Source organism: Pedobacter aquatilis (genome assembly GCF_032678425.1).
Lineage (GTDB): Bacteria > Bacteroidota > Bacteroidia > Sphingobacteriales > Sphingobacteriaceae > Pedobacter > Pedobacter aquatilis_B.
In genome coordinates, this window is sequence record NZ_JAVTSG010000002.1 from 346,028 (window position 1) to 461,370 (window position 115,343).

The 115,343-nt window shown below is 34.2% G+C and carries 115 protein-coding genes and 2 tRNA genes (1 of these 117 cut by a window edge); 75 read left to right on the forward strand and 42 right to left on the reverse strand.

Annotated elements, in window-relative coordinates:
- Positions 1 to 363: the 5' portion of a DUF1801 domain-containing protein gene (locus R2Q16_RS07440; RefSeq protein ID WP_316736177.1), read on the reverse strand. 51 nt of this gene lie to the left of the window's left edge; the window shows 363 of its 414 coding nt (coding positions 1-363); its start codon is at positions 361 to 363; the stop codon falls past the left edge of the window.
- Between the two features lie 124 nt (positions 364 to 487).
- Complete coding sequence (locus R2Q16_RS07445; RefSeq protein ID WP_316736179.1) at positions 488 to 838, reverse strand: hypothetical protein; 351 nt, start codon at positions 836 to 838, stop codon at positions 488 to 490.
- Positions 839 to 1,751: 913 nt separating this feature from the next.
- Here R2Q16_RS07445 and R2Q16_RS07450 point away from each other — a divergent pair.
- A complete protein-coding gene (locus R2Q16_RS07450; RefSeq protein ID WP_316736180.1) occupies positions 1,752 to 2,096 on the forward strand; it encodes a single-stranded DNA-binding protein in 345 nt (114 codons plus the stop codon).
- A gap of 108 nt (positions 2,097 to 2,204) precedes the next feature.
- On the opposite strand, the gene R2Q16_RS07455 is transcribed toward R2Q16_RS07450, so the two are convergent.
- From R2Q16_RS07455 to R2Q16_RS07465, 3 genes are all read right to left on the reverse strand, one after another.
- The gene (locus tag R2Q16_RS07455; protein ID WP_316736181.1) at positions 2,205 to 4,253 is read right to left on the reverse strand and encodes a TonB-dependent receptor; all 2,049 of its coding nucleotides are present in this window, start codon (positions 4,251 to 4,253) and stop codon (positions 2,205 to 2,207) included.
- Positions 4,254 to 4,340: 87 nt separating this feature from the next.
- Positions 4,341 to 5,672 (reverse strand): sorbosone dehydrogenase family protein, encoded by a 1,332-nt coding sequence (locus R2Q16_RS07460; RefSeq protein ID WP_316736182.1) that lies wholly within the window; start codon positions 5,670 to 5,672, stop codon positions 4,341 to 4,343.
- Positions 5,673 to 5,795: 123 nt separating this feature from the next.
- Entirely contained in the window at positions 5,796 to 6,332 is a 537-nt protein-coding gene (locus R2Q16_RS07465) for a hypothetical protein (RefSeq protein ID WP_316736183.1), read from the reverse strand.
- 403 nt (positions 6,333 to 6,735) lie between these two features.
- Between R2Q16_RS07465 and R2Q16_RS07470 the strand changes: the two genes are divergently transcribed.
- Entirely contained in the window at positions 6,736 to 8,955 is a 2,220-nt protein-coding gene (locus R2Q16_RS07470; RefSeq protein ID WP_316736185.1) for an NADP-dependent isocitrate dehydrogenase, read from the forward strand.
- A 271-nt stretch (positions 8,956 to 9,226) separates the two neighbouring features.
- Here R2Q16_RS07470 and R2Q16_RS07475 read toward each other — a convergent pair whose 3' ends face one another.
- From R2Q16_RS07475 to R2Q16_RS07485, 3 genes are all read right to left on the reverse strand, one after another.
- Positions 9,227 to 9,481 carry a hypothetical protein gene (locus R2Q16_RS07475; protein ID WP_316736187.1) on the reverse strand — a complete coding sequence of 85 codons (255 nt, stop codon included), beginning with the start codon at positions 9,479 to 9,481 and terminating at the stop codon, positions 9,227 to 9,229.
- 157 nt (positions 9,482 to 9,638) lie between these two features.
- Positions 9,639 to 10,163 (reverse strand): hypothetical protein, encoded by a 525-nt coding sequence (locus R2Q16_RS07480; RefSeq protein ID WP_316736188.1) that lies wholly within the window; start codon positions 10,161 to 10,163, stop codon positions 9,639 to 9,641.
- Between the two features lie 48 nt (positions 10,164 to 10,211).
- Complete coding sequence (locus tag R2Q16_RS07485; protein WP_316736189.1) at positions 10,212 to 10,538, reverse strand: hypothetical protein; 327 nt, start codon at positions 10,536 to 10,538, stop codon at positions 10,212 to 10,214.
- A 153-nt stretch (positions 10,539 to 10,691) separates the two neighbouring features.
- Between R2Q16_RS07485 and R2Q16_RS07490 the strand changes: the two genes are divergently transcribed.
- The gene (locus R2Q16_RS07490; RefSeq protein WP_316736190.1) at positions 10,692 to 11,099 is read left to right on the forward strand and encodes a hypothetical protein; all 408 of its coding nucleotides are present in this window, start codon (positions 10,692 to 10,694) and stop codon (positions 11,097 to 11,099) included.
- A gap of 51 nt (positions 11,100 to 11,150) precedes the next feature.
- Here the strand turns inward: R2Q16_RS07490 and R2Q16_RS07495 are convergent, their stop codons facing one another.
- Together R2Q16_RS07495 and R2Q16_RS07500 are read right to left on the reverse strand one after the other, a co-directional pair.
- Complete coding sequence (locus R2Q16_RS07495) at positions 11,151 to 12,977, reverse strand: DNA polymerase III subunit gamma/tau (RefSeq protein ID WP_316736191.1); 1,827 nt, start codon at positions 12,975 to 12,977, stop codon at positions 11,151 to 11,153.
- A gap of 157 nt (positions 12,978 to 13,134) precedes the next feature.
- The gene (locus R2Q16_RS07500; RefSeq protein ID WP_316736192.1) at positions 13,135 to 14,007 is read right to left on the reverse strand and encodes an AraC family transcriptional regulator; all 873 of its coding nucleotides are present in this window, start codon (positions 14,005 to 14,007) and stop codon (positions 13,135 to 13,137) included.
- A gap of 173 nt (positions 14,008 to 14,180) precedes the next feature.
- Here R2Q16_RS07500 and R2Q16_RS07505 point away from each other — a divergent pair, with 173 nt between their 5' ends.
- On the forward strand, positions 14,181 to 14,777 hold the full coding sequence (locus R2Q16_RS07505; protein ID WP_316736193.1) for a hypothetical protein: 597 nt from the start codon (positions 14,181 to 14,183) through the stop codon (positions 14,775 to 14,777).
- A gap of 205 nt (positions 14,778 to 14,982) precedes the next feature.
- Here the strand turns inward: R2Q16_RS07505 and R2Q16_RS07510 are convergent, their stop codons facing one another.
- The gene (locus tag R2Q16_RS07510; RefSeq protein WP_316736194.1) at positions 14,983 to 15,540 is read right to left on the reverse strand and encodes a hypothetical protein; all 558 of its coding nucleotides are present in this window, start codon (positions 15,538 to 15,540) and stop codon (positions 14,983 to 14,985) included.
- Positions 15,541 to 15,817: 277 nt separating this feature from the next.
- Between R2Q16_RS07510 and rpsF the strand changes: the two genes are divergently transcribed.
- The 4 genes from rpsF to R2Q16_RS07530 all read left to right on the forward strand — a co-directional run bounded on the left by rpsF (position 15,818) and on the right by R2Q16_RS07530 (position 18,177).
- Positions 15,818 to 16,174 carry a 30S ribosomal protein S6 gene (gene rpsF, locus R2Q16_RS07515; RefSeq protein ID WP_290239999.1) on the forward strand — a complete coding sequence of 119 codons (357 nt, stop codon included), beginning with the start codon at positions 15,818 to 15,820 and terminating at the stop codon, positions 16,172 to 16,174.
- Positions 16,174 to 16,437 carry a 30S ribosomal protein S18 gene (rpsR, locus tag R2Q16_RS07520; RefSeq protein WP_056093004.1) on the forward strand — a complete coding sequence of 88 codons (264 nt, stop codon included), beginning with the start codon at positions 16,174 to 16,176 and terminating at the stop codon, positions 16,435 to 16,437. Before rpsF ends, rpsR begins: the two co-directional genes overlap by 1 nt.
- Positions 16,438 to 16,448: 11 nt before the next feature.
- Positions 16,449 to 16,892 (forward strand): 50S ribosomal protein L9, encoded by a 444-nt coding sequence (rplI, locus tag R2Q16_RS07525; RefSeq protein WP_316736198.1) that lies wholly within the window; start codon positions 16,449 to 16,451, stop codon positions 16,890 to 16,892.
- Positions 16,893 to 17,109: 217 nt separating this feature from the next.
- Entirely contained in the window at positions 17,110 to 18,177 is a 1,068-nt protein-coding gene (locus R2Q16_RS07530; RefSeq protein ID WP_316736200.1) for a hypothetical protein, read from the forward strand.
- A 33-nt stretch (positions 18,178 to 18,210) separates the two neighbouring features.
- Here the strand turns inward: R2Q16_RS07530 and R2Q16_RS07535 are convergent, their stop codons facing one another.
- Positions 18,211 to 18,915, reverse strand: a complete 705-nt coding sequence (locus tag R2Q16_RS07535; RefSeq protein WP_316736202.1) for an SDR family oxidoreductase — start codon at positions 18,913 to 18,915, stop codon at positions 18,211 to 18,213.
- A 127-nt stretch (positions 18,916 to 19,042) separates the two neighbouring features.
- Between R2Q16_RS07535 and mtgA the strand changes: the two genes are divergently transcribed.
- From mtgA to R2Q16_RS07550, 3 genes are all read left to right on the forward strand, one after another.
- On the forward strand, positions 19,043 to 19,771 hold the full coding sequence (mtgA, locus tag R2Q16_RS07540; RefSeq protein ID WP_316736203.1) for a monofunctional biosynthetic peptidoglycan transglycosylase: 729 nt from the start codon (positions 19,043 to 19,045) through the stop codon (positions 19,769 to 19,771).
- 89 nt (positions 19,772 to 19,860) lie between these two features.
- On the forward strand, positions 19,861 to 20,925 hold the full coding sequence (locus R2Q16_RS07545; RefSeq protein WP_316736205.1) for an acyltransferase: 1,065 nt from the start codon (positions 19,861 to 19,863) through the stop codon (positions 20,923 to 20,925).
- Positions 20,926 to 21,083: 158 nt separating this feature from the next.
- Positions 21,084 to 22,250 (forward strand): acyltransferase, encoded by a 1,167-nt coding sequence (locus R2Q16_RS07550; protein ID WP_316736207.1) that lies wholly within the window; start codon positions 21,084 to 21,086, stop codon positions 22,248 to 22,250.
- Between the two features lie 7 nt (positions 22,251 to 22,257).
- On the opposite strand, the gene R2Q16_RS07555 is transcribed toward R2Q16_RS07550, so the two are convergent.
- The 4 genes from R2Q16_RS07555 to R2Q16_RS07570 all read right to left on the reverse strand — a co-directional run bounded on the left by R2Q16_RS07555 (position 22,258) and on the right by R2Q16_RS07570 (position 30,503).
- Positions 22,258 to 26,040: a glycosyltransferase family 2 protein gene (locus R2Q16_RS07555; protein WP_316736209.1), complete on the reverse strand. Its 3,783-nt coding sequence runs from the start codon at positions 26,038 to 26,040 to the stop codon at positions 22,258 to 22,260.
- Positions 26,030 to 27,340, reverse strand: a complete 1,311-nt coding sequence (locus R2Q16_RS07560; RefSeq protein WP_316736210.1) for a glycoside hydrolase family 2 TIM barrel-domain containing protein — start codon at positions 27,338 to 27,340, stop codon at positions 26,030 to 26,032. The genes R2Q16_RS07555 and R2Q16_RS07560 overlap by 11 nt, the downstream gene beginning before the upstream one ends.
- Positions 27,341 to 27,473: 133 nt before the next feature.
- The gene (locus R2Q16_RS07565) at positions 27,474 to 29,894 is read right to left on the reverse strand and encodes an AsmA family protein (protein ID WP_316736212.1); all 2,421 of its coding nucleotides are present in this window, start codon (positions 29,892 to 29,894) and stop codon (positions 27,474 to 27,476) included.
- A 129-nt stretch (positions 29,895 to 30,023) separates the two neighbouring features.
- Entirely contained in the window at positions 30,024 to 30,503 is a 480-nt protein-coding gene (locus tag R2Q16_RS07570; RefSeq protein WP_316736214.1) for an ABC transporter ATPase, read from the reverse strand.
- Positions 30,504 to 30,554: 51 nt separating this feature from the next.
- Between R2Q16_RS07570 and R2Q16_RS07575 the strand changes: the two genes are divergently transcribed.
- Entirely contained in the window at positions 30,555 to 31,049 is a 495-nt protein-coding gene (locus tag R2Q16_RS07575; protein WP_316736216.1) for a hypothetical protein, read from the forward strand.
- Here the strand turns inward: R2Q16_RS07575 and R2Q16_RS07580 are convergent.
- Positions 31,044 to 31,832 (reverse strand): (Fe-S)-binding protein, encoded by a 789-nt coding sequence (locus tag R2Q16_RS07580; protein WP_316736217.1) that lies wholly within the window; start codon positions 31,830 to 31,832, stop codon positions 31,044 to 31,046. The genes R2Q16_RS07575 and R2Q16_RS07580 overlap by 6 nt on opposite strands.
- 99 nt (positions 31,833 to 31,931) lie before the next feature.
- Positions 31,932 to 33,233 (reverse strand): (Fe-S)-binding protein, encoded by a 1,302-nt coding sequence (locus tag R2Q16_RS07585; protein ID WP_316736218.1) that lies wholly within the window; start codon positions 33,231 to 33,233, stop codon positions 31,932 to 31,934.
- Positions 33,234 to 33,453: 220 nt separating this feature from the next.
- Between R2Q16_RS07585 and R2Q16_RS07590 the strand changes: the two genes are divergently transcribed.
- Together R2Q16_RS07590 and R2Q16_RS07595 are read left to right on the forward strand one after the other, a co-directional pair.
- Positions 33,454 to 33,526 (forward strand) — tRNA-Phe (locus tag R2Q16_RS07590).
- Between the two features lie 120 nt (positions 33,527 to 33,646).
- A tRNA-Phe gene (locus R2Q16_RS07595) sits at positions 33,647 to 33,719 on the forward strand.
- Positions 33,720 to 33,777: 58 nt separating this feature from the next.
- On the opposite strand, the gene R2Q16_RS07600 is transcribed toward R2Q16_RS07595, so the two are convergent.
- A complete protein-coding gene (locus R2Q16_RS07600; protein WP_316736219.1) occupies positions 33,778 to 34,203 on the reverse strand; it encodes an SRPBCC domain-containing protein in 426 nt (141 codons plus the stop codon).
- Positions 34,204 to 34,879: 676 nt separating this feature from the next.
- Here R2Q16_RS07600 and R2Q16_RS07605 point away from each other — a divergent pair.
- The gene (locus tag R2Q16_RS07605; protein ID WP_316736220.1) at positions 34,880 to 36,469 is read left to right on the forward strand and encodes a S41 family peptidase; all 1,590 of its coding nucleotides are present in this window, start codon (positions 34,880 to 34,882) and stop codon (positions 36,467 to 36,469) included.
- Between the two features lie 36 nt (positions 36,470 to 36,505).
- Here the strand turns inward: R2Q16_RS07605 and R2Q16_RS07610 are convergent, their stop codons facing one another.
- The 3 genes from R2Q16_RS07610 to R2Q16_RS07620 form a co-directional block, all read right to left on the reverse strand.
- Complete coding sequence (locus R2Q16_RS07610; protein ID WP_316736222.1) at positions 36,506 to 37,105, reverse strand: hypothetical protein; 600 nt, start codon at positions 37,103 to 37,105, stop codon at positions 36,506 to 36,508.
- 64 nt (positions 37,106 to 37,169) lie between these two features.
- Entirely contained in the window at positions 37,170 to 37,562 is a 393-nt protein-coding gene (locus R2Q16_RS07615) for a hypothetical protein (protein ID WP_316736223.1), read from the reverse strand.
- A 61-nt stretch (positions 37,563 to 37,623) separates the two neighbouring features.
- Positions 37,624 to 38,265, reverse strand: coding sequence for a DUF47 domain-containing protein (locus R2Q16_RS07620; RefSeq protein ID WP_316736224.1), 642 nt, complete (start codon positions 38,263 to 38,265; stop codon positions 37,624 to 37,626).
- Positions 38,266 to 38,349: 84 nt separating this feature from the next.
- Between R2Q16_RS07620 and R2Q16_RS07625 the strand changes: the two genes are divergently transcribed.
- Positions 38,350 to 38,832, forward strand: a complete 483-nt coding sequence (locus R2Q16_RS07625; protein WP_316736225.1) for a GNAT family N-acetyltransferase — start codon at positions 38,350 to 38,352, stop codon at positions 38,830 to 38,832.
- 20 nt (positions 38,833 to 38,852) lie between these two features.
- Here the strand turns inward: R2Q16_RS07625 and R2Q16_RS07630 are convergent, their stop codons facing one another.
- The gene (locus R2Q16_RS07630; RefSeq protein ID WP_316736226.1) at positions 38,853 to 39,704 is read right to left on the reverse strand and encodes a DUF5694 domain-containing protein; all 852 of its coding nucleotides are present in this window, start codon (positions 39,702 to 39,704) and stop codon (positions 38,853 to 38,855) included.
- A 205-nt stretch (positions 39,705 to 39,909) separates the two neighbouring features.
- Here R2Q16_RS07630 and R2Q16_RS07635 point away from each other — a divergent pair, with 205 nt between their 5' ends.
- From R2Q16_RS07635 to R2Q16_RS07655, 5 genes are all read left to right on the forward strand, one after another.
- Entirely contained in the window at positions 39,910 to 40,917 is a 1,008-nt protein-coding gene (locus R2Q16_RS07635) for a sensor histidine kinase (RefSeq protein WP_316736227.1), read from the forward strand.
- 2 nt (positions 40,918 to 40,919) lie between these two features.
- Positions 40,920 to 41,630: a LytTR family DNA-binding domain-containing protein gene (locus tag R2Q16_RS07640; protein WP_316736228.1), complete on the forward strand. Its 711-nt coding sequence runs from the start codon at positions 40,920 to 40,922 to the stop codon at positions 41,628 to 41,630.
- An 85-nt stretch (positions 41,631 to 41,715) separates the two neighbouring features.
- A complete protein-coding gene (locus tag R2Q16_RS07645) occupies positions 41,716 to 42,183 on the forward strand; it encodes a nucleoside triphosphate pyrophosphohydrolase family protein (RefSeq protein WP_290240042.1) in 468 nt (155 codons plus the stop codon).
- Positions 42,184 to 42,255: 72 nt separating this feature from the next.
- Entirely contained in the window at positions 42,256 to 43,188 is a 933-nt protein-coding gene (locus R2Q16_RS07650; protein WP_316736229.1) for a glycerophosphodiester phosphodiesterase family protein, read from the forward strand.
- A 48-nt stretch (positions 43,189 to 43,236) separates the two neighbouring features.
- The gene (locus R2Q16_RS07655; RefSeq protein ID WP_316736230.1) at positions 43,237 to 46,626 is read left to right on the forward strand and encodes a DEAD/DEAH box helicase; all 3,390 of its coding nucleotides are present in this window, start codon (positions 43,237 to 43,239) and stop codon (positions 46,624 to 46,626) included.
- 75 nt (positions 46,627 to 46,701) lie between these two features.
- On the opposite strand, the gene R2Q16_RS07660 is transcribed toward R2Q16_RS07655, so the two are convergent.
- Both R2Q16_RS07660 and R2Q16_RS07665 read right to left on the reverse strand, forming a co-directional pair.
- Entirely contained in the window at positions 46,702 to 47,505 is an 804-nt protein-coding gene (locus tag R2Q16_RS07660; protein WP_316736232.1) for an NAD(P)-binding domain-containing protein, read from the reverse strand.
- Positions 47,506 to 47,523: 18 nt separating this feature from the next.
- Complete coding sequence (locus R2Q16_RS07665; protein ID WP_316736233.1) at positions 47,524 to 48,105, reverse strand: thymidine kinase; 582 nt, start codon at positions 48,103 to 48,105, stop codon at positions 47,524 to 47,526.
- A 236-nt stretch (positions 48,106 to 48,341) separates the two neighbouring features.
- Between R2Q16_RS07665 and R2Q16_RS07670 the strand changes: the two genes are divergently transcribed.
- Entirely contained in the window at positions 48,342 to 48,596 is a 255-nt protein-coding gene (locus R2Q16_RS07670) for a hypothetical protein (RefSeq protein WP_316736234.1), read from the forward strand.
- A gap of 150 nt (positions 48,597 to 48,746) precedes the next feature.
- On the forward strand, positions 48,747 to 49,895 hold the full coding sequence (locus R2Q16_RS07675; RefSeq protein ID WP_316736236.1) for a hypothetical protein: 1,149 nt from the start codon (positions 48,747 to 48,749) through the stop codon (positions 49,893 to 49,895).
- Between the two features lie 198 nt (positions 49,896 to 50,093).
- Here R2Q16_RS07675 and rodA read toward each other — a convergent pair whose 3' ends face one another.
- The 6 genes from rodA to R2Q16_RS07705 form a co-directional block, all read right to left on the reverse strand.
- Positions 50,094 to 51,356 carry a rod shape-determining protein RodA gene (gene rodA, locus R2Q16_RS07680; RefSeq protein ID WP_316736238.1) on the reverse strand — a complete coding sequence of 421 codons (1,263 nt, stop codon included), beginning with the start codon at positions 51,354 to 51,356 and terminating at the stop codon, positions 50,094 to 50,096.
- A 3-nt stretch (positions 51,357 to 51,359) separates the two neighbouring features.
- On the reverse strand, positions 51,360 to 53,342 hold the full coding sequence (gene mrdA / locus R2Q16_RS07685; protein WP_316736240.1) for a penicillin-binding protein 2: 1,983 nt from the start codon (positions 53,340 to 53,342) through the stop codon (positions 51,360 to 51,362).
- A complete protein-coding gene (locus tag R2Q16_RS07690) occupies positions 53,342 to 53,857 on the reverse strand; it encodes a rod shape-determining protein MreD (RefSeq protein WP_316736241.1) in 516 nt (171 codons plus the stop codon). Before R2Q16_RS07690 ends, mrdA begins: the two co-directional genes overlap by 1 nt.
- On the reverse strand, positions 53,854 to 54,690 hold the full coding sequence (gene mreC / locus R2Q16_RS07695; protein ID WP_316736242.1) for a rod shape-determining protein MreC: 837 nt from the start codon (positions 54,688 to 54,690) through the stop codon (positions 53,854 to 53,856). The genes R2Q16_RS07690 and mreC overlap by 4 nt, the downstream gene beginning before the upstream one ends.
- Positions 54,691 to 54,758: 68 nt before the next feature.
- The gene (locus R2Q16_RS07700) at positions 54,759 to 55,085 is read right to left on the reverse strand and encodes a four helix bundle protein (protein WP_316736773.1); all 327 of its coding nucleotides are present in this window, start codon (positions 55,083 to 55,085) and stop codon (positions 54,759 to 54,761) included.
- 71 nt (positions 55,086 to 55,156) lie between these two features.
- Positions 55,157 to 56,179: a rod shape-determining protein gene (locus tag R2Q16_RS07705; RefSeq protein ID WP_290240065.1), complete on the reverse strand. Its 1,023-nt coding sequence runs from the start codon at positions 56,177 to 56,179 to the stop codon at positions 55,157 to 55,159.
- Positions 56,180 to 56,327: 148 nt separating this feature from the next.
- On the opposite strand from R2Q16_RS07705, the gene R2Q16_RS07710 reads away from it, so the two are divergent.
- Positions 56,328 to 57,689: a site-specific integrase gene (locus R2Q16_RS07710; protein WP_316736245.1), complete on the forward strand. Its 1,362-nt coding sequence runs from the start codon at positions 56,328 to 56,330 to the stop codon at positions 57,687 to 57,689.
- Here the strand turns inward: R2Q16_RS07710 and R2Q16_RS07715 are convergent.
- Both R2Q16_RS07715 and R2Q16_RS07720 read right to left on the reverse strand, forming a co-directional pair.
- Entirely contained in the window at positions 57,667 to 58,059 is a 393-nt protein-coding gene (locus R2Q16_RS07715) for a hypothetical protein (RefSeq protein WP_316736246.1), read from the reverse strand. The genes R2Q16_RS07710 and R2Q16_RS07715 overlap by 23 nt on opposite strands.
- A 115-nt stretch (positions 58,060 to 58,174) precedes the next feature.
- Entirely contained in the window at positions 58,175 to 58,699 is a 525-nt protein-coding gene (locus R2Q16_RS07720) for a hypothetical protein (protein WP_316736248.1), read from the reverse strand.
- A gap of 662 nt (positions 58,700 to 59,361) precedes the next feature.
- On the opposite strand from R2Q16_RS07720, the gene R2Q16_RS07725 reads away from it, so the two are divergent.
- From R2Q16_RS07725 to R2Q16_RS07775, 11 genes are all read left to right on the forward strand, one after another.
- Positions 59,362 to 60,174 carry a hypothetical protein gene (locus R2Q16_RS07725; RefSeq protein WP_316736249.1) on the forward strand — a complete coding sequence of 271 codons (813 nt, stop codon included), beginning with the start codon at positions 59,362 to 59,364 and terminating at the stop codon, positions 60,172 to 60,174.
- Between the two features lie 418 nt (positions 60,175 to 60,592).
- On the forward strand, positions 60,593 to 61,105 hold the full coding sequence (locus R2Q16_RS07730) for a hypothetical protein (RefSeq protein ID WP_316736250.1): 513 nt from the start codon (positions 60,593 to 60,595) through the stop codon (positions 61,103 to 61,105).
- 68 nt (positions 61,106 to 61,173) lie between these two features.
- Positions 61,174 to 61,422, forward strand: a complete 249-nt coding sequence (locus tag R2Q16_RS07735; RefSeq protein WP_316736253.1) for a hypothetical protein — start codon at positions 61,174 to 61,176, stop codon at positions 61,420 to 61,422.
- A complete protein-coding gene (locus R2Q16_RS07740) occupies positions 61,412 to 61,582 on the forward strand; it encodes a hypothetical protein (protein WP_316736254.1) in 171 nt (56 codons plus the stop codon). Before R2Q16_RS07735 ends, R2Q16_RS07740 begins: the two co-directional genes overlap by 11 nt.
- Positions 61,569 to 62,015, forward strand: coding sequence for a hypothetical protein (locus tag R2Q16_RS07745; protein WP_316736255.1), 447 nt, complete (start codon positions 61,569 to 61,571; stop codon positions 62,013 to 62,015). Before R2Q16_RS07740 ends, R2Q16_RS07745 begins: the two co-directional genes overlap by 14 nt.
- Positions 62,008 to 62,349 carry a hypothetical protein gene (locus R2Q16_RS07750; protein ID WP_316736257.1) on the forward strand — a complete coding sequence of 114 codons (342 nt, stop codon included), beginning with the start codon at positions 62,008 to 62,010 and terminating at the stop codon, positions 62,347 to 62,349. The genes R2Q16_RS07745 and R2Q16_RS07750 overlap by 8 nt, the downstream gene beginning before the upstream one ends.
- On the forward strand, positions 62,349 to 62,597 hold the full coding sequence (locus R2Q16_RS07755; RefSeq protein ID WP_316736258.1) for a hypothetical protein: 249 nt from the start codon (positions 62,349 to 62,351) through the stop codon (positions 62,595 to 62,597). Before R2Q16_RS07750 ends, R2Q16_RS07755 begins: the two co-directional genes overlap by 1 nt.
- An 11-nt stretch (positions 62,598 to 62,608) precedes the next feature.
- Positions 62,609 to 63,412, forward strand: coding sequence for a hypothetical protein (locus R2Q16_RS07760; RefSeq protein WP_316736260.1), 804 nt, complete (start codon positions 62,609 to 62,611; stop codon positions 63,410 to 63,412).
- Positions 63,390 to 63,686: a hypothetical protein gene (locus R2Q16_RS07765; protein WP_316736262.1), complete on the forward strand. Its 297-nt coding sequence runs from the start codon at positions 63,390 to 63,392 to the stop codon at positions 63,684 to 63,686. Before R2Q16_RS07760 ends, R2Q16_RS07765 begins: the two co-directional genes overlap by 23 nt.
- Positions 63,687 to 63,694: 8 nt before the next feature.
- Positions 63,695 to 63,904 (forward strand): hypothetical protein, encoded by a 210-nt coding sequence (locus R2Q16_RS07770; protein ID WP_316736263.1) that lies wholly within the window; start codon positions 63,695 to 63,697, stop codon positions 63,902 to 63,904.
- Positions 63,905 to 64,151: 247 nt separating this feature from the next.
- Positions 64,152 to 64,694, forward strand: coding sequence for a hypothetical protein (locus tag R2Q16_RS07775; protein WP_316736264.1), 543 nt, complete (start codon positions 64,152 to 64,154; stop codon positions 64,692 to 64,694).
- Positions 64,695 to 64,775: 81 nt separating this feature from the next.
- Here R2Q16_RS07775 and R2Q16_RS07780 read toward each other — a convergent pair whose 3' ends face one another.
- The gene (locus R2Q16_RS07780) at positions 64,776 to 65,312 is read right to left on the reverse strand and encodes a hypothetical protein (RefSeq protein WP_316736265.1); all 537 of its coding nucleotides are present in this window, start codon (positions 65,310 to 65,312) and stop codon (positions 64,776 to 64,778) included.
- A 71-nt stretch (positions 65,313 to 65,383) separates the two neighbouring features.
- Between R2Q16_RS07780 and R2Q16_RS07785 the strand changes: the two genes are divergently transcribed.
- The 4 genes from R2Q16_RS07785 to R2Q16_RS07800 all read left to right on the forward strand — a co-directional run bounded on the left by R2Q16_RS07785 (position 65,384) and on the right by R2Q16_RS07800 (position 68,237).
- The gene (locus tag R2Q16_RS07785) at positions 65,384 to 65,686 is read left to right on the forward strand and encodes a hypothetical protein (RefSeq protein WP_316736266.1); all 303 of its coding nucleotides are present in this window, start codon (positions 65,384 to 65,386) and stop codon (positions 65,684 to 65,686) included.
- Positions 65,686 to 66,906, forward strand: a complete 1,221-nt coding sequence (locus R2Q16_RS07790; RefSeq protein WP_316736267.1) for a terminase large subunit domain-containing protein — start codon at positions 65,686 to 65,688, stop codon at positions 66,904 to 66,906. Before R2Q16_RS07785 ends, R2Q16_RS07790 begins: the two co-directional genes overlap by 1 nt.
- A 26-nt stretch (positions 66,907 to 66,932) precedes the next feature.
- Positions 66,933 to 67,475 (forward strand): hypothetical protein, encoded by a 543-nt coding sequence (locus R2Q16_RS07795; protein ID WP_316736268.1) that lies wholly within the window; start codon positions 66,933 to 66,935, stop codon positions 67,473 to 67,475.
- Positions 67,476 to 67,598: 123 nt separating this feature from the next.
- Positions 67,599 to 68,237, forward strand: coding sequence for a hypothetical protein (locus tag R2Q16_RS07800; RefSeq protein ID WP_316736269.1), 639 nt, complete (start codon positions 67,599 to 67,601; stop codon positions 68,235 to 68,237).
- A 2-nt stretch (positions 68,238 to 68,239) separates the two neighbouring features.
- Here the strand turns inward: R2Q16_RS07800 and R2Q16_RS07805 are convergent, their stop codons facing one another.
- Positions 68,240 to 69,094, reverse strand: coding sequence for a hypothetical protein (locus R2Q16_RS07805; protein WP_316736270.1), 855 nt, complete (start codon positions 69,092 to 69,094; stop codon positions 68,240 to 68,242).
- A 202-nt stretch (positions 69,095 to 69,296) separates the two neighbouring features.
- On the opposite strand from R2Q16_RS07805, the gene R2Q16_RS07810 reads away from it, so the two are divergent.
- The 20 genes from R2Q16_RS07810 (at position 69,297) to R2Q16_RS07905 (ending at position 91,713) form a co-directional block, all read left to right on the forward strand.
- A complete protein-coding gene (locus R2Q16_RS07810) occupies positions 69,297 to 70,028 on the forward strand; it encodes a hypothetical protein (protein WP_316736271.1) in 732 nt (243 codons plus the stop codon).
- Between the two features lie 41 nt (positions 70,029 to 70,069).
- On the forward strand, positions 70,070 to 71,380 hold the full coding sequence (locus R2Q16_RS07815) for a hypothetical protein (RefSeq protein WP_316736272.1): 1,311 nt from the start codon (positions 70,070 to 70,072) through the stop codon (positions 71,378 to 71,380).
- 3 nt (positions 71,381 to 71,383) lie between these two features.
- A complete protein-coding gene (locus R2Q16_RS07820; protein ID WP_316736273.1) occupies positions 71,384 to 74,407 on the forward strand; it encodes a hypothetical protein in 3,024 nt (1,007 codons plus the stop codon).
- Positions 74,408 to 74,432: 25 nt separating this feature from the next.
- The gene (locus tag R2Q16_RS07825) at positions 74,433 to 75,632 is read left to right on the forward strand and encodes a hypothetical protein (protein ID WP_316736274.1); all 1,200 of its coding nucleotides are present in this window, start codon (positions 74,433 to 74,435) and stop codon (positions 75,630 to 75,632) included.
- A 25-nt stretch (positions 75,633 to 75,657) separates the two neighbouring features.
- Positions 75,658 to 75,822 (forward strand): hypothetical protein, encoded by a 165-nt coding sequence (locus tag R2Q16_RS07830; RefSeq protein ID WP_316736275.1) that lies wholly within the window; start codon positions 75,658 to 75,660, stop codon positions 75,820 to 75,822.
- Positions 75,823 to 76,165: 343 nt separating this feature from the next.
- A complete protein-coding gene (locus R2Q16_RS07835) occupies positions 76,166 to 79,159 on the forward strand; it encodes a DUF5977 domain-containing protein (protein WP_316736276.1) in 2,994 nt (997 codons plus the stop codon).
- Positions 79,160 to 79,223: 64 nt separating this feature from the next.
- Positions 79,224 to 81,491 (forward strand): hypothetical protein, encoded by a 2,268-nt coding sequence (locus tag R2Q16_RS07840; protein ID WP_316736277.1) that lies wholly within the window; start codon positions 79,224 to 79,226, stop codon positions 81,489 to 81,491.
- A gap of 29 nt (positions 81,492 to 81,520) precedes the next feature.
- On the forward strand, positions 81,521 to 82,144 hold the full coding sequence (locus R2Q16_RS07845) for an XkdF-like putative serine protease domain-containing protein (RefSeq protein WP_316736278.1): 624 nt from the start codon (positions 81,521 to 81,523) through the stop codon (positions 82,142 to 82,144).
- Positions 82,145 to 82,170: 26 nt separating this feature from the next.
- Positions 82,171 to 82,746, forward strand: coding sequence for a hypothetical protein (locus R2Q16_RS07850; RefSeq protein ID WP_316736279.1), 576 nt, complete (start codon positions 82,171 to 82,173; stop codon positions 82,744 to 82,746).
- A gap of 9 nt (positions 82,747 to 82,755) precedes the next feature.
- Entirely contained in the window at positions 82,756 to 83,634 is an 879-nt protein-coding gene (locus R2Q16_RS07855; RefSeq protein ID WP_316736282.1) for a hypothetical protein, read from the forward strand.
- Between the two features lie 78 nt (positions 83,635 to 83,712).
- Positions 83,713 to 84,234 (forward strand): hypothetical protein, encoded by a 522-nt coding sequence (locus tag R2Q16_RS07860; RefSeq protein WP_316736284.1) that lies wholly within the window; start codon positions 83,713 to 83,715, stop codon positions 84,232 to 84,234.
- Between the two features lie 82 nt (positions 84,235 to 84,316).
- A complete protein-coding gene (locus R2Q16_RS07865; RefSeq protein ID WP_316736285.1) occupies positions 84,317 to 84,667 on the forward strand; it encodes a hypothetical protein in 351 nt (116 codons plus the stop codon).
- Positions 84,660 to 86,495: a hypothetical protein gene (locus R2Q16_RS07870; protein ID WP_316736287.1), complete on the forward strand. Its 1,836-nt coding sequence runs from the start codon at positions 84,660 to 84,662 to the stop codon at positions 86,493 to 86,495. Before R2Q16_RS07865 ends, R2Q16_RS07870 begins: the two co-directional genes overlap by 8 nt.
- 1 nt (position 86,496) lies before the next feature.
- The gene (locus R2Q16_RS07875) at positions 86,497 to 87,051 is read left to right on the forward strand and encodes a hypothetical protein (RefSeq protein ID WP_316736288.1); all 555 of its coding nucleotides are present in this window, start codon (positions 86,497 to 86,499) and stop codon (positions 87,049 to 87,051) included.
- Positions 87,051 to 87,533, forward strand: coding sequence for a hypothetical protein (locus R2Q16_RS07880; RefSeq protein WP_316736289.1), 483 nt, complete (start codon positions 87,051 to 87,053; stop codon positions 87,531 to 87,533). Before R2Q16_RS07875 ends, R2Q16_RS07880 begins: the two co-directional genes overlap by 1 nt.
- 2 nt (positions 87,534 to 87,535) lie before the next feature.
- Positions 87,536 to 89,125, forward strand: coding sequence for a fibronectin type III domain-containing protein (locus R2Q16_RS07885; protein WP_316736290.1), 1,590 nt, complete (start codon positions 87,536 to 87,538; stop codon positions 89,123 to 89,125).
- A complete protein-coding gene (locus tag R2Q16_RS07890; RefSeq protein WP_316736292.1) occupies positions 89,125 to 90,180 on the forward strand; it encodes a hypothetical protein in 1,056 nt (351 codons plus the stop codon). Before R2Q16_RS07885 ends, R2Q16_RS07890 begins: the two co-directional genes overlap by 1 nt.
- Before the next feature lie 25 nt (positions 90,181 to 90,205).
- Positions 90,206 to 90,709: a M15 family metallopeptidase gene (locus R2Q16_RS07895; RefSeq protein ID WP_316736294.1), complete on the forward strand. Its 504-nt coding sequence runs from the start codon at positions 90,206 to 90,208 to the stop codon at positions 90,707 to 90,709.
- A gap of 6 nt (positions 90,710 to 90,715) precedes the next feature.
- Positions 90,716 to 91,093 (forward strand): hypothetical protein, encoded by a 378-nt coding sequence (locus R2Q16_RS07900; protein WP_316736295.1) that lies wholly within the window; start codon positions 90,716 to 90,718, stop codon positions 91,091 to 91,093.
- On the forward strand, positions 91,090 to 91,713 hold the full coding sequence (locus R2Q16_RS07905) for a hypothetical protein (protein WP_316736296.1): 624 nt from the start codon (positions 91,090 to 91,092) through the stop codon (positions 91,711 to 91,713). The genes R2Q16_RS07900 and R2Q16_RS07905 overlap by 4 nt, the downstream gene beginning before the upstream one ends.
- A 228-nt stretch (positions 91,714 to 91,941) precedes the next feature.
- Here the strand turns inward: R2Q16_RS07905 and R2Q16_RS07910 are convergent, their stop codons facing one another.
- Complete coding sequence (locus R2Q16_RS07910) at positions 91,942 to 92,118, reverse strand: hypothetical protein (protein WP_316736297.1); 177 nt, start codon at positions 92,116 to 92,118, stop codon at positions 91,942 to 91,944.
- Positions 92,119 to 92,184: 66 nt separating this feature from the next.
- Here R2Q16_RS07910 and R2Q16_RS07915 point away from each other — a divergent pair, with 66 nt between their 5' ends.
- The 4 genes from R2Q16_RS07915 (at position 92,185) to R2Q16_RS07930 (ending at position 93,913) form a co-directional block, all read left to right on the forward strand.
- Positions 92,185 to 92,547: a hypothetical protein gene (locus R2Q16_RS07915; protein WP_316736298.1), complete on the forward strand. Its 363-nt coding sequence runs from the start codon at positions 92,185 to 92,187 to the stop codon at positions 92,545 to 92,547.
- Between the two features lie 157 nt (positions 92,548 to 92,704).
- Entirely contained in the window at positions 92,705 to 93,070 is a 366-nt protein-coding gene (locus R2Q16_RS07920; RefSeq protein ID WP_316736299.1) for a hypothetical protein, read from the forward strand.
- A 79-nt stretch (positions 93,071 to 93,149) separates the two neighbouring features.
- Positions 93,150 to 93,368: a hypothetical protein gene (locus tag R2Q16_RS07925; RefSeq protein WP_316736300.1), complete on the forward strand. Its 219-nt coding sequence runs from the start codon at positions 93,150 to 93,152 to the stop codon at positions 93,366 to 93,368.
- A gap of 146 nt (positions 93,369 to 93,514) precedes the next feature.
- The gene (locus R2Q16_RS07930; RefSeq protein WP_316736301.1) at positions 93,515 to 93,913 is read left to right on the forward strand and encodes a hypothetical protein; all 399 of its coding nucleotides are present in this window, start codon (positions 93,515 to 93,517) and stop codon (positions 93,911 to 93,913) included.
- Between the two features lie 578 nt (positions 93,914 to 94,491).
- Here R2Q16_RS07930 and purH read toward each other — a convergent pair.
- Both purH and purN read right to left on the reverse strand, forming a co-directional pair.
- Positions 94,492 to 96,018: a bifunctional phosphoribosylaminoimidazolecarboxamide formyltransferase/IMP cyclohydrolase gene (purH, locus tag R2Q16_RS07935; protein WP_316736302.1), complete on the reverse strand. Its 1,527-nt coding sequence runs from the start codon at positions 96,016 to 96,018 to the stop codon at positions 94,492 to 94,494.
- A 649-nt stretch (positions 96,019 to 96,667) separates the two neighbouring features.
- Positions 96,668 to 97,246 carry a phosphoribosylglycinamide formyltransferase gene (purN, locus tag R2Q16_RS07940; RefSeq protein WP_316736303.1) on the reverse strand — a complete coding sequence of 193 codons (579 nt, stop codon included), beginning with the start codon at positions 97,244 to 97,246 and terminating at the stop codon, positions 96,668 to 96,670.
- A gap of 234 nt (positions 97,247 to 97,480) precedes the next feature.
- Here purN and rpsT point away from each other — a divergent pair, with 234 nt between their 5' ends.
- The 10 genes from rpsT to R2Q16_RS07990 all read left to right on the forward strand — a co-directional run bounded on the left by rpsT (position 97,481) and on the right by R2Q16_RS07990 (position 109,977).
- Positions 97,481 to 97,735, forward strand: a complete 255-nt coding sequence (rpsT, locus tag R2Q16_RS07945) for a 30S ribosomal protein S20 (RefSeq protein ID WP_187593711.1) — start codon at positions 97,481 to 97,483, stop codon at positions 97,733 to 97,735.
- Positions 97,736 to 97,808: 73 nt separating this feature from the next.
- Positions 97,809 to 98,507, forward strand: a complete 699-nt coding sequence (gene radC, locus R2Q16_RS07950) for a RadC family protein (protein WP_316736304.1) — start codon at positions 97,809 to 97,811, stop codon at positions 98,505 to 98,507.
- A gap of 66 nt (positions 98,508 to 98,573) precedes the next feature.
- Complete coding sequence (locus tag R2Q16_RS07955) at positions 98,574 to 99,410, forward strand: endonuclease/exonuclease/phosphatase family protein (RefSeq protein WP_316736305.1); 837 nt, start codon at positions 98,574 to 98,576, stop codon at positions 99,408 to 99,410.
- Between the two features lie 384 nt (positions 99,411 to 99,794).
- The gene (pheT, locus tag R2Q16_RS07960) at positions 99,795 to 102,194 is read left to right on the forward strand and encodes a phenylalanine--tRNA ligase subunit beta (protein ID WP_316736306.1); all 2,400 of its coding nucleotides are present in this window, start codon (positions 99,795 to 99,797) and stop codon (positions 102,192 to 102,194) included.
- A 31-nt stretch (positions 102,195 to 102,225) separates the two neighbouring features.
- Positions 102,226 to 102,516 carry a hypothetical protein gene (locus R2Q16_RS07965; protein ID WP_290240083.1) on the forward strand — a complete coding sequence of 97 codons (291 nt, stop codon included), beginning with the start codon at positions 102,226 to 102,228 and terminating at the stop codon, positions 102,514 to 102,516.
- Positions 102,517 to 102,548: 32 nt separating this feature from the next.
- Positions 102,549 to 102,839, forward strand: a complete 291-nt coding sequence (locus R2Q16_RS07970) for a cell division protein ZapA (protein WP_231462488.1) — start codon at positions 102,549 to 102,551, stop codon at positions 102,837 to 102,839.
- Positions 102,840 to 103,138: 299 nt separating this feature from the next.
- Positions 103,139 to 104,701 carry a ribonuclease Y gene (rny, locus tag R2Q16_RS07975; protein WP_316736307.1) on the forward strand — a complete coding sequence of 521 codons (1,563 nt, stop codon included), beginning with the start codon at positions 103,139 to 103,141 and terminating at the stop codon, positions 104,699 to 104,701.
- Positions 104,702 to 105,016: 315 nt separating this feature from the next.
- Complete coding sequence (locus tag R2Q16_RS07980; protein WP_316736774.1) at positions 105,017 to 105,532, forward strand: DUF962 domain-containing protein; 516 nt, start codon at positions 105,017 to 105,019, stop codon at positions 105,530 to 105,532.
- Between the two features lie 150 nt (positions 105,533 to 105,682).
- Positions 105,683 to 108,436 carry a TonB-dependent receptor gene (locus R2Q16_RS07985; RefSeq protein WP_316736308.1) on the forward strand — a complete coding sequence of 918 codons (2,754 nt, stop codon included), beginning with the start codon at positions 105,683 to 105,685 and terminating at the stop codon, positions 108,434 to 108,436.
- 101 nt (positions 108,437 to 108,537) lie between these two features.
- Positions 108,538 to 109,977 carry a hypothetical protein gene (locus R2Q16_RS07990; protein WP_316736309.1) on the forward strand — a complete coding sequence of 480 codons (1,440 nt, stop codon included), beginning with the start codon at positions 108,538 to 108,540 and terminating at the stop codon, positions 109,975 to 109,977.
- 54 nt (positions 109,978 to 110,031) lie between these two features.
- Here the strand turns inward: R2Q16_RS07990 and R2Q16_RS07995 are convergent, their stop codons facing one another.
- Positions 110,032 to 110,346, reverse strand: coding sequence for a hypothetical protein (locus tag R2Q16_RS07995; RefSeq protein ID WP_316736310.1), 315 nt, complete (start codon positions 110,344 to 110,346; stop codon positions 110,032 to 110,034).
- A gap of 139 nt (positions 110,347 to 110,485) precedes the next feature.
- Here R2Q16_RS07995 and R2Q16_RS08000 point away from each other — a divergent pair, with 139 nt between their 5' ends.
- A complete protein-coding gene (locus tag R2Q16_RS08000; protein WP_316736311.1) occupies positions 110,486 to 110,644 on the forward strand; it encodes a hypothetical protein in 159 nt (52 codons plus the stop codon).
- Here R2Q16_RS08000 and R2Q16_RS08005 read toward each other — a convergent pair.
- The 3 genes from R2Q16_RS08005 to R2Q16_RS08015 form a co-directional block, all read right to left on the reverse strand.
- Complete coding sequence (locus R2Q16_RS08005) at positions 110,641 to 110,916, reverse strand: hypothetical protein (RefSeq protein ID WP_316736312.1); 276 nt, start codon at positions 110,914 to 110,916, stop codon at positions 110,641 to 110,643. The two genes, R2Q16_RS08000 and R2Q16_RS08005, sit on opposite strands and share 4 nt — an antisense overlap.
- Before the next feature lie 118 nt (positions 110,917 to 111,034).
- The gene (locus R2Q16_RS08010) at positions 111,035 to 112,243 is read right to left on the reverse strand and encodes a hypothetical protein (protein WP_316736313.1); all 1,209 of its coding nucleotides are present in this window, start codon (positions 112,241 to 112,243) and stop codon (positions 111,035 to 111,037) included.
- A gap of 277 nt (positions 112,244 to 112,520) precedes the next feature.
- Positions 112,521 to 114,272, reverse strand: a complete 1,752-nt coding sequence (locus tag R2Q16_RS08015) for a lysophospholipid acyltransferase family protein (RefSeq protein WP_316736315.1) — start codon at positions 114,270 to 114,272, stop codon at positions 112,521 to 112,523.
- 79 nt (positions 114,273 to 114,351) lie between these two features.
- On the opposite strand from R2Q16_RS08015, the gene R2Q16_RS08020 reads away from it, so the two are divergent.
- Positions 114,352 to 115,260: a ComEA family DNA-binding protein gene (locus R2Q16_RS08020; RefSeq protein ID WP_316736316.1), complete on the forward strand. Its 909-nt coding sequence runs from the start codon at positions 114,352 to 114,354 to the stop codon at positions 115,258 to 115,260.
- Positions 115,261 to 115,343: the final 83 nt, after the last annotated feature.

Consider the following 115,343-nt stretch of genomic DNA (forward strand, 5'->3'; position numbering starts at 1 on the left):
TGCTTTGGCTAAAACATCATCCAAATCTTTAAAATTGATTATTCTCCGACCGTCCTTATAATCACCTTCTAAAATTTCCAGACCTTCGGTAACTCTTACACCAGTTGGTAAAACCAGCATAATCCGATTTCGATGAAGATTTAAAACGGCAATATCCCTTTTGTATTCTTTTGCATCAAAATCTTTCATCATACCTGTATAATAAAAACCAGGGCTATTCCATTTTATATGCTCGGCAATCTCTTCATCAACAGATAGTATAATTTTTCTTATTGAATCCGCTATTTTGGACAAGGCTGGCTCAAGGGCCACAATATGTGCCGATACTTGTTCGGACGGTGATGTTTTTATAGATGTTTTCATATATGTAATGTTATCATCTAAATTACGATTTACATAAAAAACTTAAAGGGGCGAATGTGACATAAATGGTTTTGATTTAAGACAGATTGTATCAACTCATAATAGCCAATTAAAAATTTTTTAGTCACTTTTCTTTCTTTACTATTAAAATGTCTGTTTCATTAATCGCTAGATAACCATACTCATAGCAAAAAGTATAGGTGTGGCCATTTGAAGTTTGATGGATAGAAGTATGATAATCCAGATTAAACCCAGAGCCAAGCAATTTACTCCTGCTCACCTTAGCCTTTCCATCGGGGTTAAAAGTCGATAAAATAGAACGATTTCTTTTCAAAATCAGGTTAACGGCTTTAACGATAGCATTATCTTCAGCTTTAATATGGTTATTGTAGTTATTACGACAAAGGTCGTCACAAAATTTCTTATCAGCACGCCCTCTAACAGGGTTGCCACAATCGAGGCATAAACGGTCCATAATTTTATTTAAACTTTAAATTATGGGATGATGGCTAAAATTAATAAATTATATAAAGTAAAAAAATAAATCATTCAAAATCAGCTCCATAGCCGATTTTAAACGTTTATAAACGACTATAAGTGTTTATTAGCCGTGTAAGTAGAAAATGTATATGCACCTTTGTTCTGTCAATAGTTGTAAATAACTATCGTTCGTTAAATTCTCAGAAACAGATTTTACTACAGAATTAATTACAACCAAATCTGTATAAAAATCATAAGCTTTTACCCAAAATTAAGCAGTTTACAAAGCCTAAAATTCCATTTAAATTACTCCACTCTACAGGAGATGGATTTTAAAAATTAAGAAATATCAAACCAAACAAATTAAATAAGTCGTCTAAACCTATCGATCCTACATCCTAAGAAAAACGACAGCAATTTATGACTGAATAATGCCTTATTTGATAATACAAATAAGGCATTATCATTTTTGATGCTTGGTTCACAATAGTCTAATCAGACTATCCTTTTCTCAGTTAAAAAATCTACAAAACTTCCTTAAGCAAAAGCTTTAGGTCTTTGCAAAAAAAAATATTTCAAGTATTTAGCAAATAACATCCTGTACCAGTTTAAACCCACCTTTAAAAAAGAAGAAAAAGTACAGGTTTGAACGGATGTTAAAGGGATATCAGCCGGATGTGTGACGGATTTATTACAATTGTCTCCGTTTAAAATCCGCTTTAGATTAGCTAATAAAAAATAAAATTTGGTATAAATTTTACTGCGTGGATTTATCCGTTTTTAACCGTTTATACACGACTATAAATGTTTAATAACCGACTAGGCTTTTGGGCTTGTTGCACTTTTGGACTGTCGATAGTCGTGGTGGCTATTGGTCGTTAACAATTAAGAACCCAATTACAAAAGACATGGAAAATGTAACAAACAGAGTAACGCTTAGCGGATTTGCCGGTGCAGATGCAGAGATTAAAAAGTTATCAGAAAAACAAAAGTTAGCCAAAGTAAGACTAGCTGTAAATGAATATTATAAGAATGGCTCTGGCGAAGAGGTTAAAACTACACAATGGTTTAACTTAACCTTTTGGAATGCGAAAGCCGATTTTGCAGAAAAGCACATAATAAAAGGTACTTATTTGAGCATTGAAGGTCGACTTGTAAATAATTTCTACGAAAGTAAGGATGGTAGCAAACGCTACTCAATGGAGATTTTTGTTAATGAAATTCACTTAAAGGAACCAGAAAGTGTAGATTAATAAATATGCTGAAAGTACTTATTGATAAAGAAAAACATATTGCGCTGCAACAGTAGAACAATATCGACAGTTATAAAGCTTTAACAAATAAAACATCCTGATAAAGCTTTATAACTTTACTGCCAAACCTGCATAGAAATTTCTGGTTGCTGCGGCATTGAAATAACGGTTATTTGCTGCATTTAAATCATTGCCCAGACTATATTTTTCATTTAACAAGTTATTGATGCCTGCAAATACCTCAAAATTGGTTTTACCAATCATTAGGTTTCTGATTCCGGTTTTCGCTTCAATCAAATGATACTTTTGTGCGTAAACCGTGTTTGCATCATTTAGCGGAATGGATGAAGTGTAGTTATGTTGTGCAAAAAGAAATATGTCTTTCACAAAATTAAATTCTAAGCTGCTTACCAATGCATTTTCAGGAACACCAGTGAGTTTATTCCCCGTAAAATCGTTGCTTCCAATAATGAAATCTTTGAAGTGGTAATTGCTGAAGGTATAACTATTCCTCAATTGTAAACCATTTAAAAAATTACCCTTGTTTTGAATAATCCATATTGCGGTTTCCAATTCAATGCCTTTTTGTTTTGTACCTCCGGCATTAATGAAAAATTCGGTATCGTTGGCATTGAGCCTTCGCACGATAGCATCTTCTAACTGGTAACTAAATAGATTAGCATTCGCGTAAAATCGGTTGTTTCTCGTTTTATAACGTAAGCCAATTTCATAATTCCAACCTTTCTCTGCCTGCAAATTGCTGTTGATATTATTATCTGATGAGCGGACTTCGGCGAGTGTTGGTGGCGAATAACCTTTGCTTACCGAACCTCGAATTGAAAACTCAGGAATTATTAAATAGGAAACAGCAAGTTTAGGCATCAGCTGCGCACTAAACTTTCTTTGCTGCTCGGCAACTGCCACCGGAAAAAAGCTTTCGTATTTGTAATTGAAGAAGTTTAAACTTGAAGATAATTCGACCAATAATTTGCTATTGACATCGAAATTAAACCTCAAAAAAGCAAAATTCTGATTGGCTTTTAAATCATCGTAAGCCTGCATCGCTGCGGCCAAACCTGCATTATTATTAAAGTTTTTTACCTGCGTTCGGGTACCTGAACTTTCTACACCAGCCTGTGCATTCCATTTGAAATTTTCTTTTGCTTCTGCAAATTCTAAAAAGGTTCTTAAACCTAATGTACTTTCGTAACGCTTTTCGTAATTGGTAATAAAAGGGTTTTTGAAATCGGTATAGGTGGTGAACAAAGCAACTACATGCCTGAAATTCTTGTCGATTTGGTATGTATTGGATAAGCCTGCAAAGATGGTTTTATTATAAATCGCCGCTTGCTGTGTAACCGCTCCAGGAATGGTTGGAGTTGCTGGTCTGGCTTGTTTAGGGTTTTGCTCCAATTGTGCCGCCGTTAAGCCTCCAGGTGTTTGATAGGCTAAATCGCTATAAAAGATAAAGGCTTTTAAATAGCCTGAAGGGTTGTAATTCCATTGCTGGGTGGTTTGAAAATACTTGCGGGTCATCCCACTGTTTTCCCTGTAGCCATCGCTACGCTGATAACCTTGATTGATGCTAAAACTATATTTTTTAAATTGATGATTTACGCCAGCCGTTTGATGAAACAATCCGAATGAACCGCCAGATACTGATGCATCTATTTTATTTTGAATGGTATTCGAATTGATTAAAACCGCCCCTCCGGTATTCGCACCAAAAATACTGGCTTCCGGACCTTTGTAAACTTCTATTGAGCCAATGGCATTTACATCTAAAAGATTTAAATAGGTATTTCCTCCGGCATCGGTTAAGGGAAAATCATCAACATAAATTTTAATATTCCTGATACCAAAAGGCGACCTTAACAAACTTCCGCGAAGCGATAAACGGTAACTGCCAGGCGAACGCTCTTCCATTCGTAAACCCGGAACAGTATTAAAGGTACTTACTAAAGATGCGTTTGGTTGGTTTTGTATCAGGCTGCTATCCACCAGACTCACTGCAGAAACGGAGCGCAATATTGGCTGATTATTGTAATAACCCTTTACTACAACTTCATTTAATTTTTTCACGCTATCGGTTTGAATGATTTGGGCAGAAACAGAAAGGGTTAAAGCGGAGAGAGCAGCAGCTAAAATTGTTTTCAAGCGGATGGATTTTAAGGATTTCGTTAAATATAAAAGCAGATTAAAATTACAATTTTAATCTGCTTTGAAAATTTTTGAGGATTATTATTACTTAGCCGCTACTCTCCAAACCACTCCGCTCACATCATCAGCCACTAATAAAGCGCCATCAGGCATAAGGGTTACACCAACTGGTCGGCCGTAAACTTCGGCTTTTTCTTCGTTAGCAATAAATCCTGTTAAGAAATCTTCTGGTTTGCCTGTTGGCTTTCCGTTTTTAAATGGAACAAAGGCAACTTTATAACCTGCTATTTTTGAACGGTTCCACGAACCATGCTGACCAATAAATGCACCACCCTGATATTTAGCAGGGAATTTTGTGTCTTTATAAAAAGCCAAACCTAATGATGCCGTGTGTGAACCCACAGGAACATCAGGTACGATGGTTTTCTTAACCAATTCAGGTTTCTGACCTTTTAAACGAGGGTCTTCATTTTGACCAAAATAAGCGTATGGCCAACCATAAAATGCACCTTCTTTAACGCTGGTTATATAATCAGGTACTAAATCATCGCCTAAACCATCTCTTTCATTTACGGCTGTCCACAACATATTTGTACCAGGCGCCCAATCTACACCTACCGGATTTCTCAATCCGCTGGCATAAATTTTTTCTCCTGTACCATCAGGATTAATTTCCAGAATATTTGCCCGTCTAACTTCATTTTCCATTCCGTTTTCGCCAACGTTACTTCCTGAACCTACAGTTACATAAATTTTGCTTTTATCGGCATTGGTAATTAGGTTTCTGGTCCAATGGTTATTGTAGCCACCTGCAGGCAAACTTAATATCTTTTTACCTTGTCCGGTAATTTTAGTGTCGCCGGCTTTATATGGATATTGCCACAAGCCATCCGTATTGGCTACATAAAAACTATTACCAATTATTGCCATCCCATAAGGTTGATTTAAGCCCTCCAAAAATGTAGTTGTGGTTTCGGGTTTCCCATCTTTATTTTCATCACGATATAATATAATGGTATTTGCACTTTTACCCGGAACTTCTGATTTTGATTTGCCCGTTACCGCACCTGCAATCTTTTCGGCAGCACTTCTTTCTGAATTGGTTAGCACCACCAACACATCACCATTTGGCGTTACAATCATATTTCTAGGGCTTTTTATGCCTGATGCAAATTTGGTAACCACAAAACCTTCGGGAGCAATAGGGGTTTTACCTTCTGGCCATCCGATAACTTTACTGAACTTATTTTTCGATGCCGCAGTATCTGGTGCAGGAAGATTTAAATCTGTAACGGCTGTTTGAGCAGTTGTGTCGTTATTCAAACTATCGCTTTGCGAATTTGATTTTGAGCCTGATTGACAGCTAAATAAAACTGTCGCTGAAAATAAGCTAGTGTATAGGATCTGATTTTTCATCTATGTTTATAGGATTGATGCACTATAAACAGGAATAAATGAGAAGATGTTTTAAAGATCTTCTTTTTTCGAAATAGAAAGGTTCAATTTGATAAGTAACCAATAATTTATCGCTTTAAATTCCTAATTAGTTTCATAACCATAACTCCGCATTAGATAAATATAATAAATATTGAAGAGCCATAATATTCCACCAATAATCATTAGGATAATTTGCCTGACATTAAAGTTTTTCTGCTCTATGGCAATAATGTCTGCTGAATTTCTCTTTGCAAAATTTAATGCAGTAAATGGTTGTAGTAAAACGAACACTGAAAATATAGACAATATGCCGGCAGGAAATGGTAAGTAACTTAATAAGGTAGTTATAAGATAAGCCAAAAATAGTAAACCAGAATGAAAGCGTTTTTTATAAGATTTGCTAATTGCATATCCCTTTATTCTGGTAAATAATGGTATAATGAAAACAATTCCAAAAATTGTTCGTATTGCTGGTGCTAAATCAGCATTGTCTTTTTGTTGAAAAAATCGCCATGATTTATAAAACCACCATATTTGGTAAAATCCAAAGGTTAAGACTGAGAGTAAAATAAATTTATTTGTATCAATTAAGTATTGTGTTTCGATTTGCTTGGATGTATCGACTATATCTTCATTCATTGTGAGGCGTTTAATGCTTTGAAGATATAAAATTTTAATTATTTGGCAATAGTCCTAGCGTAAAAAGGCTCCACCTAGCATATATGCGTATTGTTTTTCAATCCATATCATAAAAATACTTCTTTTCATTTAAAAGTTATTGAGCTGCCTGTTTCTTTATCATTTAATGGTAAAACAAATTTGATAAGGTTTTCAATTTTGAATATTTTTAAAATTTGATAAAAACCTAACGGTAATTATTTGTTTATTGACGAAACTAAAAATAGATAGAGTGAACCCGAGAATTAACTTTACAATGTTCCTTAATTCATCTGTTTATTTTATCTTTAGGCGATTTTAAAATTCTGGATTTTATTCTAAATCCGATTTCTTGTTAATTAATTAGTAAAAATCAAATTAAAACATGTCAAATACATCAAAAATTATCTACACCAAAACCGATGAGGCGCCAATGTTGGCAACCTACTCACTTTTACCTATTGTACAAGCTTTTACCGCATCAGCAGGTATTGATGTAGAAACCAGAGATATTTCTTTAGCAGGAAGAATTTTGGCAAACTTTCCTGAGTATTTAAAAGATGACCAAAAAATTGGTGATGCATTGGCAGAACTTGGAGGCTTGGCAACAACACCAGAAGCTAACATCATTAAATTACCTAATATTTCTGCATCTATTCCACAATTGGTTGGTGCAATTACCGAATTGCAAGCACAAGGTTTTGCTGTTCCAAACTATCCTGGAAATGCACAAACGGAAGAAGAAAAAGAAATTAAAGCAAAATATGCTAAAGTTTTAGGTTCGGCTGTAAATCCGGTTTTACGTGAAGGTAACTCAGATAGAAGAGCACCGAAAGCGGTTAAAAATTACGCGAAAGCCAATCCACATTCAATGGGTAAATGGTCGGCAGATTCCAAAACAAAAGTGGCCAGCATGAGCGAAGGCGACTTTTATGGTTCTGAAAAATCGACTACTGTTGAAACTGCAGCTCAATTTAAAATTGAATTTGTTGCGGCTGATGGAACGGTAACTGAATTAAAAGGTTTAGCACCATTAAAAGCAGGCGAAGTGATTGATAGCTCGGCGTTGAGTTTATCGGCACTAAAATCTTTTGTAGCTAAAGAAATCGAAGAAGCAAAAGCTGCTGGTGTTTTATTATCAGCGCACTTAAAGGCAACGATGATGAAGGTTTCCGACCCAATTATTTTCGGTGCAATTGTAGAAGTTTACTTTACTGATGTTTTTGCAAAATATGCTGATTTATTTGCTTCATTAAATGTAGATACCCGTAATGGTTTAGGAGATGTTTACGCTAAAATTGCCGGCCATGCACAACAAGCAGAGGTTGAAGCAGCTTTAGCGGCAGCAATTGAAAACGGTCCGGCTTTGGCAATGGTAAATTCTGATAAAGGCATTACCAACTTACACGTTCCAAGTGATGTTATTGTTGATGCTTCAATGCCTGCAATGATTCGTACTTCGGGCCAAATGTGGAACAAAGAAGGTAAACCACAAGATACAATCGCTTTAATTCCAGATCGTTGTTATGCTGGTGTTTATACTGCAACTATTGATGATTGTAAAGCACACGGTGCTTTTGATGTAACCACAATGGGTTCTGTTCCAAATGTTGGTTTAATGGCTCAAAAAGCTGAAGAATATGGCTCACACGATAAAACTTTCCAGGCAACGTCTTCTGGTGTTATCCGTGTAACGGATGCAGATGGTAAAGTTTTCTTCGACCAAAAAGTAGAGCAAGGCGATATTTTCCGCATGTGCCAAACTAAAGATGCTCCAATTCAGGATTGGGTTAAATTGGCCGTTAACAGAGCACGCTTATCAGAAACGCCTGCAGTTTTCTGGTTAGATGAAAACAGAGCGCACGATAGCCAAATCATTGCCAAGGTTAACAAGTATTTAGCAGATCATGATACTGCTGGACTAGATATCCGCATTCTTGCTCCGATTGATGCAACTAAATTTACTTTAGAGCGTATTCGTAAAGGTGAAGACACCATCTCGGTAACGGGTAACGTATTGCGTGATTACTTGACAGATTTATTCCCGATTTTAGAATTAGGAACTTCTGCTAAAATGTTATCTATCGTTCCATTAATGAATGGTGGTGGTTTATTTGAAACAGGTGCTGGTGGTTCTGCACCTAAACATATTGAGCAATTTATTGAAGAAGGTTATTTACGTTGGGATTCGCTTGGCGAATTTTTAGCGCTTCAGGCTTCTTTAGAGCATTTATCGCAAACACAAAACAATGCGAAAGCACAGGTTTTAGCTGATGCTTTGGATGAAGCTAATGCTAAATTCTTAGCGACTGATAAATCTCCAGGTAGAAAATTAGGTACTATCGATAACCGTGGTTCACACTTCTATTTGGCATTATATTGGGCTGAAGCATTAGCTGCTCAAACTAAAGATGCTGAATTGCAGGCTCGTTTTGCGCCATTGGCAAAAGCTTTAACTGAAAATGAAGCGAAGATTAATGAAGAGTTAATTTCAGCGCAAGGTAAACCACAAGAAATTGGTGGTTATTATAATCCTAATGATGAGTTGGCTGGTCAGGCAATGCGTCCAAGTGCTACTTTAAACAGTGCTTTAGCAAGTTTATAAGTTTAAATATTTTTTAAGTATAAGAAACCCCGGTAATTTTTTTATCGGGGTTTTTGCGTAGTAAAGGTATTAATCTCTAAAAATATTTGCCGCGGAAACATAGAATACACGGAAAATAATTAGCCACTTATATTTTCTCAAATGCTTTATATGGTAAAATGAAAATTAAAAAAAAATATTTGCCACGGAAACACAGAATACACGGAACTAATTTGTCAATTATATTTCTTTAAATGTCTTGTATGGCAAATGAAAATTAAACCATTGCGGTTTATTTTATGTTACGTTCTTTTAAAATGGCTTGCAGTTCTTTCGCTCGTTTATTTTTAGGGTCGTTGGTTATTTTGTAGATCAGAAAAAGAGGAATAAGCAAAGCGATGGTGTAAGCGCTAAAGTAAATACTAAATAATACTATTCCGACCAGGAAACCTATAATAAAAGCATTCATAATCGAGAATGATTTTAATTGTTTGGCCTCTAGTAATAATTGTTCATCTGTTAATTCGGATAGATTGGTTTGTTCCATTTGGTTTAAAATATTAAAAGATGATAATATCATATGATACTATCATAATGCGTTTATTTTATATAATTATATGTGCTTTTAACTAAACTTGTTTGCTTATCAGGTTTCAAACTTTTTGCTAAATGCGTTATGATCTCTTATTTGCTGAATCTTTTGATTATTTATCAATGTACAAAAAAGTCGTATCTACCTCATACTGATATTTATTTTTGTTGAATTTGTATTTTGTAATTTGAAGTTTAGAAGGATCATAGGCCTCTGTTTCTTCTGATGAATGAATTGACAGCAAACCATTTTTTTCTTTTTTAAATTTTGCATTTTTTAAATAGTTCATAAAAGCCAATTTGTAATAATTATTGTGTTGGTTTAAGAATAAGCCATACATGCAACCACCTGTGCCGCAAGCACCCAAATAAACCAATAAATCTATCTTTCCATCTGCGTTGAAGTCACTTCTTTTAATAGATTGAATTTTTGCAGAACTGTCAGGGAGTTTAAAATTTGAATTTTTTGGTGGAATAATTTTTATGATATTTTCACTCTTTATCTCTCGCAACGAAAAGAGATTTGCCTGTTGGGTTTTTGTTTTTTTGTTTACAGCAATTTTCGTTCTTGCATCTTTTTGAGCGTGTAAGCTTAATATTAAAAACGCAAAGCCGATAATTAATATGATTCGTTTCATTTGAAATGAGTTATATTTTTAAATACTCACCACCTTATACAATTGAGCTTAAGTTTGCTTGCATGGCTCGTATTGTAAAATTAATTGTTTGTTAGCCATATAAAGAAAGATAAATTTCATTTTAGGTACATAGTTTCTTACCCTTGCCTTGTTGAATCGTGCCACTTCCTTATTTAATTTTTCCACTGCCTTATTTAACTTTTCCACTGTCTTATTTAACTTTGCCACTGTCTTATTTAATTTTGCCACTATCTTATTTAATTTTGCCACTGCCTTATTTAATTTTTCCACTGCCTTATTTAACTTTTCCACTGTCTTATTTAATTTTGCCACTATCTTATTTAATTTTGCCACTGACTTATTTAATTTTGACATTGCCTTATTGAACCGTGACACTGCCTTTTTGATAGGCTATGTTATATTTTATAAATAAAATTTAGAATGAATTCTAGGTCAAAGAATCTCAAGGCTATTAAAACCATACACCATAAGCCATTGTTATAATAAATAAAAATAGGAGATACCATCATGGCAGATAAAGAAAATAAAGGCTCGCAGGATAAAATCCACAGCACTACACAAAACAGTGAAATTAATAAGGAAAACTTATCTTACGATAAACATAAACAGAGTTACGAATTAGATGTAAAGGGAGAGGACAAGGACTATGATCACCCGATGGGCTACGAAACTGTTGCGGCTGGTGCGGTTGATGATGATTCTACTTATGATGAAGCAAACCCTTACGTGGGCGATGAATATGCCCGCAATGAAGAAATTGCAGACGATAATTTAGAGGAGTTAGGTATGCATGTAGATAATGGTGAAAGTGTAAAACTAAACCCAGAGGATGAAATTTTAGCCCGCACACCAGAAGATAACCGTGATGATTTAGATGAAGAAGGTTATCCGATTAATGATGCACCTGAGAAATAATATTTTTTAATCAGTAATCAGTTTGTGGTATTGATAGATGCTGCAAACTGATTATGGATTCACATCCAGGTTAAACCGTCTTCTCAATTCATCAAGTTTCGGGTTTTTATTCAGTAAATATTCGTAACGTTCTTTAGAGGTATAAAGCCTCTTTTCTAATTTACGTTCAGCATGTAAATAAGAAACTACGATACCAAAGTTGCGAAGCGTATTGCGTAAATAATTAAGCAACTCTACCGATTCTGCCTGTACCAAATCTTCCTGAGTTTTACTTTCAACAGAAATTACAATTTCCTCTGCCGATTTAAGCAGGGGCGGGAAATTATTCAATATGGTATAAGTGTTTATCTTATTGTCTTTTTTGAGTTTCTCGCAGTAATCGCTCCAAACCTCTACTAATCTTTCCTGGGTAAAAGGCTCTCGTGAATCGCCGGTAACAGTTTTGGGTTCGCCATCATCTTCTCCACTGGCCACACGCTCCAAATCATTTAAGGATGGAATAAGCGTACTGCCTGCATTGGCTTTGGGAATTTTTATGCTAATAGAAGTTGCAGATGGTATAGGTGAAACTCTTGGCGCTTCCTTTGGTTTTTCTTCTGCAACTGTAGCAACAGGTGCTTGACTAATAGGTTTAGGACTTTCACTTTCCGCTTTCGGCTTTTCGCTTTCAGCCTTCAGCTTTATGCTTTCCGCTTCCCCAGCTACGACATTAGTTTTTTTTTTATCCTGATCTGCGTCAGTTGCTGTGTTATTGTTGTTTAAAGGCTGTTGAGCGAGTTGAACCACCGACCGGATGTGGCACATTTTTATCAGTGCGAGTTCTACTTGTAAGCGCTGGTTCTTGGAGTTTTTATAGTTTAAGTCGCAAGCGTTGGCTAAATTCAATGCCGTTAACAAAAATGATAATTCTGTTTGCTTACATTGCTCCAGGTATTTTTGTCTGATGTTTTCACTTACCTCCAGCAATTTGATTGTTGCGGCATCTTTACCAACCAATAAATTACGGAAATGCGTAGCTAAACCATTGATGAAGTTATTTCCATCGAAACCGTTATTCAATATTTCATCAAACAACAATAAGGTCTGGCTTACTTCTGCAGCAGTTAGAAAAGACGTTAACTTAAAAAAGTAATCATAATCTAAAATATTCAGGTTATCAATTACGGCTTTATAAGTAATGTTTTTGTTTGCATAACTGGCAATCTGGTCGAACATGGAAAGCGCATCACGCAAACCGCCATCGGCTTTTTGTGCAATGATGTGTAAGCCATCGGCCTCAAAAGCAATGTTTTCCCTTTGGGCAATTTTAGCAAGATGTGCAGAAATGTCTTCAACCTGTATGCGGTTAAAATCAAAAATCTGACAACGGGATAAAATCGTGGGTAAAATTTTATGCTTTTCGGTGGTTGCTAATATAAATATAGCGTAAGATGGTGGTTCTTCTAAAGTTTTCAAAAAGGCATTGAACGCACTTTGAGATAGCATATGAACCTCATCAATAATATAAATTTTATACTTTCCGGCTTGCGGCGGTATTCTTACCTGCTCAATTAAACTACGGATATCATCAACAGAGTTGTTCGATGCCGCATCTAATTCGTGTACGTTAAAAGAATGTCCGTTTTGGAAAGACTGGCAATTGTCGCACTCGCCGCAAGCTTCCATTTCTGCTGTAGGATTAGTACAGTTAATGGTTTTGGCTAAAATACGGGCACAAGTGGTTTTACCAACACCTCGCGGACCGCAAAATAAAAAGGCCTGCGCAAGTTGATTGTTTTTAATGGCATTTTTTAAAGTTCCGGTAATATGCAATTGTCCAACTACAGTTTCAAATGTAGCCGGGCGATATTTACGGGCAGAAACAATAAAATTTTCCATCGGCACGAAAATAGGAATTTTTGTTGAGTTGGGGAGTAGGGAAGTTGGAATGTTGAAAAGTTGAAGTGACCAATATTCAATATTCAATTTTCAAATAGCAATTAAACAATTAAACAATTTACCCTAAAGACTAAAGACTAAAGACTAAAGACTAAAGCTACCTCATCACTGCCTTCAACTCCTGCCTATACTGCGAAGCACTCTTACCCGTAAACTCCTTAAAAAGCTTATTGAAATGGCTGAAATTATTAAAACCACTTTCAAAGCAAATATTTGCAATGCTGGTGGGTTTCTCTGCTAAAAGCTTCGATGCGTGTACAATTCGGTATTCGTTAACAAATCGGGTAAAGGTTTTCTTTGTTATCTTCTTAAAATACCGGCAAAAGGAGGGAACCGTCATGCTGCACATATCAGCAATATATTCCAGACTGATTTCATCGAGAAAATGATCTTTTACATAATTAAAAACCATGTTTATCCTGTCGTTATCCTGCACCTGCATTTCCAGGGAAAAACTTTGGGCATTTAGCAGTTTGTAGTCAGATGCCTGCTCCAATTCTCTCAATATACCTAATAAAGCCAGTAATTTTTCAAGCGGCCAGGCATTGTGCATCTTTTCCAATGTCGGGCCAACAAGTTTCATGGTATCTCTGCCGAATGCAATTCCATATTTAGCCTTTTCAAATAAGTTGGCAATTCCCCTGGTTTCTTTAAGTGTTAAAAAATCAGCACCTAAAAAATCAGGTTTCATTTGTATAACAACTTCTGTTTTATTACCGGTGTCAACATCAGTAAAGCCGCAATGGGGTAAATTGCTTCCAATTAATATTAAATCACCATCGTTATAATAAGAAACATGGCTACCGATTTGCCGCTTGCCAGAACCACCATTTACAAAAACCATTTCTATCTCCGGGTGGTAATGCCATAGGTGCGCCTTATTGTTCTCATTCTCTACATATTTAGAGTAATAAAATGAGCTACCAAAAGAGGGTTCAATTATTTCGAAACTTGGCCTTAGTTTTTTCATTTTTCTACACAAAAATAATAATTAAAATATAGTAAATTGATTCTTTTGTATATGAATTTGTTATTTAGGGGTAAAATAGCATATATATTTGAAAATATACAATCAACTATGTGTTTTATACTGTGGTAATTTAGTGGTGTTAAATAATTGTTCATCCTAAAGCATACATAAACATGAAAAACTTTATAAAAATTAGCCTTGTTGTAGCAGCAATATTTGCAGCTCCAGGTGTAAAAGCAAATGATGAAGTTGTTACCTTAAAAGTTAAAGCAGAAAATAATAAATCCATTCGTTTCTTTATCGATGAGGCGAAAGACATCGAATTAAGCATTAACGACTTAACCGATAATAAATTAATCTACGAGGAAAACATCCACGCTTCGGGCGCATCTACTAAAACTTACGATTTAAATGCATTGCCTGATGGCGATTACGTATTAAACGTAACTTCGGGTTCACAATTGGCGCAATATCCAATCCATATCGAAGATGATAAAGCAGAAGTTGCTGCACCAAAAATTACAGAACTTTTCAAGCCAGCTGTAATTAAAAAGGACGGTATGGTAACCCTTGATATCGATAATGCCGATAAAGGTCCGATTGAAGTTGAAATTATAAACGAATATAACGACCAACTTTACAAAGGTACTTTTACCGATAAAGCAAAGTTGACTAAGAAATTCAACATCAGTGGTACGCCATCAAAAGAATTAACATTTATCGTTAAAACAAACAAACAACAGTTCAGCAAAACAATAGAATCTCGCTAATTAGATTTTATAATTAAGTAGAAAGGGTTGCCTGTAAGGTAACCCTTTTTGTGTTATGGGTGGGTGTGCAGACTTTAGTCAGTTTTTAAGTCAGAAGGTTACTAATTTACCCTAACCCGATACGTTTAGTAATTTAATAAATATAAAAGGGGATTATCTGCTCAGATAACCCCCTTTTATATTTACCGAATATTGTTTTTCGCGACTAATTGCCCCAGTTAACCTGTATGTTGTGTTCTGCTGCGTACTTTTCCCCAAGTTCCAATAAGGTATCATAATTTTTATTGAAGCGGGCTCCATACTGCTGCTCAATTTTTTGAATGATTGCATCCTTATCTGCCTGACTTCCTTTTTTATCGCAGATTTCGGCGTATGCTAAGTATTCATTTTTATAAACCGGAATTACCAATTCGTAAAGCTGAATAGATTGTTTTTTTATTTCCTCTTCCTCAGCGCCGGAAGCAGAAAGTTTTTTTACCTTTTCCAGTGCTTGTTCCAGGTATAAAGCTTTGTTATTGATGTTTGTTGAAGCCTCATCTCCTTTCTTCTTGCTGGATGGGATATCCGGATATTCTTTAGTTTCATCGTTAATGTGACGTGCTAGATTTGGGCTTGCAAAATCATTTACCATATTAGTATTAAGGATTGCGATATCAAAGAATTTTTCAGGTGTTTCTGAACAGGCTGAGAGCAGAAGCGTAGTACATATTAAAAATAAGACAGCTATTTTTTGGGATAATACCTGTAGTTTGTTTTTTTTCATTTAAATAGATTTTTGTTTAAAATTTAATGGTATTCGAAGCAAAGATTAAGCCGATTTACAGCAGCTCTGATATCGTTTACTTTGCGTGAAGTATTAATGATGCAGATATTTAAGGTTATTTCATGATAGTTGCTTATAAATCAGGCAGAAGAAAAATGATTTTAATGAAATCATTTTTGTAGTTTTTCTATTAAAGGTTTGATTTTAAGAATTATATTGTTACTTTTGCAACCCCGTAATATACCTCGGGATTAAAAAATTAAAAAATTTTATAACAATGAATCAGTACGAAACTGTTATCGTTCTAACCCCGTTGTTATCAGAAGAAGTTGCGAAAGAAGCTATGGCTAAATTCAAAGCTGTTCTTACTGATGGCGGAGCCGAAATTATCCACGAAGATAATTGGGGTTTAAGAAAATTAGCGTATCCGATCGCTAAAAAATCAAACGGATTTTTCAATTTAACTGAGTATAATGCTCCAGGTGATTTGATTGCTAAATTAGAGTTACAATTAAAGCGTGATGAGCGTGTGTTACGTTTCTTAACCATCAGGTTAGACAAACATGCAGTTGCTTACAACGCAAAAAAACGCAGCGGTGCGTTCAACAAAAAAACTAAGGAGGTTGCAGCGTAATGGCAAGAGAACAAATTCAATACGTTACTGCCCCTAAAGTAGAGGATAACCGTAAAAAATATTGCCGTTTCAGAAAAAATGGTATTAAATACATTGATTACAAAGACGCAAACTTTTTGTTAAAATTCATTAACGATCAAGGTAAATTATTACCACGCCGTTTAACTGGTACTTCGTTAAAATTTCAACGTAAAGTGGCTCAAGCTGTAAAGCGTGCTCGCCACATCGGTTTGTTACCTTTCGTTGCTGACCAATTAAAATAGGAGGATTTGATATGGAAATTATTTTAAAACAAGATATTAAATCATTAGGCGAGAAAGACGATATCGTTACAGTAAAGCCAGGTTATGGTCGTAACTATTTAATTCCGCAAGGATTTGCAACTTTAGCTACTGTTTCTGCAAAAAAAGTTTTAGCTGAAAACTTAAAGCAAGCTGCTTTTAAACAAGATAAAATTAAGAAAGATGCTGAAGGTATTGCTGAGCGTTTAACTGAGGTTAAACTTTCTATCGGTGCTAAGGCAGGCGAAAGCGGTAAAATATTTGGTGCTGTTAATACTATCCAAATCGCTGAAGCATTAAAAGCTCAAGGTTTTGATGTTGACCGTCGTCGTATTACTTTCGAAACTGAACCTAAATTTGTTGGCGAATATGTTGCTAACTTAAACTTACACAAAGAAGTGAAAGTTCAGGTTCCTTTCGAAGTTATCGCTGAATAAGCATTTCTTTAAAACATAAAAAAAGTCCTTTCATTAATTTGAAAGGACTTTTTTTATGCACTCATTTTTGTAGAATGGTATGCTCAATTCTATTCTCTGTTGGGGATTTTTTTTCGCTATAAGTTTTTTAAAATTAAAATTTTAATGGTCAATTGATATACAGTGGCATATTATGCATTTGGTAACCTTTTTGTCTTTAAAAACGGAAAAACCAAGTATGAAATCAAAAATTACCATTTTAATTAGTCTTTTGATCTATTCTTTTGCAAACGCTCAGAAGGTAGATTTGGATAGAGCATACGCTACATATGCTTTTACTTCTTTACCAAGTAACCCACTTCCTGCAGAATACAAATCTTATAATGTATCTGCAACTCTTAATACCTCAAGCGCTAACATATCAGCTTCAGAAATCGAAGACAGAGGTAATATTTCTGGTTTTCAGAAAGTTGATAAAAAAACAAAAGCAGATTTATCAGTTCAATTTAAGTTTGGCGACTTTATGATAGATAATGCCGAAATTAAAGAGCGGGTAGAGATTACTAAAGACAAAACAGGAAAAGAAACTGGCAGGAAATATTATTATTGGGCTGTAATAACATATTCGTTTTCCGGGAGTTTTCGTTTAGTAAATAATATCTTAGGCCATGATTTAATGAATAGTGTATTACAAACTCAGTATTCTAAGTTAACCCATAACTCGTCAGAATATTCAACAAGGTCTGAAGCATCAAGTTATTGGAATAATAACAAGGAAACAATTAAATCAAATCTGATAACTGAAGCGGTAAAGAGCAGGATAGACCAATCGAATAGTATAATTACTAATAAATATGGATATCGCCAGGCAAAATATAATTATCTAATTTGGTTCCAGGGCGAGAAGAAACATTCCGAATTTGAGCTTAATAACAAAATGATAGAACAGCTAAAAGCCGCATCTTTGCTTATTCGAGGAAATCAACCTATCACTCCAGAAATAAAGGAAAGTTTCAAGCCTGTTATTGATTATTTTAATGATGTCAAAACCAGATTTAGCAAAGATGATAAGTCGGATAAGAAAATGCGTTATTCAGCATTTTTTAATTTAGGATTTATATATGTAATGCTGGAGGATTTTCCTAATGCACGAAAGGAAGCTGAAGGGCTTTTTAATAATGATTATGACAAAAAAGATAGTAAGGATATCATTAAAGAAATTGATAATGCTGAAGAACAATTAAAAATAAACAATACTACAACCAGACATTTTGTAAGTAAACGTGTTTCAGCTGATACACTTTAGCAAAAAAGCCTCCCGAGAATCGGGAGGCTTTTTTTATCCTTTAGGTGTCGTCGGTCTTATCTCTACCTTACTTGGTAAAGTTCTGGCAGGCATCGCCAATAAATCAACAATTAATTTCCCCATGTCTTCAGGTTGAATTTTCCAGGCATCATCTTGTTCGTTAGGATTGTGCTCGTTGAAATGACTGGCTACAGAACCCGGCATAATTGTACTTACTTTAACACCGTATTTTCTTAAATCGAGCATTACAGATTGCGTAAAACCTGTTAAACCAAATTTACTGGCATTATAAGCAGAACCACCAGCAAAGAAGTTTGTTCCTGCTAAACTTGAAATGGTAAATATATGTCCTTGTGTTTTCTTGATTTCTGCAACAGTAGCTTTAATACTATAAAATACACCTGTTAAGTTGGTATCGATAATATCATTCCAATCTTTAACCTCTATCTCATCAATTGGTGCAAAATGCCCAACACCTGCATTGGCAATTAAAACATCCATTCGACCCCATTTTTCGATAATTAAATTTACGGCTTCTTGCTGCGATGCAAAATCTTTAACATCTGCTTCAATTGCCAATACATCACCATGTGCAACCAATTTAGATGCTGCTTCGTTTGCACTATTTATAGTTCTGCTTGTAATCGCAACTTTATAACCATTCTTTAATAAAGATTCTGCAATTCCGTAACCTATTCCTTTGCTTCCGCCTGTTATTAAAACTGTTTTCTGACTCATAATTTTGTTTCTGATTTAACCAATGAAATGCAAATATGTTTAAGCATATTTAAAATTAAGTATTCAAAGTGTCAGAAAGGGAAAGTTTGAAATTATAGCAAGATTAAGATTTTATTAACTTTGCTACATGGCGAAAAGACGAAGCACTAAATCGAAATCAACAGCAAAAAGACCTTGGCTAAAAAAGACAATTAATATTGCAACTAAGGTATTTATCTATTTTTTATTGGTTTCGGTTATCTGGGTTATTGCCTTACGTTTTATTAATCCACCGATAACCTTATTGATGGTTTTGCGCAACATTGAACGCAAAGCAGATGGAAAGCCTTTTAAACTGGAGAAAAAGTGGGTAAAGTTTGAAGATATTTCAGATAATATGAAACGTGCGGCGGTTTCTGCCGAAGACCAGCTTTTCCTTAAACATATTGGTTTCGATTTTAAGTCGATAGAAAAAGCATTTGCCAGCAATGCTAAGGGTAAGAAAATAAAGGGTGGAAGCACCATTTCTCAGCAAACTGCAAAAAATGTGTTTTTATGGCCCGGTCGTTCGTGGATTAGAAAAGGTTTCGAAGCTTACTTTACTTTGTTAATTGAGATTTTCTGGAGCAAAGAACGGATTTTAGAAGTTTACTTAAATGTTATTGAAATGGGCGATGGTATTTACGGTGCAGAAGCTGCTGCCCAGGAATATTACAATAAATCTTGCCATAAACTTAGCCGTAACCAGGCTGCTTTAATTGCTTCGTGTTTCCCAAACCCGCGTAGATGGACACCTAAAAATGCAACTCCTTACATCAGGCATCGCCAGTATCTTATATTGAGGAATATGAAAAGATTAGGGCCTTTAGATTTTTAACAAAAATCAAATTATAAGCTAGTGGCTTCCCCTGAAAAATGATTAGTTTTAATGATTCGAATTAGGATGCTTAAATGTTTCAAGGGTTAATGAAAGAAACCAAACACTTTGTTTTCCTGGATGGATTGAGAGGTATCGCTGCAATTGTTGTCGTTATATTTCATCTTTTTGAATCTATTTATCAAAAGCAGCATGTTAACCTCTTTGCGCATGGTTTTTTAGCGGTTGATTTCTTTTTCTGTCTTTCCGGCTTTGTTATAGCATACGCTTATGATGATAGGGTTGGAAAGCTAGGCTACTTACCTTTTATAAAGCGTAGGCTGATTAGGCTTCATCCATTGGTAATATTGGGTTCAGTATTGGGGCTTGCCATATACCTTTTTGATCCCTGGGCTAATTATTCGATATCCTGGAATCCTGTCTTAATTGTAACGGCTTACTTTCAATCCAATGTATTGATTCCAACTACCATCCCAGTATCAAATAGATACGGAAATTTATTTCCCTTTAATCCACCATCCTGGTCATTAAGTTTAGAATATTTAGCCAATATCATTTATATACTAATTTTAGTTAGATTGCCACGTAAGGGGTTAATTCTTATATTTTCATGCTCACTACTGGTACTAATTTATCTTGCTCATAAGTTTGGAACTTTATCTGGTGGGTGGCATTCGGAAACCTTAATTGTGGGTATAGCAAGAATGAGTTTCTCATTTCTTGCAGGCCTAATTATAAAAAGATATTCTATTCGAATCAAAGATAAAGCCAACCCGATATTTGTAATGATATTGCTTTTAGTCGCTTTGGCAATGCCTTATTTGAAATATAATTGGCTTGTAGAGGTCTTTATTGTAACCGTATTATTTCCGACTATAATCGCATTGGCAGCAGGTGTGCAAATTTCGAATAAATTAAAATACACTGCAGATATCTTAGGAAGATTATCTTACCCGCTGTATATAACTCATTACTGGTTTATTACCATCCTCAGTAACTATTGTAAAATATATCAACTTAATAATGTAACTGCTTTATTGGTTATATTAACTGCCACTTGCGGTTTAATTTTACTAGCTTATGTGGCCTTACGTTTTTATGATGAGCCTTTGCGGAAGTGGCTAAATAAAAAATTAGTTAGATATACTAATTAAGTTTGAGTTCAAATTTAAATGCGCTTTTAACTTCAGTTAATCATTTTTTCTAAACGGATAATAATTTGTATAAAAAGCTAATTTATCCCACTATACATCACTATTATTTCTATTTTTACAGGAGATCTTAATCATAAAATAATCCTCCCTGCATCTAAATGTCTACTTACCAGCAAAATGCTCATAGAGTAATTCCGTATAATCCGCAGTTGGATGGTTTAAGGTTTTGTGCAGTTCTTTTTGTATTATGTTATCATTGGTTAGCAAAAGTATTTACTGGAGAAGCAAGTTACTTTTTCTTAGGTTTTATAAATTTCTTTTTTGTATTAAGTAGCTACTTAATCACTAAGATATTAATTACATCGAAAAACAAAGCAAATGAACTTGGGGTTTCTGGTCTCAAGACAATCTTTTTTTTTCTGTTTAGAAGAAGTATTAGGATTTTTCCTGCTTACTATTTGTACTTAATAATCTTACTGTTTATACCTGTACTTGGTGATGAAATTAATAGAAATTCAGCAATGTATTTCGCATACCTTTCAAATTATCAGATATATTATGAACAGGTATGGCCCATTTCAACAGCTCATTTATGGACACTTGCTGTTGAAGAACAATACTACATTATTTGGCCTCTAATTATAATTTTCCTACCTGAAAAATATATTTTTAAAGCCTTGATTGGAATCGTTCTTTTAGGAATCTTTCTGAGAATATTCTTTTATATACCACCAGTAAATATTCCACAAGACATTTTAACGCAATTCTGTATTGATTCTTTTGCAATTGGCGGTTTACTGGCATATAAGTATTCTAGGGCGGAATATGAGATGCATTGGGTTTCTAGATGCTTTAAGTACTTATTACACCCATCGATTATAATCGCAATTATTTCGTTTTTCGTAAAGTCTCACTATTTTTCTTTTGTAATAAACAGCTTCGTATTTTCTATAATATCCTACAAACTTATTGATATTGCAATTTTTGGATATAAAGGGTATTTAGGAAGATTCTTGCAAAGCAAAATTGTACTTTACTTAGGTAAAATTAGTTACGGGATATATTTATATCACTTAGTTGTCCCAATTGTTTTTTGGCAGGTGTTTAATAAAATCTATAACCGATTATATGTTTCGGACCCAGAATTTTTTATAGAAAATAAAAAAGGAATAAGTCTTTTTATAAAAATAATATCATCACAGATTAGTTGTTTTATAATCTATTCAGTTATAACAGTAATTGTTGCAACGCTATCCTGGCACTTGGTTGAAAAACAATTTAATAAATTGAAATTTTTGGTAAGTCCGAAAAACAAGATAAAATAATTTAAAGTTACAACTTCTCTGAAAGGTTGGTTTTTAACGGAATATTCAACCTGGATTGCGCTACATTAACAAGTGTGTCATTTGAAATGTACAATCTTATTTTGTAACGTGAGGGATTTTCTGGTACGATTAGATTTACTTCATTCCCTATACCAATCTCTTTTACCTGAACCGGATTTTCAAACTGGTCATATTTAATTAATTCCCACCTCAATTTATATTCTGTTAACTCCTTAGTCAATTTCCATTGCTTATTGTTATAATAAGTAGCATGGAATGTAACTTCTGCACCAGGCCACATTGTATTTGCCGGTAGCAAAATCTTAATTTTAGGTATTTTTATTTGTTGATTTAAGTTATGCCATTTATTGGATATTTGATACGATTCTAGCTTGTATTTCCCTTTATTATCTTTTAATCCATTTAGAGAAACAAAATTGACAGTTTTTTCGTCTTGCCAATGAGAAAGAAATATACCAGCCGTTAAACTCTTATTCGATAGATAAGAATTTGGGGTAATACTGCTCATAAATGATGCATTTGGTATACTGGTTGGACGAACTTCCGGATTACGATTCTCAATCAAACCAAAACAATCAATACCAGAAACGGATTTATCTAAAAGAGTGTAATCTGTATCAAAATTTTCATCTACATATATGTCCACGCTTACAGGCCTAACGCCATCAATTTGATTAATCTTCTTTATTAATTTATTTAGCCAAACTAAATAAGCGTTCTGTTCATTTATTAAATCAGGTTTAAAATTTCTATACCGAATAGATTTCAGCGGATTATTTGCAATGTTCCACATCTTAATCTGTCTTCTATCTATGTTTTTCTCTATGTTGGAAATAATTTTTTCAGCATACCCATTCATCTCCGTACTATCTGTAATAAAGCTTATGTTATCCGGGAGCCAAAAACCATATACTATATTCAGATTTTTTTCATCTGCAACCTCAAGTATATTCTCATCGTAAATACTAAGGCCATATATTTTAATGGTATTGAAACCAATTTTTTTGATTTCTTCCATATCCTTAACAATGATTTTCTTTTTTAGCACTAAACCATTACTTGACCAATTTTGGCTTTTCCTGTAGTTGATTCCTCTAATTTTATTAAGGAATGAAATGTTTTTTAAAGCTATTTTTTTTGAATTTCTGGAGTTTGTTAAAAGATTCTGATTAACCTTTAACCAAATATTGCGCTTGCTGCCAGGATGGGTAAGTCCCTCTAAGTTTGAAAAATTAGCTACTTTCCAATCCAAAGTCTGTCCACTAAATCCATTAGGTAAATTTTTATCTACACCACTGTTAAACAGTACAAATGCTTTGATTTCAGGAAACTTATTATCCAATGTTTTTGAGGCTTCTTTGAACCATTCGTTTTGCTTTTTTAGTGTGCCCATTTCGGCAAGCATTACAGGTAAGCCCATTCTAAATATAGGATTCTGATGAAAAGGTGTATAAAGTTGTTCCATACTTTGAATAGCTTTATCATCGATACTGTAGTTAAGGTTTGTAACCCCAATCCAATCTACATATGCCTTACCAGGGAAGTAGTTGTTTACTGCACTTGGTTTCCATGGATTCCAAACCCAGATTACGTTATTTAAATTCCTTTTTGAAAAAAAGTTATGAATGTATTGCCAAGCTTGCCTAAATTCTTCGGCGCTATTTTGTCCTGTTAAACTCCAAGGATACTGAGGGTTATCAGTTTCGTGTGCAAAACGGATAAATATTGGCTTATTAATGCGTTTTAGTTCATCTGCAAAACTTTCTAAATATGGATCATATCTATGCTCTAAAATTCTTTTGAAAATGTGTTTCTCAACATCTTCAGGTTTGTAATCTTTTGAGCTGGCAAATAAACTCTGCCAAGGCTCCCAAGTTATCATTGGTATAGCTTCTTTTGTATAGATAGAATCTAAAAGATTTGTTGGGAATTTACATTTTTCAGTATCGCCCCATGACAGGTATAATGATACAATGCCGAAATTAATATCGTTTTGTTTTTCGATATTGATAATATTATTTACTGATGATAAGCCATTGGAACCGTTAGGTTCAAAAATACCAGCAATTAAAATATTCTTGTTGTAATTGGCAACCGGCGTTTTGTCCGTTCCATTTTTATGGTTTGCAGACCACACAAACATAAACCCTGCTATAACTACAGCTATAAGCAGTGCCGAGCGCCTTATTTGTTTATATAGAAATCTTCTTAAAAGCCAAAATCGCTTTTTAAATGCTACCAAGCCTGATATTGTAGTGTTTAGAGAAGAAGATTTTCTTTTTATCGATCGGAAGTATGCCTGCTTACTTGCAACTATGGAGAATGATAGAATTAAACAGTTTATACTTGCAAAACCACTCATAATTAAATTATAAGGATTCCAATCTGTAGCAAGGCCATAAATTATGGACAAAACCGAGATAATTATTACTGCGATGTTAGGAAGATTAATTTTCCAGCTGCCTTCTTCCTTATCATCTTTTGGAGTGGGAATGTATGGGATTTTCTTCCTTAAAATTGTATAATACAAGCCCGTGAGGAATATCCACCAAGTGCCAATCATTAGCAATCCGCCAACAACATGAAATCCTCTTTCTTCCTCTTCCATAACCCAACGCTGAACAAAGAGCCTGATTAAAAATGATAGCAGAACCAAAGGCCCTGCGTACATCATAAAATATAGAAAGTCGATATTAATCGGACTGGTATCTAAAATTAAAGAAAGAATGGGTATGAGGAAATTAATTAGAAATATAATCCCTGATAAATAATATAGTGGGATTAAGGCGTAATGAATTTTCTGCTGCCAGGTAAATTTTGTGAAAAGTTTCGGATAGGAAGTAACTAAAAGTTCGAAAACTCCTCGGGCCCATTTTAATTGTTGAGTATAATATGCAGACATTGTTGATGGAACAAGTCCTCTTGCCAATATCTGAGGAACATAAATTGATTTCCATCCTTTAGCATGAAGATGCATTGCCGTATTCATATCTTCAGCTAAACCAGCTGCATGGCCCCCAATAGATTCGAGTGCTGCTCTTCTGAATGTACAGTTGGCACCAATGGCAAGCACTGTTCCATATTTATTCATGGTCATCATAATTGGACCGTAAAACTGAAACGTTTGCTGAGCAGCTCCTTTAGCTATTAAACTTTCGCCATAATTTTTATAAGCTTGAACAATCTGAACGTAGCCAATTTTTTCATCGTTAAAATGTGCCACAATTGGATCCAGGAAATTTGGTTGAGGCACATGATCAGGATCTAAAACCACACACAACTCACCCGAAGAAATTAATAATGCATTATTAATGTTACCAGCTTTTGCATTCACTTTTTCAATTCGGGTAACGTGATGTACACCCAATTGCTCGCACAAAGCTTTTAGATAGGGATCATCAGACTCATCACATAAATAAGATTGATGAGGATAGGTTATGTTTACAATGGCCAGCAGCGTTTCCTCTATCATTTCATATGGTTCGCCTTTGCAAAATGTTGTAAAAATATCAACGGAAAATATTCTACCAGTGGATATTGCTGGAGGAACAGTTATATAAAAATAATGTACCCATTCGTGAATTAATCTCGAGCATGAATAAATAATTGTTGCTGCAAGCATATAAAATAGTACCGGATATTCTGCAGTACCTCTATATATTTCTTTCAAAAAAAGCAGCATTACAAGAATTCCGGCCAATATCATTACCCTAAGACGAAAACGTTCCCATTTTGATGGTGCAATTATAATTTCAGGCTTATTCTTCATTATCAACTACATAAAATGGAATATTCGCTGTGGCTATGTTTCCTTTATTATCAAAAACTTTGGAAAATAATCTATAGGGCCCTTCGATATCAGGTGAAGTAAATTTTACCATAAAGCCATTTTGACTAAAAACCAGTCCTTTTAGTGCTATTGGCCTAATTACATTATTTACATTATTTTTTTTAAACCAATCTTCAGGGTATATTTCCCATTCAATTTTTAAATTGCTGGTATCTCCTAAAACTTTAATTTGAGCTGTTTGTAGTGCTTTTGGTTTCAAGAAAATGTTATCTATGGCTACCTTATTATTCAGTGTTATGCCACTAACTTTTGGCCCATTAAAGTTTACAGCTTTTCCGCTCCATATTTCTTCTGCTGAAGTAATGGATTCTGTTTTATTTCCAAACTCATCAAACAAGCTAAACCAAGTATGCGTAATTTCTTGTTTCTGCCCCCAAAAAAAAATAAATGATCCTAAAAATCTAGGATCGTTAACAGGCATATATCGTTTATATCTGCTTAAATAAGCTTTCGCTTTTGCAGTACTGGTTGGTTCTATTTTTGCATCCCATGCCGTACGGGAATGCCCTTGCCAAGGCCCGTCAATACCCCATTCGGTTATTAAATATGGCCCATCCCAAAACCAGCTAAAATTTTTCAAATCCTCTTCCAGCTCCGATATTCTGCTAAAAATGTTAAAGGAAATGATATCAACATTGGTTCTGAGCTTGATGTTAGCAATGTCGTTTTTTTGGAAATTTACCATTGTTGTTGTGACAGGATGATCCGGATCGTCCGAATGAATCATATCTACAATGGCATTAAATGAGTTATAAAAGTTATGATACGATGGTTTGTTTGGAAATACCAATTCATTCCCTACACACCACATCAATAGGGCGGGATGAGATTTAAGTCGATTAACTAAGCCTTTTACTTTTTTAAAATCTGAGGCAACTTTAGTAGGGTTATCGTAATAAGATAAGTATTGACTTTCGGGTAATGGAAGCCCAACAATTACAGATATGCCATTATCATTTGCATCGTTTAAAATCTGATCTACGTGAGTGGTATCCCAAATTCTAACTGCATTGCCACCACTTTTTTTAAGTTCAGCAAAATTAGTATAACCAGATGCACCCTTGATAGTGAAAATTTTTCCGTTTTTTAAGATGGAATATTTTTCATTAACCTTCTGTATAACAACTTTTTGATTTCTTTTAACCTTATCTCGAGAACAACTAAAAAGCGCACAGCATAGTAATAGAAAAAGAAACTTCAAAAGGGAATTCGAGTGCATAATAGGGAGTTCGAATATAGTAATTTATGTAGAATTTATTTCTGTTATAATCTTAATCATTAGTATTGTTACTTGTAATAATTAAAAAGACTAAATACCAGAAATTGTCTACGTTATTTTGTTATATTTTTAGCTAATCATGATCCTTATTCCACCTGATTTTTATTCCGCCCTTTTCATCATCAATAGCTTTTAGATGAAGTACAATGCCCCTCATTCTGGCTTCTCGTTTTTCTTTTGCTGTTAAGTTTTCATCCCCTTTGGGATTTCTTAGCGGAATATCCATTTGTACATTTGTGCCGGTATTTAAGGCATATATTCCTTTAACATTGAAGTTTAGCGCACTTGAATTTACCTGCATAGGTTTAATCTCAACTTTATCTCCTTTTACTAAAAGCGTACCGTCAAGATTATTAATCTTAACATCAGATAAATTTCTGTTCGCAAAGGCAAATTTTCCAACTTTAACCATTGGATCGAAGTTTACTAAAGCCGCATTTTTTAAATTGAACACCACTTTTCCATTGATAGAACGAGGCAATATCTTTCCGCTATGAGAAATTTTTCCCGAAATGTTTACCAGAGAAGATAAATAACCCTGAAGGTTTTTATTGGTTATGGTTTGCTGACCGAAATTATCAAACGAATAGAAAAAATCCTTTACACTAACATGGCTGATTTTAGAATTTATTTTGAAAAGATTTGAGCCCGTTTCCTGAATAATATTTCCGTTTAGATTAAGCAAACCACCTGCATGCGCAACGCTTATTTTATTAAAATAAATTCCAGTTCCTCTAAGCGAAACATCAGCATTTAAGTTTTTGGCTGTAAACTTATCGTAAATGGCTTTATCAACCTTAAGTTGAATGTTCATTTTTGAAACTTCCAGTACATTGCTCAATTCTTTAGATGCCGTTTTAATTCCGCCTGAAGATGATTTACTTTTTTTACCAGTTGTTCTTGGACCTAAAAAGGGTAGGAACTCATTTAAATACAGTTGCGGGCTGTACATATTTAAGTTTACAATAATCTTATCTGGGTCGGTATAATACAAATTGGCAAAATTAGCGATGCTACAATTCACATTGAGTTCACTTTTACCAAGTTGGAAATGACCGTTTTTAATGGATAAATCGTTTTGATTAAAATTAATGTTTAGTGCACTTTTAACCAGATGCAGCTTACGTGGAATGTAAAGAATATCGGCATTTGCAATTTTTATTGCGCCAGAAACAACAGGCTTGGTAAAGCGGAAGTTATCGATATCGGCTCTACAGTATAGCCTTAAATTGGCAGTTCCATTTTTAAACTCAAAATCGTTTGTGCCTAAAGAGTTGTTTAAGTTAGATAAGGGAAACTGTGAAGTAACCAAGCCTGTTGCAATCGGCTGTGCCAAATTGTTTACAGTAAAGGTGTCTATCTTTAACGGTGCGTTAAAATATTTTGCGGTTAGGTTATGAAATTTGATGGATGAATTTTCATCGCCAATAATGCCGCCAACCGTATCCTGATTGGTAAATGAGCCATCAAAATTTGCAGCTGTAAGTTTACCTGCAGGAATACTCACTACATTATCACGAACCTTAATACCAACTTTAATTAATGGATCACCATATTTTCCTGAACCATCATCTATAATATTTCCGCGAATATCTATCGGTTTTTCGATACCAAATTTTAAAAGCTTCGACGAGATATTTGGCGACAGTAAAAGCGCAACATCCCTAAACAAAATTTTATCAACCGCAATGCTGATGTTAAAACCGGCATTTGCTAAATCTATCTTCGCACCAATTTTAAATGGATGTTCGCCAATTTTTAAAACTTCGGGGTCTAAAATTACGGCTTCCTCTTTTTTGCTGTAATGAGCTGAAAGCGTTCCATCCAAAACTTTATCCTTTAAAAAACTACCCTTTCTGGTGTTAAAAGCAAAACTATTGACCATAGTTCTTAATCTGATTTTGCCTGTCCAGCCACTGTCCGGGTATTTCATTCGCCCCTGAACCTGATCGATATTGAAATTGAAAAGCTTAAACCTTTTTTTATTATCAACAGTAAGTTCAACTTTATTCAGGTCAATTTTTTTAACTGCGAAATCGGGCGTTTTCGAATCGGATGGTTCTGTTTTAGCAGCCTTGCTCTTAAATATACTGGTATTACTATATCCGGTAGAATCCGTAAAGAGATAAATTGAGGCGTTATTAATTGAAATTTGATTGATGTTTACATTGCCAACTATCAACGATAGTACATTTAAAGAAACATCTATATTTTGGGCTTTCAGTAAATCATGTTTATGTTGGTTCCATAAACTATCTCTCAATAAAACGCCATTCAAAGAAACCGAAACGCCAGGGAAACTTCTTAATAAAGTTGGTTCCATGCCTGTTGCTGTAATTTCTCCATTTAAGTTTTTATTCAATTGAGCTAAAATTGAACTTAAAATTTCCTTCTTATTTCTGCTGATGTAAAATGCGCCAGCCAGCCAGGTTAGAATTACCAGAATAAATAATGCCCCAACAATTTTCAGAGAGATTTTTAACCAGCGTGCCATAGAGAATGTTTGATTTAACCAATATAATGATTTAACAGGTTAAATTGTTTTGGCATTGTGTTAAATAAATCGCTTTATTCCACAGTATTGTATTTATTTTATGGGCTTGAAATATGAGGTTTTCGAAAATTAAAGTAAGTGGGCAAAAACCTGAGCATGCCAACTGTCTTTAAAGGCAACCTCCCATTTAGTTTCTAGCTCTTGAAGGGTTTGAACCATATTATTAAAAACGATAGTCTCTGGGGTTACATTTTTAATGTTAACAAGGGTTTCAAAATCTTCTTTACCTTGAACATGAACTTCTCCTTCAAGCTTGTACGCAATATTAAAACGGTTAAATAAATCTACATTGTAGGTTTGCTCAATATCTTTGATAATTCTTACAGAGCTGTCAATAGAACATCCTGTAACGCCTGCCTGACTTTCATCAACCGTAAGAATAATAAAGTAACCATAGCGAATTTCTGCCTTTGCCATCAACTCATTGCCATGCGCTTTCCATTGACTTGTAAAAGCTTCAAGTTTTTGAAGAATTTCTTTTTCTTCAGTTGCATTAAACTGACGGTTACTTTGGTATATCCAAACTCTTGATTGTGGAGAAAAAATCATATTGCAAATTTATCATTTTAATTAACTTGGTGTTATCAAAACGCTAACCCCATGAAAAAGTTTACATTCTGCTTGAGATTGTTGAGTATTCCGGCTCTGAGCATATTTTTATATTCTTTTTCGGAGGCCGATGGTGTTGATGAATATGTAAATTACTTGCAAAAAAGCTTTACCGACCATTATGATTTTGCCCAGGAAAGCAATGCGATAAAGAAGTACGAACTGAATGTTACCAACAATGGGTTTTGCAGGTATAAGCGTTACTTTAATAATGGGAAAGTAGAATATTTTGCTTTTAAACTCGCTAAGTTCAAGGATTTAGATTATTACGGTACGACAACGTCGGGTAAGTTATTTTTGCGCACAAAAAACGATGATGTAATTGTGCAAACTTACAATGATAGGGCGGGAGATGTTGATTCGATGGCTACCTGTATTGTTATTCCACTAAAAAACATTGAAGCCGAAGATTTAAACCAGATTAAAGAAAATTTCACTCGGATAGGTCCAAACAACACTGTTCAGCTTAAAGAAAATAAATTATAAACCATTCGCTCTTGCAGTTATTTCAGCAATATCTAAAACCTTAACTTCTTGTTCTTTATCTTTTAGTTTAATGCCATCGCTTAACATGGTCATACAAAATGGGCAACCAGCGGCAATAAATTGTGGGTTGGTTTCTAAAGCTTCATCAACACGCTCTACATTAATGTCCTTTTTGCCTTTTTCGGGTTCTTTGAACATTTGAGCACCACCTGCACCGCAACATAAGCCATTGCTCTTGCAGCGTTTCATTTCCACTAATTGAGCATCTAAAACCTCAAGTGCTTTTCTTGGTGCTTCATAAATGCCATTTCCACGACCCAGATAACAAGGATCGTGATAGGTTATTTTTTTACCTTTAAAGCTTTCTCCACCTTCGGCCTTTAATTTTCCCTCGTTTATTAAATCCTGGATAAGTTGGGTATGGTGTATTACTTCGTAAGTTCCACCTAAGCCCGGATATTCATTTTTAATGGTATTAAAGCAATGGGGACAACCTGTTACGATTTTTTTGATGTTGTAGGCATTCAAAACCTCAATATTGGTCATGGCCTGCATCTGGAATAGAAACTCGTTTCCGGCTCTCTTTGCCGGGTCTCCTGTACAACTTTCTTCCGTACCTAAAACCGCATACTTTATACCAACATGATGAAGAATTTTACAAATATCGCGGGTGATTTTCTGTGCACGTTCGTCGTAACTCCCGGCACAGCCAACCCAAAATAATATTTCTGGTTCTTCTCCTGCTGCCATTAGCTCGGCCATTGTTGGTACTTTAAATTCCATTTCTCTGTATCAAGTATTGTTTTAGTATCAAGTATTAGGTATCAAGTATCAAGACTTTTTTAGTGATTATAAAATAAAATCCTGTTTTATCTCAAAACCTCAACCATTATTTTCTTCCGCCCAATTAAAACGATCGGCTGGCGAATATTTCCATGGCGCCTGGTTATTCTCAATATTGCCCATCATGGCGTTAATACTTCCCGGTGCCTGAGATTCTTCCATAACTGCGAAACGCCTCAATTCTGTAATAATTTGTAAAGGATCAATATTTACCGGGCAAGCCTGAACGCAAGCATTACAACTGGTACATGCCCAAATTTCTTCTCTGGTGATGTAATCATCCAATAAAGATTTTCCATCCTGATGTTCTGCACCGTGTTTATCAATGTTTTTCCCGATGTCGGTAATCCTATCCCGGGTATCCATCATAATTTTACGTGGTGATAATAACTTGCCTGTAATATTAGCCGGGCAAACAGATGTACAACGACCGCACTCAGTACAAGTGTACGCGTTCATCAAATTCACCCAGTTTAAATCCGTTGCATCCTTCGCTCCAAACTTTCCGGCTTCTATTTCTGCAGGTACAAAGGAAGGGTCGAGCATAGCTTTAACTTCATTTGTTACAGACGCCATGTTCGTAAATTCGCCCTTGGGATTAAGGTTTGAATAATAAGTATTCGGGAATGCGAATAAGATGTGGAAATGCTTTGAATATGGTAAATAGTTTAAAAAAGCTAGGATTCCGATAATGTGAAACCACCAGGTACTTCTTTCGATTATGGTTAATGCTTGCATCGAATTTGGTAATAAATCTACCAAAAACTGGCTAATCGGAAATGAACCTGCATTAACGTAATGTTCAGCACCAAGTAACTGCAACTTAGCATCAGCTGCATTCATCAGTAAAAATGCGGTCATTAACAAAACCTCTGTAATCAGAATATAGTTTGCATCTGATTTTGGCCATTTCGTCATTTCAACGCCCTTAAAGCGTTTCAAATTTAAAATATTTCTTCTGATTAAAAAGATGATACATGAGAACCAAACAGTAAAGGCCAGAATTTCAAAAGAACCTATCAAGAAATTATATAAACCACCTAATCCATGAAATATTCTGTGCGTGCCGAATAAACCATCAATCATAATTTCTAAAACTTCTATATTGATGATTACAAAGCCAATGTAAACAAAGAAGTGCAGAAACGCAGGTATGGGTTTAACCACCATTTTCGATTGACCAAAAGCAACCCTTAACATGGTCATCAATCTTTTTTGAGGCTGATCATTACGATCTACTGCTTTACCCAAACGGATATTGCGGATAATTTTGCGCAGATTAACCGTAAAAAGTGCAATTGCAGCAATAGTAAGTGCAAGAAAAAGGATTTGGCTCACCATGTATTTTATGATTGTTGCGCTAAATTAGGATATTTAATTCATATAAATTGCTATGCATGCATAAAAAAATACTAGTTTGTACTTATTCTAAATTACTTTGTTACCATTGTTGTTATTGCCACAAAAAATTAATTTATTGATAATCAGATGAACAGGTTCTTTTTTGAAAAAAAGTTTTGCTTTTGGAAAAAGAACACTACATTTGCAATCCCAAACGGGAGGTGCCATAGCTCAGTCGGTAGAGCAAAGGACTGAAAATCCTTGTGTCCCTGGTTCGAATCCAGGTGGCACCACTTCAAAAAGCCTTTTAGAGATAGAAGGCTTTTTTATTTCGAGTTTTAGAATGTTTATTTTTTTAAAAAGCATTCTTGCATTTGAAGAAAAGAATATTACATTTGCAATCCCAAACGGGAGGTGCCATAGCTCAGTCGGTAGAGCAAAGGACTGAAAATCCTTGTGTCCCTGGTTCGAATCCAGGTGGCACCACTTCCTTAAAAAGCCCCGAAATTTCGGGGCTTTTGTTTTAGGGTATAATTTTGCTTTTCTAAGCTTCCGCCAATTCGGCAACTTTATCTAGTGCCTTCGGCCAGGTTTTATTAAAATAAGCTTTCCATTCTTCCTGAACACCAATATCAATTTTTAAAAGTGTGCCATCATTTGCTGGCACAAGGGTATAATTTTCCAATGTTCCGGTCCAGTCATTATCATAGTGCTCTTTGCCATCTTTAATTTCTCCAAGATGCTCTATAGATAAAAACTCATTTTGAATGTTTTCCTTAATTCTGGCAATCATTCCATTTCCGGTACCATCACCAAAAATAGCTTTGCTATCTTTTTTCCAGTCTGTTTCTACTGTGGAATTTTCGGCGAAAGCCGATGTCCATTGCTTGTAACTTTGCTCTCCGAATAAAATGCTCCACACTTTTTCTGGAGTTGCTTTAATTTTTTTTTCAAATTCTAATGTTTCCATAGCTTTTGGTATTTAATGTTTCCATAGTAAATATCGGATAAAAGGAAAAAAGATTTAAGGTGTGTATGAGACAAATTGTGGGTGCTTGAATTTATAATATTAATTTCATCTAAAAATTAAAACAAACGTTTGACTAATAGTAAAAATGCATATTTTTTATATATTTGGCTTTTGATATTTACATGCAATCTAATTTAGATTACTGCTCATCTACTAAATAGTGTGTTTCATCTACTTTATTATTTTTGCAGCAATATCTTTAATAAGTTTACAGTATTAAATAAAGAACACGCTCTCCATAATCTTTCAATTCGAACCTAATTTGGGTGAGAATTGAATAGATTATAAACTTGATTTAGTGTTTCTTTTTTATCAATTAGTTGTTTTAGGTCGTTTGCTATTTTAGCGACCGTTTTAAAATATTTCAGTTGGTAGAAGGACTGAAATGATACGTAACATCTCATCCTATTGTTACAATAGAAAGCCTTTCAGCGATTGAAAGGCTTTTTTGTTTAAAATTTCTACCGATATTCTTCCGGCATATATCGATACACTACAATTTAAACCATTCACTTTCCGTATATTTAAGTCATAAAATTGTTGTAATATCATTGCAATAAACTTTTAGTCGGTGTTTTACGTATATGTATTATACTGATTTGACAATCAATAATTTATGAAAAATAATAACGGAAGATTAATATTATTTCTTTTAACATTTGGCATATCTGTTTTGTTCGCTTGTAAAAAAACAGACACGCCGCCAGTCGTAACACCGACTCCTCCAGTTGTTGTTACCGGAACCAGAGATGAATTAACTAAAGATTCTATCTTTTTGTATGCTAAAGAACTGTACTATTGGAATACATCCCTACCAACTTACGATGTTTTTAAGCCTCGTAGTTTCAGTAGTAATGAAACCGAATTATATGCTTTGACTCAGTACTCGAAAAACCCGGAAACTGGTTCACCATACGAATATGTAACTAACAGCACTTTGCCCAAGTATTCGTTTTTTGATTATGGTGCCACAGGCAAAACTGCTGCCCTCAAAGCAGATTTAAATGGTACAGAAACTGACTTCGGTTTTTCAGTTATGTATAACACTATTTCAGATTTACGTGTGAAATATGTTTATCCAAACTCTTCTGCTAGCCAGCAAGGATTAACAAGGGCTTGTAGATTAACCGCTATTAACGGAAGAACAAACTTGACCTATAGCAACAGTACTGTGAATTTTTTAAATGATGCGTTATTCGGTTCAGCTACATCTGTAAATTTGACATTTACTGATTTAAGTGGAAGCAGCAAAACGGTAACTGTAGCTAAATCCACCTATACGCTCAACCCAATTTTATTTACGAACATCTACACCGCAGGCACAAAGAAGGTTGGTTATATTGTTTTTAATAGCTTTACCAATAATGTTTCTGCAGCGATAAACTCAACATTCGCAAGTTTTGCCACTCAAGGCGTTACAGAAGTTATTGTTGATTTGCGTTACAACGGTGGCGGTTATGTTAGTACGGCTACCCAAATTATAGATATTTTAGCGCCCACGGCACAAAATGGAAATGTGATGTACACCACACATTACAATGCATTTCTTCAAGGTTTAACAACAGCGCAAAGGCAGGCGTCTGTTTTGGCTCACCAACCGATATTAGATAGTCAGGGTAAATTGCAGAATTACACCAGTGGTGTTAACAAAAAATATGCAACTTATGCTGATTTGGATTATTCATCTACATCTTCTGATAACATTGAACGCTTCGCTAAAACAGGTTCATTAAATTTAAGCAGAGTGTATTTTATTGTAACGGATGCAACAGCGTCTGCAAGTGAATTAACCATCAATAGTTTAAAACCGGTAATGGATGTTAAATTAATTGGTACGAAAACTTATGGTAAACCTGTTGGATTCTTCCCGATTAAAATTGATAAGGTAGAAATGTATATTCCTGAGTTTGAAACTAAAAATCAACTGGGTGTTGGTGGTTATTATTCTGGATTAACGGTTGATAAAGAAGCTTTCGAGGATTTAACGAAAGCCTGGGGCGATGAAACCGAAACTTTACTTGGTTATGCCCTAAACTATGCCAAAACTGGAACATTTGTAACTTCTGCGGCTAAGACTGCCAGTTTAAGTGCAAATTCTACTACGATGCCGCAAAGGCTTTCAACTACTGAAATAAAATTGGTTTCAGAACAGTTAGACCAAAATAGTTTTAAAGGGATGGTTAAAGAACCCGCTAAAAAGTTTTAAAAATAAAAGCCCAGATTTATTGTCCGGGCTTTTGTTTTACAATAAAATTTTGCTGCTTATATCCTTATTTATGGTGATGTAACCAGGGTATTTGATTGGTGTATTCCCTAACATAATTGTCGGTTTGATTTTTATGGTTAATAGGCCTAGCTTCTCATCGCTTTTGGAGCCTTTTTGTGCTGCCTTAATGATATCATTTAAAACGTTACCGTTAGAAATTAAGCCGTAAATATTACTGCCCATTTGTACCGGAACGGTTACGGTTTGTCCTTGGGGGATACTTACCGCCTGATTTACAATTCCTTCAGCTAAATCTGTATTATTAACCAAAATTTTATATTCAAACTGGTTTATAGCAGCCAAGTTTGCAGATGGATTTGTAATTTCTAAATTCAAATTTGCCCTCAACGGAATATCCTTTCTTAACAAACCTAAGGCAACTCCGGGTAAACTACCAATATTAAAATCCTGCTGATTAATTAGTCTTGTTAAATCTGTTCCGGCTAAGGAAATAGAATTTACATTTTTGATTTTGTAGGTACAGGCTTCTAAAGCTTTAATTTGCTGGGCTTGCTTATTTATGCCGCAACCGAACATCGAAACGGTTAAAAAGCAAAATAATAGTGTTTTTTTCATGTGTGTCATAATGCCAAATTAGTTAAACTATTTCAGCGGTATAACAATTATCTCGCCAAATGCATTATGGTGCAACGGTTTCTATTTTGTCGCCCTCATCTGTACCTTCCTTTTTCTGGTTTGATGAGTTTTCAGCTTCCTCTTCGGAATCAGCATCTGTTACTTTTTCAGACTCGTTTTCCGAACTTTCCGCTTTTTCTTCTGAATTCTTATTCGTTATTTCTTCTGTTTTGTCTTCTACAGTTTCATCAATGCTCTCTTCTTTTTCTGAATCATCTTTGTGCTCAGGATTTTCCTCCCTTTTTTCTGCTGGAGCTTGTGGTGTTTCTAAAGAAATTTTATGTTTTACTTCTGTGGTTTTACTCTCTTCAGTTTCTGTAGATGGAATTATCGTTTCTACTAAAGATTGTGCATCATCAGATGGCTTCGGGTTAAGTTTTTTATCTTGATTTTCCATAATATCTTTTCTATAACAAAGGTTTTTTATCAGCCTTTTGTTTTGATATTATGCAATCTAATTAAGCGTTCTTTAAAAAGATGGTTTCTATCGTTGTTGCCAAATCACCACATTTATCTGTTGTGTTTTCTAATAAAGTTAAAACTTCTGACTGCCTGATAAGTGTAATGGCATCAAACTCGCTTTCAAATAAAATAGAAACAGATTGCTCGTAAAGTCTGTCTGCTTTGCTTTCTAATTGGTTCACATCTTTGCAAATGTCTATGATGGTTTGCTTGTTTTTGAAGTTTTTAATTTCAATAATGGCAACTTCAAGAATCGAACACATCTTAAAAATGATTTCGGCAAATTTTACAATAGGCTCTTTAAAATCAACAAGCTGATAAAGCTCAATTTTGGTTAATATGGAAAGAATTTCATCTGCGATATCATCAATATTGGTAGCCAGTAAGTGTACATCTTGTCTATCAAAAGGAACAATAAAATTTGTATTTAATTCCTCATAAATAGTGTCGGTTGCCTTATCTCCAAGCAATTCCATTCCTTTTATTTCTTTAGATAACCTGGTTTTTTCAGCTTGTTCTTTAGAACGTAAATAGAGTACAAGTGCTTCTGAAATATTGGTCAGGTTTTTTGCCCCTGTTTCAAAAAGTGGCTGGAATGTTCTGTCTTTCGGTATAAATAAGCTAAAAATTTGATTCATAAATTAAAATAAAATATAAGTAAATGTACCTTTGCTATGTTAACACAATGTTGCCAAAGCATTATATCCTTAAAAAAATAATAAATGCCGATTCAAACCAGACAAATAGAAAAGAATGATAACCCAATAATTGCTGAGCTGATTAGAGTCATCTTCAGAGAATTTAAAATTGATAAACCCGGTACTGTTTATACCGACCCGACAACAGATTCGCTTTACGAGTTGTTTCAGAGCGATGGCGCTGTGTATTGGCTCGCAGAAGAAGATGGCAAACTATTAGGTGGCTGCGGCATTTATCCAACAGATGGTTTACCTGAGGGATGTGTTGAATTGGTGAAATTTTATGTTTCGGCTGATGCAAGAGGAAATGGAGTTGGAAAGTTGCTGATGCAAAAAAGTATCGAATCAGCACAACACTTTGGCTACAACGAAATTTACTTAGAATCTTTTCCCGAACTCAATACGGCAATTGGTATGTATGAGAAGGCCGGATTTAAGAACTTAACGGGCCCTTTGGGTAATTCAGGACATTTTGCCTGCAACGTATGGATGTTACTGGTGCTGTAATTTTACAGCACCAGTAAAGCTTACTTTAATATATCTTTCAGCTCTACAATTTTAAATTTATCTTCCAGGGTAATAAATTCTTTAATCATCGAAATGTGGCCAGCCCCGAGGAGAATTACGATCCTTTTATCGGTTGATTGGGTTATTTTTTGAACCAGCGAATACATATATAAATTGCGGCGATACCATTCTGATACAGAATAAGCACCTGCAAAACTTTCATTGCTGCCTGCTTTATTAAGGGTTCGCACATAGAAACTTAAGTTTGCCTTTCTGGATTCTGGTGTATTCAAATCAAGCGTTAATTCGGTTAAGCTCAAACTTTTTCTTTTCAGGTTTGCATCATCACCTGTCTTTTTGATAAAGGTGTTAATATCGTTCATAAGTTCGTTTTGCTTTGCAGATTTAATCGAATTCATCACCGTATCGAAAGGTAAGTCGACAAAATAATCTATGCCGTAAACGTTTTTTAATTTGGCATTCTTAGCTGCTCGAAATGCTAGTTGAAATATTTCATTTTCATTGTAGAAAGCATAATTATCTGCGCTTTTATATTTTTCACTGATGAATTTGTTGTAATGGCCATCAACGTATAACTGATATAACGAATCGAGTTTTGCCTGTTTATCAAAATCCCATTCAGTAAAAATTTTATCAGGATTAAATTTTTTGATTTTTTCTGCAATGTATTCTAACTCTTTTTGTGATTTTTCGCTCAACACATCAAATGCATCCGTTTTTACGGCGTCAAAGTTGGGATTGTTGTAATGAAAGGTTCCTATTAATAAGACTTCTTGCTTTTGCGCAAATGAAGTGAAATAACTTGCAGCAAATGCAATAAAAAGGGCGAAGGTTCTAAGTATTGTTTTCATAATCTGTTCGTTTGTTTGATGATTCAAAGTTGGAGAGTAATCCTTGTGCTGAAAATTATATAATCCCAACGGTTCAAATTCTTATCCCAAACCGAATTTGCCCAGCTTATCTGATTCATCTAAAAAAACAGCCTGTTGGGATAAATTTTTTCGGCTTTGGGATAAGAAGATTTAGCCTTTGAAAAGGTTTACATAGTTTTATAGCATGAAACAAACAAAAGTCATTTTAATACACATTATTTGCTGGTTGCTCATTCTTGCCTATCAATATAGCGGCTATTTGGTTGAGTCGGCTAGTTTCGGAAGTATTGCATTGGGCATATCCATGACGGTTATCCAAATCATAGAATTTTACATCTGCTATTTATGGGTTTATCCAAGCTATTTAAAAAAAGGTAAAATTCCTCAATTGGTTTTAGGTATTGTTTTTACATTGGCTGTTTTTATCGCTTTGCGATACCTAATTGAAGAGGTTTTGTATTTACAGTGGTTTGGCTTTCACAACTACTCCAACAATACCACAACGATTAGTTATATTACAGATAATATTTATTATGGTACATCTTACCTGGTTATTCCTGCTGCGGTTTATGCGGTACAGCAAAATTTTAAAGCTGAAATTGCCAACCGCAAACTTAAAGATGAGGTGGTCAAATCTGAACTCGCCTTTTTGAAATCGCAAATCAACCCACACTTTTTGTATAATACCTTAAATTATGTATACTCGCTTGCCATTCCGGTTTCGGATAAATTAGCAAATGCCGTATTGAGGTTGTCTGATTTAATGCGCTACACGCTGAATGAGAGTCCGGATGGAAAAGTGAGTTTGAATAAAGAAGTTGATTACCTGGAAAGCTATATCGAACTTTTTAGAATGCGTTTTGAGCCTAAGTTTTACGTAGATTTTAAAGCCGAAGGCGTTGAAGAACAGAAAATTGCGGCCTTGATGCTGATACCTTTTTTGGAAAATGCATTTAAACATGGTACGGTGAATGATGAAAAACATCCGGTACGTGTCCGCCTAAAGGTTCAACAAAAAAGGTTGAGTTTTGAGGTGAGCAATAAAATCAGCCATGCACAAAAAGACCATTCCAGTGGTGTTGGCTTGGCAAACATACACCGCAGGTTAGATTTAATTTACCCTGAAAAACACGATTTGCTTATTGCAAACAATGGTAATACTTATAAAACAACTTTAATAATTAACCTTTAAATATGATTCGCTGCCTTGCCGTTGATGATGAAGCTTATGCTTCGGATATTATTGCCGCATTTATTACAAAAACGCCTTTTCTGGAACTTGTTGGCACCACTACCAATGCTTTTGAAGCACTAAATATGGTGCAGAATGGTTTGGTTGATGTGGTTTTCCTTGATATCCAAATGCCTGAACTGACGGGTATTCAGTTTATGAAAATTTGTGGAGACAAGTGCAAGGTAATTTTAACTACCGCTTACCCTGAATATGCGCTTGATGGTTTTGAATTTGATGTGGTTGATTATTTATTAAAACCGATTTCTTACGAGCGTTTTTATAAAGCGGCACAAAAGGCGCAACAAATCATTTCGCCAGCACAAACTGAGGTTTTAAGTACTCCTGCTGCCACCAGCGATTATATTTTTATCAAAGGCGATACCAAAAACAAATTTATAAAAGTTAACTACAACGAAATTTTGTACATCGAAGGTTTAAAAAACTACGTTTCTGTTTACACGGCCAATCAAAGGATAATTACTTATCAATCGCTTCGCGAATTGGAAACGCAATTGCCGCAACCGCCTTTTTACAGGGTGCATAAATCTTACATTATTTCGCTTGAAAAGATTAAGATGATTGATGGCAATGCGCTTTATATTGGCGACCAATCCATCCCGATAGGTGATACTTACCGAGAAACTTTTTTCAAAATTGTTCGGGAGAAATAAGCCAATTTTACTAACAATAATGTTGAGTAACATTGGCAATTAAACAATATTTTTAACTTTGTTGCTTTATAAATCAAACATTGCCATGCAAGAAACAAATTCATTAAATCAGGTTGCAGAATTTCATACTACCTTTAAACATCCAATTTTAGAAACGCCAGTTATTCCTTCAAAACAGCGTGCTAATTTGAGAATATCGCTTTTAGCCGAAGAATTGAAAGAATTACAGGAAGCGGTGGATAATGATGATTTAATTGAAGTTGCCGATGCGCTTTGCGATTTACAGTATGTTTTAGCTGGTGCAATCCACGAGTTTGGTTTGGGTGGTAAATTTAAAACCCTTTTCGACGAAGTTCACCGCTCGAATATGAGTAAGGCTTGTAAAACTGTTGAAGAGGCAGAACAAACCATCCAGTTTTACCTGGACAAAGACAACACCGAATCTTATTACAAGGAAATAGATGGCTTGTTTTTGGTTTTTAGAAAAGCCGACGATAAAACCTTAAAATCTATTAATTATTCTCCGGCCGATTTAAAAGGCTTATTGGTTTAATCCCCAAGTTAACATCAGCTTAATATTCTGGTTACAATATTTTACTAGAATTGAATTTTACTATTTTTAAATATGAAATTCAATTCTGGTTTTTTTTATGCGCTCATTTTTCTCATTCCATTTAGCAACCTAAAAGCGCAGCAAAAAATTAAAGTGCTTAAAATTGATAACGCGGAACAACTTCATGAGTTTTTTAAATACATGGGTAAAAATACGCCCATTATCAGTGGTCACCGCGGCGGGACGGTTAAAGGTTTCCCAGAAAATAGCATTGAAGCTTTTGAAAATACCTTAAAATATTCACCCGCATTTTTTGAGGTAGACCCAAGACTGACTAGAGACAGCGTTGTGGTTTTAATGCATGACGCCACTTTAAACAGAACCACAAATGGCACAGGAAAAGTTGCAGATTATACTTACGCCGAACTACAAAAATTAAGGTTAAAGGATGTTGATGGCAATGTTACGGATTATAAAATTCCAAACCTAAAAGAAGCGATAGCTTGGAGTAAAGGTAAAACGGTGTTAAACCTTGATAAAAAGGATGTGCCATTTGCCTTGCAGGAGAAAATTTTAGCAGAGCATCCAAATAAGGTTATAATGGTTACCGTACATGACGCCAAACATGCTAAATTTTATTTCGATAAAAATCCGCAGACCATGTTTTCGGCTTTTGTAAAAACGAAGGCTGCATTTGATGAATATGAAGCAGCCGGCATTCCGTGGAAAAATATGATTGCCTACATTGGTTCTGTGAATAAACCTGAAAATATGGAGTTATTTAAAATGCTTCACAGCAAAGGCGTAATGTGTATGATTTCTGCCGCACCAAGCTATGATAAACTAACTGATAAGAAAGAAAGGGCTGAGCAATATAAAAATACTTTTTTGCAAGGTGCCGATATTCTGGAATCGGATTTGCCGATTGAGGTTGGTGAAGCAATAAAAACAATTTTGCCTAACGATAATCCGAAGAAAAACTTCTTTAGCACGTCAAAGCTTTAAATACGGATTAAAAAGTCTTACTTTTATTTCTTCATATTTAAGGATTAAATGCAGGAAAATAATATCGGAAGTGATGAACGGGAAGCAAATCTGTATGATTATATTTTATCGGATTTTAACTTAAAAAACCTTAATCAAACCTTTATTTTAAAGCATTTAAATCAACAGGTTTTTACAGATTCTAAGGGCTTTTACAGCCTTCATGCAGAGCAAATAGAAATCAATTTTGCAGCTTTCAGCTTTCCCTTTGCTGATGATTATTTTCCAATTGTACTGGTTCAGCAGAATGAATCCTCTGTAAAGCTCACTTGCAGATGCGAAACAACAAAAACCAAGCTTTGCATTCATCAAGCGCAAACTTTATATAATATTTTAAAGCGTGATGAATTGCTTGTTTTCTTTGATGAAAATCTACGCAGACAGAAATTAGTAAAAGTAGCAGCCGATTACGGCTTAGAAAAGGAAGTAAACCTCGACGAATTTTTTGATTTAATTATTGAGCAGCAAAGTTTACAGATTAAGCCGAAGAATAAGGCTTTGCAAGGTTTTAATGCAGAAATGCAACAGAATTTGCAAACTGCCTTACTTCCTGTTAAAAAAAATAAATTTACAGCAGCGCACTTAAAACCCGATGGAAGTAAACTGATTCTTGTTTTTAGTCCGCATCGTTATTATGGCAACTTAACTTTAAATTTATTCGAAGCTGAATTTACCAAAAGCGGGAAAGTTAAAAACCCATTTAAGTCAGTAAATCCTGCCGATTTAGTTTTTAAAACCGAGCAAAGCGATGTCCTGAAATATTTTAGTGGCGTTAGCCGCTTTCATCAAAATTATGCTACTGAAGCAATTGATGTTGAACTTGAAGCGCACAGAGCGATAGCTAAAAATCCGTTAGACATTCCAGTTTATCTGCACGATGAAAAACGTTCTGCAAATATCCAGGCTTCATCGGTAACGCCGGTTAACATTCATTTGCTTGACATGGATTTACGTTTGCAAGTGAACCAAAAGGATGATTTCTTTGAGATTACTGGTCGTCTGTTCATCAACGGGAATGATTACCAGCTGGATAATCTGGCCATTAAATATCAATATTTTGTACAGCTAAATAATCAGCTTTATTTAATTGAAAAGCCTGATTTTGTTCGGGTGATTGGTTTTTTTATTAAGCAAAGCAACCGACTCGTTATTCACAAAAATAAGTACGAAGAATTTCAGCGAACAATCCTCATTCCGCTTGAGGGAAATATTCATGTCGATTATTCTTACTTAAAGCCCGCAACGCCTAAACAAATCGAAGAGAAGGGTTTTGATTTGGAGAATGAAAAGCTACTTTATCTCTCCGAATCTGAAGATTACATCTTAATTACTCCTGTAATGAAATACGGTAATCTGGAAATTCCGATTTTATCGAAGAAGCAAATTCAGGCTCAGGATAAATTTGGTAATGTTTTTACACTGCATCGGGATGAAGCAACTGAACTTCAGTTTGCCGCAGATGTGATAAGGCAACATCCTTATTTTTATGATCAGGAAACGAACGATTCTTATTATCTCCACAGAAAAAGATTTTTAGAAGAACTTTGGTTTCTGGATGCTTTTGATGCCTGGAGGAAAAAGGACATTCACATTCTGGGCTTCAATCAGCTTAAAAACAATAAACTTAACGAGCATAAAGCTGAAATTAATATTGAGGTTTTAAGCGGGACAGATTGGTTTGAAACGAAGGTTAAGGTAAAGTTTGGCAAGCAGAAAGTTGCTTTGAAATACCTCCATAAATCGATACGAAATAAAAGTAAATTTGTAACGCTCGATGATGGAACTTTAGGTATTTTACCCGAAGAGTGGATTGAAAAGTTTACTAACTATTTTAATGCCGCCGAAGTTACCGATGAGGTGCTACTTACGCCGAAGATAAAGTTTGCCTCTATAAATGATTTATATGATGATGCTTTGCTGGATGGCGATGTTAAAAATGAAATTAGTCTTTTAAATGAAAAGTTTAAAGGGTCTGAAGAAATTCAGATTGCTAATGTCCCCAAAACATTAAAAACTAAACTTCGGCCATACCAGCATGAAGGTTTAAACTGGTTAAATTTTCTCGATGATTTTAACTTCGGTTCTGTTTTGGCAGATGATATGGGTTTGGGTAAAACCATTCAGATAATTGCTTTTATTTTATCGCAAAGAGAAAAAGTAAATGAAAATACAAACCTTATTGTAGTGCCTGCTTCCTTAATTTTTAACTGGAAGGCTGAAATTGAGAAGTTTGCACCATCAATAAAAGTTAAAACCATCTATGGTAATGAACGAGTTAAAATTACAACAGATTTTAAGCATTTCGAAGTAATATTAACCTCTTACGGAACGCTGCTTTCTGATATTCGATTCATAAAAGATTTCCGGTTCAATTATATCTTTTTGGATGAATCTCAGAACATCAAAAACCCCGAATCGCAGCGTTATAAAACCGTTAGGATGTTGCAATCCAGAAATAAAGTGGCCCTTACCGGAACACCGATAGAAAACAACACTTTCGATTTATATGGTCAGCTTTCTTTCGCTTGTCCGGGTTTATTTGGAAGTAAACAACAATTTGCCGATTTGTATTCTACGCCAATCGACCAATTTAAGGACAGTAAAAGAGCAAAGGAATTACAAAGTAAAATTCGGCCGTTTGTTTTAAGGCGAACCAAAGAGCAGGTTGCAAAAGAACTGCCTGATAAAACCGAAATAACCCTTTATTGCGAGATGGGAACCGAGCAAAGAGAAGTTTATGAAGCCAATAAGAAGGAAATTCAAGACTATATTTTGGGTAAAACCGAAGATGAATTGCCTAAAAGTTCGATGCATGTTTTAAGGAGCATTACCCGTTTAAGACAAATTTGCAATTCAGCAGCTTTGCTTGCCGATGGAAAATCTTACTTGCAAGCTTCTTCAAAAATTGATGTTTTGATAGAGCAAATTGAAAGCAAAGCGCAAAACCATAAAATATTAATATTCTCTCAATTTGTGGGAATGCTTGATTTAATTAAAAAACGGTTAGTGGAAAAGGAAATTAACTTTCAATATTTAACCGGACAAACCAAAAATAGGGAAGAAGCAGTGAATGAATTTCAATCAAACGTCTCCATTCCGGTTTTTCTAATCAGTTTAAAAGCTGGTGGAACGGGTTTAAATTTAACCCAAGCAGATTATGTTTACCTGGTCGACCCATGGTGGAATCCTGCTGTAGAAAACCAGGCGATTGATAGGGCTTATCGCATTGGGCAGCAAAAAAATGTTATGGCCGTTCGTTTAATTTGCCCGGATACGATTGAGGAGAAAATTATGAAACTGCAAGCCGTTAAAAAGGATTTGGTTAAAGATTTAATCCAAAGTGACGGAAGTTTTTTCAAAGGCTTAACCAAGAAAGAGTTGCTGGGTTTGCTGAGTTAATTCTTTTTACGGATGTTTTGTTGTCAAGAATAATTAAAAAACATGTGGAAATAGGTGTTATATTTTAGGAAATGGTTAAATAGTAACCTCGAACTCATACTCCAAAAACTTTGGAACATTCAAACTTTCAATAACTTTCCAGCTGGTTTTTTCTTCCAAAAACTCAGGATTTTCTAAGTCACTATCTGCTGCAGCTTTTGTGTAAAAAGTTTTTCTATCCGGATGCTGCGGTGCACAGGCATTATAAATTCTGCCAAAGGCTTGCTGCTGGATAATCGCTAATGCAATGCCAACTGCATCAGTTTGATGAATTAAATTAACAGGTGCCAAACCATTTGGAACAGCAGTTTTTCCAGCGAAGAATCTACCTGGATTTCTTTCCGGACCAATTAATCCCGCAAAGCGGAGTATTGTAAAGTTTTGCTGTAATTGATTTTGAATAATTCCCTCGGTCTGTAAAATAATTTTTCCAGATGCTGTATCGGGTTTGGTTTCACTATTCTCGTTTACAGTTTTATTTTCATCACCGTAAACACTGGTTGAGCTAATAAGAACAATGTTTCTACTTTTACCTTCGGCAGCATTTATGATGGACTGAATTTTATTCGGATAGTCATCCAGCTCTACTGAGTTTCGTTTTGGAGGAATGCAAATAAACAAAACATCAGCATCGAAAAAATCTAAATCAGCCTGAATTTTATCTGCAGTGAAATTGACCAGGTAAGGTTGGATATTTTCTTCTGCGAGCAGCATTAACTTTTCGCTGGTCGTTGTAGAGCCTTTAACAGCATAATCTAAGGCGACCAATTTCTTCGCAAAAGCAAACCCGAACCAGCCGCAACCTAAAACAGAAATATTTTTTATTGGGGTAGCCTGCATTGTTTAAGGAGAAATAGTTTAGGCTTTGTTGATATTGTAACAAGCCCTGCAACGCGGTTCATAGCTTTCTTTCTCACCCAGTAAAACAGTCGATTCATCCTCAACAGTTCTATAACTGTAAAGCGCCGGGTTTCCACAGCAAACACAAACTGCATTTACCTTGGTAACATGCTCGGCAATGGCCATTAATGCAGGCATTGGTCCGAATGGTTTACCTGTAAAATCCATATCCAAGCCAGCTACGATTACCCTGATGCCCCGCATAGCAAGTTTATTGCAAACATCTGGTAGTTCGTTATCAAAAAATTGTGCCTCATCAATACCAACAACTTGTGTATTTGTGCCAAGCAATAAAATTGCTGAAGCACTATCAACAGGAGTGGAATTAATGGAATTTAAATCGTGAGAAACGACAGCCGAATCATGATAACGGGTATCAGTACGGGGTTTAAAGATTTCTACATTTAATTTTGCTATCTGAGCCCTTTTCAACCTTCTTATTAATTCTTCTGTTTTTCCTGAAAACATCGAACCGCAAACAACTTCAATACTGCCCGAAAATTCGCCCCTTCTTCTAAAATTTTGTTCGCTGAATAACATGGTTTAATTTATGCTCTAGAAATTTAAATGAGTTTCAAAGGTATTAAAATATCTGATTTGATAAGGGACCAGATTTAATTTTATCGAAAAATCAAGCGTGTAAATTTTCATTTTATTTTGAAGTATTTATGAATAGTTAGAAAAAAAATATTCCTAAAAAATCTAAGCCGTTATTTTCTTCGTAAGTGTAAATCAAAATGCCTAGTTATCAAAATATAGAACATTTTAGCCCATTTATGGAGAGCCAAGACAAATTAAAAACATTAGATAAATTCCTCTTTCGAGTGAAGCAACTTCGTGGTTACGGAGATATGAATTCGTTTAAACTGGTAAATGAACTTAAAGAGTTTCATGATGTACTACCAGAATCGCCTGAAAAAATTGACAACATTATTGAAGATTTAGCTGCGCCACAAACCTGGATTAATGGTAAAAAAGCTTTAACTGAGAATGTTGAGCATGCAATTTCTGTTGTGCATGAAAATTCTTAAATCTAATAATTCTAAAACAAATCATAACCTTTGATTGTGTTTCTTGTTGATGCCTGATTTTTGAATAAAACGCTTCAATATCATTAATTAAGTGTTATTTTTGAACGTTTAGTTACAAACATAAATCAGCAAAAAAAACGTTTATAGTTTATGATGAATCAACAAGATATTTTCAGAAAAGTAGGTAGCATTTTAGCAGAACTGAATGAGCAATATGAAATTTTAGCTCAACATCCTGAAAAACTCAATGACTTAGAAGTTGAACTTTTTCTGGCTAACGCTGATTTTTTAGCAGATCATGTTAGGATTGTTAAAAAACTAAACCCTAATGAGCCTGCATCTAACTATGTTGAAACGGATTCATCGCACCTTTTAAATGAGCAAAATACAATCATCTTACCTGATGTAAAAAGTTATAAGGAAGCAGAAGAATGTTTTGACCCTGCTGAGTTACCTGAAGTAGTAACTGCTGAAGAGGAAGAAGCGAGGGTAGATATTCAGCCTGAGCAAGAAATTATTGACGAAGAAAAAAACCAGGAAGAAATTGCCGATGATATTTTACATAAAGATTTTTTTAAACCCGACCAGGAAGAGAACACTTTCGAATTTGTTTTAGGCAACCATAGTACAGATGATAAGTTTGATTACGAACAAAAAACGGCCAATGAAATTTTCGACAGACCGCTAAGTAAGGAGGAAGAAGAGATATTGGCGCAGAAGAAACGTATTCATGAAAAAGATGAGCAACGTGCCAACGCACCTATTGCTGCTGATGAAGATGAAATGGGACCTGAGCCATTTTTGATTCCTCATGAAGAAACTGTTGAAGCTAAACCTATTGCAGAAACCTTATTTACTCAGGTTGACGAACAACCTGTTGAAGCGGTAAAAACCGTTGAATATGATGAGCCAATTATCTCCCCGCCTGTAGAAGAAAAGCCTGCCTTTTTTCCGCAAGCTGTACCAGTTAAGCCTAAGCCAGTAGTTGAAGAAACCAAAGCACCAACTTTAAATGATTTGCTGGCGAAAACAAATCAACAGCCGGAACCAGCTAAAGTTGCACCAATTGGCGATTTAAAAAATGCCATTAATCTAAACGAGAAACTTTTATTTATTAAAGATTTATTCGGAGGATATAACCTGGCCTATTCGGAAGCGATTGATATTGTAAATAAGATGCCAAATTTCGAATCAGCAGACAGCTTTTTGCAAAATAATTATGCTGGCAAAAATAATTGGACAAATAAGCAATCTACAGTTGATCAATTTTACGAATTGTTGAACAGAAGATTCAGTTAGAATCTGTTGTCTGTTCTCGGCTACCTATTACCTGTTGTTTGGTTGGGTGGATAACAGTTCTTTCTGATTGGTTAGTTAAAATTACGAAAGATTATCTTAAGGAGTAATTTTTGTATGATGGTATTTATGTTATTAAGCATCATGACCGGTAACTCAGAACAGGTAACTGGCAACAGACAACTGGTAACTCATAACAGATTAAATAAATCCCATTCTGTTAGAATCGAGTTTCAGGAATATAAAAAGTAAAATTGTAAAGCTCCAGAGCGAAGAACCTCCATAACTTATAAAGGGCAGAGGTATGCCAATAACAGGAATAATTCCGATGGTCATACCGATATTGATGAATACGTGGAAAAACAGAATACAGGCTACACTGTAACCATATACACGGGAAAAGGTTGAACGCTGCCGCTCTGCTAAATTGATTAACCTCAGCAACAGGAAGCTAAACAATCCAATAATAACAAAGCAGCCCACAAAGCCCCATTCTTCGCCAACAGTAGAGAAAATAAAATCGGTACTTTGAGCCGGAACATAGCCATATTTTGTTTGTGTACCTTCTAAAAACCCTCGTCCGGTTAATTGTCCGGAGCCAATTGCAATCTGCGATTGAATTACATTATAACCAGCCCCCTTATTGTCTGTTTTCAAACCCAACATCAATTCGATACGTGTACGCTGATGCGGAGCCAACACATTGTTGAATGCAACTTTAACCAGAAAAAGGTAAGCAATCGCTACAATCGTAACTAAAACTGTTGTGATGATTATGGTTTGCTTTCGCTTATTGGCATAGATAAACAATCCGGCAATGGTGATGATAATGCCAATTAAAACGGCACTAGGTACTAAGAAATCTGCAACGAACAGCGCAATCATTCCCAAAAATATTAATAGAAAGTAACCAGATAAACCCTCACGATATAAAGGGAACATAAAGGCTAGAAACACCAACGCTGAACCAGTATCTGGTTGTAGCATAATAAGCGCTAATGGTGCTAGTACAATAATAGCTGCAAAGAATATCGATTTAAAATCCCTGAACTTTGGATTAAATGAACTGACATACCTGGCCAGAAAGAGTGCAGTTCCGAATTTGGCAAACTCAGAAGGTTGGAGTCTGAAAGAGCCTAAAGGTATCCAGGCCTGGTTTCCGCCAACATTTCTACCTACAAATAATACCACCACGAGTAATATTAATGTACCTCCGTATATAAAAGGGGAGAAGACGTTGAACAGCCTGCCGTCAAACAGTAATATTGACAAACCCAGAATTAATCCGGTGATGATGTAAATTAACTGCTTACCATAACTGCTACCAAAATCGAATGCTGAAGCATTTTCAGGATGGGGGATAGAGGCATAAATGTTCACAAAACCTATTGCACACAAACACATATAGATTAGTACCGTAATCCAATCAACATTAAAGAAAAATCGATTGCCTTGTTGCTGCATTGTTTAGTTGGTATTTACTTTAGGTTTCGTTGTTAATTGCACCGAAATGGTATTCTTCAAAGTCGCCGATTTTATTCTGATGCTATCCTGAATTCTTTTGGTCGAATCGGCCTTTTTAATGGCAAGGCTATCGGCCTTTGTTAATTTTGGCTTTTTCGATTTATCTATTATCTGCGGCAGCAGGTTTTGGTTTTTCATCCATTCTACCTGATTTGCCCTTGCGCCCGAAACTTGTCTGGTAATGTATTTCTCGACCATGTAACTGGCTATTGGCGCAGCGTAGGTACTACCATAACCAGCATTTTCTACTATTACTGCTATGGCAATTTTTGGGTTATCACGTGGGGCAAAGCCGATAAATACGGAGTGATTTTTCCCTCTTGAATTTTGAACTGTTCCGGTTTTACCACACATTAAAATATTTGGAATACGCGAAAGGGTTGCAGTACCCCAGGCGGTGTTAACGGCATCTTGCATGCCATCAATTACGGGTTCAAAATGCTTGGCATCTACACCAACATAATTTTTCTCTACGTATTCTTTTTTAATTCTATCGCCTATGGCTTTGATTAAATGGGGTTTAATGTAATAACCGCGATTGGCAATAACCGCCATTGCATTAGCAATTTGTAATGGAGTTGCTGTAATTTCTCCCTGACCAATTGCCTGAGAAATCACATTTGTGTAACCCCATCTATTGTTGTAAACTTTATCGTAATGGTCTGAGTTGTAGAAATAACCTTTCTTTTCGAAAGGTAAATCAATATCCAGCTTGGTGCCGAAACCGAATTTTGCAACCTTATCCCGCCATTCCTGATAGGTTGGGCGTTGCTTTTTCATCCCGTTTTTGGTAATTAACTTTTGAAAAACGTAACAGAAATAAGTATTACAAGAGCGGGCAATACCTTTTCGTAAACTTATTGGTCCATCAAAGTGCTCACATTTAATTCTTCGGTTTCCGGCCTGGTAATAATGCGGACAAAAGAATGTGGTATTTGGATCGATAACACCTTCTTGCAACCCAATTAAAGCATCAATAGGTTTAAAGGCAGATCCAGGAGGGTAATAACCTTGAATCGCCCTAGGATAAGAAGGACGATAAGGATTTCCGATTAAATCCATGTAATGGTTTCCCTGATCTTTTCCTACTAATAAATTCGGATCGTAACCGGGGCTACTAACCATTGAAATTACTTCTCCGGTTGCAGGTTCGATGGCAACAATTGCTCCAACCTTATTTTTCATTAATTCTTCGCCTAATCTCTGCACCTGAATGTCAATTCCAGAAATCAAACGTTCTCCGGCTACGGCATTTATATCGTATTTTCCATCTGCATAGCTGCCTTGCGGCGTATTGTGAACGTCGTAAATTGTGTTAACCACACCACGCTCACCTCTTAAAACTTCTTCGTAGGCTCTTTCTAGCCCACTTTGGCCTTTATAATCTCCTGATTTATAGTAGCCTTCAGATTTATCAATATCTTGCTGACTTACCTCTTTAACATAGCCGAAGAGTAGTCCTGCTAAACTATCCGGATAATGGCGTATGGTTCTATCCTGGGTAGAAAAACCAGGGAATCGATACATGATCTCTTGCAGTCGAGCATAACTTTGAACAGAAATTTGTTTAACAAAAGGCGTTGCCTGATATGGAGATTTAGCTCTTGCCTTACGCATAAATTTACGGGCATCAACCATCGAAATTTCCAATGCATTGGCAAGCGCTACGGTATCGAATGCCTTAACCTCATTAGGGATAACCATTAAATCGTAAACAGGTTCATTTTGTACGATAACTTTTCCTGTTCTATCTAAAATGGCACCACGAGCCGGGTACTTGAATTTCTTTTTTAATACGTTACTTTCTGCCGAAACGAAGGCCTTATCGCTAACAATTTGTATATAGAAAAGCTTTGCCAAAAGGATTAAGGCAACCACTATAAATAAACCTTGAATAATGTATTTTCTATTAAATAATTGATCCATTAGCGAGATGTTCTTTTAAAGAATATAAACTCTACCAGTAAAATTAGGAGTAGCGTAAATATACAACTTAAGCCGCACCTCATTAACGTATAATTAATTTCTGTAAGCCTAAATGTTTCTAAAAAGAACAAAACTAAATGATGTGCAATTACACAAAGTAAGGCATATAATGCGAACCATTGAAAGCCCATATAACTTAAAGATGGCTCCGGATCGTCGATAGAATCGCGGTTTAAACTAATAGATATGAAGGATATCCTAACAAAAGCCATTACCGTACAAGCTGTGGCATGTACACCCATGGTATCGTAAAATGCATCTAAGGTTAATCCGGTTGCAAAGGCTAAAGCATACAACACGATATTAGGCAAACCAAAGGGAAGTAAAAGGATGAATAAAACGTAGATAAAAGGTGTGGATAAATCATAAAAGCCCATGTTTTTAAGCAGAAATATCTGCACAAACAAAAGGATGAACCACCTGATTACGTTTACTATAATTAATCTGCTGTTCATTTAGGGGTTACAGGGTTTTCTAAAAGATCTTGTTCTTTTGCTAATTTATCTTTTATAACGTAAACATACTGTAGTGTACCAAAATCGTTAAATAAGTTTAGTTCTCCTGAAAGGAAATTATCGTTTGTAGCAACTCCGGTTTTACTTAACCTACCTACTAAAATACCGGCCGGAAACTTTCCAAAACCTGAGGTAATAACAGTATCGCCTACATTCATTTTGATGTGGTTTGGAACTTCCTTGATAAAAGCTTTTCTAATGTCGAAATTATTTTCACCCCAAACCAAAGAACCCAGAGCATTAGTCTTTTTTAGCGTGATGCTGATTTTGGTGTCTTTGTGTAATAAGGATTGGATTGTAGCTAAATGTGCTGAAACATCTCTGATGAAACCAACAACACCTTTCTGTGGTGAAATAACCGCCATTCCGGCCTCAATTCCATCAACAGAACCTTTGTTAATGGTCATTACATTGTTTCTAAGCGTAATGGAATTTTTAACCACTTTTGCAGCAAGATAGGTGTATTGCTGGTTTGTAAGGGTATCAATTACCTTTGTATCCTTTGCCGAATCAACAGTAGTTAAAGCTAATAACTGCGATTTTAACTTTGCATTTTCAGCAGCTAAACTATCGTTAACCATTCCGAGGTTTAGATATCTTTTCAGCACATTCAATTGCTCGTAAGCATTTCCAACAACTTCGTTTGATGAATTTAAGGTTACACTACGTGGATAAGCATTGTTCTTAATCGTAAGGTAAATCCCAACAATAAAGAAAATGATAAACAAGAAGAATGCGTTGTATCTGCTTATGAAAATCCAAAGGTTACGCATATTGATTTACGATTTTAGATTTACGAATTACGATTGCCTGCATAGTTTCCAATTAGATTTAGAATGCTTTACGATTTTTTTTCGTTTCTTCTAATAGTTATTATTGAAGCTACAATAATCGAAAGCAATTCATTCGCTTCTTTCCAATTCTCTTTAATGGTTTCTTTTATTTCGGGATTAAATTCTTCCAATAATTCCAAGAAAAACATAGATTCATCTAGCTCTTCCTCCACAATTTTCAATTTATTTAAAAAATCAGCGGTCGATTTTGCCCTACAGGCAGCTCTGTAATTTGCACCTACAGAGCTGGAGCATCTAACTAATTGATTTGAATAATTTTTATTTAAACATTGTATGGCAAAGAAATAATTAATTTTCCAATTGATACAGAATATGCTTTAGTCCTTATTTTTAACGTTTCGCTATTCATCAATCGTCAATCTAAAATCTACATTCGTAATTCTACTTATTGCATTAAAAATTTATAATTACCAATGTTTTTAAGGGCAATGCCTGTTCCGCGAACTACCGCACGAAGTGGATCTTCTGCAACGTGAACCGGTAATTTCGTTTTAGCTGCAACACGTTTATCCAAACCTCTTAATAATGCACCGCCACCAGTTAAATAAATACCCGTCTGGTAAATATCTGCTGATAATTCTGGAGGTGTAATCTCTAATGCTTTCAAAATCGCTTCTTCAATTTTAGAAATTGATTTATCTAAACAGTGCGCAATTTCAGTGTAAGATACTGTGATTTGTTTAGGAACTCCAGTCATTAAATCACGTCCTTGAACGGCAAAATCAGAAGGAGCATCCTGCAATTCAGGTAAAGCTGCACCAACTTCAATTTTAATTTTCTCTGCGGTACGGTCACCAATCATAATATTATGCTGACGACGGATGTAATTCACGATATCTGAATCGAAGTTATCTCCCGCAACGCGGATAGACTGATCGCAAACAATACCCGATAAGGCAATAACCGCAATCTCTGTGGTACCACCACCGATATCGATAATCATATTACCCATCGGTTCTTCCACATCGATACCAATACCTACGGCAGCAGCCATTGGCTCGTGTATTAAATAAACCTCTTTAGCACCAGCAATTTCTGCCGAATCGCGTACTGCACGTTTCTCAACTTCAGTAATACCCGATGGAATGCAAATAACCATACGCAAAGATGGAAACATCCAGCCTTTACCGCCGTTTAGCATCCTAATCATACCCTTAATCATCGCCTCAGCAGCGTTGAAATCGGCAATTACACCATCTTTAAGCGGACGAACAGTTTTAATATTATCGTGGGTCTTACCCTCCATTTGCATCGCCTGGCGGCCAATTGCAATTACTTTATTTGTAGTACGGTCGAAAGCTACAATAGATGGCTCATCAACCACAACTTTATCGTTATGTATAATCAGGGTGTTCGCAGTGCCTAAATCGATGGCAACTTCTTGCGTAAACCAGTTAAATAATCCCATGTAAAAGGTGTCTTTATTTTAATTTGTTTAAATCTATACTATTCCTAATGTAAAAATAGGATTTTTAATTTTTGTGCATTTAAGCTATCTTAGAGGAATTTTATTTCTAAAAGGGACAAAAAAGGGACAAATTTTAAAATCTATTTCTATGCAATCTTTCAAGTTTTCAAAGCCTTACTTATACCCCGACCTTGAAAAGGTGGACAAAGATACAAAAGGCAATCCAATTAATACTAACGGTGAATTGATAAAAAAATGGTGCATCAGGTATAAAATAACTTTTCCTGATGGTGGTGTTGAATATAGGAAAGAATATGGCAAAGCCTACACTAAACAACACAATATAGGGAATTTGAATAGTATTACCGACTTAAAGAAAAAGATTCAGGAATTTGAAATATTGCTAGAATGGGTCAACGATGATTTAACTAACGGTATAGACCCAAATGAACGTGAAGAACTCCTTAAAAAAGCGACATTGCAAGCCATTGAAGATTCCAAAAGATTTAAATATAAGTATGTATTTGAAAAATGGTTTGATGAAAAAAACTATACAAATCCAATACCATCAAAAGTATTAAGTGCTAAGAATCTAAAATCTTTTCACCTAAACCAATTCTTGCCATATCTAGAAGAAAATAATGTTGACCATGACCTTAGATTGGTTACAGATGATTTAATCAACAGCTTCATTAAAAAACATTATGATGCTGGCGATTGGGGTGCATTCACTTCAAATGTTAGAATTGGTTGGATTAGTGGCCTAATCACTTATGCATTCAAGAAAAAAATTATTCCAACTAACCCAATGATTCATGTTCAGAAAATTAATGAAGATAAGATAGTTGTGAAAAATGGTGTTAAAACATTGAAGCAGAAGAAACAAGTTAGGTTCAATATTTATACCGATGAAGAAAAGGAAAGAATTTTTGCCTACGTGCATAACACAAAAGATGAAGCAATTTTTAAAACACTTCATTTTGCTTTTATTAGATTTTCAGAAATTTTCAGGTTAAAAGTTTCCAACCTCGATTTAGAAAATAACAGATTTAAAATTGAAGCAGAAATTGCTAAGGGGCAACGAGATGGTGAAACAGCTTTTGTTCCAATTTTTCCAGAGTTAAAAGAGTGCTTAACAAGGTATATAAAAAATCAATTTGGCAATAGTATTAATCCATCCTTGCCACTGTTCCCTTTAGATGATGATATCACCAAGGAAGACATCTACAATAACTTCTACACACGTTACATGACTGTTTTAAGGGCATTGAAAAATGATAAGCAAAACCCACTAACTATAAAGAAAACTCCTTATGCTTTAAAGCACACAGGCGCAGAATTATTTATTATGCAAAACAAAGCATTAAATATTAGTCCGTTTGAAATTATGGAAGCATTGAAAGACTTAATGCGCCATAAGGACTTTGCAACCACTCAAAAATATATGAAAAAGGATTTAGGAATTGATTTAAACCAAACAACCAAATTTAGCTTTGGGAAAGTTTTTTAAGAATTTCTAACGATTCTAAACCTTTCCTTTGTTCCATTATTTGTTTTGCAGTCAGTTTTCTTGCTGGCTGCTTTTTTATTTTAGGCGTTGCAGTTTGGCCTATTTTTTCAAAGAAACTGTATATATTTTCTGTATGGTGTGCAATGTTACTAACCATTATTTTCAGGTCTGTTAACTCTGCATCTTTCTTCTTTTGATAAGCTTCAAATAATGCTGCATAATGTTCTTTCATTGTGTTTTTCTTTACTAATAAATCAAAACTAATGAGGTTAATTATTATATCAAAATCAATATTAATTGCAGATTTATAGATAAATCCTAATATGTTTGAATGGTGCTTTAACTTGTTGAAGATGATAAATTTAATCAACTTAACAGAGTAATTAGGAATATTGAAAAAATCTCTAAGATGACAAACTGGAAACACAAAAAGCATCTAGTTACATTGCTTCACCAGATGCTTTATGATTCATTGTAAAGCTAATTTAAAGAATAGTAATGAATCTTATCAATTCACCAGCAACATAAACGTTGGTATTTAAGATATCACGTTTATTGTTCATTACCCACTTAAAAAGAATATCGCCTTCTGGTGTTGCAAAAGGAATGATTTCTATTTCATGTGGTTGCTTTTGCTCATTCAACCAGAGTCTAAATCCGCCAGCAGGTTTTCCATCAATATGAATACTTACACTTGAAGGTTCTGTTTCAATAACAGTTGCACCATCAATTGCTTTAAATTTGTTTGCAAACTCGATAATGGTTCTCATATAATTAGGAGCAAGTAAAGTTTCTAAAAAGGCTTCAACTTCATCGGCTTGCACAAAATCATCTTGAAGGGAAACTTTAATTGAATTACCAACTGATGAAATGATATTATCAGTATCTTCTGCAATGGGTGGATTGGAATTGGAATATTGAAAGTGTAATGGCTTGAAAGCAATTTTCATTCTTTGTTCAATACTGTCTAATGATAGTTGTCTTGGATTTTCTAAAGTAAATGTTTTCATGTGTGTTATAATTAATTAGTTAATACTCAAATTTACCTTAAGGCAAAATGACAAACCAATTTTTAACTAAAATCATAATCCATTTTACATTTCACCAACAATGTGTTTTTTAATGTAGCAGAAAAAGTGCTACATCAACTATATACCATCACTAAAAGAATCTGTTGAGAAGATTTACAAAGTTCATTCTTCACTTTGTTACCTTTCTAAACCCACAGTAGCAAAAGATAAAGAAAGAAGGTTAAACTGTTACATTAATGAAGCATTCTATTGTAGCAGTTTTTCTGCTACATCATTATATTATTTCTTTTAATACTAATATCTAACACTAATACTAATACTAATATATGTAAGCAGTTTTTGTAGCACTTTATGTAGCAGAAAATGTAGCAGTTTATGTAACAGAAAGTGTAGCACTTTCTAAACTGGAAAGAATATAGTAACAACTTGACATTTTACGATTAAGATATATTGTTGTATTAATTCATTTAGAATTATTTTCATTTATTTCATCACTTTGCTGTTTTGCTAAGTATTTATGATAAATGATGTCAATTGTTTTAATTACATCTGGTGTGTACTATTTCCAACTAGCGGTACACGCCAGATTTTGCCTTTTGGAAATGGGCATTAAGAAAGTTGGGGCAGTTAATTAAAAAATTTTGGAAAATTTAAAACAACAAGTAAGAGAACTATATGTACATGTACCTTACAAATTAAAGAATCAGATTGATGCTGCATTCGCAGCAACTTACACACAGAATAATATTAACAAGATATATTTTCTGGTATATAAAATAAATCTTGAAGGAAACCTAGCATGTAATATCAGGAAACTTGCTGGTATGTTATCGCTTGAAACCAGACAGGTTTCACAAATTCTTTCAACCTTAAAGACACTATTAATTATTAACAATGATGGCCTGTTCTTTCAAGGTATAAAAAGCACTGAATACTTCATGTTACCACCAGCAAAGTACCCTAATAAAACTTATAATAAGGATTTAGATTATCAGATGTTTTATTATTTGGATAACAAAAGTACACCTAAATGGGTTCAACGATATATTGAAGATTATGGTAACATTAAATGGAAAACTGAATCAAATTCATCAGCTAACAAACCACAACCTAAAAAAGTTAAGACAGTCTTAAATATTGAAATAGAATTAAAAGATTTGAAGAAAGAACTGCAAAAACTTAGAGATGAAAATCAAGCTTTAAGGTTGCAGCTAGAAATAAAAGCTGGTGAAACAATTTCAGCAGTAGAAACTATTGAACCTGTTAAAATCGACTTCATAGAAAGTCTTCAATTGAATAAACAATACAGTATTAAAAACAAAGATAACATTGAACTTAAACAGTCATTATTAGATTATCTAAAAACCAATATTAATACTAAGACAAAGTTTTACAGGTATGAAAATTATCAAGCTTATGTTTCAAAGGATGTTATTAGTATAGCTTACAATTAATATTAAAGAATTAACTTATTTTTGATAGATGTACAGTCAGAGCGAGATACTAAAAAAATGGAAAATTGGTATTACCAAATTAAACAGAATCCTAAAAGAAAATAATATTGTTCCCAACGAGGAAAAACCATACACAATACATTCAATGGTATATCTACAAAGAATTGAAACTGTCACCAAACGATATGATAAAGCTGTAATTGATGAATTATTAAAAAATATACCGCTAAGACTTGAAAAAATTGAAGCATGATATATCTTTAATTTGTGAGCGAGATTAGTGCGCTGGAATAACTTTATTATTATATATCTATCTAAACCCTTTAGGCCAAAAACTTAAAGGGTTTTTCTTTTGTCATTTTTCTGTAATCACTTTATAGCCTTTATAAATTTTGCATTGTGTGTGATATTTATAATTATGATAGCAGATAATAAATTCACACACTTTGACCAAATAGGAAATGACATCATCTCAAAAATGATTGGCTGGTCAACATTCCAAACCAACAAACTAGATAAATTTGGCTGGTGGGATTCATCAGGTACAACTTTTTTTGGTCATCGCATCCTTCAAGAAATTAAATGTAATTCTTCAAATCAGAGGAATTTCTCAACCACCATAATCACCAAACACGATTTTGATAAACTGGTTGCAAATACACCAGAAGATGTTGAAGCATTCTATTTCATCATTATGAACTCTGTTACCTATTGTCTGAACTTGAAAAAAATTGCAGCAGATGCAGATGTATTTGAGATTAAAAAACAAGTTAACAGAAACACCACAATGGGTTCAATAGGTTACTACCGAGAAGAAGAATGGGTTTACATTAACAAAAGTAAGGCTGTAAAAAAGGGATACATGAGGGTTTTAAAAAAGGGTGGTTTGAATTATGGTTACAATATAGACAAACTATTAAAAGGTAATTAAAATGGGAATACTTCAAATTATAATCATACTGCTGATTTGCTGGCAATATTACAAATGGTTAAAAAAGAATGACAAGAAAGAAGATAAACAAGATAAATAAAATGCTCGATGAAGTACACCTTCAAATGTATCGAGGTGGGTATGATAAGGCCAAGCTTAACAAAGCATTCTTAGTTTTCAATCTTACTAGTTTGTTAGATGAAAAAGCAGGTTTCAATGGTGTAGCTGATGCTTTAATGAGGATGAACGAGCAAGTTGAGAATTATGAGATATGCAACTATTTAAAAGAAATAAAAGAAGAAATAAATGGAAAATAAAGAATTAACACCGCCACAGGCATTTGAAGTGATTTATCAATTAACTGGTGGATTACAATTAAATCGTGCTGATAGTGACGTTTTAAATCGTGCTTTAGGCACATTAGCACAATTGGTACAAGCAACAACAAAACAGGAAAACATTAATGACAACATATAACCCATTTACAAGTACAATTTATCATTCAGTGCTAGAATCTTTCTATCAAGAATATAATCCAATATTGGAAACTAATTCAAACACTCCTAGCACATTTTATTTACTACACAAGGGCGGTAAATATAAAGCACATAAATTGAAATTAGATTTCTTTTTTGACACTGTAGAAGTACATTCAAAATATAATCTTACTACAGATGAAGGTGAGGAAATTACCAGAGATGCTAAGGCAATTCTACTTAAGGTTAAAAAACATCTTCATAGTCAATATCTGGATGCTGCAAAAGTATTTGAACACTCATTAATGGGTGGAACTGCCAATGAAGAAGCTGATAAACAAGTAAAAGAAAGTAAACTTCCTCCAATGTTTAAAGAAATGCTGGATAAGATTAATAATGATTTTCTAAAATTAAATTCCCTAAACAATGATTAAAATTACATCAACCTTAACACAGCTAAATGGCTTTACAACTAATGAAGCTGTATTAGAAATTACTAATTATACAACATCAGAAACAGTACAATTGGTTACTGGTTCAACATCGCCAATGGCATTACCAACAGCAGGTAAATCACTTGTAATCAACTATAGTTTGTATAAATCAGAACAAGACAAAGCTGATTCTATGCAACCATTTATTGCACAGTCAATGCCTTGGAATTATACAGCATCAGTAACATCAGATGATGAGATTACAGAATCATTTGTTTACAATTTAGTTAAAAGTAAATTGAATGAAGCTGGCATAAATACAGTGTTTTTATAATGATTCAAAAGGTTATTATTCTGGCATTGGTAACTAATTTCTTATTAATGAACCCAGTGTACCAGTTGTTGGTGCAGAATTTACCAAAGAAACCCTTTACATGTAGTTTTTGCATTGGTTGGTGGATTGGCATAGGTTATACATTAATAACCATGAAACCAGAAAACATTTTAGTTGCAGCAGCAAGTGCAGTTGTTGCAACATTAATTGATAGATACTTAAATAGTTTGCCTATCAAATTGAAATAACGATGTAATACTTGAATTTATTAGCAGGTTATGAAGGCTTAACCAACAAACAAATAAAAGATAAAGTCTTAACAGATTTATATCTTAACGGAAGTGTAAACGGGGTTTACATGAAAAAACATTCTAACTCAAAAGTGAATGGTTTAAAGTTTTACATCAGTCGATGGTTTAAACACTTTGGGGTATTCCAAACAATGGATTTATTCATACATGATATCTATCAACTTATTTTTGTTGAATTGGCAAAGATTGATGATGATAAGTTCATTAATACATACTTTGAAGATGGTATTTTAAATGTAAATAAGCTTTGCGCCACCGCATGTTTAATGGTTAAGCGCAAAGCATTTTTTAAACTTTATCGTGAGAACAAACATAAAGGTAAATCTACTTATGTTCAGGTCATCAGCTTTGATGACTACTTCAAGTTACAGCCAGATACTGAACCAAAGGAAGCACCAAAAGAAGGTTTACTTGTTGTTAACCATAGTTACATGACTAAATTTCAACATGGTTCAATACTTACACATGGCAACTTAGGTGTAAATCCTATTGAAAATGTTGATGAAAATGCAGGTGATGAACACTGTTTAATCCTTTATGATGATGACAGTGATGATGTATTCCATTCAAAATATGGTTTTGAGCCATCAGATATACTGAATCATTTATCACCAGAAGAAAGAGATTTGTTCATCAGAAACACTGGCAAATCCTTCAACCCCGATAAGACCACACAGGTCATGCTTGCTTTAGCAGAAAAAATAAAAGCAATTAAAACCAAATTTGACAATGACAGAAAAAGAATTGTATAATAGTTTACTACCATTGGTAGAACTATTTGAAAAATACAAAGCAAAACAACTTACATATGTATCGGCCGATGATGCTGAAATGATGAGATTACCTTATTTGAATGTTCAAAAAGTTTATCCAAATGTTTTGCCCAGGCTATTTCAATCTTCATGCCCTACATGCATTTTGAACACTTTAGAACAGTTTATAGCAATCTATGATAGGTTGAAATTTACTTTTCATCAACCTGAATCTGATAAATCATTGACTGCTAAGAAACAAAGAAAGTCTTAATTTTGGGCATGGCTAAATGGATAGATATCCGAGATAAAATGCCACCAGATAATCTTAAAGTTCTGGTTAATTTATCAAACGGTGATGTTAAAAAGGCTTATAGAAACCCTTGTGGTGAATGGTCAAATGGTTACGATGTAACCCACTGGCAAAATGTAGACGTAATGAGTGAGATTTTTGAGATTCTTGATAAGTTAGAGGAAAAACTAACAAAGTAAATGATGAGACCTGCTGATTTTCAGTAGGTTTTTTCATTTTGTAAAACTCGCAAATTTGAAAAACTAATCCTGTTATTGATATCAATAAAGCTAGAATTTCAACTAATGATGCTGCAACAATTAAAAACATTTTTAGATAATTTATTTAAGTGAAAATCTCCATTGATTCCCACAACACAAAGGTAAGTCTAATTTTTCAACGTATTTGATAGGGGTTACATTAGCTGTTTTTTAATATATTAGGGGTATGGAAAATACGCCTCAGCAACTATCATTCAGTGGATTTATTGATACCATAGCAAACAAACTTTCAGTTTTTGGAATACTAAATGGCTTATTGATTTTTTCTATGAGTTTGGAAAAAGGCGTGGCTAGTTTGATAATGATAAGCGGATGTACAGCAGTTAACTTTGTGTTACTGTATATTCTTGTTAAAGAATGTATTACTTATTTTAACGCATTATCAGACAGTATTTCAAATATGGAAGAAACACCATTAAAATATATTGGTTACATGTTTGAAACCATTTTCTTTATTTGTGGACTTACTCTAATCACATTAGGCTTATACATATATTTTATTAATGAATATCCATCTGCAATCAAAATTGCAATTGTACCCTTCTTCTTATTTATTGAAGCTGTTGTATTATTAGTGACGTTTAAATATTTGTCTTCTCGTATAACTTTGCGTTCAAAAAATCCAGTGTATTTAATCATTACATTACTGATACTTTGTGTTGCAATAAGTTTTGGACTTTTCAAATTGATGCTTTCTATACTGTTCTAAAATCAATTGTGCCAGAATATTTATGGAATAATTAAATCTTATCTGAAAGATTATGTTAGTCACTACAAGAAGTAAACTATATCAATTTTGATTTCTGTATTTCTCTTGCATTGATTTCAACATGTCATTCAATCCACCTTGCATCTTTTCCTTATTCACAACTGTAATGATATGTTGCTCTGGTGAAGTTATGAACGTGTATTTGTAGCTTTTTGTCTCATATTTAGATTCAATATCACCTTTATCGTTTACACCCGATGAAGTTTTTGTAGCACCTTCATTTTTTACTGCATTAATAATTTCAGTATAAATGTTTTTATCGTTAATCTCATAAACAACGATGCTACCAAAGGCATTTCCATGTAAAACATTCAAATAAGCTAAAGCATATTTTTCAAGTGGTTTATAATCAAAAGCCCAAACTAATTTCCTTACTGCATCATCTTTAACTTCATCGGGGTTATTTGGTAAATAATCCCAGTCACGTTCCACAAGAAAATCACTTATTCCACCAACATCACTTGTTGTGAAGATTTTCAATCTAGCTAATGATAATTTTTGTGAATAACCTGTTAGCCAGAATGTTGAGAAGGTTAAGAGTAGTAAGAATTTTTTCATTGTTTGAAGCTGTTAATTCAATTCAAATATACAACATACCATAATATCTATCTATAAAAGAATAGATTAGAATGGCAAAGGCAAAAGGAACACCAAAAACTGGTGGACGTGCAAAAGGCACAATCAATAAAAAAACAGCAGCAATTCAGGCATCATTAGAATTAGTAATGAATGCTTTAGAGGGTACAATATTAGATGATTTAGATAAAGTTAATCCAAGCAGAAGGCTTCAACTTTATACAGACTTAATGAATTATGTTAAGCCTAAATTATCAGCAACAAAGAATGAAAACGATACTAAATTAAGTGGTGGTTTTGATGTAAACTTCACTTTTGATTTGGATAACATAAAAGGTATTGAAGATGAAGATTAGTGAGAGAGCAAAAGCATTACAAGTTACCGCCACCACATAAAGCGCAGCTTAAGGTTCTCAAAGCATATTTATCAGGAATACGTTTTCTAACACTGATTTGTGGTAGAAGATTTGGTAAAAGCTGGATAATTCAAACCATAGCTTTATTAGAACTATCTAAAGCAAATACACGTGTTGCTTATGTTACGCCTACTTATGAATTAGGTAAGACTTTCTTTAATGATATGTTGCGCCTGTTTCCAGTTGATATAGTTGCATCTAGTAATATAACTGATAGAACTATCACCTTAATCAATGGAAGCTTCATAACGTTCTATACAGGTGAAAAACTAGATAATCTAAGAGGGCAAAAGTTCCATCTGCTTCTGGTGGATGAAGCAGCTTACATACCAAATCTTAAAGAAGGTTGGGAAGGTGCAATGTCAAACACGCTTTTGGATTATGCACCAAATTCACGTGCCATATTTGTTTCAACCCCTCGTGGTAAGGATTATTTTTTTGAACTAACCAGAACCAATAACCCCGATTGGAAAAACTTCCATTTTTCAAGCTATGAAAATCCACATCTGAATAAAGATGAACTAGCAAAGAAGAAAGAATCTACACCAGAAGCAGTATTCAATCAGGAAATAATGGCTGTAGCTGGCGAGAATGCCAGCGCAGTTGTAGCAATGAAATACATTCTAGAAAATACAATTGATGTACTTTCTACTGAACCAACTGTAGTATATGGTATTGACGTTGCAAAGTATTCAGATTGGACTGTAATAACAGGTTTAGATGTAAATGGTAAAATGAGTTATTTTGATAGATTTCAATCACCAAATGAAGTTACTAAACAAAAAATTAAAGCATTACCAGCATCAGTATTAAAAGTCGTAGATAGTACACATGGTTCAATAGGTGATGGTATTTATGAATCATTACTGGCTGATGGTGTACAAAACTTAATAGGGTTTGAATTTACTGGTGCAAGTAAACCAAAGCTGATAATGGAAATGGTACTGGCTATTGAAAAGGGTTTATTGAAGTTCAATAAGATTACAGGTGATGAACTTTCAACGTTTGAATGGAAGTACAATCACAATACAGGCCATGTTAAATATTCAGCCATCAATGGCTGTCATGACGATACTATTGCCGCAATGGCAATGGCTTTTAAATATCTTAAGACAGTAAAAGAAAACACCAACTTCTTATCATCATTTAGTTTCTTCTAGCAAGAATATTTATTGAGAAAAAGAAGATGAAATATTTAGAACAAATACCTGCTTCATGGTCACAGGTTAAACTAAAAGACTATTTAAAACTATTACCGATTATTGAAGATTTAGATGATGATGCAGAAGTATTACAAGCTGCATTTTATGTGTTTACAAACCAAATGATTAATCAGGTTGATATTAAACCAGAAGGATTAACTGCTATTCAAAATAGATTACTGTTCATCGGGACACCACCAATTGGTATTAGTAATATTAAGTGGCAACAATTAAATGAATTAGATTTTCAATCATACATAAATTACCAAAAGCTAGCAGAAGAACCAATTGATAACTTACATGAAATAGTTAAAATATTTGCACCAGATGGTGTTGATGTTGAAAATGTAAGTGTAGAAGATGCTATGGCTTGTTTTTTTTTGCAAAGTCGGATAATGAAGAAACGCTTAATATATTTTCAAATTTCTTTATTGTTCAAAATACTGGTGCAGATAGTAAAGATATTCTGGCAGAAGAAAAAGCAATGGTTGCTGGCGAGCATCAAAAAAAATGGGGCTGGTTACTAATCGCTAAGAATGTAAGTGATTGGAAAAATGAAACTATGACAGCAGTACTTCAAAGCAATTGTTATGAGGTTCTAATGTTTGCCACACTTATCAAAGATGAAGTAGAATTAATAGAATTAAAAAATGGCAGATAATTTAAAAAAAGCATCTAAGGCTTCACAGTTCCAAAATAAGATTGACCAGCTTGGTTCATTAGGTACAAGCACTGATGAATTTATCTTTGAGTTAAGTTCATTAGAATCTGTTACTGGTGATTTTATTGAAGAAATAAAAGAAAGAATACAAGCGGCCGATATTGTAACAACAGGTAAGATTGAAGATATTTCAATGAAGATTGAAGATAACCATGTTTACCTATATGGCAGTGAACATTTAATATATGTTGATAGAGGAACAAGGGGTGCTGAAACATCTGATAAAGCACCAGATTCACCACACTTTTATTCAGATAAAATGCCACCACCTAGTGCATTTGCTGAATGGCTAGCCAGAAAGAATATCAATCTAAGGAACAATGAATTTTTCTATGGTAAGCCATCACCATTTGAAGACCTTACCGATGAAGAACTAATTAAGCGTAGTTCATGGGGTATAGCTAAAAATAGACAAAAGCATGGTTCAGCACCAGTACCAGTGTTTGAAAAATTTATACCTGATTACATTGATAAGGTTAAACAAGTAACAAAATCTACAGTTAAAGCAAATATCATTTCAACGATTAAAAACCGCTTCAATCAGGATATTTTCAATAAGAAGAAATAGATTTAAAATTTTGGGTGACGTTTCCTAATCGCTTTAGTTATTCTGGGATATTCAGATTTTAGATAACTGAATATCCCATTTTCACCTCTATTGATACCTGAAAAATATGTTTCTTTATGAGGACTTCCGTCCTCATCTTTCCAAGTACATTTTTGTGCAAAAGATATTGATTTAGCTTTATCATCAACTTTTATCGCTAATGGTAGAACGCCCATAATACCAAGTTCAACAGTTGCACCATTGGTTAAAATTGCGCTTTGATAAACAAGTATGTTTTTATCTTTATTGTCAATAAATGGAATAACTTCTATAACTATATCTTTAGCGGTTTGGTGGTTTGATGCATAATAAAATTCTAAATTTAGGTAACCATTTTGATACCCTTTATCTACTATATTTTCAAGTATTAATTCACTTGGGATTTGCTTTGGCGTTTTTTTTGAATTTTCATTTAAAAGATTTTCTAAAGCAGATTGTGCTGAATCTGTCTTTATCCCTTGCTTTTTAAAGCTAGCCACAAAGGTATTGATGATTATAGCATTATTTTCTCTTTGTTTCAAGGTGTTTAGCATTTCTGTTTTTCTAGCTAAGCTATCTGCAATAACTTTATTAGCCTTTTCTTTTCTTGAAGTCAATTCTTCTGTCACAATTTCCTTTGCTATTGTTATCGCTGTTGCAATTAGTACAGAAACTATTACAATGTAACCTGCTGGTTTAAAACCCTTATACCATTTTTGATGACCTCTACCATCTCTTAGTTTCACGCCACATAGAGGAATTATGGTTGAAATTGCAGTGAAAATCACAATTAGTACAATGTAAACTATTGAAGGAATTGAAAGGAGATAATTAAGCATATTTAGAAATTTTCTTAAAAATACGTTATGTTAATGTGATTGAATTGGCTAATTTCTCCACAGTAACCATTTTACAATATGTATTGGTTAGAAGACTAGTAAATGATTTCAATTATAAATGGCTAGAGTGTAATTTGTAGTTGCGGTAAGAATGTTTATAATATGCTTTAGTTTCAATTAACCTTAACATTATCTTTGTGTTATGGAAACACCACCTATAGAGTTTTATGATTTTGTTTTGAAACTATTGCACGAGAAAACATCTGGGCTAAGGTCAACAATTATAGTTAACAATTTAAGGGAAAAATTTCCGCAATATTTTTTTAATAGTTCTGGTAATAGATTTTCAAAAGAGGTAATTGATGAGCTATTGGATGAAGGATATACACATGTAGTATTCTTAAATGGAACTGAATATTATAAAATCAATATAAACGGAATTAAATTATTACGTAAGGGTGGTTATCAATCTGTCATTAATCCAAAACCAATCATTGATGATGCCCCCGATTTTCTAAAAATTTATGAAGATGCAAAGAATGGTAACTCAGAAGAAGCAACATCTAAACCTGTTGATTATTTAACGGCACTCAAAAATAATCCAGATGCAATTGGTTACTTTCAACCTAAATCTGAATTATGGGTTAATTATCCTAAACCTAAACCAACACCTAATATAGCATTGGCTGAAAAGATAATTGAAGATAAACGGATAGCAGATAATAAAACAGCAAGTGAAGTTTTACATGGTAAACCTAAAGTGCTTCCAATAGCACCAGAAGAAAAGAAAAGACTTTCAAGACGTTTTCATGAATGGTACGGTAACAATGATGTGAAAAATACATTTGATTTCATTGTTAAAGCAATAACAATTGTTGGTGCAATATATGCTTTTATTAAATGGGGCATCCCATTAATTCAATCAGCTAATTAAAGAATCCTACCAAAGAATATTTATGGTTTAAAAGACCATAGATGATTACAATTCAGAATGCACCAGCATCTTTTACACCTGCTGGTAATCCTATCATATTTCAATTAACCAGCGATAATTCCAATATCGTTTATTTTCAGGTACAGGTGGTTCAAGTACCATCTAACCAGACTATCATTAATCAGAAGTTTTATGTAAGACCTGATTATCCTAATGGTGTTTCTTTCAACCTTTCTTCAATTTTAAGTAACCTAGTTGAAACTAAGGTTAACAATTCACCTAATGTATTGGCAGCAGCCATTGATGATGCATCAGTATCATATCGTTTAATCATTACTGAAAAGATTAATGATAATGGTGTTGTTATATCTGGTGCAGTATATAATGTTCCAACTGATAATTACACTGTTTGGAATGCTAAGTTTGATAGGCTGCTATTTACTGTTTATAATCAAAATGAATATGTTGTTAACGGAAGTTACACGTGTAAGTTCCTTTCACTAAAAGAACAAATCAGTAAACAATCAGCTACTTCAACAGAGCATCTTTATTTCATTAATAATGGTCTAGCAGCTAAAGCTAGAATCAGATTGTACAATATTGCAGGGGTTCAAGTTGCTAACTACATTGCTAATTTACCAGCAGGTAATGTTATCAGGTTGAATGTATCGCCAAAAACATTATACAATTTGTATGGTGCAGATTTCACCAACATCGGCCATTATCGTGTTGACCTTTTAGATGGTTTTGATAATGTAGTTAGTCAGGAGAAAGTTTATTTATTTGGTGGTTATCCATGTCATCTGCAACCAGTAAATTTATTGTGGACAAACTCATTAGGGGGTGTAGAATCGTTTACTTTATTCAATCCAATTGAAAGCATTGCTGTTGCTAAAACTAAGCTTAAAACTAATCCTTTGCAACTAGATAATGGTGTGTATTCAGACCATTCAAACGGAATAATTAACCCAACAGAAAAACTTATTTCATCATCATCAGAATCAACTTTTAAAATATTTAGTGATGTCTTAACCGATGAAGAAACTATAATGTTGAAAGAGTTAATCACCTCTGAAAATGTTTATTTGGAACTAAGCGATAACCAGACATTGTTGCCTATCAATATCAAAGAAACAAACTATGATGTTTTGCTACGTAGAACAAATGGTTACAAGTTGAATAGATTGAATATTTCTTATTCAACTCAATCGGGATTCATTCCATCAAAGTCAGACTTATTTGGTTCAGGAGTTGGAAGCGCAAGCATTCAATTCATCAACATGCCAGTACCACCAACATATAATAATGGTGTGGTTTATCATAATGCCAGCAATGGTACAGTTAATCTTTAATCAATGCTTGTAAATAAAAATTTAGAAAGGTTTCTTTTAACTAGAGATACAACAATATCACAAAGCGATGTTTCAACAATTTTGAAACGTACACAAATAATTGTTAAACAAGATTCAATTGGTGGTCATAAAGTAATACTTGGTGCTGGTTTGGCTGGTGATGTTCCGATTAACATGCAACCAAATAGCATTACATTGATAGTTACATTAGTTGCTGATGATGTTGTTTATTGTTATTCAGAATTATCACCAACTTATTCAACAATCGGTGGTGGTTCAATTGATGCTTATACCAAAACAGAATCAAATAATAGGTTTTATCCATTAACACTAAACCCTGCTGGCTATGCAACAGAATCATATGTACTATCTAAAGGATATTTAACAAATGCAAGCTTTGCTAATTATTGGACAAAAGCACAAGCGGATGCTAGATATTTAAACCAGACTGGAAACACTGGCGGTGGAACAAATGACTATAATCAATTAATAAATAAACCTTTTATTCCAACTAACAACAATCAGTTATTAAATGGTGCTGGTTTTATAACAGGATATACAGAAGTTGATACCCTTGATACTGTTTTAGGTCGTGGCAATTCATCAGCTAAAAGTATGAATGTTAGCGGTAGAGTATCGTTAACTGGTGAACTGGTAATACCTTCAACACCATCAAACTTACCTAACAGTATTTGGTTATCAGTTGCTAATTCCACAGGAAATACAAGTGGTGGTTCAGGTGTATCATACCTTGCTGCAATGCTAGATGTTGCGTTTTCAACACCATTAAGTGGACAGGCTTTAATTTACAATGGTAACAAGTGGACTAACCAAACTACAATAACTGATTTAAGTGCTTACTATACATCAGCACAATCAAACAGCTTATTTAAAAATATCAATTATGTTCCTTCATGGAATGAAATTACTTCAAGACCTACATCGTTATCACAATTTAATAATGATACAGGGTTTATAACTGGCTATGTTGAAACTGATACATTAAATTCAGTCCTTTCAAGGGGTAACACATCTGGATTAAATATGAGTGTTAGCGGTAATGTAGCATTGACTGGTGAATTGGTAATTCCATCAACACCATCAAATACTGTAAATGCTATTTGGCTATCAAATGCAAATTCAACTGGTTCTACGGGCGGTGGTTCTGGTGTAAGTTATTTAAGTGCTTTGCTTGATACACAAATATCTTCACCGCTTAATGGTCAAAGTATTATTTATGATTCAAGTTTAGGTAAATGGAAAAATTCAATTTTATTTGGCGGTGACTATAACGGACTTACTAACAAACCAGACTTAGGTTTATTCCAACGTTACAACACTTTCACAGGAGATGCTAACACAGTTCCAGAACACACAAATAATTTCACCTATGCAGCTAATGCACCCTACGTTGGTTCACTTCAACATTTTGGGGCAAATGGTTATGGTTTGCAGCTAAATTCAAATTATGGTACAGGCGTTAACTTAGCATTCAGAACCAAAAATGGTGATGCTGGTACTTGGAATAATTGGTATCAAGTATGGACTTCTGCACAATTTACTTATTCTGTTTCATCAGTTGGAAATAGTGTTGTCCAACGTGATGCTAATGGATATATCCAAAACACTTATATTAATACAACTGATGATGTTAATGGTGGTAGCCTTGGCTATATTGTAGGTAAATTAAACAGTGGTGACAACTACCACAGGTCATTCACTGCTGGTGCAGTTCAAAGCTTTTTAGGTTTAGGTTCTTTTGCTTACCGCTCAAATATTTATGGTTCAGAAGTTCTAACAGATATTGGTAATGCTACAGTTGATAATGGTGTTGCAAAATGGCTACGCTGGTCAAATTATGGCAACGGTCACGTTATTTTTGATGCATCTTCATCAACTGCACCAAATGGTGCTGCTATAAACAATGCTAATTCACAACAGGCTTGGACTGGTACTTATCCAACTTTAATGGGTTGGAATGGTATTAATACATATGGTGTTAGGGTTGATAGTTCAAGGGTATCAGATACGACTAATGAAACTTGGGATGCAATGCTTGTACGTAATCCTAACGCTTATAGAAATGTTTACTTACATAATGGTGCTAGTTTAAACATGACCAATGATGGCGCACCTTATTATACCTCTATACAAAATCAAAGGGGTGATATTTTCCATAAATATATTAGTAGGAATGCAGATGGTGCTACTTTAGATTGGAAAGAAAATTGGTGGGATGGCACAAAATATCATACTTGGTCAACAGATAGTTTAGGTTTTGTTGCTAACTCAAAATTAACGACTGTTTCAAGTGGTGATGGTTCTGTTACTTATCAAGGTTCACTTGAAGTAAGGGGTGTTAACGCTGGTATAACTTTTCATTACCCTGGGAATTATGCAGCACCGTTATATATTAATAGTGGAGGTGTATTAAATTGGCATTCTGGCGGTATTGCAACAAATGTATTGAGTGCTTCAAATTCTGTTTATGGTTCAAATTATGTTCATGGTGGAAGAATTATAGCAGGTTATGATTCAGGTCTAGCAGGTTCTGTAAATGCTGATAACTGGTTTAGAAGTAATGGTAACACTGGTTGGTACAATTCAACATACGGTTCTGGCGTATATATGGAGGATTCAACTTGGGTTAGGGTATATGGTGGTAAAGGGTTCTTAGTACAGAATGAAATAAATGGTAATAGGATTGTAACGGTAAACGGTTTTAAATCTACAACACACAAAGGTTTAGCTGGTGACTATGATACAGCAGGTACTACAGATAAAATCATTTGGACAATTGGTGACAGTTGGGATTCAATAGGTAATCACTATGGTTTAGGCTACAGCTACAATTCACCAATACATTCTGCAAATCATCAAATAGTTGGTAGACACGGTGGAAGTACAACATTCAGTTTAAATCTAACAACAGGTGGTGCTTATTTCACTGGTGCAGTATATGCACCACATGCTCTAATCATTCCTACAACACCTTCAAATATCGTGGGGGCAATTTGGGTTGCTTAAAGAATATGTATAGATAAAATATTCAATGGCAGCACCAAGCGGAGCATATTACAATCATCATTTTAGTGCTAATGACCCATCAGGGCAATTGGTCAACCATAGTCGTGCAATTTTGCAAGCTGATAAAGCAACCTTATTATCAAGATTTTATTTGGATGATATATTTCCAGTAAATGATGTTGATTTTAATAGCGGTTTTGTGGGGTTAGTATATGAAAATGGAAATAATATCAGATATCATAATCCCAACAGAATTGGAGCATTAAGAAGACGTGGTGCAAACGGAGGTGTGCAAACTTCATACACCGATGGTGGTTTAAATACACTAGCACATGCTGGTATTCAGCAAATAAAGATTACAGCGGTCAATTATATTAAGCTGGTTACATGGTTTAAGTCTGCTTATTATGATGGTAGTACAGAGCATGGTTATTATGTTAAAGGAAGCAGTGATAACACGTGGAGAAAAATAATTGTTAATCAAGATTATCAAGGGCAAGATACTAGCATTTATCCAACAGAAATAGCCAACACCAGTTATAATACAACACAAATTATCTATTTAAAACCTTACATAATCAATCCAGAAGGTGAATTTTTAGGTGATGAAGTTTCATTTGGTGGCACTGAACCAATTTATCAGTTTGGGTCACAATTTAGAACCTCTGTTTGCGATGCTTCAAATCAGGTAAGTAAAATTATTTGGATGGATAACGCTAGTTATGTAAATCTTGCTTTAGTACCAGAAAACACAAATTCAAGTACAAATATCTATGGCTACAAGGATGATGAATTTACTTTACCCATTGACGCTGGTTACTATGTTGGCTTGCAGGGTGATACAACTAAAGTATTTGTGGTTGGTAACGATGGACAGTTTACCAGTTGGATATATTGTACACCACCAGAAGCACCAAAAGATGTAAATATTTATCTGCTTCAACAAGATTTTGGTAATGGTACATTCTATGGCGTTAATGCTATGCTGTCAGCATTGAAAACAGAAGATGTTACAATCATTGGTACAATTCAAAGTTTTGATTCAAATAATAATGGTATTGGTGGTTCTGTTGGCGATGCTAATTTTTATGTAACTATTCCTGCTGGTCAGTGGTCAGGCAGTTATGATACAACCTATCAACCAGCATTTGGTGCAGCTTATTCAAAAGCTGTAGTAAATACAATTACACCAGTGGGAACAACCTTTGAAGCCCATCAAGGATAACATTTAAAACTAAACTAAAATAACTATGATATATTTCTTTTTAATTCTGGCAGCATTTGCCATAGCAGGTTACTTTCTACTAAGGGATAGAGGGCAAACACCAACTAATACTGGTGGTAGCGGTGGAGGTTCTGAGAAGACCAGAAGTGAAGATAATACCACCCTTCAAAACAATGAAGAAACTTTATAAAACTTTAATCTCATTCTAATGTTAGGGAGAGTAAGTTAATTTCTATCATTATTAACTCTAGTTTTTGATTATCAAAATACAGATGTAAGGATTTATGTCTGTATTTTTTTTTAAACCTTATTTAATTTCTAATGTTATTTTAATAAGGAATTAATTAAGGATTATTTAGCAAAGGTAGTGCAGGGGTAAGAAATTACTTCTGCATTTTTTTTTAAAACTTAATTGAATTTATAATGTAGTGATAATTAAGGATTAGATTTAAATGGATGTTGATGTTAGCAATAGCATCAGCATTTTTTTTTGTTAGGGTTGTGCTGCTGATAATATTTATTCTTAAAAAAGAATGACTAATCAAAGCATTTACTTATTAGGTAAAAATGGTAATTATGGAAAGCTGGACATTGAAGATTTATCTTTAAGCTATACAGATTTTAACATTGCCGATATCAATGACATCACCAGAAGAAAAGATAAAATCACTAAAGATATTACTATTAAGGCAACCAAAAACAATAATAAAATTCTTGGAAATTGCTTCAATTTAAATGTATTCAACAACCAGAATATTAATGAAGATTTATTTTATAACTACAATATAAACGGAGAGGTTGAAGCATTATTTTATGAAAATGATAGCTTATTAAGTAAAGGGTTATTTAAGATTACTGAATCAAATGTTAAAGACGGTGTAATTACTTATTCAGCTTCAATTACTGGTTATATCAATAATTTCTTTGTTAAATTATCTGATAAACTATTAAGCGATTTAGATTTTACTGAATACAATCACCGTTATACATTAGAAAATATCTTCAATAGCTGGTCAACTTCAATTCAAAAGTCCGGCACATCAACACCTTTCCAACTTGGTAAAGGCTATGTTTATGGTACTTCTGATTATGGAACTTCAATTTATCCAGATAAAGCAACCGTTGAAAATGCTTCATTTAAAGACTACAGACCTAGTTTCTATCTGATTGAATACCTAAATAAAATCTTTGCTCAAACAGATTATACTTACAGTATTTCTGGTTCTACACAATTTCAATCAATGTTTAATTCCTTGGTTGTTCCAAACAATTCAGAGTATTTAGTTAATTATTTGAATAGTGAAAAGCTATTAGTTGCAGCTAAAACCAATTCACAACGTTACAGGACAGGTAGAAACCAGTATATTTATGAAAGCGTTAACAATGCACAGAATTTACAGGTATCGCCAAACTGGAACAACATTTCATTCATTAATTCATTTTTAGAACCAAACACATCTGCATATCTAAATTATACTAAAAATGTGTTTCATGTATTACGTTCAATTTCTACTTCAATTGAAGCATCAGTTGGAATTGATTTTGAAACTTACTTTCCTAGAAATGGACATGCAGAAGATAAGTTAGATGCAACAGTTACACTTCATGTATTAACTAGAACTACTGATGTTTATGGATGGGATAAAGTGTTATCTAGTGAGCCACAAAGGGTTGAAACTAATGGTGCAAACTTTAGAGCATCAAAAGTATTCAAGGTTAAAGGAAACTTAAATCTGGTTGGAGGTGGACAGCTAATGTTGGCTTTTGAGTTTACCGATTATTACAAAGATTGGGGTGGATTGATACCGCTTGCTGATGAATATTTAGAAGCTATCATAACACCTGCTAATTCTGGTTTAAAGATTGGTGATACTTCATTCAATAGTGTAGCCCAACTAGAGCAAGGCGATTTAATTGACTTCAAGAATAATTTTAGTCTTTCAACATACAAGCAACAGGATTTTGTTAAATCTATCTTGAATCTTTTCAATTTGTATGTTTATGCAACAACAGAAAACCCAAAACATTTAATTTTTGAAAGCTACAATGATTTTTACAATGAATGTTTAACCACAACAATCAAGGGCAATGCTTTGAACTGGTCAAAGAAAATTGATTATTCAGATTATACTAAAAAAGCATTTTCAACGATTTACAAAAGCTATAAGTTCAATTATAAAGAAGATTCTGATTATTTGAATGCTGATTATAGAAGTAAATATGGTTCAGTATATGGTAACTACATTTATTCCAATTCATCAACCAAATCTACCACTGAAAATAGTCTTGAGTTAACATTTGCAGGTACACCAGTAGCTAATTTTGAGGGGAATGATAGAACGCAACCATTATTTTTTAAATATGAAAGCAATGGTAATAAAAAACCGTATCAAAGTGTACTAAGATTAATGGTTTACAATGGTGTTAAAGACTGTAAATCATACAATATTGGTAAATGGTATCAAGATTTTGCTGATAATGCTACTTGGAAGTTTACTTCATACGATTCTAATCGGTTGAATTATGCTCAATTTCACACTACACATTTAAATTCTAGTGTGGATTTATCATTCATTCAACCTGATGAAGTGTTTTATAAGTATGAAAATGAACCAAAATATGCATTTATAGCCTTTTACAACAATCAAATCACTGAATATAATGATTCAAATACAGTAACATTTGAAGCAAAAGCACTATTAAATGAGATAGATATAAGTAATCTGGACTTCAAAAAGCCTTATTACATTGATTCACCATCTGGTGATGGTTATTTCAAGTTAGTTTCCTTGAATTATAATAACAATACTGAACTATCAGATGCAGTTTTCCAAAAGATTTATCTAGCTGATACATACAAAACTGAAATTTTTTATTCTGCTGCAATTTCTGGTTATACATCCAATTCAATTTGTACTACATCAGAGAATATCTTTGTAAATGTAGCTGCTGGAAAATATTCAAGTAAGATTTCACAACTTGATGCTGATGCACAAGCACAAGCTGAATACAATCACATGTTATCAGGCTATCAGAATAGCGGAGCATGTATAAATACATCAGTACAGTTTAGTTTAGCTTATTCAGATACAAATACTGATGCATGTGCTGCTGTAACTGATTCTGTTGAATATTATACTTCAACAGGAACATTGGAGATAGGTTCAATCATTTTCAAAAAGATTAATGGCATTTATTCACGTGCAAGTTTTGGTTATTATTCAACGGGTGGTAACTGGTATCTGGCAAATGAAACTGCAACGATAAATGTAACTGGTAGTTGTTCCAACGTTGGACTAAATGAAGCAATTTTAGCAACCAATTCATCAAAAACATCTTCATGTAATAACGCTGGTATTGGCTTCAACTTAGGTACTTATTATTATACGACATATATAACAGTAGGTCAAAAGATTTTTACTAATTCAGCAGGTACAACACCAGTTGGTGCAGGTTTTTATTCAGATGCTTATTACTCATATCAAACTGATTCAAGTGGAACAATTATAAATTCATTTTACTGCTAAACATCAAGGCTAATCCAATCGGTTAGCTTTTTTTGTAAAAGAATATTTATCTGCTAAAAACCTAATGGCAGAAAACAATCAAACTGAAATTCTTGATTTAGAAGTTAATGTAAATACCAATGTTGGTGCAACTATTGAGAGCATTGACCAGCTTACAGATAAGTTAAGATATCTTGAAGACAAACAAAAATCAGCAAATAATCCAAAACAACTAGCAGAATACAATGCTGAAATAAAAAAAGTAAAAACTTCTATTGACAACATGAATAAAACTGGTGATGCATCTGCTGCACCGTTTAAATCATTAAAAACTCAATTAAGAGAAGCAACACAGGCAGCTATTCAATTGCAAATGGCTGGAAAAGATAACACTGCTGAATATCGTGAATTGGTTGCTACAATAGGTGACTTGAAGGACCAAACCGATGTATTAGCAAATTCCGTTGCATCATTTAATCCAGATAAATTTGGACGTTTTGTAGGTATTGCTAGTTCTGCAACTGCTGTTGTTGGTGGTTTGGCATCAGGTATGCAACTTTTAGGTATTGAATCTGAAACTGCTGTTGAGGGAATACAAAAACTTCAACAAATTCAATCACTTGTTACTGCCTTAGATGGTATTGGCGATTTGAATGACAAATTTAAGGCGTTAAAACTAAACATTTTTGCAAGCAATAAAGCTACAACGGATGCTGCAACAGCAGGTAAAGCACTTTCTAGCGCAACAAATCAAGTTGCAGGTGCTACAGATGGTGCAACCAACAGTACAAAATCATTTAAAACAGCCTTAATTGGTACAGGAATCGGTTTAATAGTCATTGCTTTAGGCTATTTGATAGGTCATTTTGATGAAATTAAGGAAGCTGTTTACAGATTTATTCCAGGTTTAAAAGAGTTAGGTAAGTTATTTACATCATTAAAAAATGCTGTTACAGATTTCATTGGATTTACTTCTGATGCAACACGTGAACTAGATAAATTACATGCATCGGTTAAACGTGGTAATGAATTAATTGACCAACAAATTGAACGATTAGCTGCACAAGGTGGTAAAGAAGCTGAAATTTATAAGCTAAAAAAGCAACGTACAGAAGCAGAATTAAATCTTTTAAGGAAGAAAATTGAGGTTGAAAAGAAACTTACAGAAGAAGAAAATGAGCAATTCAGAAAAGGTAAAAATGATTTAATTGTTTTAGATATCGCTGAAAAGAAAAGACTTAAAGATGAAGCTGATAAAAAGGCAAAAGAACTAGAAACCAAAAATAAAGCAGCAGCAGCAAAAGCTAAACAAGAAAGGGATAGACTGCAAGCAGTTATTGATGGTGAAAAGAAAAAAACAGATGAAAATATTAAGGCTGCTGAAAAAGCAATTGGCGATGCATCTAGAAGTGAGAGAGAAAAAACTCTGAATGATATTAAAGTAAAATATCAAGAGCAAATTGACTTAGCCAAAAAGAACGGGCAAGATGTTTTAATACTTCAAAATGCAATGGCTGCTGAACAAGCTGTAGCTAAGAAAAAATTTGATGCAGATGAAAAGAAAGCCAAAGATGATGCAGCCAAAAAAGCTTTAGAGGATGAAAACAAACGCTACAAAGATTTAGCTGATGCAAAAGTATTGGAAGTTGAAAACGCTAATGCACCTAATGATAAAGATACACCTGATGTCTTAAGAACCAAGCTTCAAGCAATTGAAGATGTTAAATTCTTAGTTAAATCTGCATCATTTCAACGTGAACTAGAACAACTGGCTGGAAACAATGAGGCAATCAGAGCATTAAAAGCTAAACATGAAGCTGATGTAACAGCAGATGAAAAAAGTAATGCTGATGCAAGAAAAAATATAGCTGAAATTGAAAAGAATGCAAAGGTTTCACTTTATGGTTTAATAGCAGATGCTGGAAATTCTGCTGCTGAATTAGCAGGTGAAAATACTGCTGTTGGTAAAGGTTTAGCAGTTGCATCAACTACAATTTCAACCTATTTAGCAGCACAACAAGCTTATGCATCACAATTTTTACCAGTTCCAACGCCATCATCACCAATTAGAGGTGGTATCGCTGCTGGTGCAGCAGTATTATCTGGTTTAAAAAATGTTAAGGCAATATTATCAGTTCCAGTTAAAGGTGCTACAGGCGGTGCAGTTCCAAGGGCGATAACGCCACCAACAATTAATAGTACAGTTTTAAAACAGAATGATGCAGGTGCAAATACTGTAGCGAGTGCAATTAATACCAAGTCAGCTTCACCAATACCTGCTTATATCACTAGTAAAGAATTGAATACTGATGCACAAAAGCAAGCATTCTATGATAAATATTCAAGTTTCTAACTAGATAATATTTATGTGCAAAAACATAAATGATAAAGAAGTTACCACTAATTGAACTTAAAATAAATCCAGAAGATGAATCTTTTGTATCTGCCATTTCTTTAGTTGAAGCCCCAGCAGTTGAAAGTCAATTCATTGCCTTTTCACAGGATAAAGATGTTCATCAATTCAATTTAAATGATGAAAAGCGTGAATTGATAGGAATAGCTATGAAGGCAAATGTTCCAATTTACCGCAAGGATGCCAAATTTGGTGAATATGCTGTAGTGTTTTCTGCTGATACAATCAGACAAATTGCACAAACATTTTTCCAAAAAAACTTTTCAAAATCCTTAAACATTGAACATTCATCAATCGATGCTGAAAGCTTTGTATTCCAATCTTACATAGTTGATTTTGATAAAGGCATGTTAGCACCAAAAGGTATTGATGATGCAGGTAATGGTGACTGGATAGTTGGTGTGAAAGTTTTAAGTAATTCAGTTTGGAGTGATATAAAATCTGGCAAACAGAAAGGCTTTAGTGTTGAAGGCATCTTTTCAAGTTTAGACCTAGAAAAAGAAATTGACTTCCAATTTCAAAATAAAGAACACGATTTACTTACAGAGTTAGAAGCATTGTTAGATGCTTTTATCCTTGCTAACAATCTGTAGAATATTTATCTGTAAATATTTAAAAGATGTTCAAATCAATTTTAGAAAAGTTCAATAAAGTAATGAAGTTCAAAGCTGAAACCTTCACTACTGAAAAGATTAAAGATTCTGAACAATCCTTAGAATTTCCTGAATTAGTTGTAGATGCAGAAGTATTTATTTCAACTCCAAATGGCAGTGAACCAGCACCTGATGGTAGCTATACACTTGCAAATGGTGCAGAAATAAAAGTTGCAGATGGCAAAATTGCAGAGGTTGTAAAAGAACCACAAGATGAGCCAGAAGTTGAAGTTGAAGCAGCTAAAGAAGATGAGGAAGTAAAAGTTGAAGATGCACCAGTTGCAGAAGAAGCAATAGATGAAGATAAAGAAGCATTACTAGCAGAAATTGAATCATTAAAAGCAGAAATAGCCAAATTAAAAGAAGGCTTTGCAGCATATCCAACCAAATCAGACTTAGAGAAATTCCAAAGCGATTTTACAGCAGAATTAAAAAAATTGGAAGCAATTCCCACACAGTTTTCCCAAACTGATAATAGGGTAGAATTAGCCGATAACCCAATGGCTAAATACCTAGCAATGGCAGAAAAAGCCAAAAAATAATAAGCAAAAATGGCATATAATATTACCGCTTTACCAGTGTTCCAAACAGAAGGAAAAGCATTTGTTATTAAATCAATCCTTGAAGCGCAAACCATCAGCATGTTAACAAACTTTGATGCTACAGCTAAAGGTATTCAATCAGTTCAATTACTTGATTCTGATATCACCATCACTGATGGTTCAGCTTGTGGACGTAATCCATCGGGCGGTGCAGTGTTATCACAAGCACTATTAACTGTTAAACCTTTAAAAATCAATCAAGATTATTGTGAACGTGTTTTAGAAAAAACATGGGCTAAAGGTGAATTGTCTGCTGGTCAGAATTATGATTCAATGGCATTCTTGAAAGAGATTTCAGAAATTAATTCAGCTAAAGCATCATTAGAAATTGAAAAAATGATTTGGTTAGGTGATACTACTTTAACTGGTAGCACATCGTTAAAACAAATTGATGGTTTTATTAAACAAATCAAAGCAGGTTCATATATCAATTTATCTGGCGCAACAGGCGCAACTACTGTAGCTAAGTTACAAGCAATTGATGCAGCAATGCCAATTGAAGTTTCACAAGCTGATGACTTCTATATCTTAATGGGTCAGGACACTTATAAAAAATATGTTGCTGAAATGGCTGCATTGAATTTATATGCATCTGCATCTGATGGTGTATTATGGGGTACTACTTCAAAAATCAAATCTGTAAATGGTTTAAATGGTGGACATGTTGTAGCAACTCGTTTAAGAAACTTGGTAGCAGGTGGTGAAATGACTGATGTTGATTTCAAATCATACTTTGATTATCCAACTGAAACTTTAATGTTAGATACAAGATTTTCATTAGGTGTAGTTCCAGTGTACACACAAGAAATTGGTTACGTAAAATACTAATCAAATTCATTTTCTGCAAAGAACTTACAGGGTTGACCATTCTGGTTGATCCTTATTTAAAATAAATTTATTAAAAGAATGGCATGTACGTCTTTATCCCCATTTACTAAAGAATGCGGAAAAAATCAGGCTGGTGTTCAGGAAAATTACATGATTTCTTATGGTGATTTAGCAATCATCTCTGGTTCAACTCAACCTTATGCAACAACAGTTGGCGGTTTAGTTAATCAAATTAGTTTAGCTAGTTCTAAGAAATTTGTAAAAGTGGATAACACAAGAAAATCATTAGCATTAAAAGCATCTGGTCAATTATCAGATTCTGGTGTTGCTACTTCAAATGCAGAATATACGTTAGGCTTGGATGGGTTTAATGCAAAAACAGGTGCATTTATTGATTCACTAATGGGAAACCCTGTAGTAATCATCACAAAATTAAGAACTGGTAAATATATCGTTGTTGGTTTGGATGGTGGTTTTGTATTGACTTCATATGAAGCTGCTGTAGATGAAGCTGCAAATGGTGCAACCTTAAATTTCAGTGGTGATACTAATGGTATTCCACCAGAATTAGATGCAACAGTAGTTCCTTCATTAATCTAAAAAATAAAGTCTTCATTTTTTGAGCCTTTACCGTTCTGGTAGAGGTTTTTTTTGCCCTAGAATATTTATCGAGAAAATATAAATGATTCTAATTGACTTAACACAGCCTGTACAAAACATAGTTTTCTATGCAGAAAGCTTAAATCTTGATGGTGTATTTCAATTTGAAATAAAATCAGATTCAACTAATCAAACGCATTCATTTAGCCTTGAAAATAATCTATCAAAAGATTCTTATCGGGCTTACATCTATCAACTAAATACAGCACTTTTTGATACTGTACAAACTGGTATTTACAATTATTCAATTACTTATTCAACTGAAAATTTACTTGCAACACAGGGAAAATTAAGAGTGAAAAATGACTTGAATAAAGATGTGATGATAACACCTGAATCTGAACCAACACAATACATAGTTTTCAATGGCTAATAACAACACAGGTTTAGAATATCAGATTTTAAACTTTGCAAAAGAGGTTACACCCTTATTTCAGGAGATAGTACAAAAGGATTCTAGCAAACCTGTAAAATGGGGTGCTGATAATTTATACCCAAATTTTTTACTTAAGATTTTCAATAAAAGTGCTATTCACAAGGGAATTTGTGTAAGCAAATCAGATTATATTTATGGTGATGGCTTAGTTGATTTCAATGGTAATGATATATCTAAAATCAAAGTTAATCCACTTGATACATTAGCGGATTTGGTGCAGAAGATTACAAAAGACTATGTAATCTTCAACATGTTTGCTATTGAAGTAGTTTATTCTAAACTTAATAAACCAGTACACTATTTTCATGTACCAATTTCTAATGTTAGGCCAAATAACAACAAAAGTAAATTCTTTTATTCTGATGACTGGCTTTTAAACAGTAGAAACCTTTTAAGCTATGATAGATTTATACCACATTCAAATGAAGATGGAAAATCTAAGATGTTTTTTTATTCCAATTATACACCATCGGTAAACAACATATTTAGTGAAGTAGATTATTCAGGGGCAATTGAATCAATTGTTACTGATATGCTTATCAATGAATTTTTTCAAAATAATATACAAGCTGGCTTTTCAGCAGGTCATATTATTTCAAGTTTCAAAACATCTTTACCATCACCAGAAGACCAGCGTATTGCATCTAAGAAATTTGATAGTCACTTAACTGGTAATGATGGTTTGAAGTATATTTTAGATTTCAATACTATCAATGATAAAGGCTTACAAGTACAAACTATTGAATCACCAGATTATGCTGGCAAACTAGTTGAAGTTATCAAAAAGGTTGAAAGAAACATTTTAGCCAGTCATCAGGGTACTAGTTCACTTTTGTTTGGGATTGAGAAAGAAGGTTCACTTGGAAACGCCAGTGAGTTAGAAAATGCTTATCAAATTTTTAAAAACAACTATGTTAAAAACGCTAGAAATGAAATTCAGAGTGGTTTAAATAGATTATTTTCTGATTTTCCAACAATCCCTTCTGTAGCCTTCAAGGACAAAGAAAAATTGTTTGCTGTTGTTCTTAGTGATGCAACCAAAGAAAAGGTACTAACCATAAATGAATTACGTGCAGAAGCTGGTTTACCAAAACTTCAAGATGGTGATGTAATGATTGGTGCATCAACACTAGAAGGTGTAGAAAAAGCAGTTAACAGATTCAATTCTGAAAAAGGAGAAAAGTTTGAACTTACAGAAGAAGATTTTGAACAAGTGAAAGACAAAGGTGAATTAAAAGAAAATTTCATAATCCTTAATGAATATTCACCCGATGAATTTTCAAGCTTAAAACATGTTGAAATGGCATTTGATAATGATGAAGATGTTGCAAACTACATCATTAAAAATGATTTAGCTGATAAAGAACCAGCAGAAATTAAGGCGATAATCAAAAAAGAATTATCAATTGATATCACCAAAGAAGCCATCTCAACCTTAATCTCTCGCCTTAAGCAAGCAAATATTATTGGTAAAGACAAAACTGAACCAGAGCGTAAAGTTGAAGTTATGTACAGCTATGAAAAAAGGCCAAACATAGATGGTGAAAAAATCATAAAGACCAGCAGAGCATTTTGCAAAAAATTGTGTGAAAGTCCTAAACTATTTTCACGTGAAGATATTCAAACCATGTCAGCCATATTTGGCTATGATGTATTCACCTATGCAGGTGGATTTTATTCAACTGGTGGTAAGAATCCAACTATAACACCTTTTTGTAGGCACTATTTTAAAAGGGTACAGGTAATCAGAAAGGGGAGTAATTAAGATGAGAAATATATTATTTGTATCTGTTAGCAGGATTAAAGAAAAATCAATATTTGGTGATTCCACTAATGAAAAAATCATTACTGGTGCATTGTTAGAAGTTCAAGAAATTGAATTAATGCCATTAGTTGGTAATGCTTACTATAAGATTTTACAAGATTCTATTGCAGAAAAAACGATAACTGATGAAAACTTTAAGATTCTTACAGATGTGATTGAGCCTTATCTGGTTTATGGTACGCTGGTTTATAGCGTAGTGCCTTTACACTTCAAATTAAACAATAAAGGTGCTAACATTTCAACTGATTCTAACTTAACCAGACCTGATGCAAAGGATTTAGAAAGCTTCAAAAACTACTATAAAGAGAAATTTGATTCCTATAAAAGGAAGCTAATTGAATACTTTAAAACTGATGAACAAGAAGAAACCAAAACTTCATCATCAGAAGATACTACATCATCTGTATTGGGTTTTTATTTGCCTGATGCAAAGGATTATTCAGCAGAATATAATGAAGCTAGAGCCTTCAAAACAAGTTATTACCGTAGATACTAATGGTTACATTATACACTTATTTAAACCTTTTGAAAGACTTTTTTAGTGAACATTTACAGGTTAACACAATCTTAGTTGGGGATAAAAAAGATATCACTGGTAAAAGTGATATTATTTATCCATTAGCCAACATTGAATACTTGGACAAGGTTATCAGGAATAACGATGATGTGTACCGTTATGAAATTATCATTGCATCCCTTTCAAATGAAAATATTGAATTAAATGTAATCAATGATGCAAATATGGTTGCAGATGATTTAGTTACACATTTTGAAAATCTTGATAACAACCAGTTGGAAATATTCACCAATGTTACAATCAAACCTTTTAGCGATTCATTTGCCGATAGGGTTGCAGGTGTAACTTTTGTGGTTTCCATGACAGGCTTTAGAGATGCATGTGAAAATTCAATACCCTTTACATTGAAACCAATAATTAATGATGCATTTCCTTATGCATTCCCTTTACAATTAGCTTAAAAATGAACTTAAACATTCCTATAAAATCATCTGGCAGCACACTATCTGCTGATGAATTTAATTTAATAGTACCAGCAGTAAATAGCAAAGCTGATGAATCATTATTATCTAGTTACTTAACCTTAACAGGTGCTACAAATACTTTCCAACTGAAAGGTAATTATTTAGTTGCTGCTGATGTTGTGGGTAAATACCTATCAACAGGCACTACATTCAGTTATTCAAATTTAACAGAGAAACCAGTAATACCAGATGCCTATACTAAATCACAATCTGATGGTAAATATATCTTAACAGGTACTACATTCAACTATCAAGATTTAATTAACAAACCCACTATTCCATCAATAACTGGCCTAGCCTCTGAAACATTTGTTTTAAATAGCCTTACTGGTAAATCAAATGTTTCTGATGTTTATAGTAAATCAGATATTGATTCAAAAGGGTTTTTAACTGGCGTTACATATACACAAGTAACTGGTAAACCAATATTATCTGCTATAGCAACATCAGGTGCTTATGCTGATTTAGCTGGTAAACCAGACTTAGCAACTAAGGCCGATTTGGTTAGTGGAACAGTACCTATAAATCAGCTACCAGAAGCAACATTAAGCCCTTTGCAATTTGAAACATTACCAGATGGCACAATTGGTATTAAATTAAGTTATCTTCAATCTTTAGGCTTAGGTGGTACAACTCCAACTTTAACAGCGCCAACTAATTTAATTATTAGTGGTGCAACTGGCAGTGCATTAACAATTTCATGGTCAACAGTGGCAAATGCTACATCATATGAGTTGCAACGAGCAAACAACGCTGCTTATACGGGTGCAACAACTCTATACAATGGTGCTACAGCTTCATTTAACAATACTGGCTTAACTGCTTCAACTAATTATTTCTATAGAGTAAAAGCAAAAGCAGCTAGTTATAGTGATTCAGCATATGTAGCTGCTAGCGGAGCAACGATAGCAACCACAGGCGCAACTTATACAGTTGAAAAAACCGTCTTTGTAAATTTTAAGAGTGAATATAATGGTGTGCCAACAAGTAACCCTGCTTATGTAAATGTAGCTCAACCATCAAATACTACTTTGCAGACTGCAAGCGGTTATACTTCTGCCAATTTGGTAGATATAACAAATACGCCAACAGGTTTTCAAATCAGCAATATAACACCATTTGCAGGAGCAGTTGGTGAGATTAGCGCAGCCCAAACAACAGCAGGTGATACAGGAGTGTATCAAAATGCTATGGTTAACACAGGCTGGATTGTCAACGGTGGAAACAACGCTAAACTAAAAATATTTGGTTTGAATGCTTCAAAATTTTATCAACTTTACTTCTTAATGCCAACGGCACAAGATACTGTTAGAGGGGTAACGATTGGAGCGACAACAATTAATAAACCTGTTACCGCAAGTGCAACAACATTTGGTGTTGCAGGTAATGGTTTAAATGACCCACAATTTATTGTATTTAATAATTTAACTGGAACGCAACTTGAAGCAACAATAACCCGTGTTAGTGGAAGTTGGGAGGCTGCACTAGCTATGATGGTTATTGAACAAACTAATATTGCAAAACCATAATGAAAGCATCAAGACACTATATATTAGGACAAAACAACAATAAGTTGATAACACAAATTAAGTTTGCTTCTGCACCTTCAAGTGCAGTTGCAACTGTACCTAATTTAAAATTCAATAAAAAGAATTGGTTTAGTTTTGAACTGGATGATGCAAGTGTATCACTACAGAGTGCATTAAATATTTTTAACCAATTATTTTACACCGATGGTTGTGGCAACAATATTAATTACCGTTTAGGTTTAGCACTTAATGGTGCAAGTAACTATTCAGGCTTGGAAGAAAAATATGATGGTTCTAACCCATCTCAAACTACTGTACAAGTAATTAATCAAATATTAGTTGCTGGTGGCGATTTGTCAGACCATTCATATTTCCATGAACCAGAAGGATATGGTGCAGGCGTAACGCCCTTGGAAAATACTATTAGAATGCAAGATTACATTCTTAGAAAGTTCAATGGTTATAAGGTGAGAAGTAAAGCTGTACCAACTAATTATGAAGGACATGCTACAGCAGCATATAATCAAGGTTACTTGTATTCAACTTCAACTGGAACTTTTGATAATTTCACGCCAGTAGGATTATATACACCCCTTGGTGATTTTGGTTTAGTACCAACATTTGGGGCATTAAGAAGGGCATTCACTGATAGTTGGGTAGATAGTTATGATGAAATAAAAACATTTGTTGATACTTTATTAACTAAAGAAAATTGGTTTTTGAGGTTGGGCAGTCACGGAATCGATAACTTACAAGCATTCACTAACTATTTCAATTACATCAAAAATCAATCTAATGATAGGTTGTTAGTTTCAACAACACGTGAGATTTTTGAATATCGTGAAATGAAAAACCTACCAATTACACAAAATTTGGTAGGTGATACTCTAACTATTGAAGTTGATTTAACCAATTTATCAAATAAGAACCGCTGGAAAGACTTATCATTTAATGTTAATTCAAATAGTACAATTCAATCAGTTACCAGTAATGCAACATCTGCATCATTCAATTCATCAACTGGATTAGTTAATATCTTCAAGCAAACCTACTAGATAATATTTATCGGGAAAATTCCCGATGATAAATGACAAACCAACTGCAAATATTATTGCTAAAGTACATCCAAAACTAAGAGTAGAATTAACAAAAATCGTTGAAGAAATTCAAGATAAACTTACTGGTAATGCTTCAATGAGGCTTACACAAGGTTTAAGAACCATCGATTATCAAAACAGTCTATATAATCAAGGCAGAACTACAAAAGGCAGCATTGTAACCAATGCTAAAGGCGGTCAAAGTCTGCATAACTACGGCTTAGCTGTTGATTTCTGCTTAATTCTGGATGGTAAAACAATGTCATACAATGAAGTAAAAGATTTTGATGGTGATGCTGTAGCCGATTGGAAAGAGGTTGTAACTGTTTTCAAAGCTTATGGCTGGAAGTGGGGTGGCGATTTTAAATCAATTAAAGATTCACCACACTTTGAAAAGACCTTTTCCAACACATGGCAACAACTATTGGTTAAATACAATAATAACCAAACTATAACCGATAACGGTGAAAAATATGTAATCCTTTAATCTTCAATGTCTCTTAAACTAAATGCAAAGAATGTAAATCTTCTTTCAAAATTTCCTTGGCAAAGCACACTGATTATTTTATTGAGTGGTGTGAGTTTGCTTTTTGGAATAATCATAAAGAACAATGCTGATGACAAAAAGTATCAGATTGAGAGAATTGAATATCTAAGAAATTATATCAAAAATATAGAAGGTGATAGGGCAACATGGCTGTCTAAGGAAAGTGAAAAAGATGCATTAGAGATTAAAAGACAGCAGCAATTAATTGATTCATTACAGAAGTTACTTCTTACAAGAACTGATAAAAACTTTGAAGAACTAAAAAATATCTTAGACATCAAAGGGCGCAGAAGTGTAATCACCATTAAACCAAAAGAACGATGAAAAATTATTTATTAATCTTCATGGTCTTTATTTTTTGTGGTGGTTGCAGTACTACGAGAAAAATCAATAAATCTTCAAGTGAAGTTAAAATTGAAAAAGATATTGAAGCAAAACAATCCTTAAAAGTTGTGGATAGTTCAACAAAATCTGGAAAATCTACAATTATAGAATCTTCAACTATTGAAGAAATTAGTGTTAAGAAAACACCAGCTATAGAACTTACAGCTAATTTTAAAATTGATAGTAACGCTACTTTAAAGGGAGATACAGCACTCAAATTAATAGATGTGAGCGATAAAAATGTAAGCGTGACAATTTACCAGAATGGGAAAAATGGTGTGCTTACAGCTAAGATAAAATCAAAATCTGGTGTAGCAGATGTGCCATTCAGTGAAATAAATATTAAGAAAAGTTCAACCAGTAAAATCACCGATATTGATACAAGTAAAGCTGAAAAGCATGAAGTGATAGTTGAAAATTCATTAATTGATAAATCAAAAACATCAATGAAGACCAGTGAGGTTGAAAAAGATATTTCTAAAATCAATTATTCATTTCTAATTATTTTTGGTTTGGCTTTAGCATTCATTCTATTCTTTGTCTGGAACAAGAACTGGTAAATGAAATAAACTTTGTATCATTGTGGTGTAGGGGTTGAGAGCCTTACATCATTTAGTTCATAAATGAGAGCGTTAATTTAGATAAGCACTTACATTAATTTGTAGGTGCTTTTTTTTATTTACAAAAAATTAAACAAAAGCTAATGTTAATGGTTTAACATTGCATCACATCAATCGATGTTCAATTATATATTTGGTTAAAACAGCAGGGCTAACACTCTGCTTTTTTTATTCTATAATTTCCCAACTACCATCTTTTAGCCCTTTTATAATTACTTTCTCATCTAATCCCATTTCAAAATCACCTTCAACTTCACATATTTTGTAACCACTATCTATAATTTTTGAAATTTCAAAATATCTATCTTCTGTTTTCAAAATAGTTCCTTTGCTTAGCTTTTTCATAAACTAAATATAAAAATTGTTAGTAATTTAATTTGCTAATAATTTTAGCATATTCAATCTTTGTGTATGGCCTATGAATTTACACCACCAAGATTTACTGATATACATTCTGTAACACAGAATGCAAAACAGGCATATTGCTGGATTTTTCACAAAACTAGCTTACGATGGTGGACACCAGATGAATTTTATGATGAATATCATGATAAGGATTTCATGTCTATTCAAATGTTAAACTTTCTTGAAGATATTTCAATCAGAGACCCAAGAAGCGGAATATCAGCAGCATTCAAACAAGTTTCTAAACTTGAAGAAAAGCACAAAGAAGAAACACAAAATCTTATTGATAGGATAGAAGTTTTCAATAAAAAGGTAATTGAATATTATCAAGAAAAATCTAAACCTATTTTGAGAAGGCATAATCCATAACGATTCATTATAAGTTCTATGGTTCATTTGAAGAAGAAGTAAAAGTAGTTTGTATCGACTTGGCAAATGGTCGGTGGGTTATTTGTTCTGGTGGATGAATAAAAAGTAATCGTTTTTTCTTTAAATTGGTATTGAATTATTTAATTAATGAATCTCTATGAAATTTTTTGGCGGCTTTATTGTAGGTATTCTCGCAACAATTATTGGCTATTATATTTATATTAATTATAAGAAAGAAGATGATGGATTAGTTGGTTTGACCCTTTTGAAACAAAGAGGGCAATGTATTACCAAAAGAAACTTAAAAATATTTCAAACCATACGCCCAGATATGGCATTAGCTGAATTTGGTACATTTCCAAATAACACACTGGTGTTGCTTGTCAACAAAAGTGGCATGGTATATTATGATTCCAAAAGAATTTTAGTGCCTAAAAATCAATGTGCCAGACAGATTGGAACATATCAGTATGAAACTAAGATTGGTATTGCAAAAACAGTACCTGTTGTAATTATTGAATAAAAGTGTTCTACAACTCTCTCAATGCTGATTGTTTATAACTCATTTTGCTTTAGCTAATAATATTAGCAAAATTTGCTTCATGAATAATAAAGCAGCAACAGACACAAAAGAAATTAAAATCGGTTCTGAATTAGTCAGCATAGAACCAGTTAAAGGTGATATAAATCTTTTCAGAATTAATATACACCAAAGGTTTAAGGGTTACATTCTTCATAAAGATGGGCTATACTCAAAAACTGATGGCAGTGATATTCACGATTTAATTTTTGCTAGATTATGTCATTTCTTATCTCAATAAAATATCATGGGAGTTTCCAGTTAGTTAAACGGTTATTGAAATATCTTCACTAAGTGGTGGAGGCGTTGACTTGCGATCCGATATAGATTTGGTTGTTGGTGACGGTTTAGTTAATCTTTCTATCTTTGAAGAAAACGTTTCTTATTATGAAGAGCATTGCACCTATAGTATTGGTATCTTTATTTGCTGCATCGTGCAGTGTTGAACCATCAGAAAAAACAAATACCTTAGACTCTCTTAAAAAGGTTTATGCAGATAAACCAATCCATATCAATTTACATAATACTGAATCTGGAACTGCACCACTTACCTCTACTTATGCATATACTGATAGAACCCAAAAGGATTTTGCTTTTGAGTTAAAAGAAGATGGAAAATATAAGGTAGCTTGGGATGAACAACTTGTACATGTTATCACAGATGAAGATGTAGAAAATGGTACTGTAGATTCAGATATGGTATTGATAGAACAGGTTGAAGCACCTAATAAACGTGGCTATGTTAGTGCAAAATTCATTGATGAATTTGGATTAGTTCACTATTAGGTGTGCTTAAATTCAATGATGTTATCTTTGAAAAAGGGGACAAAACGGGGACAAATCAGCGATAAATCAAAAATATTTAAAAATAAAAAATGCCTCTAAACTTAATTAAAGGCACTTCTACTTCTTATTTTACCTGATTTTAAAAATAGGATTTTTATTGTTTTAAGTTTGATTTTCATCATCCATTTAATTGATTTTGTTGCAATTAAAATCTTTTGAAAATCAGTAACGGTAATTCTTCGGTTAAATCAGTCCCGCTTTTTGTTTCAATCTTTTTGTGGTTCTTGTCATGCTGAGGAACGAAGCATCTGTCTTATCGGTTGCAGATGCTTCGTTCCTCAGCATGACAGCTATTAAAAGTAGCTGCAATCAAAAAGTATTTCCACTTCAATCGGGTTTATTTTATTTGGGCTTGGTGTTGCAAAAATTCCTACCCTTTATAAAACTATCGTCATTGCGAGGCACGAAGCAATCTTGCTACTATGTGTTTTTATCGCTTTAAGATTGCTTCGTGCCTCGCAATGACGAGCAGGAGCAACTAACCAACTAACCATCTAACAAACTAAACAACTAACCGCTTAGTGTTTAAAGTGTCTAACGCCTGTAGTTACCATTGCAATGCCTTTTTCGTTGGCTTTTGCAACAGAATCTGCATCTTTAATAGAGCCACCAGGTTGTAAAACTGCTGCAATTCCTGCATCAGCTGCAATCTCCACACAATCAGGGAAAGGGAAAAATGCATCAGATGCCATTGAAGCACCCTTGACACTGAAACCAAATGATTCTGCTTTTTCAATCGCTTGTCTTAACGCATCCACACGACTGGTTTGACCAACACCGCTTGCAATCAAAACATCATCTTTAACCAATACAATAGTATTCGATTTTGTATGTTTTACAATTTTATTGGCGAAGAATAAATCTTTTAACTCTTGTGCTGTCGGCGCTTTTTCAGTCACGGTTGTCATTTGCTCCGGACCTTCGATGATTAAATCTTTATCCTGTTCAATTACACCGTTTAATAAAGTTTTGAATTGTTTCTTGCTCAATTCAACTTCGTTGCGCTGTAAAATAACGCGGTTTTTCTTCTTGCTGAATAACTCAATCGCTTCTGCCTGGTAAGAAGGTGCGATTAAAACTTCGAAAAATAGATTATTAATTTCTTCGGCTGTTGCTAAATCAACTTCGCGGTTTGTAATTAATACGCCACCAAAAGCTGAAACCGGGTCGCAAGCTAAGGCATCAATCCACGCTTGTTTAACAGTATCGCGAGATGCAATACCGCAAGCATTCGTATGTTTTAAAATAGCAAAAGTTGGTTCTTCAAATTCATCAATCAAAGCAACCGCTGCATCAACATCAACTAAATTGTTATATGAAAGTTCTTTCCCGTTTAATTTAGTGAACATGGCATCTAAATCGCCATAAAAAACACCACCTTGGTGTGGGTTTTCGCCGTAACGTAAAGTTTTAGCTTCTGTTACACTTTGTTTAAAAACATCAAGTGGTTCTTCCAGGTTGAAGTAGTTGAAAATTGCAGTATCGTAATGAGAAGATGTATGGAAAGCCGTTTTAGCAAAAGCCTTACGTTGCGCTAAAGTGGTTTCGCCATTTTGAGCTTCTAACTGTGCTTGTAAAGTTGGGTAATCATTTTTCGATGCAATAATTACAACATCGTTAAAGTTTTTAGCTGCCGCACGAATTAATGAAATACCACCGATGTCGATTTTCTCAATAATTTCTTCGGGAGTACCACCGGCTTTAACAGTCTCTTCGAATGGGTACAAATCCACAATAACCAAATCAATTTCAGGAATTTCGTATTCTGCAATTTGTTGTTTATCACCTTCTAAACCTCTGCGGTTTAAAATGCCACCAAATACTTTGGGGTGTAAAGTTTTAACACGTCCACCTAAAATTGAAGGGTAACCCGTTAAATCTTCAACAGCTGTAACTGGCAGGTTTAAGTCTTTAATAAATTGTTCAGTTCCACCTGTAGAAAATAATTGTACTCCTTGCTTGGCAAGTAGCTCTACTAACGGTGCTAAACCATCTTTATAATATACTGAAATTAAAGCGTTTTTGATTTTAATGGATTGACTCATTTTACTGTAAATTTTGAGCCGCAAAGGTAGTAAAACAGAATGTTTTTTTTGTAAGGTAAGGATAAAAAATAGATTATGTTATTTTGAGGACGTTATGGTGGTTTGTAATTGATTTTACATACAATGCATTTAAAGGCACTAGGCTTTTTTAAATGTCGTTTTTACATCGGCTGATGTTTAAACCAGTTGAAACTCATTCGTTTCTCTGATCCTCAAATATCTGCTATGCCCATAGCAGCGTGGAGATTTCTTTAGTTAGGGTTAGGAGGTTTATCAGGCTGGCTATACTAAATACTTACGCTTTTCTTTCCCTATCGCAGTGCTATAGCATGACACTTCCTTGCGTGTACGTTTCCCTATACCGAGGTACTGTGGGAGCAGACCCGACTAATGGTAGGAGCAGGGTGCAAGCAGGCATAACCAAAACACGGACTTGAGTCGGAATTGATTGGTGGAAATAAATGGGAAATTTTAAAGTTTTTCGCTTGTAAGCGGAATCAGCTGCCAGCAATAACGCGGAATAAGCGGTCAGTTTTGCTGGAATGTTTAAGCCTGCAACTATATTGATTAAAACCATTTATGCTCCGCTCTCAGTTTTGTAGAGACAAAGCGTTACCAGGTTATTCTTTAAGAAGTAAACATTTTTATGTTACTTCTTAATCTTCTTTACAATACTTTCTACAATTCTTGGGTAGTGTAAATGTTCAAGTTGTTGTCCTTTGAATTTAACCATTTCAAGGTTATCATTTTTATCTACTTTATATCTGGCTTGGTAGATGTACTCACCTTCATCGTAATTTTCATTAACATAATGAATGGTAATGCCGCCTTCAGATTCACCAGCTGCAATTACAGCGTTGTGTACATGGTCGCCATACATGCCTTTGCCACCAAATTTAGGTAATATAGCAGGGTGTATGTTTACAATTCTGCCTGGGTAAGCTGCAATTAAATTTTTAGGAACAAGCCAAAGAAATCCAGCGAGCACAATCAGATCGATATCAAGATTTTTTAACAGGTCGATGATTTCTTCAGTTTTATAAAACTCGTGTTTATCAAAAACGTGGCTAGGGATTTCAAAGTTGTCTGCCCGTTGCAAAACATAGGCATCTGCATTATTGGTTAATACTAATGAAATTTCCGTATCGGTGCTTCTTTTAAAATGCTCCATTAGTTTTTGGGCATTGGAGCCCGAACCTGAAGCAAATATGGCTATTCGTTTTTTCACTAAAAATTCGTTTTGCTCAAAAATAGCATTTTTAGGCAGGTTTAATAGAAAACATTTTAATAAACTGAAATACAGTATTTGAAGTGGAAAAATATCAGTATTTTTGGGGTGTTAAATAGGGGAGAAAAAAATATAATAAAAAATCTAAAAGTGTTTTGTTATTTAAAAACATTAATCCTATATTTGCAACCCGAATTATAGGAAACGATTAAAGAAAAAAATAAAGGCTAAGCAATGGCAAATCATAAATCTTCATTAAAAAGAATTAGAGCAAACGCTACAAAACGTTTACGTAACAGATATCAGGCAAAAACTACACGTACTTTTATTAAAAGATTGCGTGCAGCTGAAGATAAAAAATCTGCATCAGATTTATTGCCTAAAGTTATTTCTATGTTAGATCGTTTAGCTAAGAAAAACGTTATTCACAAAAACAAAGCAGCTAACAATAAATCAAAATTAACGAAATTCGTTAACGGTTTAAAATAAGCTAATTTTTTACGATATTAGTAAAAGGCATCCCAACCGCAAGTTGGGATGCCTTTTTTTTGCGTAAAAAATTATGGAAAACTACGAACAGAAATTTGGGATTAAACTTTGGGCAGAGGAAGACCGACCAAGGGAAAAATTACTGCTTAACGGAAGAAGGCACTTAACGGATGCTGAACTCATTGCCATTTTGATTGGCTCGGGAAATAGAAATGAAAGTGCTGTCGATTTAAGTAAGCGCATACTGAGTACCTTTCATAATAACTTAACAAAATTAGGTCAGGCTTCTATATCCGAACTTTCTAAATTTAAGGGCATTGGCGAGGCAAAGGCTATATCTATTGTTGCTGCACTAGAATTGGGTTTACGCAGAAAGGAGGCTAGAGTAGATGAGGTTGTTAAAGTTACTGCATCTAGCGATGTTTATAAATACCTTTATCAAACCTTTGCACACTTAAACCATGAAGAATTCTGGATTCTGTTACTTAATCGTTCTAATAAGATTGTTGGTAAGCATTTGATAAGTAAGGGCGGACAAGCGGGAACGGTTGCCGATCCAAAAATTATATTCAAAGTTGCTTTAGAGCAGAATGCTGCTTACATTGTTTTGGCGCACAATCATCCATCTGGCAATGTAAAACCCAGCGATAGTGACGATAAGTTAACCTCTAGTATGGTTGCATCCGGTAATTTATTGAGTTTACCCGTTATAGATCATTTGATTTTTACGGATAATGGTTATTACAGTTATCGAGACGAAGGTCTTATTTAAGGATAAAACAATTGTTACTTAACATAAAATCAACATCAGAAATAAACAATTTTGTAATTTGGCTGCATGAAAAACTTAGTAACCCTTGCAATTTGTTTGTTTATATCGGTAAGTGTTTTCGCCCAAAAAGGCGAACAAGCGCTAAATGTTTTAACCTATAATATAAGGTATAATAACCCTGGTGATGGCGTTAATGCCTGGCCAAATCGAAAAGAAAATGTTAAAGCTTTGGTTAAGTTTTACGATGCAGATATCTTATGTGTGCAGGAAGCTTTAGCTGATCAGTTTGATGATTTACTGGCTAACTCAAACTTCGATTTTGTTGGTGTGGGCAGAGATGATGGTAAACGGAAAGGGGAGTTTTCTGCTGTTTTCTTTGATAAAACCAGGCTTACAAAAAAGGATGGCGGTACATTTTGGTTATCTGAAACACCAAATGTGCCATCGAAAGGATGGGATGCGGTTTTGCCAAGGGTTTGCAGTTGGGTGAGGCTATTCGATAAATTAAATAAAAAAGAGTTTCTGGTTTTCAATACACACTACGATCATGTAGGTGTTAAAGCCCGTATCGAATCCGCAAAGCTGATAAAACAAAAAATACAGGAAATTGCACCGAAATTACCTGTAATTTATACTGGTGATTTGAATGTTACGCCTGAAACAGAAGCGATATTAACTATAAAGTCTTTTCTACAGGATGCTAAAGAAATTACACAAGAGCCACCTTACGGACCAAATGGTACTTTTAATGGTTTTGATTTTAACAGTGAGCTGAAAAATAGAATCGATTATGTGTTTGTTAACAAGGGTTTTAAGGTTCAGAAGTTTGCTATTTTAAGTGATAGTAAAGATAAAAGATACCCATCGGATCATTTACCTGTTTTTGTACGGCTCTGGTTTTAGGTTAGTCGGTTAAGGTTTTTCTCGCAGATTGTCGCGGTTTTTTACGTGGTAGTTTAGTGTTTTATTGGGTTTAATTATTCTCCCGCAGATATTGGTTGTTGTCGTTATTTCGATGGTAGCAAAGAACCACGGAGTGCTCAGCGAAGCTAAATCCTTCAATTCGGTTTTTCATTTATTAATAATGGTTTCATTGTTCAAAGAACTATTCATACCGTATCGTTTTGGTCGAGATGACAGTAAGTTGATTTTATTACATCAAGATTTCTAGATAAGCTTTCTGCTTTAACCTTTAAATAATATCTTTGCGTTTTATAAAATTGAGTACTAAGTCGAGTCTTAACACTTAATACTTTTTACTTAATACAATTTACTTGATTCTCAAAAATGAAAATATCATACAACTGGTTAAAACAATTCATTCAAATAGATAAGACTCCGCAAGAACTTTCGCTCATTTTAACAAATGTGGGCTTAGAAGTAGAAAGCGTAGATAAGGTACAGCCAGTTGTTGGCGGCCTAGAAGGTTTGGTTATTGGTGAGGTTTTGACTTGTGTACAACATCCTAATGCCGATCGTTTACGTGTTACCACTGTGAATGTTGGTGGCAAGGAAAATCTTCAGATTGTTTGTGGTGCCCCAAACGTTGCTGCTGGACAGAAAGTTGTTGTTGCAACCGTTGGTACAACCGTTTATCCGTTAGAAGGCGAGCCATTTAAAATCAAAGAATCGAAAATCAGAGGTGAAGTTTCTCAAGGTATGATTTGTGCAGAAGATGAAATCGGTTTAGGTAAATCTCATGATGGAATTATGATTCTTCCTGCTGAAACCCAGATTGGAATTTTAGCTAAAGAACATTTTCAAATGGATGATGATTTCGTTTTTGAAATCGGATTAACGCCAAATCGTGCTGATGCAGCTTCACATTTAGGTGTGGCAAGAGATTTAGCTGCTTATTTCAGAAGTGAATTTGAAATGCCTGATTTATCAGCCTTCAAAACAGATAATGAGGATTTAGTTATTCCGGTAGAGGTTGAAGACTTGGAAGCTTGTCCGCGTTATAGCAGTGTCACCATTTCTGGTGTTACGGTAACTGATTCTCCGGATTGGTTAAAAGATAAGTTGAAAGTTATTGGTTTAAGACCGATAAACAATGTTGTTGACATTACCAACTATGTTTTGCATGGTTTTGGTCAGCCTTTGCATGCTTTTGATGCCGATAAAATTGCTGGTGGAAAAGTAATTGTAAAGAAGGTTGCAGAAGGTACGCCTTTTGTAACGCTTGATGATGTTGAACGTAAGTTAAGTGCAGATGATTTAATGATTTGCAATGCGGATGCGCCAATGTGTATTGCCGGCGTATTTGGCGGCAAAACATCTGGTGTAGATACTGAAACCAAGAACATTTTCTTAGAAAGTGCTTACTTCAATTCGGTTTCTGTACGTAAAACAGCTAAAAGACATGGATTAAAAACTGATGCTTCTTTCCGTTTTGAAAGAGGTACTGATCCTGAAATGACGGTAACTGCATTAAAATATGCTGCACTGTTAATTAAAGAGCTTGCCGGAGGTACCATTTCATCTTCAGTTTCTGATATTTATCCTAACCATATTAAGCCTTTCGAGTTTGAAGTTAGCTACTCGAATATTAACAAATTAATAGGCGCAAATATTCCGGCTGCAGAGATTAAGCATATTATTACTGCTTTGGGTATTTCTGCAACTAATACATCTGATGATACTTTGGCGCTTCGTGTGCCATCATTTAAAGTTGATGTGACTCGCGAATGCGATATTACCGAAGAAGTTTTAAGGATTTACGGCTATAACAACATCGAAATTCCTTCAAAAATTAATGCTTCGCTTTCTTATACTTCAAAGCCTGATAAAGAAAACACGCAAAATGTAATTGCAGATATGCTTACGGCAAATGGATATGCCGAAATCTGGTGTAACTCACTTACTAAATCAGCTTATTCAAAAAATACCGACGAAGCTGTTTTTATATTAAATCCTTTAAGTAGCGATTTAAATGTAATGCGCCAAAGCTTGTTAATGCCTGCTTTAGAAAGTGTTGCATACAATCAAAACCGTAAAAACGCCGATGTTAAATTCTATGAATATGGTAAAACTTATCATTTAATTAGCGAGCAATATATAGAACGTCCGCGTTTATTGTTATTGATTTCTGGCGCAACGGAAAGTGAGCAATGGAATCAAAAAACTAAATCATCGAGCTTTTACAACTTAAAGGCAGCAGTTGATGCAGTTATTTCGAGGTTGGGGATTACAGCCTACCAATCTGATGTTTTGGAAGATGATAACTTCGCCTACGGAATAAAATATTTCAGAGGAGATAAAACGCTGGTAAGTTTTGGAGCTGCTACAAAGGCTGATAGAAAAGTTGCTGATGTAAATGCAGAGGTTTTCTATGCAGATTTTGATTGGGCGCTTTTATTGGATATTGTTCGCAAGAATAAAATTGTAAATAAAGAGGTTTCAAAATATCCACAGGTAAGAAGAGATTTATCTTTATTGATTGATAAAAATATAAGCTTTGAGGTTTTAAAAGGAATTGCATTTAAAACGGATAAAAAGCTGATTAAAGAAGTTGGTGTTTTTGATGTTTACGAAGGCGATAAATTACCTGAAGGCAAAAAATCGTATGCGTTAAATTTCATTTTGCAAGATGAAGAACAAACGCTTACAGATAAGCAGATTGAGCAAACTATGCAGAAATTAATTAGCAACTTAACTGCTCAAGCTGGCGCGGAAATTAGGAAATAAAATATTATTTTGTATTTTTAAAAATAAATTCATGACTTCTGTTGCAGAACAATTAAGTAAAGTAATACAAAAAACAACACGAATTATCGAGTTGTGTAATGCCTTACAGGAAGAAAATGATTTATTAAAGCTTGAGAATCAATCGTTAAAAGTTGCCCTTGATACTTCGAAAGTAAAACATGTAGACCTTGAAGAAAAATTAAGGGTTACAAAACTTGCCAAAAGTATTGAAGGAACAAGTGAGAAGTCGCTTGACATTAAACAAAAAATTAACGATTTTGTGCGGGAGATAGACAAAAGTATTGCATTACTTAAGAAATAAGTGAAGCAAAAAAATCGAAACTAAGCTAAACAATGGGAGAAATCTCTATTAAAATAACCATTTCCGACCGTATTTACCCATTAAAGGTTAATATGGAAGAGGAAGAGATTGTGAGACGGGCAGCAAAAATGATTAATGAGCGCATAAAAGACTATCAGGAAAATTATGCGGTTAGAGATAAGCAGGATTTACTTTCTATGGCGGTGTTGCATTATGCAACTGCTGTATTAAGAACGGAGAACAAAGTTCAGAACCAAGATACTGCTGTTGCTGATAAAGTTGAAGAATTGGATGTTTTATTAAATGATTTCTTTTCAAAATAAGGTACGTTCTTTAATAGTTGCCGTCACTCTGAACTTGTTTCAGAGCCTGTTTATAAGATGCTGAAATGAATTCAGTATGACGACAGCTTATAATAAATAGCATTAAAACATAGCCGCGGCTAGTTTTTGAGTTTCAAATTTTATAAAACTTAACACTTCAATATCTATAGGGTTAAGAGGGCGTATTTCATCTGCTATGGCACCTGAAAATGGCTTAAACCCTAATTATGCTTAGTTGAGGTTTGAAAAAGATGAGACTTTAAAAATTAGCTGCGGTTTTTTTTTACAAACAAAACAAAATGGAAATATTAGGATACGTGTTTGCCTTGATTGCCGGTTTAGCCATCGGCGTTGTGGTTGGTAGATTCCTGTTACGCAGCTTGCTTAAACAACAAGAGGTTGCCGCACAGAGTAAAGTGAAGAAAATTTTAAAAGATGCAGAGAATAACGCTGAAATTTTAAAAAAGAATAAACTTTTAGAAGCGAAAGAGAAGTTTTTACAATTGAAAGCTGAACATGAGCAAGAAGTTAACGCTAAAAATAATACCATTAATCAGCGTGAAAACACGATTAAGCAAAAGGAGCAGTCGGTTAATCAACGTTTAGAAAATTATAATAAAAAGGAGCAGGAACTTGATAAGCAAAAAGTTCATTTAGAGAAACAAACTGAAGTTGCCGTTAAAAAGCAAGAGGAAGTCGAGGTTCTTAAAAATCAGCATTTAAAACAATTGGAAACCATTGCTGGTCTTTCGGCTGAAGAGGCGAAGGAGCAACTGGTTGAAAACCTGAAACAAGAGGCCCGTACACAGGCGATGATGCAGGTTAAAGATATTGTTGATGAAGCGAAATTAACGGCAAGTAAAGAAGCGAAAAAGGTTGTTATCCAAACCATTCAGCGTACAGCTACTGAGGCTGCAATAGAAAACTCTGTATCTATTTTTCACATCGAAAGCGATGAGATTAAAGGTAGGGTAATTGGTAGAGAGGGTAGAAACATTCGTGCGCTTGAAGCTGCAACCGGAATTGAAATTATTGTTGATGATACTCCTGAAGCCATTATTTTATCGGGTTTTGATCCGGTAAGAAGAGAGATTGCCCGCTTAGCACTTCATCGTTTAGTAACGGATGGTCGTATTCACCCGGCTCGTATTGAAGAGATTGTTGCGAAAACTAAAAAACAAATTGAAGATGAAATTGTAGAAATCGGTGAACGTACCGTTATCGATTTAGGCATTCATGGTTTACATCCGGAGTTAATTCGTATGGTTGGTCGTATGCGTTACCGTTCATCTTATGGTCAAAACCTATTACACCACTCTCGCGAGGTTGCTAATTTCTGTGCAACTATGGCAGCAGAGTTGGGTTTAAATGCGAAGATGGCTAAGCGTGCGGGTTTATTACACGATATAGGTAAAGTGCCTGATGATAATCCTGAATTGCCACATGCAATTTTAGGTATGCAACTGGCAGAAAAATATAAAGAGCATCCAGAAATTTGTAATGCAATTGGTGCTCACCACGATGAAATCGAAATGACTTCGATGATTTCTCCAATTGTTCAGGCTTGCGATGCGATTTCAGGTGCTCGTCCGGGTGCACGTAGAGAAGTTGTGGAAAGTTATATCAAACGTTTGAAGGATTTAGAAGAGCTAGCGCTTTCTTATCCAGGGGTTGAAAAAACTTTTGCAATTCAGGCAGGTAGAGAATTAAGGGTTATTGTAGAAAGTGAAAGAATTACTGATGCACAAGCAGAATTGCTTGCAGCGGATATTTCTACCCGAATTCAAACGGAAATGACTTATCCAGGGCAGATTAAGGTTACTGTAATTAGAGAAACCCGTTCTGTAGCCTTTGCAAAGTAGAGAAGGCGATTATACAGATTGAAAGATTCCACAGATTCATGTGGTTGAATAGATTTTAAAGCGATGAGTTTTCATCGCTTTTTTTTTTTTTTGTTTTCTTAGATAATTTGTTTGACACGGAAGCACAGAAGACACGGAATTTTGTGTTTCAGTTTATTTCTTGCCCGCAGATTGGATTGATTAATGCTGATTTTAATTGTTCTATAATGGTGAGGTATGTAGCCATCTCAATACAGAAAAAATTTCAATGTCTTAAATTCTTTTGACTGCATATTACATCAGTCGCTTCTTAATTATTTTTTTTATTTTTACATGATGAGCAAGCAAACCAAAACTATTGTACAAAAGCGCCCCGTTCACGTTTATTTTGATAAATATCAGGAAAGTCATAACAACCATACCAATGAAGTTATACATTGGATTTGTGTACCGCTTATTATTTTCAGCTTGCTTGGCTTAGTTTGGTCGATTCCATTTCCGCAAATTGGTTTTTTGGGTAAGTATAATATGTATTTGAATTGGGCATCGTTTCTAATTGCCTTTTCTGTTTATTACTATTATCGTTTATCGCCAGTGCTGTCTTATTTTATGCTTTTGATAATTGCAGCCATGAGTTATGGCATTGTTGCTTTAGAGCAATGGGAGAAAATTGGCGGTCCGGCATTATGGTTAGTTTGTCTGGTTATTTTTGTTGTTGCCTGGATTGGTCAGTTCATCGGGCATAAAATTGAGGGTAAAAAACCATCCTTTTTAGATGATGTTAAATTCCTGTTAATAGGACCAATATGGTTATTGCACTTCATCTGCAAGAAAATAGGTTTAAGGTATTAATCTTTTAATGATTAACATTAGGTTAACATTTAGCTAAACAAACCTTAATTAACATCTAACATATAGCTAACATTGTGGTAATAGCTTTGCCTAAAATTAAACGTAGGCAAATTGAACTCAATCACAATTTTTAGAAAATCGGCGTTAACAATGCTGATTTTATTCATGGGCATAGTTTCTTATGCGCAAACCGGAAAAATCGCAGGTACAGTATCAGATAAAAAAACTGGTGAAACCATTATTGGTGCAACGGTTAGAATTAAAGGTACAAACAAAGGTGTTTCTACTGATGTTGACGGGAAATACATTCTTCCTATCGCTGATGGAAAACATACTTTGGAGTTTTCTTTCATAGGATATCAAGGTAAAGAAGTTTCTGATGTTGAAGTAAAAGGCGGAGCAACGACCACTTTAAATGTAATCTTGAGTGAATCTGGTGGCCAGAACTTAGGTGAGGTTGTCGTTAAAGCAAGTTTCAGACAAGAATCTGTTAACTCTTTATACGCCAAACAAAAAAACAGCGCTGTTATTTCTGATGGTGTTTCCAGCGACCAGATTAAAAAATCTCCAGATAGAAATACTTCTGATGTTTTAAAAAGAGTAAGTGGTGCAACCGTTCAGGATAACAAATTTGTTGTTATCAGAGGTTTGAGCGACCGTTACAATAATGCAACATTAGATGGTTCTTCATTACCGAGTACTGAGCCAAACCGTAAAGCTTTCTCTTTCGATATCGTGCCTTCAAATTTGGTTGATAACTTAGTGATTAGCAAAACGGCTACTCCGGATTTACCGGCAGATTTTACTGGTGGTGCAATTCAAATTAATACAAAAGATATTCCGGATAGAAACTTTATAAGCTTTGGTGTTGGTACAGGATACAATACAGAATCTACATTTAAAGATTTCAAAAGCGGAAAGAGAAATGCTACTGATTATTTAGGATTTGATAATGGAGATAAGGCTTTACCTGCAAACTTCCCTTCTCGTACCAGAATTAGTGGCGGATTAACTTCGGCACAACAGATTGCTGCAATGAAATCACTTTCCCAAGATTGGAAAATTTACAACAATACGGCTTTACCAACTCAAAACTATCAATTCACATTAGGTAGAGTTAAAGAATTTAAAGAGAGCACGAATAAATTCGGTGCTTTATTCTCGTTAACCTACAGAAATGCACAGACTATTAATAATGATGTGATTCGTGATTATGTAAATTACGATTACCATGATAATATTTACAGGTTCTCTACAAGTTTAGGTGCAATTGCCAACTTCGCTTACACTTACGGAAAGAGTAAAATTACCTTCAAAAATATTTACAACAGAGCATATGATGATGCCTATTTAACCAGAGATGGATTTAATAGCGATAGAGGTCGTGATATTAAGTTTTTTGCTTTCGATTTAATGCAAAAGCAATTATTTAAATCGACTGTAGAGGGTAACCATGCTTTAGGTGAAAATAATTCAAAAATTAACTGGTCTTTAAGTTATGCTAATATCTTAAACGACCAACCAGACCAAAAGAAAATTTCGTACCAACGAAATCCATCAGATGCTGGAACTGCTGCGTATGTATATACTGCCAGTACAGGAACATTAAGTAAAGAAAACTCGAGATTGTTCTCTAAATTAAATGAAGATAATTTTAGTGGAGGATTAAACTACACTCTTCCTTTAAAAATGTTTGGTCAATTGGCTACGTTTAAAACTGGCTTAAGTTCAATCTATCGCGACAGAACTTTTGATGCAAGGTTTGTTGGTTTCAGAGCGAACACAGGAGCGCCAAATGCTGATTTGATTAGTCAACGTCCGTTGAGCACTTTATATGGAGCAGATGCAATTAATAATGGAGCATATTCATTAGATGATATTTCTGCAGATGCAGATAGTTACAATGCGCATTCGATAACGAATGCAGGTTATTTAATGCTTGATAATAAATTTGGCGAAAAATCGAGATTGGTTTGGGGTGTTAGGGTAGAGCAGTTTAATGTTGTTTTAGATGCGAAAGTACCAACTCCGCAAACTTCTGTAGATGATAATTATGTGGATGTGCTTCCATCTGTAAATTATACTTACAGCTTAACGCCGAAAGTGAACTTAAGAGCATCTTATTACCGCACTTTAGCAAGACCAGAATTTAGAGAATTATCATCGGCAGCGATTTATGATTATGAATTATTGGCTTTGCAACAAGGTAACCCTAATTTAAAAGAGGCTAAAATTGATAATGCCGATTTACGTTTCGAATTTTTCCCTGAAGCCGGACAAATATTATCGGTATCAGGTTTCTACAAAAAATTCCATAATGCTATTGAATCTTATAACCAGGATGCAGGTTCTACCAGAATTATCACTTACATCAATTCAGATAAGGTAGACGTTTATGGTGTTGAATTTGAGTTCCGTAAGAGTTTAGACTTCATTGCTAAAACAGACTTCTTAAAGAAAACTACTTTTTACACGAATGTTTCTTTAATTAAATCTAAAGTTGAAACGGCGAATACAGGTATCAACTTAAAAGAAACAAACAGACCAATGGTTGGTCAGGCACCTTACATTATTAATGCGGGTATACAACATAATTTCTTGGGTGATAAATTAAGCTTTAATGCCTTGTACAATAAAGTTGGGCGCAGATTAGTTGTTGCCGGTGGTGTATTGTTCCCTGAGATTTGGGAAGTGCCAAGAGATGTAATTGATTTACAGTTAGCATTGAAAGTAATTAAAAACAAAGGCGAAATTAAATTTAACGCTGGAGATATTTTGGGTAACCGTATCACTCAATATTACGACATCGATGTTAATAAAAAATACGATAGAGCATCAGATGAAACCATCGCTAGTTTTAAACCAGGTAGCAATTATTCATTATCATTCTCATACACATTCTAGTCGTAACATTAACTTAAAATTAGGTTAACGATCTATTAAAGAAGGCTTAATATACAAATTACATTCATATCATAATTTTGGAAAAAGTAAAATTAATTAAAATGAAAAAACAATTATTACTATGCGCATTAAGCGTATTGGTTTTCTTAGCAGGCTGCTCTAAAAGTGGTGATGATGGCGAGATTAACCCACCAACTGATGCAAATACAGTTGAAATTTCTGGTGACATTACTACAGCTACAACTTGGTCTGCAAGTAAGATTTATCTTTTAAAAGGTAATGTTTTCGTAACTAATAATGCTACTTTAACAATCGAGCCTGGAACAATCATTAAAGGTGATAAAGCTACTAAAGGTGCTTTAGTTATCACCAGAGGTGCTAAAATTAATGCTGCTGGTACTGTTGATAAACCAATCGTATTTACATCTAGTGTTGCTGCAGGTGCTCGTAAAGAAGGTGATTGGGGTGGTGTAATTGTTTTGGGTAAAGCTCAAAATAACGTAGGTACTTCAGTTGCTATCGAAGGTATTTCTGATGCTACTGATAAAGGTAAGCACGGTGGTACTGATAACGCAGATAACTCTGGTGTTTTAAAATATATCCGTATCGAATATGCAGGTATCGCTTTAAGTCCTGATAATGAAATCAATGGTTTAACTTTCGGTTCAGTAGGTTCTGGAACGACTGTAGATTATATCGAAGTTTACCGTTCTGGTGATGATGCTTTCGAATGGTTTGGTGGTTCAGTTAACTGTTATCACTTAATTGCTATTGATACTTGGGATGATGATTTCGATACAGATAACGGTTTCTCTGGTAAAATTCAATTTGGTTTAGCTCAACGTTTATCAGTAACTGCAGACGTTTCAGGTTCAAATGGTTTCGAATCAGATAACAACGCAGCTGGTGATAATGCAACTCCTCAAACTTCAGCTGTATTCTCTAACATGACAATTTTAGGCCCTGTAGGTTCTGGTAGCTCTAGTATCAATGCTAACTTCCAACACGGTGCTCAAATTCGTCGTAACTCTGCAATCAGCATTTTCAACTCAGTATTTGTTGGTTATACAGAAGGTATTTTCTATGATGATGCATTGCCAGCTGGCGGAACATTAAACTCTTCAGGTAACTTAGTTGCTGGAAGATCAGTTTTCGCTAATAACTTAGTATATAACTCAAATAGCAAAAGTAACCAAATCAAAGCTTCAAATGCTACTGCTTTAGGTGTTGTTACGCCATTATTAAATGCTGGTGCAGCTGCTAACGTATTTGACCCGGCTGCTTTAGCTGCAAGTATCTTCGCTGACCCATACAAGTATTCAGCAGATTTAGTTGCTGCAGCAAGAGTAGGTGTACCTAACTTTACAGTAGTTGCTAATTCAGCAGCAGCTTCAGGTGCAGCATTCACAAACTCTAAATTAACTGCTGGTTTTACAAGTGTTGCTTACAAAGGTGCTTTCGGTGCTGAGAACTGGGCAGCTGGTTGGGCACATTTCGACCCACAAAATTTACCATACACTACTCCAGGTGCAGTAAAATAATTAATATTTAAATAAATAAAAAAGGAGTCAGAATTTAATTTCTGACTCCTTTTTTTATGAAGCTGTTTCTGTGTTTTCTACAGTTTTAGCTTTACTTTTTGTAGTTTTCTTTACGATTGGCTTTTCTTCTTTTACAATAGCCAGAGGTTCATCTTCTTTTATAAAAGGTTCAATAGCATCTTGTTTTGCACTGATGGTAACCTTTTTGGATAACTGCTTTGCAAGTTTTTCAATTGCTTTTTGTGCCTTCTTCTCTTTTCCATACGCTTTTGCAATTTCGCTGAATGCTAAAGTTAATTTAGATGCTATCTCTTTTCTTAGTGTCTTGCTCGTAACTTGTTTTGGTTTTGTTGTTTTCTTCTTTTTCATCTAACAATAATGGATTTGCTCAAAGATATATTATGTTAAAGTGAAATTAATATTATGATTATGTTAAGTACTCGAATACAAGTTAACATCGAAAGTATTTAGCTTATTTTTATAAAAGTGGTAATTAAACAAACAGAAAATGGATATTAATTTACCAGTGCTAGTAGGTGTAGCCATTTTGGTGGCCATTCTCATTATCTATTTGATTAGGAGAAACCGCAAAGACATGAAAAAATTTGAACAACAGATAATTCAGTCAGAACTGCCGCCTGAAAAAGACGATAAGGAAAATGTCTAAAACCTGGTGCCTTCAGCAACAATACCACCTAAATCTAATGTGTTTTGAAAAGCCTCGAGGTATCCTAATAAATGCCTTTCTGCGTTGGCATACGAAGTAAATGTAGATGTCGGATCGTTAGCATCAGCATCGCTTTTACTCTTAAAATATAGGTTTACCTGAATTATAAATAAATTTTCATCATGAATGGGAGAGAGTATCCGGGCTTTAACCTGATGATTGTGAATTTCGACAAAAAATTCTTTTAAAACAGAATAGATAGTTGCAGCCATGTGATAATGATAAATCTAAAAATGTAATTAAAAAATAAATGTAAGTAAAAACTGTAGGGCTTTATTGAGTTATTGATAAGATAACATTCGCTTAACGTTAAATTAACCTTTATTCGAGCTAACGTTTGGATGGCTCGTAAGCATAAACAATTTCAAACTTTTTGTCCTTTAAACTACTTGATAGTTGTCCGATTTTTAAGTTTTGAGTTTGAGGTGTAGGTTCGCAGTAAGAATATACTTTGCCATTGTACGTAATGGATTGCCCAATTGGCTGTTCGAATTGTACTGCAATTGTTAAGTGAGCAGGATATAAGACTGCAAGCATCGGCAGGTTATAAATTTCTCTAACCAAATAAAAGAATAGGGCAGCCCTATCATCGCAATCGCTTGCATTATTGAGTAATGTTTGTTCTGGCGAAAACCTTTTCTCTTTGCCATAGCTTTCAGAATCATCTTCATAAAGAAAGGCATATCGGGTAAATCGCATCAGGTAATCTACACCTTTCCTTTGGTTCATCTTTTTTAAGTTTTCTTTTAAAACCGGAATTAACGAACTGTAAGTTTCCCTGCTCAATGGAATATTAAAATAGGTTTCAAAATCTACTATCGGATAATTTTTAAAGATTGTTTCAACTTCTTCATTTATCTTAAGTTTAAAATGATTTACTTTTTGATTGTAGCTAAATTGAATATCTTTTTCTTTGTAGTTATCAGGTTTGAAATCCGGCATCCTGGTCACTTTATAAGAAAATGAATGCTCTGCTTCTGGAACTGAAAGGTTAACCTCTTTGTAAGCACCAGATTGTTTGAACAATTTTCCATAATCGTGGTAATTCAGGCACATATACTTTTTGCCATCAATTTCAAAAAATGGTATATCGCTAATGTCTTCATCGTTTCTTACATAGAAGATGATTTGGCCATCGCCAACGGCAATTTTGGCATCGTAACCACATTTCGTTAATAAAAACCATTTGTACAAAGTATAGCGGCTGTAATTATCTAGCTTCGGACTAATTTGCTGTGCAGTTTTTCTTATCAGCTGATAAAATATCCAGTCGTTCAAATTGTTTTTCTTTTTGTATTCAGTTAAAGCGGTTATTATGGAGTTGTATTTGCTTTGATCTGCATCCTTATAAAATTCTTTCACCGATTGTGCTGTTGCAAGAGCCGGGCTTGCAATAAGTGCGCTGCTATCAACAGTGAAATTGAAAGTTCCATCATAAAATTCGAAAGAATAAGATTGAGCCTGCACACTTTTTACCCAGATAATTGGGCTTATCAGTATGAAGAAAGCAATAAAGTATTGATTGGCTCTGTTTCTCAATTTTAAGTATTTGGTAACATTAAATTTAACATTAATTAATATTAAATCAACAATTATTTAACGTTAACAAGCGTTTAAAAAATTAACTTCTACTTAATTTTGAATTTGGGTTTGAGGGGTGAATAGTTGAGGAAATTAAGTCTTATTATAATGATTTATTGATTTTAACTTAACATTAAAACTTCACCTTTGCCCATGTAAATATTTGGTTAGTATTTATAAAAGTTTAGGTTAGTTGATAATAAAAAAAACCCGGATGGATGTCCGGGTTTTTTGTTTACAAATTCTTACCAAGTTTCTCCAGAATCTCCGCCGGGATGTTGTGGGTATCTACCACTAAAAATCCATCCAAACAGTCAGAGAATTTAGGGTCTATATTGAATGAAATAATTTTTGCATTCAAATTCATGTATTGTCTTAAAAGCACAGGTACTTTAATATGCGAGTTTTCAATATCGCCAATAATGCTGTCTAAATCCTTAAATGAGTCGCTGCTATCTACCAATGTATCAGTAGAAATCGGCAGTAAATCTGCCTTAAATTTATTTCTAGGTTTCACATATTTAGCCATTTCATAATCGAAGTGGTTTTTAGTGATGTAATCAACAATTAAAGCCTTACTGAATTTTGAAAAACTGTTGCTAATGCTCACCGGTCCGAACATGTAGCGATATTGAGGGTTATCAATCAGATATTTCAAAATTCCTTTCCACAATAAGAAAAGTGGAAGAGGTTTGCCTTGATATTCTTTTCTAATCCACGAGCGACCAAGTTCTATACCTTGCCTTAAGATAGGGTAAAACTGGTCCTTCATTTTAAATAATTCTGACAAATAGAAGCCGCGGCGACCCATGCTTTCTAAAATTTCATCACCTTTACCAATTCTGTAAGCCCCAACAATGTTCTCTAAATCTTTATCCCAGATAAATAAATGATTGTAGTAAATGTCGTAATTATCTAAATCGATTTTCTTGTTTGTGCCTTCGCCAACTTCGCGGAAAGTAATTTCCCTTAAACGGCCAATTTCTCTTAAAACATTTGGAATTTTAAGCGTTGGCACGATGTACACTTCGTAGTTCTTTTCTGTCCAAACTCTAAAATCTTCGAGTGTTGCTACTTCATCTTTAATTAAAACCCTTGATGTTTCTTCAATTACATCAGCAGCTTTCTTTTTAATCTTAAATACATTTAGCGGATTGAAAATCTTTTTTTCAGTATCTAAACCAACACCTAAAGCATAAGTACGGGCACGTAAAAAGTCCATTAACTTATTGCTCTTATTCATGTTTGAAATTTCATCCAAACCGATGGCTTTTCCAATTCTTATTCTAATGGTTCTGCCATGTTTGTTTAAAAACTCTGAAGGTAGTTTTGCTGTACGAAGCGTTGGGTGTATAAAACTTAGGATATTAAATAAAACACCATTGTTGCCGTGGAAATAGATCGGTACAACCGGAACTTTTGCTTTGGCAATTAATTTACCAACCACAGGATGCCACATTCTGTCGGTTACCTGTTGTGCATCGAGTTTGAATGTTGAAACCTCTCCGGCAGGAAAAATCCCGATAGGTGTGCCGTTTCTTAATAAATCGAAAGTTGTTTTTAATCCACTAATGCTTGATGAGTGTTGAACATTTTCGAAAGGATTTACGGCTACGAAAAATTCATCTAAGTTTGGGATCTTCTTTAATATAAAGTTTACCATAACCTTCGCATCCGGACGAACGGTGCATAAAAGTTTAACCAAGGCCAAACCTTCAACACCACCATAAGGGTGATTTGCAATGGCGATAAATGGCCCGGTTTTAGGGATGCTATTTAGTTCATCTTCATCAAAATCGATTGAAACACCAATGGTTTCTAATATTTTATCTACAAATTCTAAACCTTTAAAATGCTGATTTTGAGAGAATACATCATTAATGTCGTTCAATTTCATAATTTCCATCAGCAAGCCGGCTAGTCCCGGTACACCCAATTTATCGATCTTGGTTGCCTTTGCAAATTCTGAGGTAGTGATAATCTTCATAGAAAATAATTGGATTGTTGATTTGCAAAACGGTGAGTGTTTTGCAATCCCAAAAATAAGATTTATATTTATAATACACATGTCATATCGTATAATGAGAATCTGGCTAAACAAACATTTTGGTTTCAGCAAAGGCGAATTCAATGGATTGCTGCTTTTAATCATCATTATCATCCTTCTAAAATCTTTTCCATTAGTGTATAATTATTTCAAGCCACTTGAAAATGATGATGCAAATTTGCTCGCATCTATCCAGGCTATTGAGGTAAGCGACCAACAACGTTTTACGTATACGAAAGACTATGTCGAAAGTTCTTCGGAAAAAGTATCACATCGTTTATTCAAATTCGATCCGAATAAAATTGATGTTGAAGACTGGCAAACATTAGGTTTATCAGCAAAGCAAGCTCAATCTATTGTAAATTATAGAAATAAAGGCGGTAAATTTTTTAAGGCTGAAGATTTGCAAAGGATGTACACGATTTCGCCTGAAATGTATAAAAAGCTATTGCCTTACGTTGAGATTGAAGCGCAGTCATTTACCAAAAAAGATTTTCAGTTTGAAAAAAAGGAGTATGTTAAAAAAGCGTTGGTTGTAGTTGATGTTAACCGGGCAGATTCAACCGCTTTAGATCAAATTAAAGGAATTGGGCCGGCATTTGCTTTGAGGATTTTAAAATACCGCGAACGTTTGGGTGGTTTTTACAAGAAAGAACAATTGATGGAGGTTTATGGATTAGATTCGGCAAAATATGCAGAAGTTAAAGATCAAGTTTCTATTAACCCAAGTTTGATTAGAACCATCAATGTTAATACTGCCGATTTTAATGCACTAAAAGCATCTCCATACCTCTCGTACAAACAAATTAATGCAATTATTCAGTACCGTAAGCAGCATGGCAATTATGCTAATGTTGATGATTTACGAAAGGTTATGATTTTAAATCAACAGGTAATTGATAAGATTGCACCATATTTAACATTCTAATCAATTAAGGCTTTTAGTGTTCGCTTTTTCGAAAATTTACAGATTTCGATAAAAAAAATTAAAAGGATTTATTTTGGCTTTAT

What these genes read in the sequence shown, in the direction of transcription:
- rodA (WP_316736238.1), bottom strand. Translation starts at nt 51,356, where the DNA reads ATGCAGCAACAAGGCAATCGATTTTTCTTTAATGTTGATTGGATTACG.
- R2Q16_RS07675 (WP_316736236.1), top strand. Translation starts at nt 48,747, where the DNA reads ATGATGAATCAACAAGATATTTTCAGAAAAGTAGGTAGCATTTTAGCA.
- R2Q16_RS07480 (WP_316736188.1), bottom strand. Translation starts at nt 10,163, where the DNA reads ATGAAACGAATCATATTAATTATCGGCTTTGCGTTTTTAATATTAAGC.
- R2Q16_RS07875 (WP_316736288.1), top strand. Translation starts at nt 86,497, where the DNA reads ATGAGAAATATATTATTTGTATCTGTTAGCAGGATTAAAGAAAAATCA.
- radC (WP_316736304.1), top strand. Translation starts at nt 97,809, where the DNA reads ATGGAAAACTACGAACAGAAATTTGGGATTAAACTTTGGGCAGAGGAA.
- R2Q16_RS07920 (WP_316736299.1), top strand. Translation starts at nt 92,705, where the DNA reads ATGAAATTTTTTGGCGGCTTTATTGTAGGTATTCTCGCAACAATTATT.
- rpsF (WP_290239999.1), top strand. Translation starts at nt 15,818, where the DNA reads ATGAATCAGTACGAAACTGTTATCGTTCTAACCCCGTTGTTATCAGAA.
- R2Q16_RS07575 (WP_316736216.1), top strand. Translation starts at nt 30,555, where the DNA reads ATGAAAAAGTTTACATTCTGCTTGAGATTGTTGAGTATTCCGGCTCTG.
- rny (WP_316736307.1), top strand. Translation starts at nt 103,139, where the DNA reads ATGGAAATATTAGGATACGTGTTTGCCTTGATTGCCGGTTTAGCCATC.
- R2Q16_RS07570 (WP_316736214.1), bottom strand. Translation starts at nt 30,503, where the DNA reads ATGATTTTTTCTCCACAATCAAGAGTTTGGATATACCAAAGTAACCGT.
- R2Q16_RS07930 (WP_316736301.1), top strand. Translation starts at nt 93,515, where the DNA reads ATGAAGAGCATTGCACCTATAGTATTGGTATCTTTATTTGCTGCATCG.
- R2Q16_RS07585 (WP_316736218.1), bottom strand. Translation starts at nt 33,233, where the DNA reads ATGGTGAGCCAAATCCTTTTTCTTGCACTTACTATTGCTGCAATTGCA.
- R2Q16_RS07735 (WP_316736253.1), top strand. Translation starts at nt 61,174, where the DNA reads ATGACAAGAAAGAAGATAAACAAGATAAATAAAATGCTCGATGAAGTA.
- R2Q16_RS07640 (WP_316736228.1), top strand. Translation starts at nt 40,920, where the DNA reads ATGATTCGCTGCCTTGCCGTTGATGATGAAGCTTATGCTTCGGATATT.
- R2Q16_RS07655 (WP_316736230.1), top strand. Translation starts at nt 43,237, where the DNA reads ATGCAGGAAAATAATATCGGAAGTGATGAACGGGAAGCAAATCTGTAT.
- R2Q16_RS07505 (WP_316736193.1), top strand. Translation starts at nt 14,181, where the DNA reads ATGAAAAACTTTATAAAAATTAGCCTTGTTGTAGCAGCAATATTTGCA.
- R2Q16_RS08020 (WP_316736316.1), top strand. Translation starts at nt 114,352, where the DNA reads ATGTCATATCGTATAATGAGAATCTGGCTAAACAAACATTTTGGTTTC.
- R2Q16_RS07555 (WP_316736209.1), bottom strand. Translation starts at nt 26,040, where the DNA reads ATGAAGAATAAGCCTGAAATTATAATTGCACCATCAAAATGGGAACGT.
- R2Q16_RS07465 (WP_316736183.1), bottom strand. Translation starts at nt 6,332, where the DNA reads ATGAATGAAGATATAGTCGATACATCCAAGCAAATCGAAACACAATAC.
- R2Q16_RS07780 (WP_316736265.1), bottom strand. Translation starts at nt 65,312, where the DNA reads ATGAAAAAATTCTTACTACTCTTAACCTTCTCAACATTCTGGCTAACA.
- R2Q16_RS07830 (WP_316736275.1), top strand. Translation starts at nt 75,658, where the DNA reads ATGATATATTTCTTTTTAATTCTGGCAGCATTTGCCATAGCAGGTTAC.
- R2Q16_RS07550 (WP_316736207.1), top strand. Translation starts at nt 21,084, where the DNA reads ATGTCTACTTACCAGCAAAATGCTCATAGAGTAATTCCGTATAATCCG.
- R2Q16_RS08000 (WP_316736311.1), top strand. Translation starts at nt 110,486, where the DNA reads ATGGATATTAATTTACCAGTGCTAGTAGGTGTAGCCATTTTGGTGGCC.
- R2Q16_RS07990 (WP_316736309.1), top strand. Translation starts at nt 108,538, where the DNA reads ATGAAAAAACAATTATTACTATGCGCATTAAGCGTATTGGTTTTCTTA.
- R2Q16_RS07635 (WP_316736227.1), top strand. Translation starts at nt 39,910, where the DNA reads ATGAAACAAACAAAAGTCATTTTAATACACATTATTTGCTGGTTGCTC.
- R2Q16_RS07995 (WP_316736310.1), bottom strand. Translation starts at nt 110,346, where the DNA reads ATGAAAAAGAAGAAAACAACAAAACCAAAACAAGTTACGAGCAAGACA.
- R2Q16_RS07845 (WP_316736278.1), top strand. Translation starts at nt 81,521, where the DNA reads ATGATAAAGAAGTTACCACTAATTGAACTTAAAATAAATCCAGAAGAT.
- R2Q16_RS07785 (WP_316736266.1), top strand. Translation starts at nt 65,384, where the DNA reads ATGGCAAAGGCAAAAGGAACACCAAAAACTGGTGGACGTGCAAAAGGC.
- R2Q16_RS07980 (WP_316736774.1), top strand. Translation starts at nt 105,017, where the DNA reads ATGAGCAAGCAAACCAAAACTATTGTACAAAAGCGCCCCGTTCACGTT.
- R2Q16_RS07530 (WP_316736200.1), top strand. Translation starts at nt 17,110, where the DNA reads ATGAAATCAAAAATTACCATTTTAATTAGTCTTTTGATCTATTCTTTT.
- R2Q16_RS07475 (WP_316736187.1), bottom strand. Translation starts at nt 9,481, where the DNA reads ATGGAACAAACCAATCTATCCGAATTAACAGATGAACAATTATTACTA.
- R2Q16_RS07690 (WP_316736241.1), bottom strand. Translation starts at nt 53,857, where the DNA reads ATGAACAGCAGATTAATTATAGTAAACGTAATCAGGTGGTTCATCCTT.
- R2Q16_RS07805 (WP_316736270.1), bottom strand. Translation starts at nt 69,094, where the DNA reads ATGCTTAATTATCTCCTTTCAATTCCTTCAATAGTTTACATTGTACTA.
- R2Q16_RS07510 (WP_316736194.1), bottom strand. Translation starts at nt 15,540, where the DNA reads ATGAAAAAAAACAAACTACAGGTATTATCCCAAAAAATAGCTGTCTTA.
- R2Q16_RS07905 (WP_316736296.1), top strand. Translation starts at nt 91,090, where the DNA reads ATGAAAAATTATTTATTAATCTTCATGGTCTTTATTTTTTGTGGTGGT.
- R2Q16_RS07910 (WP_316736297.1), bottom strand. Translation starts at nt 92,118, where the DNA reads ATGAAAAAGCTAAGCAAAGGAACTATTTTGAAAACAGAAGATAGATAT.
- R2Q16_RS07985 (WP_316736308.1), top strand. Translation starts at nt 105,683, where the DNA reads ATGCTGATTTTATTCATGGGCATAGTTTCTTATGCGCAAACCGGAAAA.
- R2Q16_RS07835 (WP_316736276.1), top strand. Translation starts at nt 76,166, where the DNA reads ATGACTAATCAAAGCATTTACTTATTAGGTAAAAATGGTAATTATGGA.
- rpsR (WP_056093004.1), top strand. Translation starts at nt 16,174, where the DNA reads ATGGCAAGAGAACAAATTCAATACGTTACTGCCCCTAAAGTAGAGGAT.
- R2Q16_RS07850 (WP_316736279.1), top strand. Translation starts at nt 82,171, where the DNA reads ATGTTCAAATCAATTTTAGAAAAGTTCAATAAAGTAATGAAGTTCAAA.
- R2Q16_RS07740 (WP_316736254.1), top strand. Translation starts at nt 61,412, where the DNA reads ATGGAAAATAAAGAATTAACACCGCCACAGGCATTTGAAGTGATTTAT.
- purH (WP_316736302.1), bottom strand. Translation starts at nt 96,018, where the DNA reads ATGAGTCAATCCATTAAAATCAAAAACGCTTTAATTTCAGTATATTAT.
- mtgA (WP_316736203.1), top strand. Translation starts at nt 19,043, where the DNA reads ATGGCGAAAAGACGAAGCACTAAATCGAAATCAACAGCAAAAAGACCT.
- R2Q16_RS07470 (WP_316736185.1), top strand. Translation starts at nt 6,736, where the DNA reads ATGTCAAATACATCAAAAATTATCTACACCAAAACCGATGAGGCGCCA.
- R2Q16_RS07450 (WP_316736180.1), top strand. Translation starts at nt 1,752, where the DNA reads ATGGAAAATGTAACAAACAGAGTAACGCTTAGCGGATTTGCCGGTGCA.
- R2Q16_RS07625 (WP_316736225.1), top strand. Translation starts at nt 38,350, where the DNA reads ATGCCGATTCAAACCAGACAAATAGAAAAGAATGATAACCCAATAATT.
- R2Q16_RS07730 (WP_316736250.1), top strand. Translation starts at nt 60,593, where the DNA reads ATGATAGCAGATAATAAATTCACACACTTTGACCAAATAGGAAATGAC.
- R2Q16_RS07705 (WP_290240065.1), bottom strand. Translation starts at nt 56,179, where the DNA reads ATGGGATTATTTAACTGGTTTACGCAAGAAGTTGCCATCGATTTAGGC.
- R2Q16_RS07820 (WP_316736273.1), top strand. Translation starts at nt 71,384, where the DNA reads ATGCTTGTAAATAAAAATTTAGAAAGGTTTCTTTTAACTAGAGATACA.
- R2Q16_RS07965 (WP_290240083.1), top strand. Translation starts at nt 102,226, where the DNA reads ATGACTTCTGTTGCAGAACAATTAAGTAAAGTAATACAAAAAACAACA.
- R2Q16_RS07560 (WP_316736210.1), bottom strand. Translation starts at nt 27,340, where the DNA reads ATGCACTCGAATTCCCTTTTGAAGTTTCTTTTTCTATTACTATGCTGT.
- R2Q16_RS07795 (WP_316736268.1), top strand. Translation starts at nt 66,933, where the DNA reads ATGAAATATTTAGAACAAATACCTGCTTCATGGTCACAGGTTAAACTA.
- R2Q16_RS07890 (WP_316736292.1), top strand. Translation starts at nt 89,125, where the DNA reads ATGAAAGCATCAAGACACTATATATTAGGACAAAACAACAATAAGTTG.
- R2Q16_RS07925 (WP_316736300.1), top strand. Translation starts at nt 93,150, where the DNA reads ATGAATAATAAAGCAGCAACAGACACAAAAGAAATTAAAATCGGTTCT.
- R2Q16_RS07825 (WP_316736274.1), top strand. Translation starts at nt 74,433, where the DNA reads ATGGCAGCACCAAGCGGAGCATATTACAATCATCATTTTAGTGCTAAT.
- R2Q16_RS07815 (WP_316736272.1), top strand. Translation starts at nt 70,070, where the DNA reads ATGATTACAATTCAGAATGCACCAGCATCTTTTACACCTGCTGGTAAT.
- R2Q16_RS07535 (WP_316736202.1), bottom strand. Translation starts at nt 18,915, where the DNA reads ATGAGTCAGAAAACAGTTTTAATAACAGGCGGAAGCAAAGGAATAGGT.
- R2Q16_RS07770 (WP_316736263.1), top strand. Translation starts at nt 63,695, where the DNA reads ATGGCTAAATGGATAGATATCCGAGATAAAATGCCACCAGATAATCTT.
- R2Q16_RS07460 (WP_316736182.1), bottom strand. Translation starts at nt 5,672, where the DNA reads ATGAAAAATCAGATCCTATACACTAGCTTATTTTCAGCGACAGTTTTA.
- R2Q16_RS07485 (WP_316736189.1), bottom strand. Translation starts at nt 10,538, where the DNA reads ATGTCAAAATTAAATAAGTCAGTGGCAAAATTAAATAAGATAGTGGCA.
- R2Q16_RS07800 (WP_316736269.1), top strand. Translation starts at nt 67,599, where the DNA reads ATGGCAGATAATTTAAAAAAAGCATCTAAGGCTTCACAGTTCCAAAAT.
- pheT (WP_316736306.1), top strand. Translation starts at nt 99,795, where the DNA reads ATGAAAATATCATACAACTGGTTAAAACAATTCATTCAAATAGATAAG.
- R2Q16_RS07670 (WP_316736234.1), top strand. Translation starts at nt 48,342, where the DNA reads ATGGAGAGCCAAGACAAATTAAAAACATTAGATAAATTCCTCTTTCGA.
- R2Q16_RS07610 (WP_316736222.1), bottom strand. Translation starts at nt 37,105, where the DNA reads ATGAAAAAAACACTATTATTTTGCTTTTTAACCGTTTCGATGTTCGGT.
- rplI (WP_316736198.1), top strand. Translation starts at nt 16,449, where the DNA reads ATGGAAATTATTTTAAAACAAGATATTAAATCATTAGGCGAGAAAGAC.
- R2Q16_RS07860 (WP_316736284.1), top strand. Translation starts at nt 83,713, where the DNA reads ATGGCATGTACGTCTTTATCCCCATTTACTAAAGAATGCGGAAAAAAT.
- R2Q16_RS08005 (WP_316736312.1), bottom strand. Translation starts at nt 110,916, where the DNA reads ATGGCTGCAACTATCTATTCTGTTTTAAAAGAATTTTTTGTCGAAATT.
- R2Q16_RS07755 (WP_316736258.1), top strand. Translation starts at nt 62,349, where the DNA reads ATGATTCAAAAGGTTATTATTCTGGCATTGGTAACTAATTTCTTATTA.
- R2Q16_RS07915 (WP_316736298.1), top strand. Translation starts at nt 92,185, where the DNA reads ATGGCCTATGAATTTACACCACCAAGATTTACTGATATACATTCTGTA.
- R2Q16_RS07840 (WP_316736277.1), top strand. Translation starts at nt 79,224, where the DNA reads ATGGCAGAAAACAATCAAACTGAAATTCTTGATTTAGAAGTTAATGTA.
- R2Q16_RS07630 (WP_316736226.1), bottom strand. Translation starts at nt 39,704, where the DNA reads ATGAAAACAATACTTAGAACCTTCGCCCTTTTTATTGCATTTGCTGCA.
- R2Q16_RS07710 (WP_316736245.1), top strand. Translation starts at nt 56,328, where the DNA reads ATGCAATCTTTCAAGTTTTCAAAGCCTTACTTATACCCCGACCTTGAA.
- R2Q16_RS07620 (WP_316736224.1), bottom strand. Translation starts at nt 38,265, where the DNA reads ATGAATCAAATTTTTAGCTTATTTATACCGAAAGACAGAACATTCCAG.
- R2Q16_RS07955 (WP_316736305.1), top strand. Translation starts at nt 98,574, where the DNA reads ATGAAAAACTTAGTAACCCTTGCAATTTGTTTGTTTATATCGGTAAGT.
- R2Q16_RS07775 (WP_316736264.1), top strand. Translation starts at nt 64,152, where the DNA reads ATGGAAAATACGCCTCAGCAACTATCATTCAGTGGATTTATTGATACC.
- R2Q16_RS07660 (WP_316736232.1), bottom strand. Translation starts at nt 47,505, where the DNA reads ATGCAGGCTACCCCAATAAAAAATATTTCTGTTTTAGGTTGCGGCTGG.
- R2Q16_RS07970 (WP_231462488.1), top strand. Translation starts at nt 102,549, where the DNA reads ATGGGAGAAATCTCTATTAAAATAACCATTTCCGACCGTATTTACCCA.
- R2Q16_RS07490 (WP_316736190.1), top strand. Translation starts at nt 10,692, where the DNA reads ATGGCAGATAAAGAAAATAAAGGCTCGCAGGATAAAATCCACAGCACT.
- R2Q16_RS07580 (WP_316736217.1), bottom strand. Translation starts at nt 31,832, where the DNA reads ATGGAATTTAAAGTACCAACAATGGCCGAGCTAATGGCAGCAGGAGAA.
- R2Q16_RS07810 (WP_316736271.1), top strand. Translation starts at nt 69,297, where the DNA reads ATGGAAACACCACCTATAGAGTTTTATGATTTTGTTTTGAAACTATTG.
- R2Q16_RS07665 (WP_316736233.1), bottom strand. Translation starts at nt 48,105, where the DNA reads ATGTTATTCAGCGAACAAAATTTTAGAAGAAGGGGCGAATTTTCGGGC.
- R2Q16_RS07870 (WP_316736287.1), top strand. Translation starts at nt 84,660, where the DNA reads ATGGCTAATAACAACACAGGTTTAGAATATCAGATTTTAAACTTTGCA.
- mreC (WP_316736242.1), bottom strand. Translation starts at nt 54,690, where the DNA reads ATGCGTAACCTTTGGATTTTCATAAGCAGATACAACGCATTCTTCTTG.
- R2Q16_RS07865 (WP_316736285.1), top strand. Translation starts at nt 84,317, where the DNA reads ATGATTCTAATTGACTTAACACAGCCTGTACAAAACATAGTTTTCTAT.
- R2Q16_RS07900 (WP_316736295.1), top strand. Translation starts at nt 90,716, where the DNA reads ATGTCTCTTAAACTAAATGCAAAGAATGTAAATCTTCTTTCAAAATTT.
- R2Q16_RS07720 (WP_316736248.1), bottom strand. Translation starts at nt 58,699, where the DNA reads ATGAAAACATTTACTTTAGAAAATCCAAGACAACTATCATTAGACAGT.
- R2Q16_RS07880 (WP_316736289.1), top strand. Translation starts at nt 87,051, where the DNA reads ATGGTTACATTATACACTTATTTAAACCTTTTGAAAGACTTTTTTAGT.
- R2Q16_RS07855 (WP_316736282.1), top strand. Translation starts at nt 82,756, where the DNA reads ATGGCATATAATATTACCGCTTTACCAGTGTTCCAAACAGAAGGAAAA.
- R2Q16_RS07500 (WP_316736192.1), bottom strand. Translation starts at nt 14,007, where the DNA reads ATGAAAAAACTAAGGCCAAGTTTCGAAATAATTGAACCCTCTTTTGGT.
- R2Q16_RS07645 (WP_290240042.1), top strand. Translation starts at nt 41,716, where the DNA reads ATGCAAGAAACAAATTCATTAAATCAGGTTGCAGAATTTCATACTACC.
- R2Q16_RS07650 (WP_316736229.1), top strand. Translation starts at nt 42,256, where the DNA reads ATGAAATTCAATTCTGGTTTTTTTTATGCGCTCATTTTTCTCATTCCA.
- R2Q16_RS07495 (WP_316736191.1), bottom strand. Translation starts at nt 12,977, where the DNA reads ATGGAAAATTTTATTGTTTCTGCCCGTAAATATCGCCCGGCTACATTT.
- R2Q16_RS07885 (WP_316736290.1), top strand. Translation starts at nt 87,536, where the DNA reads ATGAACTTAAACATTCCTATAAAATCATCTGGCAGCACACTATCTGCT.
- R2Q16_RS07545 (WP_316736205.1), top strand. Translation starts at nt 19,861, where the DNA reads ATGAAAGAAACCAAACACTTTGTTTTCCTGGATGGATTGAGAGGTATC.
- R2Q16_RS07445 (WP_316736179.1), bottom strand. Translation starts at nt 838, where the DNA reads ATGGACCGTTTATGCCTCGATTGTGGCAACCCTGTTAGAGGGCGTGCT.
- R2Q16_RS07745 (WP_316736255.1), top strand. Translation starts at nt 61,569, where the DNA reads ATGACAACATATAACCCATTTACAAGTACAATTTATCATTCAGTGCTA.
- R2Q16_RS07600 (WP_316736219.1), bottom strand. Translation starts at nt 34,203, where the DNA reads ATGGAAACATTAGAATTTGAAAAAAAAATTAAAGCAACTCCAGAAAAA.
- R2Q16_RS07615 (WP_316736223.1), bottom strand. Translation starts at nt 37,562, where the DNA reads ATGGAAAATCAAGATAAAAAACTTAACCCGAAGCCATCTGATGATGCA.
- R2Q16_RS07895 (WP_316736294.1), top strand. Translation starts at nt 90,206, where the DNA reads ATGATAAATGACAAACCAACTGCAAATATTATTGCTAAAGTACATCCA.
- rpsT (WP_187593711.1), top strand. Translation starts at nt 97,481, where the DNA reads ATGGCAAATCATAAATCTTCATTAAAAAGAATTAGAGCAAACGCTACA.
- R2Q16_RS07750 (WP_316736257.1), top strand. Translation starts at nt 62,008, where the DNA reads ATGATTAAAATTACATCAACCTTAACACAGCTAAATGGCTTTACAACT.
- R2Q16_RS07765 (WP_316736262.1), top strand. Translation starts at nt 63,390, where the DNA reads ATGACAGAAAAAGAATTGTATAATAGTTTACTACCATTGGTAGAACTA.
- R2Q16_RS08015 (WP_316736315.1), bottom strand. Translation starts at nt 114,272, where the DNA reads ATGAAGATTATCACTACCTCAGAATTTGCAAAGGCAACCAAGATCGAT.
- R2Q16_RS07605 (WP_316736220.1), top strand. Translation starts at nt 34,880, where the DNA reads ATGAAAAATAATAACGGAAGATTAATATTATTTCTTTTAACATTTGGC.
- mrdA (WP_316736240.1), bottom strand. Translation starts at nt 53,342, where the DNA reads ATGGATCAATTATTTAATAGAAAATACATTATTCAAGGTTTATTTATA.
- R2Q16_RS07565 (WP_316736212.1), bottom strand. Translation starts at nt 29,894, where the DNA reads ATGGCACGCTGGTTAAAAATCTCTCTGAAAATTGTTGGGGCATTATTT.